This is a genomic window from Dokdonia ponticola (assembly GCF_042653865.1).
Taxonomy (GTDB): Bacteria; Bacteroidota; Bacteroidia; order Flavobacteriales; family Flavobacteriaceae; genus Dokdonia; species Dokdonia ponticola.
The window spans coordinates 115344-230686 of record NZ_JBHSFV010000005.1 but is presented as its reverse complement, the minus strand read 5'-3'; the positions used below and the strand labels follow the sequence as shown (position 1 = coordinate 230686).

106 protein-coding genes (2 of these 106 cut by a window edge) are annotated in these 115343 nt (G+C 36.7%); 72 read left to right on the top strand and 34 right to left on the bottom strand.

Features of this window, described 5'->3' with window-relative positions; translation table 11 throughout:
- The 9 genes from ACFO3O_RS10340 to ACFO3O_RS10300 form a co-directional block, all read left to right on the top strand.
- Positions 1–486, top strand: the 3' portion of a protein-coding gene (locus tag ACFO3O_RS10340; RefSeq protein ID WP_379978531.1) for a DUF4249 family protein. The gene continues 411 nt to the left of window position 1, outside the view; only the last 486 of its 897 coding nucleotides appear in the window; its start codon lies off the left edge, out of view; its stop codon occupies positions 484–486.
- Positions 487–670: 184 nt separating this feature from the next.
- Positions 671–1279, top strand: coding sequence for a uridine kinase (gene udk, locus ACFO3O_RS10335; protein ID WP_379978530.1), 609 nt, complete (start codon positions 671–673; stop codon positions 1277–1279).
- A gap of 22 nt (positions 1280–1301) precedes the next feature.
- A complete protein-coding gene (locus ACFO3O_RS10330; RefSeq protein WP_379978529.1) occupies positions 1302–1625 on the top strand; it encodes an FtsB family cell division protein in 324 nt (107 codons plus the stop codon).
- Positions 1622–3010 carry a methylmalonyl-CoA mutase subunit beta gene (locus tag ACFO3O_RS10325; RefSeq protein WP_379978528.1) on the top strand — a complete coding sequence of 463 codons (1389 nt, stop codon included), beginning with the start codon at positions 1622–1624 and terminating at the stop codon, positions 3008–3010. The genes ACFO3O_RS10330 and ACFO3O_RS10325 overlap by 4 nt, the downstream gene beginning before the upstream one ends.
- A 22-nt stretch (positions 3011–3032) precedes the next feature.
- Complete coding sequence (locus ACFO3O_RS10320; RefSeq protein ID WP_379978527.1) at positions 3033–3605, top strand: hypothetical protein; 573 nt, start codon at positions 3033–3035, stop codon at positions 3603–3605.
- Positions 3606–3610: 5 nt separating this feature from the next.
- Positions 3611–5746: a methylmalonyl-CoA mutase gene (scpA, locus tag ACFO3O_RS10315; protein ID WP_379978526.1), complete on the top strand. Its 2136-nt coding sequence runs from the start codon at positions 3611–3613 to the stop codon at positions 5744–5746.
- Between the two features lie 279 nt (positions 5747–6025).
- Positions 6026–7501: a hypothetical protein gene (locus tag ACFO3O_RS10310; RefSeq protein ID WP_379978525.1), complete on the top strand. Its 1476-nt coding sequence runs from the start codon at positions 6026–6028 to the stop codon at positions 7499–7501.
- Positions 7502–7628: 127 nt separating this feature from the next.
- Positions 7629–9068, top strand: coding sequence for an MBOAT family O-acyltransferase (locus ACFO3O_RS10305; protein WP_379978524.1), 1440 nt, complete (start codon positions 7629–7631; stop codon positions 9066–9068).
- Positions 9068–10000 carry a hypothetical protein gene (locus ACFO3O_RS10300; RefSeq protein ID WP_379978523.1) on the top strand — a complete coding sequence of 311 codons (933 nt, stop codon included), beginning with the start codon at positions 9068–9070 and terminating at the stop codon, positions 9998–10000. Before ACFO3O_RS10305 ends, ACFO3O_RS10300 begins: the two co-directional genes overlap by 1 nt.
- Before the next feature lie 5 nt (positions 10001–10005).
- On the opposite strand, the gene ACFO3O_RS10295 is transcribed toward ACFO3O_RS10300, so the two are convergent.
- The gene (locus ACFO3O_RS10295; protein ID WP_379978522.1) at positions 10006–10845 is read right to left on the bottom strand and encodes a 1,4-dihydroxy-2-naphthoyl-CoA synthase; all 840 of its coding nucleotides are present in this window, start codon (positions 10843–10845) and stop codon (positions 10006–10008) included.
- Positions 10846–10892: 47 nt separating this feature from the next.
- On the opposite strand from ACFO3O_RS10295, the gene ACFO3O_RS10290 reads away from it, so the two are divergent.
- From ACFO3O_RS10290 to ACFO3O_RS10280, 3 genes are all read left to right on the top strand, one after another.
- A complete protein-coding gene (locus tag ACFO3O_RS10290; RefSeq protein ID WP_379978521.1) occupies positions 10893–12026 on the top strand; it encodes a C1 family peptidase in 1134 nt (377 codons plus the stop codon).
- A 143-nt stretch (positions 12027–12169) separates the two neighbouring features.
- Positions 12170–12586 (top strand): hypothetical protein, encoded by a 417-nt coding sequence (locus ACFO3O_RS10285; protein ID WP_379978520.1) that lies wholly within the window; start codon positions 12170–12172, stop codon positions 12584–12586.
- 53 nt (positions 12587–12639) lie between these two features.
- Positions 12640–13065: a hypothetical protein gene (locus tag ACFO3O_RS10280; protein ID WP_379978519.1), complete on the top strand. Its 426-nt coding sequence runs from the start codon at positions 12640–12642 to the stop codon at positions 13063–13065.
- Positions 13066–13077: 12 nt separating this feature from the next.
- On the opposite strand, the gene ACFO3O_RS10275 is transcribed toward ACFO3O_RS10280, so the two are convergent.
- The 5 genes from ACFO3O_RS10275 to ACFO3O_RS10255 all read right to left on the bottom strand — a co-directional run bounded on the left by ACFO3O_RS10275 (position 13078) and on the right by ACFO3O_RS10255 (position 17696).
- Positions 13078–13911 carry a CvfB family protein gene (locus tag ACFO3O_RS10275; protein ID WP_379978518.1) on the bottom strand — a complete coding sequence of 278 codons (834 nt, stop codon included), beginning with the start codon at positions 13909–13911 and terminating at the stop codon, positions 13078–13080.
- A 107-nt stretch (positions 13912–14018) separates the two neighbouring features.
- On the bottom strand, positions 14019–14360 hold the full coding sequence (locus ACFO3O_RS10270) for a DUF2853 family protein (RefSeq protein ID WP_379978517.1): 342 nt from the start codon (positions 14358–14360) through the stop codon (positions 14019–14021).
- Between the two features lie 79 nt (positions 14361–14439).
- Positions 14440–16158, bottom strand: a complete 1719-nt coding sequence (gene menD, locus ACFO3O_RS10265; RefSeq protein ID WP_379978516.1) for a 2-succinyl-5-enolpyruvyl-6-hydroxy-3-cyclohexene-1-carboxylic-acid synthase — start codon at positions 16156–16158, stop codon at positions 14440–14442.
- 48 nt (positions 16159–16206) lie between these two features.
- Positions 16207–17334, bottom strand: coding sequence for a chorismate-binding protein (locus ACFO3O_RS10260; protein ID WP_379978515.1), 1128 nt, complete (start codon positions 17332–17334; stop codon positions 16207–16209).
- Positions 17334–17696, bottom strand: coding sequence for a hotdog fold thioesterase (locus ACFO3O_RS10255; protein WP_379978607.1), 363 nt, complete (start codon positions 17694–17696; stop codon positions 17334–17336). Before ACFO3O_RS10255 ends, ACFO3O_RS10260 begins: the two co-directional genes overlap by 1 nt.
- Before the next feature lie 141 nt (positions 17697–17837).
- Between ACFO3O_RS10255 and ACFO3O_RS10250 the strand changes: the two genes are divergently transcribed.
- The 3 genes from ACFO3O_RS10250 (at position 17838) to ACFO3O_RS10240 (ending at position 19724) form a co-directional block, all read left to right on the top strand.
- On the top strand, positions 17838–18371 hold the full coding sequence (locus tag ACFO3O_RS10250; RefSeq protein ID WP_379978514.1) for a hypothetical protein: 534 nt from the start codon (positions 17838–17840) through the stop codon (positions 18369–18371).
- 61 nt (positions 18372–18432) lie between these two features.
- The gene (locus ACFO3O_RS10245; protein ID WP_379978513.1) at positions 18433–19011 is read left to right on the top strand and encodes a GNAT family N-acetyltransferase; all 579 of its coding nucleotides are present in this window, start codon (positions 18433–18435) and stop codon (positions 19009–19011) included.
- 68 nt (positions 19012–19079) lie between these two features.
- Positions 19080–19724 (top strand): alpha/beta hydrolase, encoded by a 645-nt coding sequence (locus ACFO3O_RS10240; RefSeq protein ID WP_379978512.1) that lies wholly within the window; start codon positions 19080–19082, stop codon positions 19722–19724.
- A 27-nt stretch (positions 19725–19751) separates the two neighbouring features.
- On the opposite strand, the gene ACFO3O_RS10235 is transcribed toward ACFO3O_RS10240, so the two are convergent.
- The 4 genes from ACFO3O_RS10235 to ACFO3O_RS10220 form a co-directional block, all read right to left on the bottom strand.
- Positions 19752–21506, bottom strand: coding sequence for a T9SS type A sorting domain-containing protein (locus ACFO3O_RS10235; RefSeq protein WP_379978511.1), 1755 nt, complete (start codon positions 21504–21506; stop codon positions 19752–19754).
- A 280-nt stretch (positions 21507–21786) separates the two neighbouring features.
- Positions 21787–23187 carry a proprotein convertase P-domain-containing protein gene (locus tag ACFO3O_RS10230; protein ID WP_379978510.1) on the bottom strand — a complete coding sequence of 467 codons (1401 nt, stop codon included), beginning with the start codon at positions 23185–23187 and terminating at the stop codon, positions 21787–21789.
- 363 nt (positions 23188–23550) lie between these two features.
- Positions 23551–24675, bottom strand: a complete 1125-nt coding sequence (locus tag ACFO3O_RS10225) for a glycosyltransferase family 4 protein (protein WP_379978509.1) — start codon at positions 24673–24675, stop codon at positions 23551–23553.
- A 14-nt stretch (positions 24676–24689) separates the two neighbouring features.
- On the bottom strand, positions 24690–25373 hold the full coding sequence (locus tag ACFO3O_RS10220) for a sulfotransferase domain-containing protein (protein WP_379978508.1): 684 nt from the start codon (positions 25371–25373) through the stop codon (positions 24690–24692).
- 154 nt (positions 25374–25527) lie between these two features.
- On the opposite strand from ACFO3O_RS10220, the gene ACFO3O_RS10215 reads away from it, so the two are divergent.
- From ACFO3O_RS10215 to ACFO3O_RS10185, 7 genes are read left to right on the top strand one after another with little or no spacing between them, the layout of a single operon-like run.
- Positions 25528–28095: an SGNH/GDSL hydrolase family protein gene (locus ACFO3O_RS10215; protein ID WP_379978507.1), complete on the top strand. Its 2568-nt coding sequence runs from the start codon at positions 25528–25530 to the stop codon at positions 28093–28095.
- Positions 28085–28333 (top strand): acyl carrier protein, encoded by a 249-nt coding sequence (locus ACFO3O_RS10210; RefSeq protein WP_379978506.1) that lies wholly within the window; start codon positions 28085–28087, stop codon positions 28331–28333. The genes ACFO3O_RS10215 and ACFO3O_RS10210 overlap by 11 nt, the downstream gene beginning before the upstream one ends.
- A gap of 9 nt (positions 28334–28342) precedes the next feature.
- Entirely contained in the window at positions 28343–30397 is a 2055-nt protein-coding gene (locus ACFO3O_RS10205; RefSeq protein ID WP_379978505.1) for a radical SAM protein, read from the top strand.
- Entirely contained in the window at positions 30398–31906 is a 1509-nt protein-coding gene (locus ACFO3O_RS10200; protein ID WP_379978504.1) for an amino acid adenylation domain-containing protein, read from the top strand.
- The gene (locus ACFO3O_RS10195; protein ID WP_379978503.1) at positions 31903–33039 is read left to right on the top strand and encodes an acyl-CoA dehydrogenase family protein; all 1137 of its coding nucleotides are present in this window, start codon (positions 31903–31905) and stop codon (positions 33037–33039) included. Before ACFO3O_RS10200 ends, ACFO3O_RS10195 begins: the two co-directional genes overlap by 4 nt.
- 15 nt (positions 33040–33054) lie before the next feature.
- The gene (locus tag ACFO3O_RS10190) at positions 33055–34362 is read left to right on the top strand and encodes an NAD(P)/FAD-dependent oxidoreductase (RefSeq protein ID WP_379978502.1); all 1308 of its coding nucleotides are present in this window, start codon (positions 33055–33057) and stop codon (positions 34360–34362) included.
- A gap of 48 nt (positions 34363–34410) precedes the next feature.
- Entirely contained in the window at positions 34411–35133 is a 723-nt protein-coding gene (locus ACFO3O_RS10185) for a class I SAM-dependent methyltransferase (protein WP_379978501.1), read from the top strand.
- Positions 35134–35266: 133 nt separating this feature from the next.
- On the opposite strand, the gene ACFO3O_RS10180 is transcribed toward ACFO3O_RS10185, so the two are convergent.
- Complete coding sequence (locus tag ACFO3O_RS10180; RefSeq protein WP_379978500.1) at positions 35267–35950, bottom strand: sulfotransferase domain-containing protein; 684 nt, start codon at positions 35948–35950, stop codon at positions 35267–35269.
- Between the two features lie 500 nt (positions 35951–36450).
- Between ACFO3O_RS10180 and ACFO3O_RS10175 the strand changes: the two genes are divergently transcribed.
- The 9 genes from ACFO3O_RS10175 (at position 36451) to ACFO3O_RS10135 (ending at position 45178) form a co-directional block, all read left to right on the top strand.
- On the top strand, positions 36451–36915 hold the full coding sequence (locus tag ACFO3O_RS10175; RefSeq protein ID WP_379978499.1) for a hypothetical protein: 465 nt from the start codon (positions 36451–36453) through the stop codon (positions 36913–36915).
- Positions 36916–36917: 2 nt separating this feature from the next.
- A complete protein-coding gene (locus ACFO3O_RS10170; protein ID WP_379978498.1) occupies positions 36918–39920 on the top strand; it encodes a hypothetical protein in 3003 nt (1000 codons plus the stop codon).
- A 5-nt stretch (positions 39921–39925) separates the two neighbouring features.
- Positions 39926–40612, top strand: a complete 687-nt coding sequence (locus ACFO3O_RS10165) for a glycosyltransferase family 2 protein (RefSeq protein ID WP_379978497.1) — start codon at positions 39926–39928, stop codon at positions 40610–40612.
- Entirely contained in the window at positions 40602–40955 is a 354-nt protein-coding gene (locus ACFO3O_RS10160; RefSeq protein ID WP_379978496.1) for a DUF2304 domain-containing protein, read from the top strand. The genes ACFO3O_RS10165 and ACFO3O_RS10160 overlap by 11 nt, the downstream gene beginning before the upstream one ends.
- Positions 40952–42076 carry a glycosyltransferase family 4 protein gene (locus ACFO3O_RS10155; RefSeq protein ID WP_379978495.1) on the top strand — a complete coding sequence of 375 codons (1125 nt, stop codon included), beginning with the start codon at positions 40952–40954 and terminating at the stop codon, positions 42074–42076. The genes ACFO3O_RS10160 and ACFO3O_RS10155 overlap by 4 nt, the downstream gene beginning before the upstream one ends.
- A complete protein-coding gene (locus ACFO3O_RS10150) occupies positions 42069–42866 on the top strand; it encodes an ABC transporter permease (RefSeq protein ID WP_379978494.1) in 798 nt (265 codons plus the stop codon). The genes ACFO3O_RS10155 and ACFO3O_RS10150 overlap by 8 nt, the downstream gene beginning before the upstream one ends.
- Positions 42867–42982: 116 nt before the next feature.
- Positions 42983–43684, top strand: a complete 702-nt coding sequence (locus ACFO3O_RS10145; protein ID WP_379978493.1) for an ABC transporter ATP-binding protein — start codon at positions 42983–42985, stop codon at positions 43682–43684.
- A 130-nt stretch (positions 43685–43814) separates the two neighbouring features.
- The gene (locus ACFO3O_RS10140) at positions 43815–44447 is read left to right on the top strand and encodes a sulfotransferase family 2 domain-containing protein (RefSeq protein ID WP_379978492.1); all 633 of its coding nucleotides are present in this window, start codon (positions 43815–43817) and stop codon (positions 44445–44447) included.
- A 5-nt stretch (positions 44448–44452) separates the two neighbouring features.
- Complete coding sequence (locus ACFO3O_RS10135; RefSeq protein ID WP_379978491.1) at positions 44453–45178, top strand: sulfotransferase family 2 domain-containing protein; 726 nt, start codon at positions 44453–44455, stop codon at positions 45176–45178.
- A 354-nt stretch (positions 45179–45532) separates the two neighbouring features.
- Here the strand turns inward: ACFO3O_RS10135 and dnaK are convergent, their stop codons facing one another.
- The 3 genes from dnaK to ACFO3O_RS10120 form a co-directional block, all read right to left on the bottom strand.
- Positions 45533–47452 carry a molecular chaperone DnaK gene (gene dnaK / locus ACFO3O_RS10130; protein WP_379978490.1) on the bottom strand — a complete coding sequence of 640 codons (1920 nt, stop codon included), beginning with the start codon at positions 47450–47452 and terminating at the stop codon, positions 45533–45535.
- Between the two features lie 584 nt (positions 47453–48036).
- Complete coding sequence (locus tag ACFO3O_RS10125; protein ID WP_379978489.1) at positions 48037–49311, bottom strand: Y-family DNA polymerase; 1275 nt, start codon at positions 49309–49311, stop codon at positions 48037–48039.
- Positions 49308–49676: a S24 family peptidase gene (locus ACFO3O_RS10120; protein ID WP_379978488.1), complete on the bottom strand. Its 369-nt coding sequence runs from the start codon at positions 49674–49676 to the stop codon at positions 49308–49310. Before ACFO3O_RS10120 ends, ACFO3O_RS10125 begins: the two co-directional genes overlap by 4 nt.
- 144 nt (positions 49677–49820) lie before the next feature.
- Here ACFO3O_RS10120 and ACFO3O_RS10115 point away from each other — a divergent pair, with 144 nt between their 5' ends.
- The 3 genes from ACFO3O_RS10115 to ACFO3O_RS10105 all read left to right on the top strand — a co-directional run bounded on the left by ACFO3O_RS10115 (position 49821) and on the right by ACFO3O_RS10105 (position 52463).
- On the top strand, positions 49821–50438 hold the full coding sequence (locus ACFO3O_RS10115; RefSeq protein ID WP_379978487.1) for a CPBP family glutamic-type intramembrane protease: 618 nt from the start codon (positions 49821–49823) through the stop codon (positions 50436–50438).
- Positions 50439–50514: 76 nt separating this feature from the next.
- Complete coding sequence (locus ACFO3O_RS10110) at positions 50515–51036, top strand: GNAT family N-acetyltransferase (protein ID WP_379978486.1); 522 nt, start codon at positions 50515–50517, stop codon at positions 51034–51036.
- Positions 51027–52463: an L-serine ammonia-lyase gene (locus ACFO3O_RS10105; RefSeq protein WP_379978485.1), complete on the top strand. Its 1437-nt coding sequence runs from the start codon at positions 51027–51029 to the stop codon at positions 52461–52463. Before ACFO3O_RS10110 ends, ACFO3O_RS10105 begins: the two co-directional genes overlap by 10 nt.
- A 286-nt stretch (positions 52464–52749) precedes the next feature.
- Here ACFO3O_RS10105 and ACFO3O_RS10100 read toward each other — a convergent pair whose 3' ends face one another.
- Complete coding sequence (locus ACFO3O_RS10100) at positions 52750–53256, bottom strand: nuclear transport factor 2 family protein (RefSeq protein WP_379978484.1); 507 nt, start codon at positions 53254–53256, stop codon at positions 52750–52752.
- 60 nt (positions 53257–53316) lie between these two features.
- Between ACFO3O_RS10100 and panB the strand changes: the two genes are divergently transcribed.
- A complete protein-coding gene (gene panB / locus ACFO3O_RS10095) occupies positions 53317–54135 on the top strand; it encodes a 3-methyl-2-oxobutanoate hydroxymethyltransferase (RefSeq protein WP_379978483.1) in 819 nt (272 codons plus the stop codon).
- A gap of 176 nt (positions 54136–54311) precedes the next feature.
- A complete protein-coding gene (locus tag ACFO3O_RS10090) occupies positions 54312–55013 on the top strand; it encodes an RluA family pseudouridine synthase (protein ID WP_379978482.1) in 702 nt (233 codons plus the stop codon).
- On the opposite strand, the gene ACFO3O_RS10085 is transcribed toward ACFO3O_RS10090, so the two are convergent.
- The 6 genes from ACFO3O_RS10085 to ACFO3O_RS10060 all read right to left on the bottom strand — a co-directional run bounded on the left by ACFO3O_RS10085 (position 55014) and on the right by ACFO3O_RS10060 (position 62874).
- A complete protein-coding gene (locus tag ACFO3O_RS10085) occupies positions 55014–55640 on the bottom strand; it encodes a peptidase associated/transthyretin-like domain-containing protein (RefSeq protein ID WP_379978481.1) in 627 nt (208 codons plus the stop codon).
- Positions 55641–55664: 24 nt separating this feature from the next.
- Positions 55665–56732, bottom strand: coding sequence for a family 16 glycosylhydrolase (locus ACFO3O_RS10080; protein WP_379978480.1), 1068 nt, complete (start codon positions 56730–56732; stop codon positions 55665–55667).
- A 588-nt stretch (positions 56733–57320) separates the two neighbouring features.
- Positions 57321–59246: a lipoxygenase family protein gene (locus ACFO3O_RS10075; RefSeq protein WP_379978479.1), complete on the bottom strand. Its 1926-nt coding sequence runs from the start codon at positions 59244–59246 to the stop codon at positions 57321–57323.
- 82 nt (positions 59247–59328) lie between these two features.
- Entirely contained in the window at positions 59329–60138 is an 810-nt protein-coding gene (locus ACFO3O_RS10070; protein WP_379978606.1) for a DMT family transporter, read from the bottom strand.
- A gap of 44 nt (positions 60139–60182) precedes the next feature.
- Positions 60183–61019, bottom strand: coding sequence for a hypothetical protein (locus ACFO3O_RS10065; protein WP_379978478.1), 837 nt, complete (start codon positions 61017–61019; stop codon positions 60183–60185).
- A gap of 292 nt (positions 61020–61311) precedes the next feature.
- Positions 61312–62874, bottom strand: a complete 1563-nt coding sequence (locus ACFO3O_RS10060; protein ID WP_379978477.1) for a hypothetical protein — start codon at positions 62872–62874, stop codon at positions 61312–61314.
- A 118-nt stretch (positions 62875–62992) separates the two neighbouring features.
- On the opposite strand from ACFO3O_RS10060, the gene ACFO3O_RS10055 reads away from it, so the two are divergent.
- The 10 genes from ACFO3O_RS10055 to ACFO3O_RS10010 all read left to right on the top strand — a co-directional run bounded on the left by ACFO3O_RS10055 (position 62993) and on the right by ACFO3O_RS10010 (position 74859).
- Complete coding sequence (locus ACFO3O_RS10055) at positions 62993–64165, top strand: 2-isopropylmalate synthase (protein ID WP_379978476.1); 1173 nt, start codon at positions 62993–62995, stop codon at positions 64163–64165.
- Positions 64166–64841: 676 nt separating this feature from the next.
- The gene (gene leuC, locus ACFO3O_RS10050) at positions 64842–66227 is read left to right on the top strand and encodes a 3-isopropylmalate dehydratase large subunit (RefSeq protein WP_379978475.1); all 1386 of its coding nucleotides are present in this window, start codon (positions 64842–64844) and stop codon (positions 66225–66227) included.
- On the top strand, positions 66227–66841 hold the full coding sequence (leuD, locus tag ACFO3O_RS10045; RefSeq protein WP_379978474.1) for a 3-isopropylmalate dehydratase small subunit: 615 nt from the start codon (positions 66227–66229) through the stop codon (positions 66839–66841). Before leuC ends, leuD begins: the two co-directional genes overlap by 1 nt.
- 381 nt (positions 66842–67222) lie before the next feature.
- A complete protein-coding gene (gene leuB / locus ACFO3O_RS10040) occupies positions 67223–68338 on the top strand; it encodes a 3-isopropylmalate dehydrogenase (RefSeq protein WP_379978473.1) in 1116 nt (371 codons plus the stop codon).
- A 330-nt stretch (positions 68339–68668) separates the two neighbouring features.
- The gene (locus ACFO3O_RS10035; RefSeq protein WP_379978472.1) at positions 68669–69826 is read left to right on the top strand and encodes an exonuclease domain-containing protein; all 1158 of its coding nucleotides are present in this window, start codon (positions 68669–68671) and stop codon (positions 69824–69826) included.
- Between the two features lie 217 nt (positions 69827–70043).
- Positions 70044–71102 (top strand): hypothetical protein, encoded by a 1059-nt coding sequence (locus ACFO3O_RS10030; protein WP_379978471.1) that lies wholly within the window; start codon positions 70044–70046, stop codon positions 71100–71102.
- A gap of 317 nt (positions 71103–71419) precedes the next feature.
- A complete protein-coding gene (locus ACFO3O_RS10025) occupies positions 71420–71857 on the top strand; it encodes a hypothetical protein (protein ID WP_379978470.1) in 438 nt (145 codons plus the stop codon).
- Between the two features lie 376 nt (positions 71858–72233).
- Positions 72234–72653 carry a hypothetical protein gene (locus tag ACFO3O_RS10020; protein WP_379978469.1) on the top strand — a complete coding sequence of 140 codons (420 nt, stop codon included), beginning with the start codon at positions 72234–72236 and terminating at the stop codon, positions 72651–72653.
- A gap of 414 nt (positions 72654–73067) precedes the next feature.
- Positions 73068–73712, top strand: a complete 645-nt coding sequence (locus tag ACFO3O_RS10015; RefSeq protein WP_379978468.1) for a porin family protein — start codon at positions 73068–73070, stop codon at positions 73710–73712.
- Between the two features lie 163 nt (positions 73713–73875).
- Positions 73876–74859, top strand: coding sequence for a hypothetical protein (locus tag ACFO3O_RS10010; protein WP_379978467.1), 984 nt, complete (start codon positions 73876–73878; stop codon positions 74857–74859).
- Positions 74860–75349: 490 nt separating this feature from the next.
- Here ACFO3O_RS10010 and ACFO3O_RS10005 read toward each other — a convergent pair whose 3' ends face one another.
- The 3 genes from ACFO3O_RS10005 to katG all read right to left on the bottom strand — a co-directional run bounded on the left by ACFO3O_RS10005 (position 75350) and on the right by katG (position 82405).
- Positions 75350–78979: a M1 family aminopeptidase gene (locus tag ACFO3O_RS10005; RefSeq protein WP_379978466.1), complete on the bottom strand. Its 3630-nt coding sequence runs from the start codon at positions 78977–78979 to the stop codon at positions 75350–75352.
- 56 nt (positions 78980–79035) lie between these two features.
- A complete protein-coding gene (locus ACFO3O_RS10000) occupies positions 79036–79926 on the bottom strand; it encodes an ABC transporter ATP-binding protein (protein ID WP_379978465.1) in 891 nt (296 codons plus the stop codon).
- 262 nt (positions 79927–80188) lie between these two features.
- Complete coding sequence (gene katG, locus ACFO3O_RS09995; protein WP_379978464.1) at positions 80189–82405, bottom strand: catalase/peroxidase HPI; 2217 nt, start codon at positions 82403–82405, stop codon at positions 80189–80191.
- Between the two features lie 482 nt (positions 82406–82887).
- Here katG and ACFO3O_RS09990 point away from each other — a divergent pair, with 482 nt between their 5' ends.
- A complete protein-coding gene (locus tag ACFO3O_RS09990) occupies positions 82888–84024 on the top strand; it encodes a serine hydrolase domain-containing protein (protein WP_379978463.1) in 1137 nt (378 codons plus the stop codon).
- 10 nt (positions 84025–84034) lie between these two features.
- Here the strand turns inward: ACFO3O_RS09990 and bshB1 are convergent, their stop codons facing one another.
- The gene (bshB1, locus tag ACFO3O_RS09985; protein WP_379978462.1) at positions 84035–84751 is read right to left on the bottom strand and encodes a bacillithiol biosynthesis deacetylase BshB1; all 717 of its coding nucleotides are present in this window, start codon (positions 84749–84751) and stop codon (positions 84035–84037) included.
- A gap of 46 nt (positions 84752–84797) precedes the next feature.
- Positions 84798–85973 (bottom strand): trans-sulfuration enzyme family protein, encoded by a 1176-nt coding sequence (locus tag ACFO3O_RS09980; RefSeq protein WP_379978461.1) that lies wholly within the window; start codon positions 85971–85973, stop codon positions 84798–84800.
- Positions 85974–86059: 86 nt separating this feature from the next.
- Between ACFO3O_RS09980 and hutI the strand changes: the two genes are divergently transcribed.
- The 6 genes from hutI to ACFO3O_RS09950 all read left to right on the top strand — a co-directional run bounded on the left by hutI (position 86060) and on the right by ACFO3O_RS09950 (position 91003).
- Entirely contained in the window at positions 86060–87289 is a 1230-nt protein-coding gene (gene hutI / locus ACFO3O_RS09975) for an imidazolonepropionase (RefSeq protein WP_379978460.1), read from the top strand.
- A complete protein-coding gene (locus ACFO3O_RS09970) occupies positions 87286–87855 on the top strand; it encodes a hypothetical protein (protein ID WP_379978459.1) in 570 nt (189 codons plus the stop codon). The genes hutI and ACFO3O_RS09970 overlap by 4 nt, the downstream gene beginning before the upstream one ends.
- 3 nt (positions 87856–87858) lie before the next feature.
- Positions 87859–88866 (top strand): formimidoylglutamase, encoded by a 1008-nt coding sequence (locus ACFO3O_RS09965; RefSeq protein ID WP_379978458.1) that lies wholly within the window; start codon positions 87859–87861, stop codon positions 88864–88866.
- A complete protein-coding gene (locus tag ACFO3O_RS09960; protein ID WP_379978457.1) occupies positions 88853–89320 on the top strand; it encodes a GNAT family N-acetyltransferase in 468 nt (155 codons plus the stop codon). The genes ACFO3O_RS09965 and ACFO3O_RS09960 overlap by 14 nt, the downstream gene beginning before the upstream one ends.
- On the top strand, positions 89320–90111 hold the full coding sequence (locus ACFO3O_RS09955; RefSeq protein ID WP_379978456.1) for an MBL fold metallo-hydrolase: 792 nt from the start codon (positions 89320–89322) through the stop codon (positions 90109–90111). The genes ACFO3O_RS09960 and ACFO3O_RS09955 overlap by 1 nt, the downstream gene beginning before the upstream one ends.
- Before the next feature lie 166 nt (positions 90112–90277).
- Entirely contained in the window at positions 90278–91003 is a 726-nt protein-coding gene (locus ACFO3O_RS09950) for an acetolactate decarboxylase (protein WP_379978455.1), read from the top strand.
- Between the two features lie 540 nt (positions 91004–91543).
- Here the strand turns inward: ACFO3O_RS09950 and ACFO3O_RS09945 are convergent.
- Positions 91544–93424, bottom strand: a complete 1881-nt coding sequence (locus ACFO3O_RS09945; RefSeq protein WP_379978454.1) for a T9SS type B sorting domain-containing protein — start codon at positions 93422–93424, stop codon at positions 91544–91546.
- A 261-nt stretch (positions 93425–93685) separates the two neighbouring features.
- Between ACFO3O_RS09945 and ACFO3O_RS09940 the strand changes: the two genes are divergently transcribed.
- Complete coding sequence (locus ACFO3O_RS09940) at positions 93686–95152, top strand: vanadium-dependent haloperoxidase (protein WP_379978453.1); 1467 nt, start codon at positions 93686–93688, stop codon at positions 95150–95152.
- 262 nt (positions 95153–95414) lie between these two features.
- Here the strand turns inward: ACFO3O_RS09940 and ACFO3O_RS09935 are convergent, their stop codons facing one another.
- On the bottom strand, positions 95415–96314 hold the full coding sequence (locus ACFO3O_RS09935) for a hypothetical protein (RefSeq protein ID WP_379978452.1): 900 nt from the start codon (positions 96312–96314) through the stop codon (positions 95415–95417).
- Between the two features lie 591 nt (positions 96315–96905).
- On the opposite strand from ACFO3O_RS09935, the gene ACFO3O_RS09930 reads away from it, so the two are divergent.
- The gene (locus tag ACFO3O_RS09930; RefSeq protein ID WP_379978451.1) at positions 96906–97460 is read left to right on the top strand and encodes a hypothetical protein; all 555 of its coding nucleotides are present in this window, start codon (positions 96906–96908) and stop codon (positions 97458–97460) included.
- 76 nt (positions 97461–97536) lie between these two features.
- On the opposite strand, the gene ACFO3O_RS09925 is transcribed toward ACFO3O_RS09930, so the two are convergent.
- Entirely contained in the window at positions 97537–97977 is a 441-nt protein-coding gene (locus ACFO3O_RS09925) for an Lrp/AsnC family transcriptional regulator (RefSeq protein WP_379978450.1), read from the bottom strand.
- Positions 97978–98090: 113 nt separating this feature from the next.
- Between ACFO3O_RS09925 and ACFO3O_RS09920 the strand changes: the two genes are divergently transcribed.
- The 9 genes from ACFO3O_RS09920 to ACFO3O_RS09880 all read left to right on the top strand — a co-directional run bounded on the left by ACFO3O_RS09920 (position 98091) and on the right by ACFO3O_RS09880 (position 104052).
- Positions 98091–98516 carry a hypothetical protein gene (locus tag ACFO3O_RS09920; protein ID WP_379978449.1) on the top strand — a complete coding sequence of 142 codons (426 nt, stop codon included), beginning with the start codon at positions 98091–98093 and terminating at the stop codon, positions 98514–98516.
- Between the two features lie 191 nt (positions 98517–98707).
- Positions 98708–99550 carry an AraC family transcriptional regulator gene (locus ACFO3O_RS09915; protein WP_379978448.1) on the top strand — a complete coding sequence of 281 codons (843 nt, stop codon included), beginning with the start codon at positions 98708–98710 and terminating at the stop codon, positions 99548–99550.
- Positions 99551–99615: 65 nt separating this feature from the next.
- Positions 99616–100509, top strand: coding sequence for a pirin family protein (locus ACFO3O_RS09910; RefSeq protein ID WP_379978447.1), 894 nt, complete (start codon positions 99616–99618; stop codon positions 100507–100509).
- Positions 100510–100554: 45 nt separating this feature from the next.
- Positions 100555–101400 carry a phosphatase PAP2 family protein gene (locus ACFO3O_RS09905; RefSeq protein ID WP_379978446.1) on the top strand — a complete coding sequence of 282 codons (846 nt, stop codon included), beginning with the start codon at positions 100555–100557 and terminating at the stop codon, positions 101398–101400.
- A gap of 15 nt (positions 101401–101415) precedes the next feature.
- Entirely contained in the window at positions 101416–101763 is a 348-nt protein-coding gene (locus tag ACFO3O_RS09900) for a hypothetical protein (RefSeq protein ID WP_379978445.1), read from the top strand.
- Between the two features lie 293 nt (positions 101764–102056).
- Positions 102057–102200: a hypothetical protein gene (locus ACFO3O_RS09895; protein ID WP_379978444.1), complete on the top strand. Its 144-nt coding sequence runs from the start codon at positions 102057–102059 to the stop codon at positions 102198–102200.
- A gap of 69 nt (positions 102201–102269) precedes the next feature.
- Positions 102270–102818 (top strand): carboxymuconolactone decarboxylase family protein, encoded by a 549-nt coding sequence (locus ACFO3O_RS09890; RefSeq protein WP_379978443.1) that lies wholly within the window; start codon positions 102270–102272, stop codon positions 102816–102818.
- A 32-nt stretch (positions 102819–102850) separates the two neighbouring features.
- Entirely contained in the window at positions 102851–103243 is a 393-nt protein-coding gene (locus tag ACFO3O_RS09885; protein ID WP_379978442.1) for a hypothetical protein, read from the top strand.
- A 113-nt stretch (positions 103244–103356) separates the two neighbouring features.
- A complete protein-coding gene (locus ACFO3O_RS09880; RefSeq protein ID WP_379978441.1) occupies positions 103357–104052 on the top strand; it encodes a hypothetical protein in 696 nt (231 codons plus the stop codon).
- 1 nt (position 104053) lies between these two features.
- Here ACFO3O_RS09880 and ACFO3O_RS09875 read toward each other — a convergent pair whose 3' ends face one another.
- The gene (locus ACFO3O_RS09875) at positions 104054–104548 is read right to left on the bottom strand and encodes a RidA family protein (protein WP_379978440.1); all 495 of its coding nucleotides are present in this window, start codon (positions 104546–104548) and stop codon (positions 104054–104056) included.
- A 136-nt stretch (positions 104549–104684) separates the two neighbouring features.
- Here ACFO3O_RS09875 and ACFO3O_RS09870 point away from each other — a divergent pair, with 136 nt between their 5' ends.
- The 7 genes from ACFO3O_RS09870 to ACFO3O_RS09840 all read left to right on the top strand — a co-directional run bounded on the left by ACFO3O_RS09870 (position 104685) and on the right by ACFO3O_RS09840 (position 110657).
- A complete protein-coding gene (locus ACFO3O_RS09870) occupies positions 104685–106229 on the top strand; it encodes a helicase HerA-like domain-containing protein (protein WP_379978439.1) in 1545 nt (514 codons plus the stop codon).
- 19 nt (positions 106230–106248) lie between these two features.
- On the top strand, positions 106249–106782 hold the full coding sequence (locus ACFO3O_RS09865; protein WP_379978438.1) for a hypothetical protein: 534 nt from the start codon (positions 106249–106251) through the stop codon (positions 106780–106782).
- Positions 106783–106992: 210 nt separating this feature from the next.
- The gene (locus ACFO3O_RS09860; protein WP_379978437.1) at positions 106993–107358 is read left to right on the top strand and encodes a cupin domain-containing protein; all 366 of its coding nucleotides are present in this window, start codon (positions 106993–106995) and stop codon (positions 107356–107358) included.
- A gap of 5 nt (positions 107359–107363) precedes the next feature.
- Entirely contained in the window at positions 107364–108212 is an 849-nt protein-coding gene (locus tag ACFO3O_RS09855; protein ID WP_379978436.1) for an alpha/beta fold hydrolase, read from the top strand.
- Positions 108209–108628 carry a VOC family protein gene (locus ACFO3O_RS09850; protein WP_379978435.1) on the top strand — a complete coding sequence of 140 codons (420 nt, stop codon included), beginning with the start codon at positions 108209–108211 and terminating at the stop codon, positions 108626–108628. Before ACFO3O_RS09855 ends, ACFO3O_RS09850 begins: the two co-directional genes overlap by 4 nt.
- A gap of 113 nt (positions 108629–108741) precedes the next feature.
- The gene (gene ppgK / locus ACFO3O_RS09845; RefSeq protein WP_379978434.1) at positions 108742–109485 is read left to right on the top strand and encodes a polyphosphate--glucose phosphotransferase; all 744 of its coding nucleotides are present in this window, start codon (positions 108742–108744) and stop codon (positions 109483–109485) included.
- A 32-nt stretch (positions 109486–109517) separates the two neighbouring features.
- Complete coding sequence (locus ACFO3O_RS09840) at positions 109518–110657, top strand: T9SS type A sorting domain-containing protein (RefSeq protein ID WP_379978433.1); 1140 nt, start codon at positions 109518–109520, stop codon at positions 110655–110657.
- A gap of 150 nt (positions 110658–110807) precedes the next feature.
- On the opposite strand, the gene ACFO3O_RS09835 is transcribed toward ACFO3O_RS09840, so the two are convergent.
- The 4 genes from ACFO3O_RS09835 to ACFO3O_RS09820 form a co-directional block, all read right to left on the bottom strand.
- Positions 110808–111695, bottom strand: a complete 888-nt coding sequence (locus ACFO3O_RS09835; protein ID WP_379978432.1) for a bifunctional 5,10-methylenetetrahydrofolate dehydrogenase/5,10-methenyltetrahydrofolate cyclohydrolase — start codon at positions 111693–111695, stop codon at positions 110808–110810.
- A 65-nt stretch (positions 111696–111760) separates the two neighbouring features.
- The gene (gene ffh, locus ACFO3O_RS09830; protein ID WP_379978431.1) at positions 111761–113092 is read right to left on the bottom strand and encodes a signal recognition particle protein; all 1332 of its coding nucleotides are present in this window, start codon (positions 113090–113092) and stop codon (positions 111761–111763) included.
- Between the two features lie 195 nt (positions 113093–113287).
- A complete protein-coding gene (locus tag ACFO3O_RS09825; protein WP_379978430.1) occupies positions 113288–114379 on the bottom strand; it encodes a hypothetical protein in 1092 nt (363 codons plus the stop codon).
- 234 nt (positions 114380–114613) lie between these two features.
- The gene (locus ACFO3O_RS09820) at positions 114614–114787 is read right to left on the bottom strand and encodes a hypothetical protein (protein WP_379978429.1); all 174 of its coding nucleotides are present in this window, start codon (positions 114785–114787) and stop codon (positions 114614–114616) included.
- 143 nt (positions 114788–114930) lie between these two features.
- Here ACFO3O_RS09820 and fumC point away from each other — a divergent pair, with 143 nt between their 5' ends.
- Positions 114931–115343, top strand: partial view of a class II fumarate hydratase gene (fumC, locus tag ACFO3O_RS09815; RefSeq protein ID WP_379978428.1) — the start only. The gene runs 982 nt beyond the window's last position; 413 of the gene's 1395 nt are visible here — the first part of the coding sequence; its start codon is at positions 114931–114933; its stop codon lies beyond the right edge, outside the window.

Genomic DNA, 115343 nt, shown 5'->3' with positions numbered 1-115343 from the left:
TCTTTTGCTCCCACAACACCTATAAATAGTATTGTTCAAGGAGACGACACCTTGTTTGATGAAAACGACAAAGAATTTATCATCTCTTTTACAGATACTCCAGACAGAGAAGACTTTTACATATTTGATTTTGATTTTGGCGAATTCCTAACCGTAGAAGATACTTTTTTCCCAGGTCAAGATTTTGAATTCTCCTATTTTTATGACGGAGAAGATTTTCCATTAGAAACAGGTGACGAAGTAACCATTAGTATCCTAGGAGCCGATGAAACCTTCTATAATTATATGGAACAACTCATCACCCAAAGTGATCTAACTGACGGAGGTCCTTTTCAAGTACCTGTATCTACCGTACGCGGAAACATTTTAAATGCAGAAGGCATCGATAATATAGATATCTTTGATAACGTAGGTAGGCCCAATAATTTTGCACTGGGTTATTTTGCAATTTCACAAGAGTTCAAAAATACCGTGATTGTTGAGTAGACACAAAACAGCTATCTATTTATACGAGGCATTAAATACCCAATGATAAAATCACTAGTGGGTACTTAAAATCAATGCTATTTATAAATGTTATTTTTGGTGATGAAAAAAAGAAAATAATGAAGTTATCATTATTGATGTCTCTATTTGTTTTTTCTACCTTTGAACCAAAATAACCAAACGTATGCTCATCATAGGAATAGGAGGTGGAACCGGAAGTGGAAAAACCACCGTTGTCAATAAAATTATATCCGAAAGCCCTCCTGGTGAAGTAACCATCATATCACAAGACTCCTACTACAAGGACCTTTCCCACCTTGACTACGAGTCAAGAACCAAAGTCAACTTTGATCATCCCAACTCCATTGACTTCACATTACTCTGCGGTCATCTGGCAGAATTACGCAAAGGTGCATCTATAGAACAACCCGTCTATTCCTTTGTAGAACACAACAGAACCGATGAGACCGTCACCACACACCCTAAAAAAGTAATTGTGGTTGAAGGTATTTTGATCCTTACAGATCCTTCCATTCGTGATTTATTTGATATCAAAATATTTGTACATGCCGATAGTGATGAACGCCTGATTCGTCGTTTAAAACGTGATATTGCAGAGCGAGGGCGAGATCTTGAAGAAGTCCTAAGTCGTTACCAAAACACCCTCAAACCTATGCATCAGCAATTTATTGAGCCTACAAAAGAATTTGCAGACATCATTATTCCAAATAACAGGTACAACACGGTCGCTGTAGATATTGTACGTACCATAATTAATGAGCGCTTATCGTAAGCATTTTAGTATCTTCGTACTTATGGGATTCAAATCATTGAAACATAAAAAATGGTTTAAAATTATAAGCAATAAATACGTGCTTATACTTCTCATCTTTGTGGTATGGATGTTCTGGTTTGATGGCAACTCTTGGCTTATTCATCACGAACTTAACCAAGACATAGACAAACTAAAAGGAAACCAAGAACATTTTGAAAGCAAAATCAAAGAAGATCAAACGCAAATCAAAAACCTTGAAGATAGCGCAGGGATAGAACGCTTTGCCCGTGAAGAATACCTCATGAAAAAAGACGACGAAGATATTTACATCATAGAATACGAAGATAGCCTCCAGAAAAAATGACAAAGAATACTCTATTTTCCAATTTTGACCCCGTGTCTTCAAAAGCCTTCAAACAAAAAATACAGTTTGATTTAAAAGGTGCTTCTTATAATGACACCCTCATCTCACATACCAATGAAGGGATCGACATTAAACCCTTTTATCACAGAGATGAAGCGCAAGAATTTTTAGAAGTTCCCGGCACACCCTCACATTGGTCGATTGCTGAAGATATCTTTATTACAAATGCCAACAAAGCAGCTCGTATAGCAAATGACTGCATTGCTTCCGGAACAGAAGCCCTGTATTTTATAGCAGATGCTCCATTTGATATCTCGCAATTATTCAAGTCACTTACTCAGAAAGCATCACCTCTCTACTTTACATTACACTTTCTAGATGAGGCTTTTTATACACAACTCATTCAAGAAGCAGGAGATCGGGAGATCTATCTAAACATAGACCCCATCCACCACCTTGCCGAAGAAGGGAATTGGTATCACAATCTAAAAGAAGACCATCGTATTCTGGACAGTATTTTAAAACACCAAAAAAACACCCTTTCTGTAGACATTGATTTGTATCAAAACGCAGGCGCAAACATGGTACAACAACTTGCCTATGGTCTTGCTCATGTTAATGAATACCTGATGCATGCAGAAACGTTGAGCGTTGCCGTTCCCTCGATTACGTTTCAAGTCGCCGTAGGATCTCATTACTTTTTTGAGATAGCAAAACTTCGTGCCCTTAGGCAATTAATAGCTGTTTTGGTGCATGAGTACGCTTTCGCGAAAAGCTTGCCTGCCGGAGAAACGGCGATCACAACCCACATCATTGCCAGACCCACACGTCGTAATAAAACCATTTACGACTATAACACCAATATGCTTCGCACCACCACCGAAGCCATGAGCGCGATTTTAGGCGGCGCAGATACCATTGTAAATATGCCGTATGATGAGATCTATCACAAGAGAAATGATTTTGGACAACGCATCTCCCGCAACCAACTGATTATTCTAAAAGAAGAAAGCTATTTTGATGCGGTCAGTAATCCATCAGACGGAACCTATTACATTGAAGCTATCACCAAACAATTAGCTGAAAAAGCATTAGCCCTCTTTAAAGACATCGAAAAACAAGGCGGGTTCTTAAAGCAACTTAAGGAAGGCACTATACAACGTAAAATCAAAGAAAGTGCTCAAAAAGAACAAGCACAATTTGACTCCCAAGAAAAGATTCTTCTAGGCACCAATAAACATCCGAACCCAAACGACAGGATGAAAGATAGCTTAGAACGCTATCCGTTCGTAAAAACAAAACCTAGAAAAACCCTCATAGCACCCATCATTAAACGTCGTTTATCGGAAGCTATGGAGCAAGAACGTCTTAAAACCGAAGTATAATTTAAATTCTTAAAAAGTACCCATGAAGAAAATTGTATTTTTAATTGTAGCAACAATCACTATCATAAGCTGTAATCAGAAACCTACATTCGATTTTAAATTCGCAGATCAACCCCAAGTAATTGCTTGCAATCAAACACAAGATGCTTTACTAAACGAAGCTTTGTACAGTTTTGAAAACGACTTAATCATGAAGTATGACTCCATCAACAAGAGTAAAATAAAAGGTTATGGCGCTTTTGTATACCGAGGAATGGATGGATCTGCAAAATATGAAGAAATTATCTCAGAAAATACCCGCCCCGTCATAGACGCACTGATCGCTGAAAATATTCTGATTGAAAATAAAACACCAAGTCATCTTAATTACGAGCACCCAACCGTAAAATGCATCATCAATAACATCAAAGATGAAGATCTAAAAAGAACGATAAATGCGCTTATAGATACAAAAACGATGGATCCAAAACTCTTTAATTCACGCTTTAGGAACTTTGGACGTGACGCAGACAAAGATCGGTATCTAGCGTTATACATAGCTTTAGACGGCTATTACCAGCATATTCTCAATAGTACCCCTCAAGAATCGAAGTAAAATAAATGACACGAAAAAAGGTAGACCATATTACATTAGACGCTTTAGCAACCACACCTACGCTAGATGGAGGGAAAGAAGTAACACCCACAGCCGAAACAATTGATCTTAAGAAAACGTACACAAAAGAAGACATAAAAGATCTAGAGCACTTGGATTTTGTGGCAGGCATTGCCCCTCATTTAAGAGGACCGTATAGTACGATGTATGTTCGCAGACCTTGGACCATTCGCCAATACGCAGGCTTTTCTACCGCCGAAGAGAGTAATGCTTTTTACCGACGCAATCTTGACGCTGGGCAAAAAGGACTTTCGGTAGCCTTTGACCTTGCTACACACCGAGGATATGACAGCGATCATGAGCGTGTAGAAGGCGATGTAGGAAAAGCAGGAGTCGCCATCGACTCTGTAGAAGACATGAAACTCCTCTTCGATCAAATTCCACTCGATCAAATGTCTGTATCAATGACCATGAATGGAGCGGTACTCCCTATCATGGCTTTTTATATTGTCGCAGCCGAAGAACAAGGTGTTTCTCCAGAAAAACTCTCAGGAACCATACAGAATGATATTTTGAAGGAATTTATGGTGCGTAATACCTATATCTACCCACCTACCCCTTCCATGCGAATTATCTCTGATATTTTTGAGTATACTTCAAAGGAGATGCCTAAATTCAATTCTATTTCCATCTCTGGGTACCACATGCAAGAAGCAGGAGCTACCTGTGATATTGAGTTGGCATATACGCTGGCAGATGGTTTAGAATATATCCGTACAGGATTGAAAGCTGGTATGGATATCGACACTTTTGCACCACGGTTGTCCTTTTTTTGGGCGATTGGGATGAATCATTTTATGGAAGTGGCAAAAATGCGTGCCGCACGAATGCTATGGGCAAAACTCGTCGCACAATTCAACCCTAAAAATCCAAAATCACTTGCGCTTAGAACCCATTGCCAAACCAGTGGATGGAGTCTTACAGAACAAGACCCTTTTAATAATGTAGCCCGTACCTGTATTGAAGCCACCGCGGCTGCCCTAGGTGGTACGCAAAGTTTACATACCAATGCACTGGATGAAGCCATTGCATTACCCACCGATTTTTCGGCACGTATTGCCCGTAATACACAGATATACCTGCAAACGGAAACCAAAATTACACGTACTGTAGATCCATGGGCAGGAAGCTATTATGTAGAATCCCTGACCGATTCAATTGCTCATAAAGCATGGGAGTTAATTCAGGAAGTTGAAGATCTAGGCGGCATGACCAAAGCCATCGAAGCAGGCATCCCCAAATTACGTATAGAAGAAGCGGCTGCCCGTAAACAAGCACGTATTGATAGCGGACAAGATAGTATCGTAGGTGTCAATACATACCGATTGGATGAAGAGGAGTTTCTCAGCATCCGCGAAGTAGATAATACAAAGGTACGTGACGGACAACTTGCGCGCCTTGCTACCATAAAAGAACAACGAGATACAGCGAAAGTCACCCAAGCGCTTACCAACTTGACAGAAGCTGCTAGATCTGGTAATGACAATCTCTTGGCACTCGCTGTGATTGCTGCCCGTGAGCGTGCTACCTTGGGAGAGATTTCAGAGGCACTAGAAAAAATCTATGGCAGACATAAAGCAACCATAAAATCATTTAGTGGCGTGTATAGTAAAGAGATTAAAAAGGATCCCGCTTTCGCGAAAGCAAAACAACTTGCCAACCAATTTGCCGAACTCGATGGCAGGCGTCCTCGTATTATGATTGCCAAAATGGGTCAGGACGGACATGACAGAGGTGCTAAAGTAGTCGCTACAGGGTATGCTGATATTGGATTTGATGTCGATATAGGACCCTTATTTCAAACCCCGAAAGAAGCCGCAAAACAAGCCATGGAAAATGATGTCCATATCTTGGGCGTGTCTTCACTTGCGGCAGGACATAAAACCTTAGTTCCTAAAGTAATCGAAGAACTCACCAAACTAGGACGTCCCGATATTATGGTCATTGTAGGTGGAGTCATCCCACAACAAGATTATCAATTTCTATTTGATGCCGGCGCGGTTGCTGTTTTTGGACCAGGCACCAAAATAAGTGAAGCTGCCATTGGACTCTTAGAGATTATGATAGACCACATATCCTAAACATATAACTTAGAAAAACGGGTATTTGTACCCGTTTTTTTGTGATGTGATCTTCCTATTTTTGCCATAATAATACATTGGTGTAGACACTAAGGGAAGAATATGCATAGTCATCACACCTACTTTTAATACTGTATAAGCTCATATAGTGCTTTACATATCCTATGTTTCTCCCCTAATATATTGAGAAACCTGATATGTTAAGGCGCTGATAGTATGATTTATAAATTAAAAAAAGTATTTTAGCACTTGAAACTATTAACCTATTTTAAATTAATCATGAAAAAATTACTCACACTCGCCTTTATCACCATGCTATGTATTGCATGTAGTGTTGAAGAAGAAACAACACCTAATGAAGGTACTAACCTTGATATAGTTCTTGAAAACTATAAAGGAGTATTTACTACTGCAGATGGTCAAATCAGAGGTACACTTGATGTGACACTTGCTGAAGATAACCTATCTGCTTCAGGAACACTTACCCTATCTACTGGAGAAATCGTCATGATCGATACTGATCAAATTACAGATCTGGGGAATAGAAAAGAATTAACGTTTAACTCTAATGATCTTTCTTTTGTAATGACTACGGGAGAAGAAGGAGAAATCATGGAAGTAAACACAGTTACTTTTAGAGGAAACGAAAGTGCTATTTTAGTAGGGCAAAGTACAGAAAGAGACCCATTAAATCCCGTTTTAGGAACGTACGTATGTACTATGTGCCCACCTCCTCTAGACAATATGTTAACACAAACATTTAATCTTGTAATTGCAGCGCCAGACATGTCTGGTAATTCTACAATAACATCACAAACTACCCTTGGAGGGACTATATACAATGGAATAGCTACACAATCAGGATGTGTCGTTAATGGAGGTCAAACTACCTGTAATCTCAACAGTGGTGTAATTCCAGGGTCAACTGGTACTGCTTTTAATCCAGGGGGTGGTCCTGTAACTTGGTCTGGAACGCATACATTTGATAATGGCCCTTCAGGACCTAATAACTGTTCAACAGTATCTGGTACTTGGACTTGGCAAGCATCTACCATAGGAACTGTAGGAGGTACTTTTGCTAGTAATAGTGGTGGAGATTGCCCACCACCACTGACAACATTAATTTTTGAAGATTTTGAAGATAGTACCGTAGGATATATATTAAGAGATCCTGCTACTGGAACTGTACTTCCTGAAGATACTGATGAGATTGAATTTGAAGATTATTTTGGTCGAGTTGCGTTAGCTGACTTTGAGACAGCGGACATGGTAGGATTTTCAAACATCCAAGGAACACGCTTTTTTGGATCTGGAGACTCAGATGCAATTGATGCTCCAAGCCCTCTTACAGGTTTAGACGTAACTTCGATAAACTGGGAAGGTATTAACACTTCTGGATTATCAAATATTACTGTAAGTGCCTTTTTTGCAGAAGCTAATGCTAGTGATGGAAATGAAGATTGGGATTTAGACTCATCTGTACGTATAGAATATTCATTTGATGCTGGTGCATCTTGGACTTCTGTCTTTGCTATTGAATCATCAGGAATACCTTCTAGCACTGCTGGTACACCTCGTGTAGATACTAATTTAGATAGTACGGGAAATGGTGCTGAAATATCTGCTGCTTTTTCTCAACATGAAGCTACATTTGCTGTAGCGGGCTCTACTATGAACGTTCGCATTATTATGGCACAACTTGATGCTGCTGATGAAGATGTTGCATTTGACAATGTAACTATCTCAGGAAACTAAAATAAATTATTAAAATATGATTTAAGGGCTATCAATATTTGATAGCCTTTATTTTTTGTTCTTTTTTGAGAACGTATAGCCATTCGCATTCTATTTTTTATCTTCGCGAGCAAACCCTACCAACCCCGTGTTATTTAATTCTTTTGATTTTGGACTGTTCCTACCTATTGTCTTTATCTTATACTGGAGTATAGGAAATAAACGCATACAAAACCAAAATCTCCTATTATTAGCTGCGAGTTACTTTTTCTACGGCGTGTGGGACTGGCGTTTCTTACTGCTCATATTGGCAAGCTCTCTCGTAGATTTTTATGCTGGAAAATACATTCATAAGGCAAAAACACAACAAAAAAAACGACTCTGGCTATATAGTAGCCTTACCTGGAATCTAGGGGTTTTATTTGTATTTAAGTATTATAATTTCTTCTTAGACACTCTTAAAAGCCTTTTTGAGATTCCAGAGAATACCTTTACGACCTTAGACATCATTATTCCGGTAGGATTGAGTTTTTACACCTTCCAAACTATAGGATACACGGTGGATGTGTATCGCAAAAAAATAGCCCCCTCTCAAGATGTATTGAAATTTTTATGTTTTGTGAGTTTCTTCCCGCAGTTGGTGGCGGGACCTATAGAGCGGGCTAGTAAATTATTACCTCAGTTTAGTAAGAAACGTACGTTTGAGATTAATAAAGCCAAAGACGGCCTGCGACAAGTGTTGTGGGGACTCTTTAAGAAGATTGTTGTCGCAGATACTATTGGTGTCGCAGTATTTGCTATTTACGATCATCCCGAAAACTATGGCTCGCTTACCATTATATATGGTGCTTTTTTATTCTTATTTCAGCTATATGCAGATTTTTCTGGGTACTCAGATATTGCGATAGGTACGGCCAAATTGTTTGGCTTTGACTTAAGCATCAATTTTAAATTACCCTATTTAGCCAATAGCGTGACTGGCTTTTGGCGTACTTGGCATATTACCTTATCCAAATGGTTTCAGGATTATGTATATGTTCCTTTTGTGCGATGGAAAGGACTTGGTTTTCTTTCTAAATCATCAAAAAAAATAATAGGCCTCCTACTTACCATGGGGCTTATAGGCTTGTGGCATGGAGCCAATTGGACTTATCTATGCTTTGGGCTATTACACGGAATCCTAATCATTATTGAAGGAATTACCATTCCTTACAAAGGAAAAAGAATAAAATTACACCAATGGCTAGAAACTGGGGTATTTTGGTCTAAGTTTTATACGGTCACCTTCTTGGTGGTCTCCCTTATTTTCTTTCGCGCAAGCTCCCTAGAAAAAGCGGTGGGTATGCTTAAAGAAATTATTACTCAAAATATTCTCTTCTATGATTTTGATGCCATTATCGGTCGAAAAATCATCTTCCTTGTAATCATGATTATCGCAGAAGTGTGGAGAAAAAAATATGCACATCCATTGACTCATCTAGAAGGTATATTTCCCAAAATACTGCGATGGGGAATTTATTACTGTATTATATTTGCTATTATCAGATATGGGCGACCACAGGAAGAATTTATTTATTTTCAGTTTTAATGATTAAAAAATTTATCATACAGACCTGTCTTTTTTTTATCCCTGTGATTATAGGCTACGCTATTATTGAGAATACAACACGTAACCTACCGCTTACTCCAAAAATAAAATCTGATTTTTATAAAAAATATCAGGATGATATTGAAATTTTAGTCCTTGGTGCCTCTCAAAATAGAGATGCTATTAACCCTGAGTTCTTATCGCAAAAAGCGTTAAACATTGCCTTTCCAGATCAAGATTATTACGTAAGCTCCAAACTACTAGAACATCTTGGCCCCACACTTCCTTCCTTAAAAACAGTCATTATCCCTATTTCTTATGGGCATTTTGAAACAGCCCCTAACCAAAAAGAAACCTGGAAAAATAGTATGTATCGGTATTATTTTGGCGCGACTGTTTCTGATAAGTTTACCTATTTTAAAGACAACCTACTATACATAAGTTATCCAGAATATTATGCTGCTAAAACAAATGAATATAAAAGAGGCATAAGTTACATAGACTGTAACGAGTATGGATATAATAGAGATGTGAGTACATCATTATTTTACAAATTTGCATACGACAGCCTCTCTATTTCTGAGCAACCCGTTCATATTGCCCCAAAGGAACCTCATCCAGAATTTATTCCTGAAAATATAGAAAAATTAAGAGCAATGTTAGACTTTTGTGTCCAACAAAACTACACCATCATTCTTGTAGAAACTCCAACTACAAAACGGTTTAAAGAACTAAGAATTCCTGAAGTCTTACAAAGAAGAGATAGTATACTATCAGTAATTACTTCTGATTATAAGGTACGGTATATAAGCTCAGACTCAAGAGATAGCTATTATATAAAAGATCATAGAGACAACAATCACTTGAGTCCACAAGGTGCAGAAAAGTTCACAAAACGTCTTAATACATTTCTAGAAGAGTCTTCTGAATAACAGATTTAAGGAATCCATTTTTTCTCAAAATTAGGAGCGCGTTTTTCTAAAAATGCATTTCTTCCTTCTATAGCTTCGTCTGTCATATACGCAAGGCGTGTGGCCTCTCCCGCAAACACTTGTTGTCCTACCATACCATCGTCTGTAAGGTTCATCGCAAACTTGAGCATTTTTATAGAAATAGGCGATTTAGCAAGAATTTCTTGTGCCCATTCATAGGCGGTATTTTCTAAATCTTCATGAGGAATCACAGCATTGACCATCCCCATCTCATAAGCTTCTTGTGCTGAATAATTACGCCCTAAAAAGAAAATCTCTCTCGCTTTTTTCTGTCCTACCATTTTGGCTAAATATGCAGATCCGTACCCCCCATCAAAGCTCGTTACATCAGCATCCGTTTGTTTAAAAATAGCATGCTCTTTACTCGCTAGGGTAAGGTCGCAAACCACATGTAAACTATGTCCACCTCCTACCGCCCATCCTGGCACGACAGCAATGACCGCTTTAGGCATAAAACGAATCAATCGTTGTACTTCTAGAATATTAAGTCTATGATAACCGTCATCCCCCACATACCCTTCTTTTCCTCTAGCTTTTTGATCGCCTCCACTACAAAAACTATAAACTCCGTCTTTGGTAGAAGGTCCTTCGGCAGATAACAAAACCACACCAATAGATGTATCTTCATTAGCATCGTAAAAGGCATCGTATAATTCGCTAGTTGTTTTGGGGCGAAATGCGTTACGAACATTAGGTCTATTAAACGCTATTCTAGCAACGCCGTCGCACTTTTTATAGGTAATATCTGTATATTCTTTGGCTGTTTTCCAGTTAGGAGTCTTCATAAATGCTATTTTAGCGTAAAAATAACCCTTTATTCGTATTCACAGAAATGAAAAAGTTCACCATTTGCATTATTCTTGTTTTTGCTTTTGCGAAAGCGGTCTTAGCCCAAGACACAGCAGCACCTTATGTATTTACAGACTTGATCCATCTCGAAGCCACACCTGTCATAAGTCAAGGAAATACAGGCACCTGTTGGAGTTTTTCTACCTCATCATTTCTAGAAAGTGAGATCAAACGAATCACAGGAAAGAACGTAGACCTTTCTGAAATGTATACTGTACGGACTACATACCCTCTCAAAGCAGAAAATTATGTCATGAGGCAAGGGAAAGCACAGTTTAGTGAAGGAGGACTGGCACATGACGTAATTTATAGCGTGGCAAAATATGGACTTGTCCCCGTAAATGCCTACACAGGGCTTGCTCCTACTGAAAATAAACACAATCACGCTGAGATGGTTGCGGTATTGGAAGCTATGCTTACTACGTATGTGGATAATCCAGGGAGAAAACTAAGTAAAAAATGGAAGCCTGCGGTTAATGCAGTTCTTGATACATACTTAGGAGCTCCTTTAACTACTTTTTCTTATGAAGATAAAACCTACACACCTCATGATTTTGCAAATGCTATGGGCATAAAGCCTAGCAATTATATCTCCTTAACATCGTTTACCCACGCTCCTTTTTACGAATCCTTTATCTTAAATATTCCTGATAACTTCTCTAACGGATCATTTTATAATGTGCCGTTAGATGAATTTATGCAAAACATTGACCATGCATTAGAAAATGGCTTTACCATTACATTAGATTGTGATGTAAGCGAATTAACATTTTCTTCAAAACAAGGGGTGGCTGTGATTCCTGCACAGAGTGAAAATCCAAAATTGGCTGTATTAGGACCTGAGAAAGAAAAAGTAATTAACCAACAATACCGTCAGGACGAGTTTGAAAATTACAATACAACTGATGACCATCTAATGCATATCACAGGAAAAGCAACAGATCAATATGGAACGATTTACTATAAAGTAAAAAATTCTTGGGGAACAGACGCTGATAGAACTGCTTACGATGGATATGTATATATGAGCGCTTCCTACATCCGACTCAAAGCAATTTCTGTATTAATGCACAAAGATGGGCTACCCAAGTCAATTTCAAAAAAAATCAAATCATAAACAAATCGACTCTATAATCATTGATGTTTATGTATTTAATCGGTTAATTCTTACATTATATCGATTTGATTACATTTTATTTACTATGCACGCATAGTAAATAAAATGTATGGTATCTTTGCTCTCTAATAAATATTTAGGGTATGTATTTAGAAAATTCGACGGTTTGTAAAGAGGTAAAAAAAATTCACAAACTCGATTATGGGACTATTTATGTCTTTGAAGACTTCTTAGTTTCAGAATTCAAAGCTGATGCTATCATAGATTTTGATTGTTTTGTTCAACTCTATCACTATCTTAACTCTTATAGTGAGCACAAGGAATCATTTGGTTATATTTCAAACAGAATTCATAAATATACGGTAAAAGTAGCCGATTTTATGAAAGCACGACCATTTGCTCAAAAAATATATCCTACTGCTGTGGTGACGTATGATGAGGAGACCACAAAAACATTTAACTTTGAAAAGAAAATATATACGAACTGCGAAGCGGTCTTGTGTGATTCATTAGACAAAGCGATAGCATCTGTATCTAGAAGTTTAACAAATGCATGTTAAAGATGGTGTGATTTTTGGCGTTTATGATTAAATTGTCTCTAGAAAATCACACTATGAAAAAAATACTTTTCCTATTACTTTTTCTTCCCATTTTGAGTTTTAGTCAAAATTTAGATGTTGAGAAAACTGGTTTTAATATAAAAGCATTAACACTCACCAGTAGCCCTCGAAGTATCCTTTCTTATAGTGCAAATAATGAGCAGATTCCCTCTCGGATAAAGCCTTTTGATTCTAGATCAAGACAGGAAATATACAACGCTAATCGATCCTTAATATATACCGTACAAAGTAGTTTTGCTGCCAAAAACATCAAAAACCCAGTGATTGCAATTGCTCTTTTAGATAATGGCAATTCACAAACGTTTTGGGGAAATAGCAGTATTGATGTAAAAAATATAGCATACAAACCTTCCAATGGAGGTACTGTATTTTCAGCGTATTGCGCTGCCTCTTATGCAGCTAATAATCCTCAATATTAAAGAGTTATTCCTCTACTCCACACTGTAAATCCCATCTTCTTTGATAAGAATTTTTTGATCTTTATATAAGGTGCCTATTGCTTTCTTGAAGCTCTTTTTACTCAGTCCTAATTGAGATTGTATGTCTTCTGGATCAGATTTATCATGCAACGGGAGAAAACCATCATTTGCCGCTAACTCCTCATAAATATATTGTGCATTAGGTTCTATGCTTTTATAACCTTCTTCCTGAAGCACAATATCTATTTTACCATCTGGTCGGATTTTTTTTACCCATCCCTCTAACTGATCTCCTGTGCGTATATCTTCAAAAATATCTTCCTTATAAATTAAGCCTTTATGTTTTGAATTGACAATAGCATTTGCTCCTCTATCCGTGATGTGAGAGATTAGTAAACTTACTTTATCAAACTTTTTAAGATCTAGTGTATCATTAGAGAGGTACTTTATCGTTTTACTAGTAGCGGCGAGTCTATTTGTTTTTTCATCTAGGTACATATAAACAATATACCAACTCCCTACCTTCATAGGTCTTGCTTGTTGTGCAAAAGGAACAAAGAGTTCTTTTTCTAATCCCCAATCTAAGAAGGCCCCTATATCTGAAACCGTAGTACAACGCAAATATCCAAAACTATTAAGTTCTATATAAGGTTTTAATGTTGTGGCTACAGGTCGCTCTTCATGATCAAGGTATACATACACCTCTAGCTCATCCCATATTTTATATTCGTCGGGAACATATTTATTAGGTAATAATACATCATCACCTGCTTCGTTAGACAAAAAGAGACCTGGCTCTGTCTCCCTGTCAATTCTCATTGTATGGTATTTTCCTATTTCTAACATAAACTGCAAATAAGCTACAAAAATACGATTAGTTCCATCAAAAAACGCTTTGACAATGTATTATCGTCAAAGCGTTTTAAAAATAGGTTGGTTAGTTAAGTAGCCTATTAATTATATACAGATTCTTTTTTGAAATGCTTTGTAAGCATATAATATACAACTGCACGATATTTACTACGGTTAGATTTTCCGTATGTATCAATGACACTTGCAATTGCACTATCTAATTCTGGTCCGTCACTAAGTCCTAATTTTTTTACTAAAAAATTATTTTTAACTGTAGCGAGTTCACCCTCATCACTTCCAGATACGGTCGCTGCATCAGCATTATAAATAGATGGTCCGCAACCTATTGTTACTTTTGTAAGAAGATCCATGTCAGGAGTCATTCCACACTTGTTTTTTAAATCATCTGCATATTTTGCGATGAGATCGTCTCTTTTACTCATAATGATAAAGTTACTTGTTTGATTTAATATTAATTGTTCTTAAAGATAAAATATTTTCTAATACTTAACCAATATTTTTTCATTTGATATGTTTAAAGTAGTTTAAGAGCACTTCATCGTTGATTTTGCGCGGTGTGAAGATTTCTAACAACGTAGGTTGACTGTTTGATGCATATAATGCTTCTTTTGCCAACACGCATTCTTCTTCATTGTTTGCTGTGAGATATTTAACCCCATACATGGCACACAACTGTTTTGCTGTTAATTGGTGTGTGGTTTCAAAAAAAGTATCAAAATTATCAGTGTTTTTATCTCTATTTGGTAAAATTCTAAAAATACCTCCTCCACTGTTATTAATGACTATGATCTTAAAATCTTGAGGAATATAGGCATTCCAAAGCGCGTTACTATCGTAAAAAAAGCTCAGATCACCCGTGATAAAAGTCGTTGGTAATTCTGTAGCTACTGCTGCTCCTATGGCTGTACTTGTACTTCCATCAATCCCACTAGTACCTCTATTACAATACACCTGCAAGGTTTTATTAATATCAAATAGTTGTGCATATCGCACAGCACTACTATTCCCTATTTGCAACATTGAATGATCAGGTATAGAAGACAATATATGATCAAAAGCTTTAAAATCACACCACGGCATCTGTTCTATATAAGAGGTATGCAATTGATCTCGTTTGGCTCGTATGCCTAACCAATATAATTTATAGTCACTCTTTCCTTGAGATACCCTGAGCATCATCTTACTAAAAAAGGCATTAGGCTCGATTTCAAAATGCTTATTTAAGCAAAAATAGGTGTCGTATGCTTTTTTAGCATCAATATGCCAATGGTGTTTGGGTTGGTACGTTCTCAAAAAAGCTTTAATCTTTTTTGAAATAACCATTCCTCCAAAGGTGAGTAAAATATCTGGCTGTAGTTGTTTAAATCCTTCATCATCTAGCGAACCTATCATATTATCGATACGTGTAAAAAAATGAGGATGCTCCATATTTGAAGTGGTTTCTGTAAAGACAATCACTGATGGATCAGTACCAAGCCACGCTATGATTTCTTGCTCTAAAACTCCTGGCGGATTTACACCTACCAAAACCATTTTACGGGGCGTTGCATTCCATATATCAATAAAAGGCTGTAATTCCTCTTCTGTAATTTCCTGTTCAATAGGACGTGGTGCTATATCTATAGGTGTCACTGTTTTTTCTTCAATCATTTCATACAGTGGCTCATAAAAAGGGACATTAATATGCACAGGTCCATTATGCTCAATTGCCATATTGAGTGCTTTATTAATCTCTTGCTCATTATGACGCCTACTCTCTACAATCTTCTGAAGTAAATGCTTATCTGTAATCGTTTCTACAGGGACAATCTCTGAATATAAATTTGCAGAATACATGATATGATTTTCAAATACATTCTTCTGTCTGATGGTTTGTCCGTCGCCTATATCTATACGTTCTACAGGCCTGTCTGCACTTATGACTACAAGGGGTATATCACTATAAAACGCTTCTGCTATCGCTGGGTAGTAATTCAATAAGGCACTCCCTGATGTACATACTAATGCGACTGGTTTTCGAGTTTGTTGTGCAATCCCTAATCCAAAAAAAGCAGCACACCGCTCATCTACAATACTATACGATTTTATCGTTGGATTTTTTGTAAATTCAATAGTTAGTGGAGCATTACGAGAGCCGGGAGAAATGACTACTTGCGTTATTCCTTTACTCAAGCAAAGACTAACGATAGATTGTGCTACGGGTATTTTGGAGTGTTTCATTTAATTCTATAAAAATACGACTCTCTAAGCATATTTCAGCAAAATATATTAAAACAAAACACGCCCCATGGTTTCTAATTTATGCCTTGTCTCTTCCCATTCTGATTCAGGAATACTTGCCCCTGTGATGCCTCCTCCTACATATATTTGAGTCCCCATAGCCGTGTGCTCCATACAACGTAAATTCACAAAAAGATGTGTCTGTTTTTGTATACTTCGATACGCAAGATTTTCTACATTACGTCGTGTCTTAGATCGGGTCATCTCCCTTTTTAGATTGAGTTCTCCTAAAAAACCTGTGTAGTAAGAACGGTCGTAATTTTCGTTTTCTCTAATAAATCTTTTAGCGCTCTCAACTGGAAGTCCACAAACTGCGGGTGTGGGATGTAATACTTTAATTACTTCATCCAAAGACACTTCACTTGTCTCTAAACGTGCTGAAATTGTTGTTTTTAAATGCCATAAATTCCCAGCACGATGACTCTCTGTTTCACCAACAGTAAGATCTTTGGTTAGCGGTTTTAATCGAGAAACGATGGTATCTGTCACCAATTGTTGCTCTTCTTTCTCCTTAGCACCCCAAAAAACAGGAGTGTCAGATATATATTTTTGAGTCCCTGCAAGAGACATCGTATGTACAATTCTATTTTTTACTTGCAGTAAGGTTTCTGGAGTAGCCCCTAGCCATAACCCAACGTTAGGATGATACCAGATATAAACAAAGGCGCTTGTATAGGTATCTAATAATTTTTTAAACACAGCGATAGGGTCTTGCAATGCATCTGGAAAAGTACGCTTTCGCGAAAGCACAACCTTCTTCAACAACCCTGCTTGGATTGTGTCTATTGCTTTCTGCACTAATGCAATATGAGCATTTTTATGAGATAGATCTTCTTTAGGAAGTCGTACCTTCGAATTAGTTTGAGAAAGAGCTGAAGCTGAAGCCTTCCATTCACAAAGGATCTGATGTGTATCTGGAATTATACACGTTTTTTGGACATTATCAAAGGGGGCAAAAGCAAATCCGCTCTCTGTAAAATCTTTGACATAATGTAATACATCATCTTCTTGATAGAAACTTTGGAGATGGTTACCCTCTGGTTTTCTATACACTACAAAGGGAAGTGCATCTTCAAACTGTCGTGTAATATATTTAAAAAAAGAAGCTTCTGTCATTATTTTTTAGGTAATGCGATTGTCGTCAATTTTACTTTTGAAATCAGCATATCCTCTTCATCAACCACATCAATATTCCATAATTGCGTGGTACGACCTTTATGAATAAACGTTGCTTTTGCATATACCATTCCTTCACGTTTACTCTTCACGTGGTTTGCTGAAATTTCAATACCGCGCACGTACATATTTTCTCCATCCAGAAACATAAAACTAGCAGCACTTCCTACGCTTTCTGCAAGGGCTACCATAGCGCCACCATGCAATACACCATCGGGTTGATGTACTCTAGGAGTTACAGGCATTTGTGCTACAAGAAAATCTTCGCCAAAATCAATATACTTGATTTCTAGCGTTTCCATGAGCGTATTTTTACAACTTTGAGCAAGTCTGTCTAGGATTTGTTGCTTATTCAAATTCACAAAATTATGTTAAAAATTAATTTTAAAAAAAACCGTAATTAGTCAAATTTCGTTAATATAAATAAATAAACCCTTATCATTATGTATAAAAAATTATTAGCCATTATTTTTATCTCTGGATTTCTGAATTCTTGTGATGTTGTCGATGAACTAACCAAATTTGATTTAACCTACGACACCAATATTATCATTGAATCATCTACAGTTTTAGATTTACCCATAAATATCATCTCACCAGAGGTTGAAACAAATTCAGAGCAAGAATTTGACAATAATAATACAAGAGTAGATCTAGTAGAGAGTATCAAACTTCGTAGATTAAAAATGGAAATTATAACACCTGATGAAGGTGATTTTAATTTTTTAAATGAAATTAGAATATTTATTAGAGCTGATGGCTTTGAAGAAATATTAATAGCCTCTGCTATAACTATCCCTGAAAATAATTCTAAAACACTTGAGTTAGATATTGAAAATATAGAATTACTTGACTATGTCCGTCAAGAAAACTATACCCTTCGTACAGAAACAATTACCGATGAAGTTATTTCTGAAAACCATCAAATCAATATAGAAACTGTTTTTAGAGTAGATGCTAAGATACTAGGAATTTAAAACAACTATAATATCTATTATTATAAATAGATATCATATTTTTATAGTATGATATCTATTTATGAAAGCAAAGACCTTAAAAAATAAACGCGCAAAATTACTGCCGCTTGAGCCCTTTCACTACAGAGATTTACTACCGCTTTCTAAGCAAGTAGACTTATATAAATATGGAGCTTCAGATATTTCTACACCCAAAAAGTTAAAAAAATATATGAATGAGGCTTTTGAAAAAAAAGAGCAAGGACTTTCATTGCCATTTATTATTTATGACAAAAAACTGGAACGTTTTGCAGGAAGCACACGCTTCGGAAATATAGACAAGAAAAATAAGGTCGTACAGATTGGATGGACGTGGTTGGGAGACGATTTTCGCGGAAGCGGACTCAATCACCACATCAAATTCTTAATGCTGAGTTATGCCTTTGAAAAGCTGTACTTTGAGAGAGTGGAGTTTCGGATAGATGAGCGTAATATGCGATCACGCCGTGCAGTTGAAAAAATTGGAGGCGTCTTGGAGGGAGTTTTACGTAAAGATACGTTGACTAGAGACGGTTTTAGACGAAGTTCTGCCTGTTATGGGATTTTACGGGAAGAATGGGACGAGATTAAAGCAACTATTTTTAAAGACCTTAGCACTTAATTATACTGAATAAACACTCTTAGTGCGCTCCTGCCTGCCAGCAGGAGGTTCGCAAAAAGCTATAAAAAATGCCAGAAAACCAAATTACATACACACATACCAATACCTACAGCACCCTGAATGCATTCACGCCAAAAACCAAAAATGTATGGCTTGCTTTTCATGGAATGGGACATCTTAGTCGGTATTTCATCAAGCATTTTGAAGGATTGAATCTTGATGAAAATTATATAATTGCACCACAAGCCGCTAGCAAATACTATCAAGACAAACGTTTTAAGTATGTAGGTGCGAGTTGGCTCACCAAGGAAAATACAGCTTTAGAAAAAGAAAATGTACTTACCTACATCGATGCCGTCTGGGCAACCGAATCTAAAAAATGGGAAGAACAACACATTAACCTCATCTTGATGGGATACTCACAGGGCGTTTCTATTGTAACGCGCTGGGCAAGTAGCCGAAAGATAGATTGCAAACAACTCCTACTCCACTCTGGTGCCATTCCACATGAATTAACACCTCTGCATTTTGAATATTTAGCTCCCACCACAAAAGTAATCTATCTTTATGGTGATAAAGATGAATATATCAATGAAGCACGTAAAACTGAACAACAATTAAAAGGTACTGCACTCTTTGGAGATCGATTACAGATTGAAGTTTTTGACGGCATTCATGAAGTGAATGAAGCGTTTATTAAAAAAAGTATATAAGCTATCTCAGCTGTCTCCTAGAAGTTGTTATATTTTCATTATTATTTTGGTAGTAACATGTTCATTCCCCATATAGAAGGATACAAAGTAAGTCCCTTTATAAAAGTTAGAAGTAGATAATACCATTTCGTTCTCTTGTATAACATGAGTAGCTACAAGTTGTCCTAACACATTGTGTATTTTAATTTTGCTATTCCCTACTATAAATTCTGCTATTTTTATAGTAATGATATCTTCCGTTGGATTGGGATATAATTGTATATCAAAATCAGTTTGAACATCTTCTATGGTAAGCGGTGATTGGCCTTCTACAATGGTTAAGGTTTGATTAGCACTAACATCTTCTATTAGATCTATATGACCACTTAACCAAGTAACCTTTACATAATCAATGACAGTGGCTTCCCCGACTCCAAAAGTTTCAACATCAGAATTTTGGCTTAAGTAACTCTCTACGCTAGTCGTTACTCTATATTGTTTTTCTCCATTGATACTGATTTCTATTCTTGAACCATAACCATCACGGTTACTTTCTACACCTTCAAGGCTTACTTTTAACCAGTTATTGAATAACAGTTGATAATACTTATTATTCCATAAGTCAAATGTATAAGGCTCTCTATTTGCCACAACAATATCTAAATACCCATCATTATCAAAATCTCCTGATGCATTACCATATGAATGTGCTAAATCTGTTTCAAAACCATTACTCAGAATTCTGGTAAATGATGTGTCTTCATTCTGGTAATAAAATGCTGCCGACACTTCTCCATTAACATTTGTATCATCAAAACCACTTACATATAAATCGAGACGTCCATCATTATTCATATCTACAAAATTTGCTCCCCAAGATGTCCTATCAAAACTAACGCCAGCTGGAATTGCTATTTCTGAAAAAGTCCCATCCCCATTGTTTTTCATAAGTGCATTGGCTGGAACAGGAAAATCTTCGTCATAAGCAGTATTGGTTATATAAGCATCTATAAAGCCATCTGCATTATAATCATCTAGCCCCACTGACATTGCATCCATGACATATCCAACCTCTGCTTCTTCTGTGACATCAGTAAATGTCCCATCTCCATTATTATGGTATAAAATATTAGCCGTTACTTTCCTGTCATTAATAAGATAAATATCTAACCATCCGTCATTATTATAATCAAAAAAAGTGCCCTGAAAAGTAATCTTACTCACATCGCCAATCTCAGATAATTGATTGACATTTTCAAAGGTTCCATCTCCATTATTTCTAAATAACATATTAGGTATAACCTGATTTAAATCTCTATTACTTAAAAAAAGATCTAAATCTCCATCATTATCAAAATCTCCCCAAGAACCACTATTAGTCTTAAGTGGCATATCAGGAATCCCTGCTGCTACTGTAATATCAGTAAATATAAAGTCGTCATTTCTGTAAAGCCTATTTTTATATTCTTCACTAGCAACAAAAAGATCTTTATCCCCATCATTATCAAAATCAATCCAAACAGCTTGTTTTAAAGACATAGGGAGTTGTTCAAGCTCAAAGGTCACTTCTTCAAAAACACCATTCACATTTCTAAAAAATCCTATAGGCTCTTCATCATCTCCAGATACTGTAATATCATCCCAACCATCATTATCAAAGTCACAAAAAGAGACGCCAGTACCAAACTGGATAGTGTTTGAAAAACTAAAGTTTACACTTTCCGAAATTTCCACAAAAACTTGACCGTATCCGTAAAGGCTCAAAAAAAAACAAAGTAAAAATGTAGTATAATGATGCTTCATACATCTGTTTTATTTAGTCATATTTACTGCTATCGTTTCTAATCACTTACTTACATAAGTCACTAATTCGTATTAGTTTGTATTAAATTTAATAAAAATCCCCGTAGGGTAGATAAAAAAATCGCTTTCGCGAAAGCAAAAAATTAGATCTAACAGCTACATTCATTCTGTTCACATACTGAAAAGTGAAGCATTTTTATCTTAATCGATTCATACAAAACAAAAAAAGCTACTCTTTACAAGAGCAGCTTTTTTAAATTTAAATATAAAGCTTAGTCAGCTAGTTTATTGGTTTTCCTTGTTGAAGTCTTTTATATTCTTTTTTGGTTAGGCCTTCCATTTCTTTTTTGAATTTCATCTCAGCAGTCCTATCGACAGGAGACTCAGGGCTATTTACAATATTCTCATCACAAAAACCAATAGACCAGCTATTTAATGTTCCTGTATCCCCCGTTGAATCATCAAATATACTTAACAACCAATCACCAGAAACAGATTCTCCGTTAAACGTAGTAGCAAAAGTACCCCCCTCTGATTGAAACGATCCTGTAAACGGAGCTCCACTGGTTGTAATATTAGGAGCTCCATCTCTAAACTCAGTCATTGAGTAGTTGTTACCTCCTGCACCGTTGTCTGAGCTTAGATCAAGTGTAGTTCCCTCAGGAGAGACCAATGAAATATCTAGATCACCAACAAAACTATGTGTGATATTAATCGTTACATTATCAATATCTGCATCTACACCTATAGTACCCATGGCTGTACTTGTAGCCGTTGAGTTTAAGAAATTATTATCAAAAATTTCACCCCCAGCAGCACCAGTAAACGTATTGAGCATTCCTTCACAAGAAGCAAGAAGGCATTGTGAATCCGAAATAAATGTTCCTGAAAAACCATTTAAAGTACTCCATGTTCCTGAAGTTGAAGAACAATTTACAGCTGTAGTGTATAAGTGTGTTCCATTCCATGTAATTTCAATTCCTTGTGAAGTATACATTCCTTGTATGTCACATATTGTCACATCTCCATCAACGACACAACCGCTTTGGCTACTACCAGTCAATGAACCTAAATCTACAGTATTAAAGATTGTCTGCGTTGTAATATCTGTGTCATTACCTTGTCCTGTACCAGTATTAAATATAATACTCCAAGTACCACTTGCATCTGCTACACTTGCTTGGTCAGTAACAAAAGTTCCTGTAAGTGGCACAACAGCATCTCGTGTATTTTCTTTTACTACTGTAATAAGAGCTGCTCTTGAATTTGAAATTACCTCCGTAGTACTTGGATTAGATCCATCGTCATCTACGTTAAAAACAAATGAAGAAGATCTAGAATTAATAGAATTAAATACTATATTCATTTCATCCTTCGCTGTAAATTCAGTTTGTTGTACTGCTCCTTTATAAAACTCAACTATTCCGTTAAGGTACGTTATGGTTGCTTCCGCCGTCTGGCCATTGATTACTTTAATTACTACAGTACCACGATCTTGACTATCTGTTGTGGTAAATACCCCCTTATACATCCCAAGTGATGAATCTTGATATGTGCTTAAATCTGACACAAGATCGAAACTACCAAAAGAAATCGCATCTTCATTAATAGGTTCATCGTTAGAACAAGAAAATAATGCTCCTACTAAAAACAAGGAAGAAAACAGTTTAGTTAGTTTCATAATTTATAGAATTTAATAAATTCAACAATGGTTAGGTGTATGGTAGTGAACTAGTAATATATCCTAATAACCTATTTATAAAATAATTAACCTTAAATAATCAATAGGAACAATAAATAGTAGTAACAAACATAAAAAAATAAAAGTGAATTCTTATGTTTTTCTTAACAAAACTGCAAAAAACAAAAGAAATTGTAAGTCTTATCGGAGATGTACATTTGGCGTAAAAACATTGATCTTATTATTTGTCATCAATTCATTTTTTAGTCCTTTTTCATATGCTTTCGCGAAAGCGTAATACAGAAAAATCATCATAGCACTTAATACAGAGGGGGTTAATTTTGTAATATGAACTTCATTACACTACAGTCGATCGGTCATCAATACCTCGATAGTGTTCATAAAAGCATCGGCATGTTTTTTCCACGAAAACAGCTGTGCATGTGCTATGTTTTTTTGACAGTTTGTTTTTTGTTGAGATACTGAAAAGTGAGACACTTTACTCATTTGATTTTTTATTTCAGCAACAGATTCTGGATTGAAGTAGTGAGCGACCTCTCCTCCTACTTCTGGCAGACTAGAGGTATTTGAGCAAATGACATCAGTCCCACAAGCCAATGCCTCTAATACGGGAAGACCAAAACCCTCATATAGAGAAGGGTATATTAAGGCACGTGCATGGGTATAGATTGTTGGCAAATCTTCTTTCTTTACATAGCCCAATAGTTGGATTTGATCTCTGTAAGGGTGTTTTGCTAGTTGTTTTTCAAAAGTCTCAGTTTTCCACCCTAAACTCCCTACAAATATAAGATTGTGTGGTGTATGGGTTTCATTCATGAAAAGGCTATACGCCTTGAGTAAACGCACTAAGTTTTTACGGGGCTCTATGGTTCCTACACATAAAAAATAAGGTAATTTGATACCAAAACTATGAATAACATCATTATTTTTAGAGGGTTTAAAAGCAGGATCTTTTCCTAATAAAAGCGTCTTGTTTTTACCTTTGGCAGATGGATAATAATGCTCTAAATCCTTGCTCGTGTTTTTAGAATTTGTAAAAATCAAATGCGTGTTCTTAAGTATCCGTTTCAAAAATATACGTTGTAATATTTGACCATGCCAACGATGATATTCTGGAAATAATATAGGGGTAAGATCATGTATAAATGTAACCCGTTTTATTCTTTTTGGTAAATTAAAAGGGCCAAAATGAGCAGGTTCAAAAACCACATCTACTTTTTGCTTTGTAAGCAAGTAGGGAATCAAAAAAAATAATCTGAGTGATGCAAATCCTATGGGCAGGCTACTAGTGGGAATTACGATTTGCTGTATACCCAATAGCTCAGTATCTTTTTTATTTTTATGGCGAACGAGTATGTATTCATGTCCGTCATTTCTTTTTAATAACTCTTTAATCAACGCCTCAGTGTAAACGTGAATACCTGCATTTTGATTATCTAGAGCGTCGGCGAGAATAGCAATTTTCATAAACAAATTGTTAATCAACTATACTTATTTGCTTTCATTTGTTTTTTGTTTTTTAACCAAAATAGCATCTGAAATATCTTTGGCATTTCATCTTTGTAAGATCCGGCTATTCCTCTCCTAAAAAATTTATTGGTACGTTCTGCTTTTTGTGCTGTATTTTCTATTTTTTTTCCTCCACTCCCAAAATACTGTGGTGTTCCTTTTTTAAGAGATTCAAACGTGGGTAGTTTTTTTAGGTTAGGTACAGGAAGTTCCATTATTTCTCTGAGTCGTTCTACTTGTCCTACAGGGTCTTTAATTAAATCCTCATAGCGAATCACAAGATCTGCTTTGTTTACCCATTTTTCGACATTTACAGACCAACCTCCAAAAAAACTACCGCCTCTGGCTAGAATAGCTTCAGCCAAATTTTTATAATAATTAGAACCTGGAGCAATAATGTCTTTTCTATGGTGGGCAATAGAAACTAAAGCATCTCGACCATCTCTAATTAAGTATACAGACTTCATAGATTGGAGGTCCTTGGGGAGTTGATGAGGCAATAAGTGTGTTTTAACTACTGGATAAGAAGAAAAATTCTTAAGCACTTTTTTATCCGATTCCATATGAAACTCGCTAGATTCAATGCCATACACCTCAAAAAGAATATTTCTAAAAAAAGTGTTCCCAGATCTAGGAAAAGATGCTAACCAAATCATGAAAGTTCTCTATATTTATCGAAATTACAAATATACATTATAAAAGGAAGAAGTGTTGTGTAGATACTTAGTCTTATCTGAAAGAACTGATTGCTTTTATGTACTTACCCAAAAATAATACTAAGTAAAACAGCATCGACCATCCTTATTTTTCATGAATCAAATGGTAAAGTTATTTACGTCCAAATTAAATAAGCAAGTCATAGAAATGAATGGAAATTCTTTTGATAGGGAGAAAATATTTTCCTTGACAAAGAATTTTAGTTTGATCTTTTTGGCTACTTGGATGGTTGACGGATTTGATATTGAAGGTGATTTACAGTTACCAACAATGATGGTAATTGTATGTATAGCATTTATTGTGAATGCCTTATTACCAGTGTCATATAGACTTTTCTTTTTTTTTATAGCCTCTTTAGTCCCTATTTTTTATTTTTTTTCTACGGCTCAAGCGTTTACTCTTATAGGTATAGCACTAGCATTGATAGGTGTTTGCCACTTACCTTTTTCCATAACAATTAGACAATTGCTGGTTATCTTTTTGGGAATGGGTTTAGCCTTTTGTCAATATATCATCAAAAAGACTAGTTTTGTTGGGGAGATTGCTTTAGGCTCAAAATTTGTAAGCTTGCTTGGGGTCATGTTTATGTTTAGAATCATTCTATACTTACATGAACTAAAATACCAAAAGAAAAAACCTTCCGTTTGGCAATCGCTTTCGTATTTTTTTACCCTACCCAATTATAGCTTTCCTATTTTCCCTATTATTGACTTTAAAGCATTTAATAGTACCTATTACGACGATCAAGACACAAAAATATACGAACGAGGCGTTAACCTGATCCTCCTTGGTTTATTTCAGTTGTTATTCTATCGTGTGATCTATTATCTCTTGCCATTATTAAGTGAGGTAGATGGAGCTCTTATGTTTTTTTACTACATCATGATCTCATATTTGTTTCTAATAAGATTAAATGGAATACTAAATATTATTGTAGGGATTCTACGGCTATTTGGCTTTAATTTACCTGATATTTTTAATTATATGTTTTTATCACATGGTTTTGATGACTATTGGAGACGGGTAAATATCTATTGGAAAGACTTTATGGTAAAAATATTTTACTATCCTATTTACTTTAAATTTCGAAAAAAAAGTATTGTTCTAGCGCTCACTATTGGCACCATACTAACTTTCTTTTTTAATTGGTTTTTACACTCGTACCAGTGGTTTTGGATCTTGGGAGAGTTCTCTGTAAGAGGGCCTGAAATAATATTTTGGACAATATTATGCATCCTTGTCTTAATTGCGGTAATATATCAAACTAAAAATAGAGGTAAAACAAAAATATCCAAGATAAACATCAAAACTTGGAAATTTGCATTTACTAGAGCACTTCAAATTATTTTTACAAATGTAGTTATTGCTCTTATTTATAATCTTTACAACAGCCCATCTTTTTCTGATTGGATTAATCTTTTGACAAAAATAAAAAATTCACCAATCATTGAAATAGGCATTGTACTGCTTATACTTTTACTAATAGTATTCCCACTTGCCTTAGGTATCTGGATGTACGAAAACAAAAAAATGAATTCCCTTTTTGATTTTATTTCAAGGGGTCAAGATATCCTCAAATTTGGTTTTTTAATAGGAGGGTTGTTCATTACAACCTCATTTGCAGGGAATCTATTATCTACAAAGAATCAAGTTACATTATATAATTATGTCACGCATCAATTAAACAAAAGTGACACCGAACGTCAATCTAGAGGATATTACGAAGAGATATTAAGTGGTGACCAATTTAACTCTCAGGCATGGCAAAATGAATCCGGAAAATCAGCAAACTGGGTTCAACTGAATAAAACAGGAATTATGGTCCGAGAAGACCTATTTATTAATTTAAAACCAAATGCTGAGATCGTATTCAAAGATGCGCATTTGTCAACTAATAGCTGGGGAATGAGAGACAAAGAATACTCCAAAAAAAGACCTAAAAACACAGTAAGAATTGCTATTCTCGGAGGATCTTTAGAAATGGGCACTGGTGTAGAAAATAATGAAGTATTTGAAAATTTGATTGAAAATTCACTTAATGCTAATAAAAAAGCTAGTGACCCCAATTATGAAGTTTTAAATTTTTCCATATCGGGATCTTCAATAATCAGAAATATTGAAAAATTTAACAAACAAGTAAAGGATTTTGAACCTACTCATGTTTTATTAGGCATGCACGAAGGAGAGGTCTTGCATTTCCAAAAAACCTTGAGATGGATCAAAGAGCAAACTGAAAGTAAAGAAAATCTAGAAAATATATTTAAAAATAGCCCTTGGCTACGTGAATTAGTTATCTTCATTGAAAAGGAAAATTTAAGTTTTGACCTTAACATTAAAGAAAAGGAAAAAATTAAGCGAGGAAATAAAATAATCAATTGGTGTTTAAATCATCTCAAACAAAAGTGCTCAGAAAAAGGCATAGATTTTTCATTAATTTTATTTCCTAGCCTAGAAAATAAAACCAACAACCTGAATAACATAGAGCAATTAATCAAGAAAAATAAGATTCATTATTATGATATCAGAGATGCCTATTTAAACTATGATCATGATCTCCTAAAAATAGCCGAGTGGGACAATCATCCTAATACCAAAGGGCATGAATTAATAGCTAATGCACTATATTTAGAGATTAATAAAAAAAAGCTGAATGAAAACTGAAATTGAAAATAAATTAAAAGAATACATTACAAAGAATTTTTTTGATGGTGATCCCGATTCATTAACCTCAGATACCCAATTATTAGTAAGCGGCATCATTGATTCCATTTCCGCATTAGAAATAGTGGACTTCATCGAAGAAAACTTTGATGTGCAATTTGAAGCACATGAAGTTGATAAAGAAAATCTAAGTACTATTTCTACGCTATCCAATTTTATTATCACAAAAAAAGGCTAGCAACCTACTATGACAAAAAAAAAAATCATCTTATTGGACTTCAAGTCCTATTATCCTTCTCCTCCCTATCAATTGGGATTGCTAGTAGCATATGCTAGTAAAATAGAAGAAGTGAAAAAAAATGTAGAATTTCACATTCTTGAATATACAAGAAAAATTCCCGTTTCTAAAATTGTAAATGACATACTCGAGTTAGATGCTGACTTGATAGCAATTTCAGACTATTCATGGAATCACAAGAAAATATGTGATACCCTCAACCTATTATCAAGGCAAGAAAAATTACCTAAAATACTCATAGGCGGACCAAATTGTTCAGGTAAACAAGGAGAAGAAATACTTAAAAAATTTGCTATCGTATCTTGCCTTGTAGAAGGAGAAGGTGAACCTGCATTTGCTGATATATGTCTTGCTCTAGTTCAAGATAAAGACTTATTTCTCAATTCAAAAAATTGCGTCTTTAGAGATCCAGATGGGGAAATAGTACGCCCAAATATTGGCCATAGAATTAATAGATTAGATGACGTGCCATCACCCTATTTAACTGGGGTTATTCAACCTAAACCCTCACCTGTCTTTTATGAGACAAATAGAGGTTGCCCTTACAGGTGTGCATTTTGTTATTGGGGAAATGGAAACTCAAAAGTGTATCGGATGTCACTTGAAAGAGTACGAGAGGAAATGGAATTTTTTGCCGAAAATAGAGTCAGGGCTTTTTGGTTAGCTGATGCCAATTTTGGGATTTTTCCAAGTGACGCAAAAATTGCCGAGATTATTGTAGATATAAATAAACAAAAAGGCTCACCATTTAAATCTATAGGTGTGAATTGGGCAAAAAATAGTAGTGATAGGGTCTTAGAAATAGCTTCTATCTTCCAAAAAGGAGGTATCTCAAGTGCAACCACTATTGCCCTTCAAACTGTAACTTCAGAAGCTGAGGAGTTTTCTAAACGATACTCCATGTCTCCACATAAATTCATGAATCTCATACGAAGTGCTGATAAAAGAAATATCGACACATATACGGATATCATTATTGGTTTACCTGGTGAGTCATTAGAAGATTTCCTAAATGGAATTCACATTGTCACAAACACTCTAGTCCCGTCATTGAAGATACATCAATTAGTATTGATACCAGGCACTGAATTTTATGATAAAAAAGAGCAATTAGGTCTTTTGACCACAGCTGATGTTATTACAGACCATATACCCGATGACGAAAAATCTGACTATTATGATTGTACGGTAATGAGTAATCCTTCATTAAGCGTAGAGGACATGAAAAGCGCTAGATACTTTATGGGTATTGTTCATTTCCTTCATAATCATAATTTGGGGCAGCTTACCAATCACTTTTTATCCAAGTATGATATTTCTAATAAGGAAATATTCCTTTTCATGAATGATGTTATTAACAATGATGACTTGCTTTCATCTAATGAAAATTATCAGAATTTTCTCTCTGAATTAAGAAAGACATTTAAATACTTCATTGATAAGTTTGGTGTAGATGACAATCAATACATGATGGCAATTAGCCATTCTATTTGGTTCAAAACCAATCAAAAAACAGGGTTTAAAGAAAACAATATTACTATTCTAAAAAACTTCATTCATGATTTTTATACTGCATTGTGTGAAAAACATAATTGTTGTCAATCTAATGACGAAAAACTTCTCTTACGCGAAATTATTGAATACAACTTATTAATTTCTCCAAAACCTAGTTGGATACCAGAAGATTCTTATGAGTTTCAATACAATGTACATGAGATTTGTAACGATATAAAAAACACTGTTTTAAACACTACAGATCTTCTTGAAAGTAAAAAAAATACAACATCGGGAAAGATCACTCCTTGGATTGATTTGCCAAAAATCATAGCTGCGGAAACTAAAAAATTAATAACAGATCACTACTTAGAATCAAAGCGTTACTCTGTTTCATATACGATCAAAAATCCATGGGGAATCCCACCATCCAAGGATAATATTGATTGGCTTGTCAATAGTAAAAGTAAACATTGTGTTGTAAACCCCTTAGCTTCTAAAATCCTATAGATGAGTAGCATACAGGACATATTGTATACTGGTTTTACTATGTATCCTACTAATACCGCACTATCTGACACCTCTGATAATTCTATTACTTACAATGAATTATATAAAAAAACTTCTCTTTTACAAGATGTTCTCAATGCTATTGAAATAAGAGAAGGTGTTAGGGTTGGTCTGCTATCTAAAAAAACAATTCATGCGACCATCTCTATTTTTGGGATTTTAAAATCTGGAGCTGTATATGTACCTATAGATGCTGAATCACCTTCAGAACGAATATCCTTTATTATTGATAACGCACAACCAAAAGCAATCATTATTGAAGAAGCGTTGCTTGATACTTTAAAACCCTATCTAAAAACATATACTATCCAAATAGATGTCCCTTTAGACGGGTTGGTCTTAATCACAAAGACTTCAAATAAAAATCTACTTGAACAGCCTAGTGATCTCGCCACCATTCTATACACTTCGGGGTCTACAGGAACCCCAAAAGGAGTAATGATCACTCATGAGAATATAATAAGCTTTATAAATTGGTCCAATAAATTACTAGATATAAATCATGAAGATGTATTTTCATCTATAGCTCCTTATCACTTTGACCTATCGGTATTTGATCTCTATGTAAGCATGATGAATGGAGCTCATCTAGTCCTCATAGATGCAGCTACCTCTCGAAACCCAAGAATGATATCTTTATTGATAGAGCAACGAAAAATTTCCGTATTATATGCTACCCCAAGTTTTCTAAAATTAATGTTGAAATTTGGTAAGATAGAACGATTTAATCATACTTCAATAAAGCATGTACTATTCGCAGGAGAAGTATTCAACATAGAATCACTCATTGAGATAAAGGAAAAATGGACAACTGGAGATTTTTATAATTTCTACGGACCTACAGAAACCAATGTCGTAACATACTACAAAATTCCAAGCGTGATCGATAGAAAACAATGTGTAATCCCCATAGGCCAACCTTGTCCTTATGTGAAATCAAAAATATACAATAAGAAAACTACTCCTTCTTTGACCAAAGAAGGAGAGCTACTTATAAGAGGCTCATCTGTATCTCCAGGTTATTGGAACAATAGTACTCAAAATGAAGATACTTTTATAAAAGATGATGAAAATAAAATATGGTACAAAACAGGTGATTGGGTACTGTTAGATGAATCGGGTAATTATGTATTTATTGGCCGAAAAGATAGAATGGTGAAAAAAAATGGGTACAGAATAGAGTTAGCAGAAATAGAATCTGCACTTCATAAACATCCCAACATATCTGAAGTAGCTGTCACAACTCATAACAATGAAGGAATAATTAAAATAAGTGCTTTTTATCAACTTCAAGAAAAGCATAAAAAAGAATTGCAGATATTAGAACTGAATAAACATTGTCTCAAACTTATCCCAAAATACATGCTTCCTGATAGGTTTGTTTGTTTATCTTCAATTCCAAGAACAAGCTCACACAAAGTAGATTATCGAAGCTTATCAAAACTATGACCTATATACTAACTAAACAGCAAATTACTTTAAAAAAGGAGATCATAGCTTTTTCTCAATCAGAACTCAATGCGGGCGTAGAAGATAGAGATCGAAATGAGACATTTGACAGGTTGCTATGGAAAAAATGTGGTGATCTAAAATTACAAGGCCTTTGTATTCCAGAAATGTATGGAGGAAGAGGATTGGATTTTCAACATATGGTTATAGCATTAGAGGCATTAGGGTACGGATGCACTGATAATGGCTTGAGCTTTTCCATAGGTGCTCACCTGTTAGCATGTACTATTCCCATTTTGAAATATGGATCTGAAACACAGAAAAGAGAATATTTGCCCATGCTATGTGGTGGCTCTTGGATAGCCACTAATGCAATCACGGAACAAAAAAGTGGCTCTGACGTTTTTAAGATGAGTAGCATTGCACATAAAGTAAAAAATGGATACATCCTTAACGGAGAAAAAAATTATTGTACAAATGCACCTGTTGCAGACTTAGCCGTCGTATATGCAATGACAAATGAGCAAAAAGGAGCACTAGGAGGCATAAGTAGTTTTATACTTGAAAAAAAATACTTTGAGACAAGCGATAAAATTGAAAAGATGGGTCTTAGAACGGCATTGATGGGTGATATCACTTTTAAGGACTCAGAGCTACCAAACTCCACACTAATCGGTAAAGAAGGTGCAGGGACAGTACAATTTACAAAGTCAATGATGTGGGAACGTGTTGGCCTGAGTGCAATTCATATTGGCACCTTGCAACGACTACTAGATGAAGTTGTCGTATTTGTAAAAGAGAGAAAAATTTCAAATCAAAGCATTATACATCACCAATCCATAGGTCATAAACTTGCCGATATAAGAACAACCGTCGAAGCTGGAAAACTCTTAATTGCCAAAGCCGCTTTTCTCATAGATAATAATTTAAAAGCAAATACTGCCGCATCAATGGCTAAATTATATGTGAGTGAATTATATAAAAATGCAACCTCAAATATATTACAGATATATGGTGCAAGTGGTTATATAAAAAATTCAGATATTGCAAGATCATTAAGAGATGCTCAATCTTCTACGATATATTCAGGTACTTCTGAAATTCAAAAAAACTTAATTTTAAGAAGCCTTTGACTTTAAAAAAACAATATGAATACAAACACCCCCAGTAAATGTGATGTAGTTGTAATAGGAGGAGGTCCCGCCGGTTCTATTGCTTCAGGAATACTCGCAAAAAAGGGATATAATGTAGTCGTTTTAGAAAAAGAAAAATTTCCAAGAAATACAGTTGGTGAAAGCCTTATCCCAACATTTTGGAAATTTACAGACCTCATAGATGCTTCTGAGGATATAGAAAATGAAGGCTTTTTACAAAAAACAGGAGGTGTGGTATCTTGGGGAGGAAAAGTTAAAACCGTTTCTTTTAAATCTTTTGGTATTGATAGAAAAGCACTTCATGTAGAAAGAGATCGTTTTGATGAAATACTCCTCAACAAAGTGAGAAAATTGGGAGCTAATGTTTTAGAAGAAATGAAAGTGACTTCAATAGACACTTCTAATCCTCAGGAAGCAATTGTCAAATACACCCACACTAAAAATCAAGAGCCTTCGCAAATTAAAGCAACATATGTAATTGACGCCTCAGGACAACAGGCCATTTTTTCTAAACAGCGTCGAACTCGAGTCTTCGATAAGGATTTTGGGTTTCAAGCTGTCTGGGGGTATTTTGATAAAAGCTATTTCTACGACAAAAATTTAAAGGTAAGAAGCTTTGAAGAGCGATATGAAAATGGTGGAATGACTGCGGTATCCGAAATTGGAAATTGGGGATGGAGTTGGAAAATAATGTTAAGAGAGAAAGTGAGTGTTGGAATCATTTTATCTAACAAACACCAACCACGTTTTAAGACAGGAGGTACAACACTAGAAGAAAGATTTGATTTGTTTAGTAAAGGAATTCCCTTGGTAGGAAATATGCTATCAGAGAGTACTCTTATACCAGGTTCTGTAAAATCAATTAGAGATTATGCGTACCAATCTACAAAGTTGGTATTAGACAACTGTTTTCTTGCTGGTGACGCAGCCGCTTTTGTAGACCCTATCAGCTCTGAAGGGGTACCCGTATCCATGTATGGGGGATATTTAGCTGCATGGGCAATTAGCAACAGTTTAAAAAAACCACATAGAAAGGAATTCTATAAAAACACATTTGCTCAAGAATACAATAAACGCTTAAAAATATTCAAAATATTAGCATATCCTTCAAAACAAATCCCTGACCATTTATTCAAATTGGGCCAAAAAATTATTCACTCCTTTAGTGAGCAGGAATTATTACTCATTCTAGCCCAATCCAATATGACAGGTAGATTTGAAACACTCAATAAACTATTAGGAAGTCATAGCGTAAGTAGAGACGTCAAAGAAGTAGGCTTGGTAGAACCAATATTCTTATAATTTTATCTTGAATTTTATAACCCTCAGGAAGTTCTAAATATCTAAAGTATGTCAAAACAAATGAAGAGTGGATTATATTGGGACCAGCTTTATAGGCAATTAAATGCAAGTAAAATACCCGCACTTTGGGATGTAGAGCCCTCACGTGCTGTCAAAAAAGACTTCTCTCTATTTAAACCATACTTTAACACTTCTCTGCATCTTATTGATATAGGATGCGGTACAGGTACACAGACTTTGTATCTGAGCCAACACTACAATAATATAACAGGTATTGATGTTTCTAAAAAAGCGATTCTTTCTACAAGTAAACCAACCAACCAACTGGGGCTTAGATTTGAAGTAATGGATATGCTCGACACTGAAGCATGCCTAAAACTTCATAAGAAAGTAGGAGATTCAAATATTTATATGCGGGGAGTACTCCATCAAATTCCATATATACATCGAACATCCTTTGTTCATAATTTAAAAATTTTATTGGGGCAACTTGGTACAATATTTATGATTGAGACGGCCCCAAATATCAGGGATTTCATATCTGATCTTGTACAGAATCATCCTGAAATACCTCAAACATTAGAGAATACATTGTCTAGTAATTTCCCTCCATTAGGAGTATCAAAAAAAGAACTACTTACTTGGTTTCCAGAGGAAAAATATGAGTTTCTTTCTATGCAAGAAACATCCCTAAAAACAAATATACTAGTGAACTCTGGTCATTTTATTGAGATCCCAGCAATTTATCTTCTTACAAGACCTAAACTCTGAGAATGTCTAAAAAAAATTAGCCCTTCTTTTCTATTATTTCTGTTTCCCCCTATACATCTAATGCATAAAAAATACATTCTGACATTGAGTGATGCTATAAAATCTCCGTAGGAAAAGATGTCAACCAAAGCATCTACTTATTTTTGTAATATTCATAGGCTTTCATTTGTTTGCTATGTTTCAACCAGAACAATGCCTGCAAAAGTATAGGCATCTCATCTTTATAAGAACCTACTATTCCCCTACGATAAAATTTGTTTGCCTCATCTTTTTTAATAGACGCATTGGTCGTGTCTCCATTACCGTATTGGGAAAGCCCTTTTTTTTGCGATTGAAATGTTGGTAATTTTTCTGTTTGAGGTTCTGGGAGGTGCATAATACTTCTTAAACGCTCCACTTGCGCAATTGGATCCTTTATTAAATCTTCATATTTAATTATAATGGTTGCGCTATTTCCCCATTCCTTTACATGCCTAGACCACCCTCCTGAGAAACTCCCTCCTATTCCTAAAATAACTTCACAAAGGGTGAGAAAGTAATTTTTCTTTATTTTTTTTAATTCTTTTCGGTGATGCGCTAAAGAAACGCAAGCATCACGCCCGTCACGTATTAAATAAATTGATGCTACCGATTGATATTCTTTGGGAAGTTGATGGGGCAACAGATGTGTTTTAACCACTGCAAATGAAGCAAAATCTGAATCTAACTTTTTCTTTTTCCCTAAATGATAATAGCCCGATGGGATCCCATAGACTTCGAAAAGAATATTTCTAAAAAAAGTATTTCCAGATCGCGGAAAAGAGGATAGCCATATCATATGTGGAAATATTACCCTTATACACAAGGTGTTTTCAACTTACAATAGTAACAATAATTAATGAGTTATCATCTTTTAAAACAGTGCATGTCATGTACAAAATAGGATCAATATAAACCATCATAAAGACATGATGGATGTTTTTTTTGCTTTCGCGAAAGCGAAATAAACCCTTGTAAAACTGTGATTTAACATGTACTTCTAAAAGGTTCATTGTATATCCTACGGAAGTATTTATTTGAGTTTTTGAAAATAAAAGTGCCTGATGAATACATAAAAAATTGTGCTGCCCTATTAGAAATAAAATAAACCATAACAATGACACATGCTTTAGATTGCGCTAAAAGCATAATTCCAACACTTTAAATTCTTGAATTCTTGTATCACTATGACGTAAAAAGATTTTTGATTAGTTTACTCGGGTATCAATGACAATAATTCAGTATTTTGCATCAATACTATTTCTAATGGTATTGGATTGAGCCACAAAAATCAGCTTTATGAAAAAAATATTTTACAGTAAGTTATTACTACTATCAGCACTGTTAATTATGAGCTGTGATAAAAAAAAAGAGGATACCGCAACAAATAGCACCACAACAAGCAGTGCAAGCAGTACGAATACCATAGACAATGCAGCTTCTAAAGAAATTAGAAAAACAGAAACAAAGCCGCAAGAAAAAACAATTAATGTTATCATTAATACTACTGTCAAGCCACCAAAATATCCAGACATGGATGCCTTGATGGATCATTTATTGACAAGATCTAATCATCCTAAAGCCCCGCTTACTGAAGAACAAATTGATCAAATTAATGCACTAGCGGACGATATAGAAATAACTGTTTTTAAAGATCAAACCTCTTGGACCAAAATTAAAAAACAAATGGTGCAACACATAAAATCAGAAATACTTACGCCAGAGCAATTACTATTAGTCTCAAGAAGACCTAAAACAAATTAGTAATGTTAGGGGGTAAAAAGAAAGCACTTTTTTTTAAGTTTGGATTAATTTTATGGACGCTTTGGGTGCTTATCAATTACCTTATACACCACCCCTCTTATTTCTATGCGGCTACGCATCCTCCCTATATTTACACAATTGTTATTCTAATTCTTATTTCGATAGGTATTTTCTTTTTATTATCTAAGAGGCATTTTAAATGGAGAGGATGGAAAATATATACTCTTCTTCTACTAGCATTACTGATTATTTATACAAGTTTTGCTAAAGAAGCATCCATAACCAATGATTTTTTATTTAAACAGCAAGGATTGTTTTTGGTGAATAACATTGCTCTTCACCTTGGTACATTTTTAATTTTCTTATGCTGCTTCGCAACTGGAAACAAACTGCTTTATCCATTTAAAAAGATATTAAATGGTCATCATATACTAGTACTTGGAATTGCTCTAGGAATGGCAATACTCACGCTTTTATTAATGGGATTGGCTGCTATAAGTTTCTTACAAACTTGGGTAATCATCCCCATATTATCCCTGTTATTGATATGGCAACGAAAGGCTTGTTGGTCGTTTGTGATATATGTTTTTTGGAATCCTATCAACACTAAAAATGTATCCTTTTGGACCTTTGCTGTTATTAGTATAATTTTAATTTTTACAGCTTTTAATTTGGTGGGAACGTTAAAAGTTTTTCCCCTTGGTTATGATGGAGCTGGGTTATATCAAAATCTAACAAAAAACTTAATTGACGCTCAACATTTATTAAAAGGAGGGCAAGCCTATAATTGGTCATTATTTACAAGCTTAGGTCCTTTACTGTATGGGAATATGGCATTTTCTATTTTTCTATCTCATAGTATGGGGATACTTGTTATGTGGGCTATGTTCCATCTAGGACGTGTTTTTTTAAGTAAAAATGCTACTTGGATAGGAATAGCTATTTTTTACACACTCCCTGCTATTAGTTTTCATAATTTCGTTGATGAAAAGGTAGATCTTAGTTTTCTTTTTATCTGTATATCTGTTATTATTTTCTTCCTAAAATATGGCAAATCCATACTCTATGATTTTTCAATAAAAAATAAAAATGCTACCTGTTTTTATAGTCTTTTGGGGCTACTCATGGGCTTTGCGCTAGGAATTAAATATCTTGGTTTATTGCTAATTATTGGTATTGTTTTACTGCTTATTTATCAATGGGGCGGCATCAAGGCGTATATAGGAACTATGCTCACAACTTTATCTTTACTATTTCTATTGAAAATAGATTCTTTTGGGTATTTGAAGATTTCTGCTATTGATCGATATACTATTGCTGGAGTTTTTGCGTTTTTAGGACTTGGAATATTTATTTTTTACTTCAAAAAATTGGATTGGGCAAAAGGATACCTTGTACTTCAAAATATGTTCATTATTTCCCTTTTTATGATGCTGAGTTTTATGCCTTGGACAATTAAAAATAGTATTGAGACAGGGCATATCTCTAGTAAAGCATTACTCTACGGAAAAGATACCAATGATTCTTTTAAATATGATTATTCATTTTTAGCTAAAAATGATATTCCTACTAAAATATCCAGTGAGGATAAAGCTAGACTAATTGAATATCTTGGCGGAGAAGAACATGTTACAATTGTTGATGATAAGAGTTTCCTATATCAATTAGAAAGAATAAAAAAACAACGCAAAAATACCAGAAAAGATATTAATAATAGTACGGGTAAACGCGAAGAGATACTAAGATACTTAGGGTATGAGACAGGGTTAAATAGATATTTATCACTACCGTATGATGTAAGTATGGGTGTCAACATTCCAAATAAAAGAGGAGTGGACATTGGTTTTTTATTTTTACTTTTCCTTCCATTATTTATGTTATACTTAAAAAAGGAGAACATATTTAGCTTAAAAAACAGTGTTGCTCTTTTTGTTTTAGGGGGTATTCTTTTACTGAGTTGGAAGGCTGCAATGGCCTCTAAAGGTGCTACACTTGATATTTCGGATTACCTAACCCATTTTTATCCAAATTCAAGTAATGATTTTCTTGATACAAGCAAAGCCATTTATGAGCCGTTTCTAAAAATACAAACTAGCATTAGTGAGCTCACTCAACCATTATATGGAATATTTTCAGAAATAACACTTCCCTTAACTTTATGTATCCTCATACTTTTTTGTTTACTTTTTGCTTGGAGTGCAAAAGACAATTGGCAAAAGTGTAACCGACCTATTAAATTAGTTTTGATATTTACAACGACCTATGGTTTTTTTTGGTGGATTTTAGGGAATGGAATTCCACACTACGCGTTAATTATTTGGTTATTATTCTCTTTGCTAATTGCTTATTATTACGAAAACATATCCCTTTTTGTCTCTGAAGAAATACAATCTTTTTTAAAAAAATGGGCTCAAGCTATATTCTCTATCTTTTTAGTGCTAAATTTAGTAGCACATTTTTCTAATAGCAATAATAATATAAGTCAACTAAGTAATGTTTTTTTCGAACCGTTTATAAGTCATTATTCCAATCATTTTATAACAAATACAAATTTCAATAATTCAAGATCAATAATATACCCTGCGGCCAAGGTTCTGAATAGTGATGTTTCTAAAAATATTTATCGAGTTGGGACATATATGGACTATCACATAAAAAACAGTAATTTGAGAGTTTATGAAGATTCTCAACTCAATATATTTGATCGCGTTAGCAATAGATTAAAAAATCCAGATGATTTTTTAACTGTTTTAAAATTAAATAATGTTAAGTACATTGTTTTTAGTCTAAAAGTAGCAACTATTGATCAGACGCCAGAAAAATCCTTAACTGATAAAGCAACTAGAATTGTAAAAGTCTTAAACAATAAGGATAAAATCCGATTGGTGATGACCAATAATGTAGTAAGTAGGACAGATCCAAAAACAAATGAAACGCAAATGGTTTATGGTCTGGTTGGCAAGACAGTAGAGCAAGGGGATATTGCTATTTTTGAAATCTTATAATGCCTATGTTAGTAAAAGACAACATATGGGTTTTTTTACCCGCTTATAACGAGGCAACTGTCATTAGAGATATTATTAAAAATTTAAAATCCTGTGGCTACACTAATATAGTTGTTGTGGATGATGGAAGTACGGATAATACCAATAAATTTGCTCAGGAAGAAAAGGTTCATATAATACGTTTATGCTTAAATAGAGGTGTGGGAGCGGCTACAAGAGCTGCGATCCTTTATGCAAAAAGAAAAAGTATTGAATTCTTAGTTCTTATGGATGCAGATGGGCAACACTACCCGAGTGAGATAGAAAAACTGGTTAATGAATTACAAAAACAAAAAGCCGATATTGTCATAGGTAGTCGATTTTTGGAGAAAAAGTCTAAAATACCAACCTCAAGGATTATCTATAATAAAATAGCTTATATGTTTACCTATTTTGGAAAATCAACCATAACAGACAGTCAGTCTGGGTTTAGATTGTTAAATAAAGTAGCTATCAATAATTTAAACCTTGAATTAGATGAATATGGTATTTGCACAGAAATGGTTTGGAAGGCCAATGCCATGAAACTAACTATAGTAGAAACTCCCATTATGGTGCAATACACCAAGTACTCACAAAGCAAAGGACAAAGTTTATGGAAAGGAATACAAACTGCGTATCACTTAATAAAAAACCGTTTATATGAACATTAGAACGTTTCAGATCGTAGTTCCCCTGTTAGTCACTATTTTTATTTCATGGCAACTATGGAGAATATACCGTTTTAAGACCAAATGGAAAGCTATATGGCCTAGTGCTTTAATCGCTTTTTTTATTTCTAGTATTGCAATATTTCCCGATAGTACTACAACTTGGCTGGCTAAAGTCTTAGATTTTAAAAGTAATATCAATGCTATCATTTTTGTTTTAATTGGCGTGCTGTTTGTGGCTGTTATTATTCTTTATGATTTATACAAAAAGCAGCAAAAAACTATCACAAAATTGACTATTGAGTTATCCCTACTAAGGGCTGATAAAGAAGAAGACATTATATGAAAATATTATTCGTTTTAGAATATTTTCATCCTTATATCGGTGGGGTAGAACACTTGTTTTGGGAACTATCAAAAGCCTTGGCTACTCAAGGTCACCAAGTTAAGGTAATCACAACACGATTTGACAAAAAGCTACCTCAAAAAGAATGTAAAGATGGCATAGACATTTACCGTGTTAACTGTGATAATCGTTTTTCTTTTTTTATTAAAAGTGTCCCAAGCATATTTAAAAACAGTAAAGATTTCGATGTAGTCCATACAACAACTTACACTGCGGCACCCCCTGCATGGCTAGTATCACGTTTGAGAAATAAAAAAAGTGTTCTAACGTTTCATGAGTATTGGGGTGATCTATGGAAACAAGTACCCTATCTCAATCGTAGACAAAGAATTTTATATAGTGCTTTTGAGCGAATGGTGTCTTATTTACCATTTTCCAAAATTGTAGCCGTTTCAAAGTTTACACAACAAAGTCTTATCAAAGCAGGAGTTAATCAATCAAAAATTAGAGTCATTTACAATGGGCTAGATTACAATTTTATCGAACAAATAAATGCTAAAATTGCTATTTCAGATGTAAAAACCACAAAGAAAAGAGCGACCCTTAATTATCTTTTTGTAGGTAGACTTGGGGTTTCAAAAGGATTAGACCTATTACTAGAAGCCTCCGCTATTTTTCTTCAAAAAAATCCTGAAGCTACACTAAAACTAGTGATCCCTAAGCTTCCAAAGAAAATGTATGCACTGATCTTAAACAAAATAAATAGCCTTCCATGCATGCATCAAATTACAGTGATGCATCATCTAACCAAAGAAGAATTATATAAACAAATAAAACAAGCATCCTTTATTGTAATACCTTCGTATTCGGAAGGTTTTTGTTTTGTGGCTGCAGAAGCATGCGCCCTAAATGTCCCTATTATCAGTTCAGACCGTGGAGCCTTAAAAGAAGTTGTGAGTGGACAATATATCCCTATGAATTCACTTACAACAAAAGGATTACTGGAAGCGTTACAGAACGCTAAACAACAAAAATGGCACTATAAAGATAGCGTACGGTTTTCTTTAGACAAAAGTGTTGAACAATATGTACATTTATACAAAGAAATGATCGATGGATAATTATACCCATACATTCCCTAGACATTCAAACAAGTTTTTACTAAAAGAATTGGTAAAACTTAGATTGCTAACAGATTTTAAAAGATCATTCCTTGGTTGGTTATGGTTATTAATACTTCCTGTATTTGCAATTTTAACGTGGATTTTTATGAAAGGAGCAGGCATATTTGAGCCTGGTAAAATGGAAATTCCTTATACAGCTTTTGTAGTATTGAGCACCACCATTTGGGCACTGTTCTTTGATTCCTATAAAAATTGCAGCCAAATTTTTACAACCTATGGGAAGACACTCTTAGTAAACAAACTTCCCATCAACATCATTATCTTTAATGAACTTATAGTAGGAATTATTAAATTTTTAATCCCTTTTATTTTTATCATAGGTTACTTCCTGTTCATTGGAATTTCAGTACACCCATTGGTTTTTATTTTTCCAATAGTAGTATTGCCTCTTCAACTTTTCGGGGCTTCCATTGGTTTGTTAACTGGACTTTTTAGCGCTCTAGCAAAAGACTTTACATTTTTGATGGATAATTTCATCAAACTATTTTTACTACTCAGTCCTGTTGTATACACGCCAGAAATCTCAACGGGGTTACTTGCAAAAATTATTACATACAATCCATTAACGTATTTAATTAGTAGCCCTAGAAATCTATTATTAAAAGGAGAAGTATATCAGCCAATGATTAGCATCATTTGTGTATTATGTGTTGTTACACTATTTATACTACTAACTCGATTTTTTGTAATTAATACTAAAAGAATATTAGAAAGAGAAGGAGATTAATGAATACGAGTAACAAACACATATCAGTAAGCATTAACGAGGCAACGCTAAAACCTATTCCATTACTTAAAGTAACAGGCCTGTATAAGAAATTTTGTAAAGATCTCACATACAATATGTTATATGGAATAAAAGATCTTATCACTTATTTCTTTGGTTTAAAACCAGAGTACTCTTCCTTGCGTAAAAAAGAATTTTGGGCATTACAAAATATTAATTTTCATATTTATGAAAATGATATCGTCATTTTAGCAGGTCTCAACGGCTCCGGAAAAACAACACTAACTAAAATGCTGGCAGGAATCTATGAAACAGAAAGGGGCACTATTGAATATCACACAAAGATTAAAAAAATCATTAGCGTGTTTGCTATTAAATCAGGGTTTAACCCAATATTGACAGGCAGAGAGAATGTATACCTGAAAGCCGCTTATTATGGCATGTCACGCAAGGAAATAGATGAAAACATGGATTTTATTATTTCGTTTTCAGAAATAGGCAGCTTTTTAGACACTCCTATAGGTAAATATTCTTCAGGAATGAAAACTCGCCTTGCCATGTCTCTTGTCCTTTCTATAAAAAGTGATATTCTGTTTATTGATGAAGCATTTAGTTTTTCAGACTCAAAATTTAAAACAAAATGTTTTAAATTTCTAAAAGAAGAATACTCTAATAAGGGAAGAGCGTTGATCATTGCTACACACCGTTTTACAGAAATAAGTGACCTAGCCAACAGATTGATTGTCTTAGAAAAAGGAAAAATAATAAATATGACTGTTGATGTTGTTCAGGGAATAAAAGATTATACAGCAAATTAATCTTACCTATTTAAATTTTATAATTAACTAATCGTATAAAGAATACAAATAGTTAGATGAAATTAATCAGGTAATAAATATGACTCTTAATACCTTATAATAAGCAGTGATCAAATGAATTAATAGATTTATGGATTTCTTTTTAAAGTTTAATCGTACAATACCCTATCCTTTTTACATAAAAAGAAGAGATGATATCATTCACATACATATTACAAAAACGGCAGGAACGAGTTTGATTGCAAGTATGGGATTTAACAGAAGTAGCCAATCCAGTAAAACTAAAAAGCACTATTTTGTAAAAGAAATCATTGATATTGTAGGTCAAGAACATTGGGATAATACTTTTAAATTTACATTTGTGCGCAATCCTTGGGATCGTCTTTATTCTTTATATCGATTTAAACAAAGAAAAAACAAGATAGCAACCGAAGCGCAAGGAAATACATTTGGACTATGGTTAAAATCTACTTTAAAGAATCACTATGCTGATCCGTATGAAAAAATAAGACCACAAGTAGAATGGCTCAAAAATTTTGATAATAAAATAGATATAGACTTTATCGGAAGATTTGAAAATTTAGAGGCTGATGTTACTAAACTTGGGCAATTGTTAAACATGAAAATAGATTTACCGCATATTAATCAAAGTCTACCTATAGTCCATTATAGCAAAGCATATACCGATGAATTGGAAGAACTAGTACGAATACATTATAAAGAGGATATCGAAATGTTTGATTATTCTTTCAGTAGAAAATAGAGTTTATGCATATATACTATTCATTACTTAACATACATCGTCGTCTTGTTGGAACCCACCAGCGCAATGCCGATTGGTCAAAAGTAGAACTGGTATCAATTCACATTCCTAAAACAGCAGGAACTTCTTTTATGCATAGTTTAAAGAAACAATATGGTCACCAAAAAGTAACACGTATTGATATTAGTGATAACAGAACAAGAATCAATACAACACCAATAGATAATGCCTATGTATATAAAAACACAACCGTAATTCATGGTCACTTTACCATTCATTCATTGAATAATCATTTTAGTCTTCCTCCCAATATACCTATTATTACCTGGTTACGAGACCCTGTTGAACGTGTTATCTCTAATTATTACTATCTATATAAACGATTGGATGAAGAATTAAATGAAGAAAAAAAAGGACTTAACATTCTCTCAAAAATGCGACGTTCTTTACTTGAATATGCACAAGACGAAAGAAACTGTAATAGAATGTCAAAGTTTTTAAAAGGTATTGACCTTGAAGATTTCTTTTTTATTGGCATCGTAGAAAACTATGATGAGGACATTCAAGAATTAAATAGAAAATTAAATTGGAGTACTCTTGAGATTGTAACGCATAATAAAACAGGTACGATTAACAAACCTGTTGTAGATGAACAAACAAAAGCATTAATTAGATCTTATAACAAAAAAGACCAAGCACTTTACGAACAAGCTCTTGCTTTAAGAAAATAACATATTTACCTAAAATTAGATTACAGATACGAGTAAAATGTGTGATCTCTCCTACCGTCGAGAAGAAAACTACTGGCATTTCGTATTCTATGACTAAAACAAGAAGAAATCTCCGTATTGAACTTTCACTAACTAGTTTATTATCATGCATGAGACATAACTAAAAAGAGACCGTCTAAAAACAATTTAGACAGTCTCTTTTCTAGTAATATATTATTTCGCTTTCGCGAAAACAAAAAAATCCCCGTAACTTTTGTTACGAGGATTTCACTATAAAATTGTTCAGAAGATCCCGAGACGGGCTCGGGATAAGCGATTCACACACATTCGCTTATAGCGAATATGGTTCTCTGCTTACTTTACTTCTTCAAAATCTACGTCTTCTACATCGCTAGAGGCATCACCAGTGGCGTCTCCTCCTGCTTGTGCATCTGGTCCTGGTTGTGCGCCTTCAGCACCTCCTTGCGCCTCAGCTTGTGCTTTGTACATCTCTTCAGATGCTACTTTCCAAGCTTCGTTGATTGCGTCTAACTTAGGCTGAATGGCTTCTACATCCTTCGTTTCAAAAGCAGTTTTTAATTCTGCAAGCGCATCTTCGATTGGTTTTTTCTTGTCATCAGACAATTTATCACCAAACTCTTTCAATTGCTTTTCAGTTTGGAAAATCATTCCATCAGCTTCATTGATCTTATCTGCTGTCTCTTTTGCTTTTTTATCGGCATCTGCATTTGCTTCTGCTTCTGCTTTCATTTTTGCAATTTCTTCTTCAGATAATCCAGAAGAAGCCTCGATACGAATATCCTGAGATTTTCCTGTCGCTTTATCTACTGCCGATACTTTAATGATTCCGTTAGCATCAATATCAAAGGTTACTTCAATTTGTGGTACCCCTCGCTGTGCCGGAGGAATATCTGTTAATTGAAAACGACCAATGGTTTTGTTGTCTGCCGCCATAGCACGTTCTCCTTGAAGTACGTGAATATCTACAGATGGCTGATTGTCTGCTGCCGTTGAAAATACTTGTGATTTCTTAGTAGGAATGGTTGTATTTGACTCAATAAGTTTTGTAAATACATTCCCCATTGTTTCAATACCTAAAGAAAGTGGTGTTACATCTAGAAGTAATACATCTTTTACATCTCCTGTAAGAACCCCTCCTTGTATCGCAGCTCCAATCGCTACAACCTCATCTGGGTTTACACCTTTTGAAGGTGCTTTTCCAAAGAACTTTTCTACAGCTTCTTGTACTGCAGGAATACGCGTTGACCCTCCTACTAGAATAATTTCATCAATATCTCCTGTGCTTAATCCAGCTGCTTTAAGTGCTGTTTGACAAGGCTCAATCGTTCTTTTTACTAAATCATCAATAAGAGCTTCAAACTTGGCACGGCTTAAGGTACGCACTAAGTGTTTTGGTCCGCTTGCCGTAGCAGTTACATACGGTAAGTTGATTTCTGTTTGCGTAGAAGAAGAAAGCTCAATTTTTGCTTTTTCTGCTGCTTCTTTAAGACGTTGTAAAGCCATTGGGTCTTTACGAAGATCCATATCCTCTTCAGCTTTGAACTCATCAGCAAGCCAGTTAATGATTTTTTGATCTACGTCATCTCCTCCTAAATGTGTATCTCCATCTGTTGAAAGTACTTCAAATACACCGTCTCCTAATTCTAGGATAGATACATCATGGGTTCCTCCTCCAAAGTCAAATACCACAATCTTCTGATCTGTATCTTTCTTATCAAGACCATATGCAAGTGCTGCTGCTGTAGGCTCATTAATAATACGCTCTACTTTAAGACCTGCAATTTCTCCTGCTTCTTTTGTTGCTTGACGCTGACTGTCATTAAAGTATGCAGGAACTGTAATTACAGCTCTTGTAACTTCTTGTCCTAAGTAATCCTCTGCCGTCTTCTTCATTTTTTGAAGGGTCATGGCAGATAGCTCTTGTGGCGTATATAAACGACCATCAATGTCTACTCTAGGCGTATCATTGTCTCCTTTTACTACTTTATAAGCAGAACGTTCTGCTTCTTTTGAGCTCTCGCTGTATTTATTCCCCATAAAACGCTTGATAGAAGCGATTGTTTTTGTTGGGTTTGTTACAGCTTGTCTTTTTGCTGGATCTCCTACTTTAATTTCTCCTCCTTCTACAAATGCAATTACAGATGGTGTCGTACGTTTACCCTCAGCATTAGGGATCACTGTAGGTTCGTTACCTTCCATAACAGCAACGCACGAATTGGTAGTTCCTAAGTCAATTCCTATTATTTTACTCATTATATATAGTGTTTAAGTGTTATTTAAAATTTTCTACACAACACAATAGTCAATCTTTATGCCACTACAAATAAGCTGACAAGCTGTCATTATTTTTATTACTATACTTCAAAAATAACTTTTGTATACGCTTTCGCGAAAGCGAGTTAGGGATACTGGAAACTGGCAGTTTATCTTTTAATAATCTAATTTACAATGTATAACAAAATAACAGCTACTCACGTCAATTAGGTGAATGTATAGAGGTATGCTATAGAGATGGAAGGCAGAAATTATAATATGAAAAGAAACCGAAGTCGAACCCATTAGATATTATAAAACCATTTTGAAAATAGCGTATTGTTCTATTTTATGCTACTGAAATAGGGCTTCAATACTATTTCATCGCTGCCTTTGACTCAGTCATTTCTTACTTCAAAAAGTTGAGTACTTATCAATTAAGACAAAAACTTATTAACTCCTTAACAAACGGCTCACTAACTCATTAAATCATTACTCTAGCATCCAGTAAGCAGTATTCAATAGCCAGTATTCCATTAAAATATTAACTCATTAACCCATTATACCATTAACCCATTATACCATTAACCCATTACACCAATGGCCAACAACTCTCGCCACTGTGTCGTATATCTAGGACTTCGCTCTTTTTTAACGAGTTCCCACTCCTTCACACGCGTGCCTATCATGGCAGAGGACACGGTTGTCTTGCCAAACTTTCTATTCAAAACATCAAGGGTTTGCATCAGTTTTGTGTCGGTGGTCTTCGTGGGTTTTTCAAAGAGATTCCCTTGTACATGAGATTGAGGAATCAACCCTGTCAGGTTTACAGCTACTTTTTTATATCGATATCCCGATTTATAGATTTGGTGCAACGCTTTACGTGCGTGGGTGATCAACGTAAATGTATCATGCGTAGGAATAGGCAATGTGATTGTGGTACGATTTGAATATTGCTTATCAATCGTACTGTGATAGTTGGTATAGAGCGCCACATGAATATAGGTCGCACACGATTTTTGAGCACGCAATACCTCAGCCACTTCTGTAATGTAATACGCACAGGCTTCTTCTATTCGACCTAGATCGGGTAGTTTCTGTCCAAATGACTTTGCAGTCCCAATCGCTTTTTTAGGATTCGGGATCTCCATAAATTCGATACAAGGAGTTCCTTGCAGTTCTTTCCATATACGCTCTCCTACGATGGTCATTTCTTTACGCACCCAAGCAAGGGGTAACTTCACAAAATCGATCGCTTTAAAAACACCAATAGCTTGAAGCCTCTTTCTATGTTTACTTCCTATGCCCCATATATCACCTATATCTGCCCATTCCAAGGCCGCTAGTCTTTTAGCGTCTGTATCCAAAACACATACATGATTATATTCCGGTAGTTTCTTTGACATCCGATTGGCCAACTTAGCTAATACTTTAGTCGGCGCAATCCCAACGCCTACGGGTAAGCCTGTGTATCTGTAAATACGCTCTTTTATGTCTGTCCCATATGCCCGCAAGTCAACATACGTAAACCCATGTACATCCAGAAAAGCTTCATCTATACTATAGACTTCTACGCTAGGAGAAAATGTTTCAAGTATATGCATCACTCGCTGTGACATCTCCCCATACAAAGTATAATTTGATGAAAAAAAAGTAACTTTATTTTCGATAAGAATATGCTTAATCTTAAAGACAGCCTCAAACATCGGAATATGCGTTAGCTGTTTTGCTTCCTTATTTGCTGCAATGATACATCCATCATTATTACTCAATACAACGACAGGTTTCCCCCATAAATCAGGCCGAAATACCTGCTCACAAGAAGCATAAAAGCTATTACAATCGACCATTGCTATCATCGTACGTCATGTATTATATACGTAATGACACCCCAAAGCACACAAGGTTCTTGCTTTTTATCAAAAGGAATACGCAATACATTAAAACGCCCTTCTTCTACCACCAAAGCCAATCCTTTAAAACCTAGTGTAAGAGAACGATCTATAATAAGGACATCCTTATCTAAAATGGCAAAATCTTTCCATGCATTCCCTTTTACTCTAATGTAAAAAGTAGCATCTTTATGAATAGAAAGCTCCTCATTGAGATCAATGGGTGCTTCCAAATAATGCGTAGCAGCACTCGGAAAACCTGTTTGCTTAGACACTTCTGCCTGATGACGGTCTGTCGTTGTCTTTATTTGTCCTGATGCGCTTATTTCCATACCTCAAAAATATGGAAATATTCCAATAAAACAACATAATTCCTACGTAACATTATCCTATTTTTGCCTACTAATTGTGAATAACTATCTAATTATATGACTTCGAGCCAAAAGACATTGCTGCTTTTTAAAACATTTTTTAAAATGTGGGGATTATACATCCTCTTTTTTATCACCCTAGGCATCCTTAGCTTGTGGATTCCTGAGCTCAAAGCAGGGGGGTATGAAGACACCACGCTCAAAGAACTCGTACAAAAAAGCCCCTTAAAGCTTTTTATTCTTGCCTGTATCTTTGCGCCTATTGTAGAAGAAATGATGTTTAGAACCCTTATTAAGCCCAATCACAACCATCTGATCTTGTTTATGTGTTCGTGGCCCGTTTTTATAGGACTTCGCTTTTTTCCTAAAGATATTCACTGGATCGCTATACTCGCCTTTACAGCAGTGCTTTTATTTGTTCTATTTTATATTGTAAAGCATCTCATTACAGAAACCACTACACAGCGATTACGTGCGTTTCTTCATAGACATGCAACGCTCGTATTAATCATTGTTTCTATTATATTTGGACTCGTACACATTAATAATTACGTAGATGACTTTGTGATCAATCTTGCGCTACTTACCCTTATTGTGCCTCGTATTATTTCTGGCTTTTTAATGGGGTGGATTAAGATTAAAAACGAAGGCCTTATCTGGTCTATGGGACTTCATTTTATGAACAATGCATTTGTAGTAGGCATCATCCTATTAACCAAATAACTCTCTACCCCATTAATTCATTAAAACATTAACCCATTATCACATTATCACATTAACCCATTATCTCATTACTCCATTGATCCATTTCACTCCCATTCAGCAAGAAGACATTCCCGTTTTACAAGCGCTGGCTACGCGTACCTATACGCATTCGTTTGCGCATAAAAATAAGCCAGGGGTATTGGAGGCGTATGTGGAGTCCGCTTTCGCGAAAGCGCACTTAGAAAAACAACTTGTAGAACCTCACTCCTTCTGGTATTTCATAAAAAATAACGATACCATTGTCGGATATCTCAAACTCAATACCGAAGAAGCACAAACAGAATTTAAACAGCCCGACGGACTCGAAATTGAGCGTATTTACATAGACGTACCTTACCTAGGCAAAGGATTTGGAAAAAAAGCAATAGATTTTGCTATTTCTGAAGCATTGAAACGGGAAAAAAGCTACATTTGGTTAGGTGTTTGGGAAGAAAACCCCGATGCCATTCGATTTTATAAAAAATGTGGTTTTACGATTACGGGAACACATCCATACGATATGATTGCCGAAATTCAGACAGATTACATCATGCAATATACGCTTACATGGAAGTAAAAGAAATAGAATGCATCTCAATATTTGATATGCTTAAAATAGGAGTAGGTCCTTCGAGTTCCCACACCTTAGGCCCTTGGCGTGCCGCTCGACGTTTTATAAAAAAACTGAAAGAAGAAAATCTATTTAACGCTGTAAACTCCTTGCGCGTTGATTTATATGGATCTTTGTCCCTCACAGGAAAAGGCCACGCGACTGATGTCGCCGTGATGATGGGACTTCTTGGAGAGGACCCTCAAACCTGTTCTATTGAGGCTATTCCTACAACGATTGCGAAGATTAAAGAAGAGAAGGTAATTACTTTTGACGGCGAACGTACCCTCCCATTTGACCCTGCAACATGTATAAAATTTAATCGCGAGTTTTTACCTTTTCATCCTAATGGAATTACCTTTAAAGCCCATATGGGAGACCAAGTCATAGAAGAAACTTTTTACTCCATCGGTGGCGGATTTGTGGTACAAGAAGAACGCAAACGCTCTGAATTAAAAGTACACCAATTTCACTGTTTTCCTAGACCTGTGGCGCTTGCAACAGACCTACTTACCTATTGCAAAAATGAAAACAAACCCATCTCACAAATCGTATTAGAAAACGAGCTATACCTCAACTCAGAAGAAGAGATTAACGAACGTCTCAAACAGATTTGGGATGTGATGCTCGATTCTATGTACACAGGTTGTCACACCGAAGGTACCCTTCCTGGCGGACTCAATGTGCGCCGTCGAGCCTATGATAGTCATCTCAAATTACAAAAAGGAGCTCCGTATACCAATAAATATGAATGGATAGAAGCGATCCGTGGGACAGAAGTCCGCTTTCGCGAAATATTAAAATGGGTCTCTTGCTTTGCCTTAGCAGTCAACGAAGTCAATGCCTCTCTGGGACGGGTCGTGACAGCACCTACCAATGGAAGTGCAGGTGTGATTCCTGCCGTGATGATGTATTATATGGTGATTGAAAATCATGATGCCAACTTTGAAGACATCCGAAAATTTATGCTCGTAGCGGGAGAAATAGGAAGCCTCTTTAAAAAAGGAGCCACCATTTCGGCCGCTATGGGAGGTTGCCAAGCAGAAATAGGAGTGTCAAGTGCGATGGCTGCTGGAGCGCTTACCGAGCTTATGGGAGGTACACCAGAACAAGTCCTTATGGCCGCAGAAATCGCCATGGAACATCACCTAGGACTCACCTGCGATCCTATCGGCGGACTCGTACAAATTCCGTGTATAGAGCGTAATGCCATGGGAGCCATCAAAGCCATCAATGCTTGCGAAATGGCCCTAGACACCGATGCCGCCAATGCCAAAGTCCCTCTTGATAAAGTCATCGAAACCATGTGGCAAACAGCGCAAGATATGAACACAAAATACAAGGAAACCAGTGAAGGTGGTCTTGCCATTAGTGTAGGAATGTCGGATTGTTAATTGCTGGGAGTAGGAAGTTGGAAGCGTGAAGTTGAAAGCGAAATTTATGATATAAACTCTTGAGATTCATGGGGTGCTGGATGCTAGAGTAATGGTTTAATGATTTAATCAGTTAATGGAATAATGGATACGGGATGCGGGATGTTAAAAGCTTGAAGTCAGAAGTATGAAGTGGGAAGTTGTTTTTATAATTTAAGATTTGAAACAAGAATCAAGGCGATTGAGTGATTTGATTTCGCCGAAAGGCAGAAAACAAATAGTATCGAAATCCCATTTTAAGAATAACTCACCCCCGTTTGACACCGCAATTCTCTCGATCTCGTGTATCTACGATATAAAATATTTTCCATGTACCATCACGCTTAAAAAGCTGAAAACTATTGGTGCCACAATGACTTAACTCCCCATTGACATAAAAAGAATAGGGGGTCCAAACATTTGCCATCGCCTTATTATCATCTATTTGGACTTTATAACTTTCAATACGTTCTTCAAACTTTGTATCGCCCGGAATCGAACAAATAGAAGTCAGAAAACCACTAAAGTCTTGTTTACTCAATACAACCTCGCCTGTTTGATTCTTACCAATTGACTGCATCAGGATTTTCTCATGAACAACACTTTTGATAATCGTAGAATCTTGTTTATGAAACCCTTCAAAGAAGCGTTCTACTAATTGTTTTACTTCGGTTTCTTCAGTTGATAGGGGATAACTTTGTGCGCTAGTCGCTTTCGCGAAAGCAAAAAAAACAAGTCCAAAAACAATTCCCCAAATAATATATTTCCCCTTCATACAAATCATGATTAATATAGATATCTAATTTACTACTTTTGTAGCTTAAAACATAACTTCATGTCTGTCGCAAAAAAAGAATATAAACGTATCACTGTCAAATCTCTTACGGAGATGAAAAAACGGGGTGAAAAAATCTCCATGCTTACTGCCTATGATTATACCATGGCAAGAATTGTAGATGGTGCGGGGATTGATGTCATTCTTGTGGGCGACAGTGCTTCTAATGTGATGGCAGGTCATGAAACCACCCTTCCGATTACCTTAGACCAAATGATATATCACGCTTCATCGGTAATACGTGCTATAGATCGTGCTTTAGTGGTGGTCGATCTTCCTTTTGGAAGTTACCAAAGTGATCCTAAAGAAGCCTTACGTTCTGCCATACGGATTATGAAAGAAAGTGGCGGACATGCCATCAAAGTAGAAGGCGGTAAAGAGATTAAAGAAAGTGTCAAACGTATTTTACATGCTGGAATTCCAGTAATGGGGCACTTAGGGCTTACTCCACAATCTATTTACAAATTCGGAACCTATACTGTGAGAGCCAAAGAAGAAGCAGAAGCAGCCAAGCTAAAAGAAGATGCGCTCATGCTCGAAAAAGCAGGTTGTTTTGCGATTGTTCTAGAAAAAGTACCCGCAAAATTAGCGCAAGAAGTTGCTGAAAGTTTAACCATTCCTATCATAGGGATTGGTGCTGGTGGTGGCGTTGATGGACAGGTATTAGTGACACATGACATGCTCGGGATGACCCATGAGTTTAATCCTCGTTTTTTACGAAGATACCTCGATATGCATACGGCCATGACCGAAGCTTTTGAGCAATATGCCGCCGATGTGAAGTCGCAAGATTTTCCTAATGAGTCGGAGCAGTATTAAAGAGCTGGTAGTCGGTAGCTGTTGGCCGTTCGTTTTTTTCGCTTTCGCGAAAATTTAAAAAAGTACCAAGACCATAAGTCATTAAAATCGTTTTGCGATTTTATAGTGTCTTGATTCCTGATTCCTGTAACGAGCAAAGCGAGTGATCCTGAATCTAGCTCCAACGTAATCTAAAAATGAACAAAATAATATCTACACCCACTAACTTGCGCGTTCTCTACGAGGACAATCATCTGATTGTGGTCAACAAACGTGCGGGAGATATTGTACAGGGCGATAAAACAGGAGATGCACCGCTCAGCGAAGTAGTGAAGCAATATATTGCCAAAAAGTATAATAAACCAGGTGCGGTGTATCTAGGGGTTGTTCACCGATTGGATCGTCCTACGAGTGGGATTGTGGTATTTGCGCGCACCAGCAAAGCCCTCACGCGTCTTAACAAATTATTTTCCGAACGCAAGACGCAAAAGACCTATTGGGCATTGGTCAAGCAGCATCCTACACCAGAAGCCGCAACCCTGACCCATTATCTAAAACGCAATACGAAGCAGAATAAAAGTTACGCTTTCGCGAAAGCGGTCCCAGATGCCAAAGAAGCGAGTCTCACCTACCGCGTCATTAAAAAATTAAAAACCTTTTCCCTTCTTGAAATCGATTTGCATACGGGAAGACACCATCAGATTCGGTGCCAATTGACCGCTATCGGGTGTCCGATACGCGGGGATTTAAAATACGGTTTTGACCGATCCAATAAAGACGGAAGCATCAGTCTACATGCTCGAAAACTCACCTTTGTACATCCTGTTCAAAAAGAAGAAATGACCTTTGTCGCTCCTGTTCCAGAAGGAGATCAAGTGTGGGAAGCCTGTGTGGATTGATTACTGTTTTTTCAAAATTAAAAAACTACCTGACTCATTTGGCCATAAAAGTTTATGACCTCTTACAATCAATTTTTCATCTTTTAGGAAAAGATAATCCATACTCGTTTCACAAAGCGCTACAATAAACCTATTAGATTTTGAATCTCTAATAGTATACATAGCAGTATGGTAGCCAATAAAACTTACTTCTATAGAATCTATCCTATCTGCACTATAAAACTCTGCAAGACCTGCTAGACTTGTGGAAATACCTCTCTTTTTCCCTTTTGAATATAAAATTATGTTTGCGCCAGGTAAAATCTCTTGTTCTTTTTTTTCAAAAACTTCAATAATAATTTCATTCCCTAGTTCTTGGTTTTCAATGACTTCAAAATCATTTTCATCTTGCTTTTCTGAAGTTAAACAAATCTCATTTGATGTATCCTTCACCCAGTTTCCAGTACTTTCATAAGATGACATATGTCCATCATATTTTAAGGAATATGTACCTCTCTCAAATAAAATAAGCTCAAAAAGCCCTAAATGTCCTTTAGGAGTATTTTTATAGTATCCGGAAGGTGTTTTATGAGTACCACAACTAAAGAGAAATAAAAATAGGAGTACTAAAGAAAAAATATACTTCATCCTATATAACATCATTCGCTAACTTTATTGTTTCACCACTTTTCGTGTCACGCTTTCCCCTTCTTTCTCTATCGTAAGAATGTAAAGCCCTTTTGCAAAACCTGAGACATCGATAGTTGTATTTTCATTTTGAATGTCTGCGTTGTACAATTCTTGTCCTGTCAACGAATACATGCGTGCTTTGGCACCTACAAATGCTGCGGGTACTCTTACGGATAAAGTATTGATTGCAGGATTAGGAAAAAGTTGTATCCCATTGGCAACGGTTACCTCTTCTACCGACAAGGTGGGGTCTTGAAAAACGCGTATGTAATCGATCTCTAGGGCACTTTCATCAAAAGCATCTGAGATATTGGGTAAAATAGCCACATTCAATAAGAAATATTGTGGTGCATCAAAAGGCCATGTAGCTGCATTCTGATTTGATGGATTGTAAGTATAATGTTCTACTCCATCTACTTTAAAAACCATCTGCTCAGGCGTCCACTCTAAAGAATAGATATGAAACGCTGAAGATACGGTTGGAATCACTTGCCCGCCTTTGTTTTGGGTATCGCCAAAACTCGAAGGCGTGTGCATGGCACTTTGTACAAAATTTTGATTATCTCCCCAATGTTCCATGATATCAATCTCTCCACATGCTGGCCAAGAAACGGTTCCCATCGTATCAGACCAATAACCACCTGTTTCTATAATATTTTGTCCCAAAGTCCACATAGCAGGCCAGGTACCTATACCTATCGGTAGCTTTGCTCGTATTTCTACATAGCCGTAGGTAAAGGCATATTTTGAATTTAAACGTGCCGAGGTATGTGTTTTGGTAACTCCCTGATCGGTGAAGTTTTCTGATTTGGCTACGATTTTTAACGTACCCTCACTGACAAAAGAATTTTCTGTGCGATTCGTGTAATGTTGTATTTCACCATTATACCAACTATCCCCATTGGGCAGTTGTGTTTGGTGATACCATTTAGTCGCATCAATAGCGCCATTTCCATTGAACTCATCAGCCCACACTAGTTCATAATTTTCCTGTTGTGCACTCATGGTTAGTCCCATGCCAAGAAAAAGCAATACCCTAAAAATTCTCATAGCTTCTTTTTTTTTGGAAAGATACAGGAATGCATTTTTTAATCATAAAAATACACCTATACATGAGTACAACATTTGAGATCGTAAGTCGTATTTGTTGGTTAACGTTAGTTTGATATACGTTCTTCTTCTTTTTCTCCAGTATACGACAGAACGTGAGTTCTGGGCGAGATGAAGCGATGGCTGTTTCCGTTAAAATTTTTTGAAGCCTTGGAAACAACAAAGCGCGAGCTTTGGGCGAGAAGAAGCGACGGAGGAAACTCCTTGCGGTTTTTCGCTTCAAGCGAAAAAATACCTAAGAAATCGAAGATTCATAAGTTCCAAAATTTAAAATAGAAATGACACGCATAAAAAGCGTCTTTTCCCTTCCTACCGGCAGACAGGTTTTGGTTCCGTTTTCATTGGACGAGCAAAGAAAATGAACAAATACGTCTATTTATGAGTTAGTTATATTAAATTTTAGTAAAACAACACTAAAAGATCAACTAATTATTTACGACGAACTCAGGTCAATTAAATTTACTGATGCATGCTTGCAAGGGCACACTGAAGCAGAGATATATACTGAGTTTATAGAACTACCATCTCCTACGTCTCAATACTCGCTGGCCATTGATGCAGTAGGGCAGCATTTTTATCACTATAACTCACAATAAACGCACCTACTTCTTCTCTGAATGCTTCTAGTGCTTTATTTCGAGGATCGTCTTTATCATCAAAATATAAGTTGGTGTCATTGCCAAAAAGTGGTAATAATGGTTCATAAGGTGCTGAGAAAATAAAGATATAATAGAACGTCATCATAGATCCTATCGTCCCTGTGTTAGGTAGATGCTTCAAAACATCACTGATTTTAAATGTTGAATCATCAGGCTTTACAATCGTTGCATCTTGAAGACAAGGCGGATAGTTTGCTACAAAAGATAGTGCAGGGCCCAAAGATCGCATTTGTCGCGAATTTCCGTGAGTCACCACTCTGTAAACCAAACTATAAAGCAGCGCTTTTAATTCTTTTTTACTACTCATCACAGGCAATCCTCTTACATTTCCTTTTTCTGGGTCGGAGGCGGCTTCTATCCAATTTTGTAATTCCGTATCATTGAATACGGCTTCATCATCTGCATACGTAGTATCTACAAAAACGTTGACCATTCTTTCGGATACTTCCCATAAATCCAATAATTGTTTTGCAATTGGAAAGCGATCCCAATCTTCTTTTTCTGAAAAATCTTCTTTATGTATTCCAAAAGCTGCCAACGTTACTTTCGGGTCATCATCAAAAAACTCTCGTCCAGTTGCAAACGCATTGGTCAGTTCTAAAAAGGAATCTGGTGTCGCAAAAGAAGTCGGCGGTCCGATGGTTTTCCAAAGCAACAATAAGGTGTCATTAAAGCCAATCAGTGATTTTGATTGCGGATCTAATAACTTTCTGAGATCGTGTGTTTCGGATATGTTATTAAACATGGTCATTTGCATAGAAGCCGATACGATATGCCAATGGTATACGTGCCCTAACCAAATTCCATAAACCGTCACAGCTGTTCTCGCTGCCGACAGCGCAAAAATCCACGTGGCATCTGTGGTATTCTCTCGTGTATAAATTTGCGTAGCACTGCTATCTTTCTTAGAAATTTGTACGCATATAGGGTGCAACTCTTTGGTCTTTTTATTCTGTTCTAACATTATAAAAGCACCAGGTGTCCACCGATCAAAACCTGCTACCTGACTCGCTTCAAACTGATTAAAAATAGTCAGATCAATCGCGTATAAAGCGCCATTTTCCTGAAGTGGTTTTAAAAGTCCTTCCCATTCTTTAGGAAAGGTTGCTTTTACCTTTTCTAAAATGTGCGCTCCTGCAACTTTTTGAAGAATTAATAAGTTATACGCCAATCCGTTTTCAGCGATCGTTGGCCAAAATTGTCGGGTCGCTTCGTCTGGGTTTGTTAGAATAGATGCATATGCTTTCTTGTGTTTTTTAACACTGTTTTTATAAATATCATAATAATTGGTCCAAGACATGGTAAAGTCTTCGGGGGTATTTAAAAAGAACTGTGTAAAGGTTTCTGATTTTTCTAGATGCTTGGGGAATTCGGCTCTTTTTAAATGCGAATTTAAAAGTGTTTTACTCAAAAACTCCTTTTCGCTAGACCGCTGCAATCGATCCAAGAGCGCTTCACGTTCTTCCTTGCCCGTATCGATAGGCGCATTGTCATACATAAACGTAAATGCGTTTTGTGTATGTACAACTCCTTTGTCATCTTTTAATGTGTAGGATCTATTAAGACCTGCTTTTGCCATCTTACACTCTTCGGTGCGCAATCCTAATTTTACGATGGTAGCGATGGTTTCTGAAAGAATAAAAGGAACGGCAGGCATGGCAGTCAATCCTTTTTCTCGGATTGGGAGATGGTGTACTTTTTCTATTTCTTTAACGAGTTTTTTTATGAGGTAGTAAACACCTGCAATGACTGCAATGAGTCCGATAACCATAAGTACGTAGTGCCAGATTTCCATGATATGATGTTTTAGTGGCACTAAACTAATACTCTTAACTATTGAATAACAGGGTATTTGTACTGGTTTTGAGATGTCTTTTTTATTTCACCGCTCTTCGACTCTCTATCAAAACACTCATTAAGATAAGAGTGCCTCCGATAATAGTGCGCACCTCAGGAATTTCATGGAGAAATAACATGCCTAATAAAATACCATAGATAGGTTGTGCACTGCTCATCAAACTCGCTGTCGTGACAGAAAAATAGCGAAAACTCGCTAAGAATAACGTATGCCCCAATGCGGTAGTGACCAACGCTAAAATGCCTATATACGGTAACTCGTTTACAAATCCATTGGTATCAAAAAGAAAGTAGGCAGGGATGAGCATAATTGCTATGACAAGCACTTGATACCACATCACCACAGAGCCATTGTAGGTAGTGATTTTTGTTTTCACTAGAAGATTTCGGATGGCATAGCATAGTGCAGAAAATAAACCCACCAAGATGGCTAAAAAATCATCATTGTCGGTATTAAATTCGGGAGCTAGGAAATATACTCCCAACAAAACTAAAAGTCCGAGAAGCACGTGCATCTTTGAGAATTTCGTTTTCAAGAATATGGGTTCTAAAAAACTGGTCATCACTGGATAGGTAAAGAGGGATAGCATCCCAATGGCGACATTGGATAATTGTAATGCATAAAAATAGGTCACCCAATGCATTCCCATTAGCACTCCCGAAAGGATAATGGCGGTCATATCTTTTCGCGCAAGCGTAAAAGAAAGCTGTTTCCACTGTATAAAAGTCCCTAAAAATGCCACGGCTCCAATCGCACGCAATCCAATAGTGACGGCGGGAGCGAGATCTATGTAACGCCCTAGCACGCCTGACGTACTAATGAATAGCATCGCCAGGTTAATTTCTAAAATAGACCCTAGGCTTGGTTTTTTATTCAATCTTTATCCAATTTGTTGATTTTGTCCCACACCTTCCTTGTCATAATAATTAACTGTTTTTCCTTCAAGTCAAATATACTTACATAAGAATCTGAGATGACAGTATGCTGTTTCCATTCAACATAAGGTTCATATAGCATTAATGTACAAATATCTGTAGCAGAAAGAATAGGATAGTCATCAATGATATGACTATGGACTACTTGTTTTAGTTTTTTATCTTCTCCTACGTACGGATACACCAAAAGGGTATTATGAATTTTTGATTTTGAAACGAACCTATCCTTTTTATCAAACTCAAATTTATAATCATTCCCAATCAGCACTTTCCCGGACTCTTGCGGACCTGAAATACTATACACCGTTACTTTATTATTCAGCAGTAACGGAACAAAATTCCATCCTACATTTTTATAATAACTAAAAAAGGAATCTTCGTTTTTCTGAACTACATCTCTTGCTTTTTCCCTAGTGGCTAGCAATCGATTTTCTAATTCCGTTGGCTTTCTTGGGATGGTATCTAGTTCATATACATCTTTTAATTTCAAAATTTGAGGATATCGCACCTCATACAACACATCCTTATCTTCAGACTGATCATAATAGATCGCGATGGTTTCATCATTTTCTGAATACGACAAATAGCCCCCTATGGTAGACATTGAACCTAATTTATCTACTAGAATATCTGTAGAATGCCAAGAAGCGAGCTCTGATTTGTATAACTCCATGGCAAGTGACATCGTCTCTTTTCTTAGGCGTTTTATTTTGCTTTGTTGGCTAAAACCAGCAGTGGTAGTTAGCAATGCGATAACGATTAGTAAAATTCTCATAGTGCAATTTTAAATATGGATTAGTTCACTCAAAAATAAAACAGTCATTATTTTCAAAAAATAACCCATGAGTGTTTGTGATTTCTCAATGAGGCAACAGTACTTGTTCCTAGTATTTCTGTAAAAATATACTTTTGCTAACTTGTCTGTATGCAGACAGAAGGGTAAAAACCACTACAATCATCATACTTCATTTTTAGTCTATATTCTATGCTCTATATTCTTTTTTCACCTCAACAATATTCAATCAACAATCAAAATCAACAATCAACAATCTGCGATCAAAAACCTCCTACCTTATCAACCCTTTTGCTTTTTCTTTAATCACCTCGGCAACAGGTCTGTTTTCAATTTTACTTTCTAGCCATGAGAGGAGATCAAGGTATAAAAACGCTCTTCGCTCATACGGATCGTTTTCATATTGCTTTAAGGTCGCATGTAATTTTTTAAATTCGTTTTTGAGTTCGTGAGGATAAATATCCCCTAGCCTACGGACAAATTTGATCATTTCCTTTTGTACCTCATGCAAATCATCCATTTTGATTAAAAACTTATAGGTACTTCTCAATAACGATTCTAAATGGTAATCTTGCCCCGCTTCATAGTGAGCGACCAGATTTAATATTCTGGCAAAACACATCAAATCTTCACGGGTTTTTAAGGAATTGGTATTGATGATTTTTTGGCAATATTCGATGCATTTCATATTGTCTCCTGCTCCAAAATACAGACTCGCGATTTTATAGTAAAAAATCATCACATGATGTTCATCAATACGATACTTGGGAGATTTCAACTCTTTTAACACTTCCGTTACTAAAGCATCTCCATCTTCAAATTGCCCAATCATAAATCGATAGTTAAAGATATTGCTGTACGTGTACAAAAAGAGAAGCGTATCAAGATTATCACCCACAGGAAAATTAGGATTCTTCTTCAGACCTTGCAGTTTATCAAGCGCTTCTTTAAACTTAGATTCATGCTTTAAATAAAAAAGGGATTCCAGTAAATAATGGATTCCTTTGAGATAAAAAACGGGGTTTTGCTTGATCATCACAGGGTGATCTTCAAACAAACGCACGTACCGATCTGCGTATTTATAGCAGGATAAAAAATCTTGAATTAAAAAACTATACCAGAGATGTGCTTTGTAGAGCCACAACTTCTCCCTAAAACCAAGATTATCATACTCATACACGGGTAAATGTGCTTCAAAATAATCTGTGATGCGTTGTTTTTCTTCGTCACTCTTCACATACCCTGTTTTCAGCATAATGCTATACAGTTGTAGGGATAAGTTGGACAATTTACTTGCCATCACATTTTGCTCACTCAGTTCTTTTGCTTGGACGGCTAGCTCATCGGCGCGGCTAGAGATACTTCGGGTGATGTACTGTGTTTCTATCACTTTTTCAAGTTCTACAATCTCATAAGCGACGTTCTTTTCTTCATTTTCTATCGCCATTATTTTTGCCTTATCGAGTACTTTAAGACTTTGCTTATACAATCCTTTTTGATATAATATGGTCGCAAAATCCAATTGTTCCCGTATTTGCACCCTGATGTTTCTATGTAAAGGTGTCAACCGAAGACTCACGAGAATTTGTCGGTATAAATGCGCTTTGAGGTTAGAGATTTGTTGTTTGGTAACGACTCCTTTTTTTATGATGACCTGCTCATCATATTCCTTCATTTTATCCAACACATCAAAAAGCGCCATAAATTTTGCATCTGTATTTCGTTCTAATCGTCCTACATACAGCTTAAATTGTCGTTTCTCACTTTTAGACAACGACTTTACTAACACAAAAAGAGCATCACTTTCTTCAATTGGCGTTGTAATGATTTTCCTCATAAAAAACTATAAAACAAATACTTATAAATTTCAAGAAGCCATTTAACATCGTAAAGAATCACATTTTGGATATCGCTTAGCTGTCTCCAATATATATATTCGTATTTAAAAAGGAATCATGTCAAGAGATAAAATTCAAATATTTGATACAACGCTTCGAGACGGAGAGCAAGTCCCTGGCTGTAAACTAGCGACCAAAGAAAAATTAGTCATCGCTGAACGTCTAGATCTTCTGGGCGTAAATGTCATTGAAGCAGGGTTTCCTATTTCCAGTCCTGGTGATTTTAACTCGGTCGAAGAAATTTCAAAATTGGTTAAAAATGCCACTGTTTGCGGATTGACAAGAGCTGTCGAGAAAGATATTGAAGTAGCTGCACAAGCGCTTAAATTTGCAAAATATCCGCGTATCCATACCGGAATTGGAACTAGCGAATCCCACATAAAATATAAATTCAATAGTACCCCAGAAAAAATCATTGAGCGTGCTATTCAAGCCACCGCTTACGCGAAAAGCTTTGTCGAAGATGTCGAATTTTATGCAGAGGACGCAGGCCGTACGGACAATGAATACCTAGCCAGAGTCTTAGAAGCTGTCATCAAAGCAGGCGCCACCGTACTTAATATTCCTGATACTACTGGATATTGTTTACCAGATGAATACGGAGCAAAAATGAAATACCTGCGCGAAAACGTAAAGGGCATTGAAAATGTCATCCTCTCGTGCCACTGTCATAACGATTTAGGTCTGGCAACGGCCAACTCCATTGCAGGGGTACAAAACGGAGCAAGACAAATAGAATGTACCATCAATGGAATTGGAGAGCGTGCTGGAAACACCTCACTCGAAGAAGTGGTCATGGTCTTAAAACAGCATCCATATCTTAATTTAGATACAAGTATTAACACCCAACTTTTATTTGACACCAGCCGTATGGTGAGTGAAAAAATGGGAATGCCGGTACAACCCAACAAAGCGATTGTAGGCGCTAATGCCTTTGCCCACAGTTCAGGAATTCATCAAGATGGGATGATCAAAAACAGAGAAACCTATGAAATTATGGATCCTGCCGATGTAGGCGTGACCGAAAGTGCCATTATCCTAACCGCTCGTAGCGGGCGTGCTGCCCTCGCCTACCGCTCTAAAAAAATTGGATACGAACTCACCAAAGATCAGCTTGATGTGGCGTACACTGAGTTCCTCTCTATTGCCGACCGTCAGAAAGAAGTGAAGGATGAAGACATTCACAACATTATGGAAACGTCAAATATTCAAGTGGGAGTGTTGGCGTAACGTAGCTGTTGGCTAGTAGCTAATAGTTATTAGTCGTTAGCTGGTAGTCGTTGGGATTTTGAGAATGTAAAAAGGAAGTAATAAACAGATTCTCGCATTCACGGGAATGAAAACAAAAACAAAGGCGGCTGAGTGTTTTTCGCGAAAGCGAAAAATGTACCGAAGCCCCGACTAGAAAAGAACAAAATATAAAAATAGAGTAGTACTCTAAAATAGAGTGTTACTCTATTTTTAAGAATATAACGTCATTTCGACAGAACGAGGAACGAGTGACGAGAAATCACATAACAGTAGGTATAACGTTCCGCTATCTATGTGATCTCTCCTTTTATTGATATGACTTAATAATTATGGTTGCATAAGTAAAAATGAGATTCCCGTCCCTTCCTACGGCAGGCAGGTTCACGGGAATGAAAATAAAAAACAAAGGACATTGAGTGATTTTAGTGTGAAGCGACAGCGGAATACTAAAATAGTATCGAAATGACCGACTCGTATTTTACTAATTAAAATACAGTAGTTTCAACACAACACACTCATAATCTAACAAATAGCATTAAAATTTACTGCTTTTATAGTAGTTAGTGATAACCAAAAGATTCCCCCCCCCCTGCCTACCGCAGGCAGGTTCTCGGGAATGAAATGAAAATAAAAACCCGCCTACGCGGGCACAAGCATGGGAAAAACCTTATTTGATAAAGTCTGGGACGCACATGTGGTCGATACGATCCCCGATGGTCCACAGATTTTGTATATAGACAAGCATTTAATTCACGAAGTTACCAGTCCGCAGGCGTTTAATGAGCTGGAAGCAAGAGGTATCCCCATTGCACGTCCTGATCAAACCGTTGCCACAGCAGATCATAATACACCGACTTTGAATCAACATTTACCGGTGAAAGACCCGCTTTCGCGAAATCAATTAGAGCAACTTTCTAAAAATTGCCAAAAGCACGGAATTACCTTATACGGTTTAGGCCACCAGTACAATGGCATTGTCCACGTCATGGCGCCCGAATTAGGCATTACACAACCTGGTATGACCATGGTATGCGGCGATAGCCATACCAGTACCCATGGTGCCTTTGGAAGTATTGCTTTTGGGATAGGAACGAGCCAAGTGGCACAAGTATTTGCCAGCCAAAGCCTCTTACTCACCAAGCCTAAAAGCCTTCGTGTGAATGTCAACGGTACGCTAGCCCCTGGTGTATTACCAAAGGATGTAATTTTGTATATCATTTCGCAAATCGGTACCAACTCAGGGACCGGGTATTTCTGTGAGTATGCCGGCAATGTCTTTGAAGAAATGTCCATGGAAGGCCGTATGACCGTCTGTAATATGAGTATTGAGATGGGCGCACGCGGTGGTATGATCGCGCCAGACCAAACCACGTTTGACTATATCAAAGGGAAGAAATTTGCGCCGCAAGGGGACGCTTTCGGGAAAGCGGTCTCCTACTGGAAAACATTGCCTACCGATGCCGATGCTACCTTTGACAAAGAATACCACTTTGACGCAGCAGACATCGCTCCGATGCTCACCTACGGAACCAATCCGGGCATGGGTATCAAAATCAATGAGCATATCCCAGAAACAGGTGATATGACCTTTGAAAAAGCTTTAGAATACATGAATTTTAAAGGCGGATCTCAATTGCTAGACACGCCCATTAACTATGTATTCATTGGAAGTTGCACCAACTCCCGAATCGAAGATTTTAGAGTGGCTGCCAGCTATGTAAAAGGAAAACAAAAAGCACCCAATGTAAATGCCTGGCTCGTGCCTGGCTCACAACAAGTGGTCAAACAACTGGAAGAAGAAGGGCTTGTGGCGATCTTTGAAAACGCAGGATTTACCTTAAGAGAACCCGGATGCTCCGCCTGTTTGGCGATGAATGATGACAAAATCCCCTCGGGCGAATATTGCGTCTCGACGTCCAACAGGAATTTTGAAGGACGCCAAGGACAAGGCGCGCGTACTATACTCGCCAGTCCGCTAGTCGCCGCAGCAACCGCCATTGAAGGAAAAATAGTAGACATCACAAAAACCGTATTTGCGTAATGGAAAAGTTTACAAAATTGACCACGACAGCCATTCCGTTACCTATAGAAAATGTAGATACCGATCAGATTATTCCGGCGCGCTTTTTAAAAGCTACCGATAAAAAAGGATTTGGCGATAACGTCTTTAGAGATTGGCGCTATGACAAGGAAGGAAATTTAATTTCAGATTTTCCGCTTAATGCACCGCAGTATGCAACTGCACAAATTTTAGTTGCAGGTGATAATTTTGGATGTGGTTCCAGTCGTGAGCACGCCGCATGGGCGATTGCTGGCTATGGGATCAAAGTGGTGATTTCAAGCTTCTTTGCAGATATCTTTAAAGGCAATGCACTCAATAACGGATTACTGCCAATTCAGGTAACGCCTGAGTTTTTGAAGCAGTTATTAGAAGCTGTTCAAGCCAACCCAGAAACAAAAATCACGATTGATTTAGAAAATCAGGTGGTTGAATATGTCGGAGTTGATGCTGAGCAAGGTCGAAGTACGAAAGCGGAATTTGACATAGACCCGTACAAAAAAGTATGCATGATCAATGGGTATGATGATATTGACTTTTTAGTCAGTAAAAAAGAAGCTATTGAAGCGTTTGAAAAGGAAAGAGTGGTTTTTTAAAGTACGAAGTTGGAAGTACGAGGGACGAGGAACGAAATACGAAAATTAGTTTGTGAAATATAAACGTTTAAACTTTTAAACATATAATCCAAGAGATTCCCGTCTGCACGGGAATGAAAAGAAAACAAAACAAAGGCGGCTGAGTGTTTTTCGCGAAAGCGAAAAATGTACCGAAGCCCCGACTAGAGAAGAACAAAACATAAAAATAGAGCAGTACTCTAAAATAGAGTAACACTCTATTTTGAGAATGATTGAGTTACTAAGAATGAGATTCCCGCCTTCGCGGGAATGAAAACTAGTTTATGAGAGATACAAACATGTAAACTCATAACCTTTTAAACATATAAACCAAGAGACCCCTGCTTCAGCAGGGAGTGAAATATGAAATACAACATTGCCATCATACCTGGAGACGGGATAGGACCCGAAGTGACAGCCCAAGCCAAGAAAGCGCTTGATGCTATTGCAGATACCTTTGATCATCATTTTACATATACCTATGCACAAATGGGTGCCTGCGCGATAGACGCGACTGGTAATCCGTTGCCGGAAGAAACGATTGCTGTTTGTGAAGCCTCAGATGCGATTCTTTTTGGCGCTATTGGAGATCCTAAATATGATAATGACCCGAATGCCAAAGTACGTCCAGAACAAGGGTTGTTGCGCTTGCGTAAATCGCTTGGGTTGTTTTGCAACGTGCGTCCTGTCAAGGCGTATGAGCAACTGATTGATCGATCCCCCTTAAAAAGGGAGCGGATTGAAGGGACGGATATTTCGATTTATCGCGAACTCACAGGTGGGATTTATTTTGGTGAAAAGCATTTAAGTGAGGATGGCCAAGTGGCCTCGGATGGATGTAGCTATTCGGTAGCAGAGATTAGCCGAATTGCGCATTTGGCATTTAAGGAAGCGCTTTCGCGAAATAAAAAACTCACCTTGGTCGATAAGGCAAATGTGCTAGAAACCTCACGTTTGTGGCGTAAAACGGTGACTGAAATTGCCAAAGACTATCCAGAGGTGGCGCTTGATTTTCTGTTTGTGGACAATGCCGCCATGCAAATGATCTTGAATCCGAAGCAGTTTGATGTGATTTTAACCGAAAATTTATTTGGAGATATCATCTCTGACGAAGCCAGTGTCATCGGCGGATCAATTGGTTTGCTAGCCTCTGCATCTGTAGGCACTGACAATGCGTTGTTTGAACCCATTCACGGGAGTTTCCCGCAAGCGACCGGCAAAGACATTGCTAACCCGCTGGCGAGTATTTTAAGTGCTGCCATGTTATTGCGTCATTTGAATTTACACAAAGAAGCCGAGCTGGTCGAAAAAGCCGTTGAGAAATCACTAGAGTTGAATTTTACTACTGAAGATATCAATCCTGAAAGTGCGTTTGGCACCTCTAAAGTAGGCGATTTTATCGCTGATTATATTTTAAATCCAACAGATCCCAACCGTAATTTTCAAAACATTTTCGTGGGGCAGAGTACGATTATATGACAAACTAAACGACATCCCCTAATGATTCTTAGCCAACCGCTAGGATATTAAAAAGTCAAACATGTAGTAGGTGTTTGGCTTTTTTTTGTGGGATGATTAGAAACTTCTCCTCTGTTACGGAAAACCGTAAGAAAAATTATATTAGATAAAGTAATTTACATTTAATAAATAGGTTAAAACTGGAATTACGTATTTAATTGTTTATCAAATATTTGAATTAAAAAATAAGTTAGATTTGTGATTGAACCTGTATGGAGTATAATAGCAATTGTTATTATATTGTTGCTATATGGCATATTAGGCTACTCATCAAAATTAAGATAAAACCCAATGTTCAATTTATTCAAGAAAAAAGAAAAAATAGAAAATCCGATTGAAATTACAATCAGCGGAATAAATCCTCAAACGGAAAATGAATTCCTTTTCTACAATTTTGTCCAATTTGAATTTGCACCTCATTTAGAAAAGTGGTATCAACAAGCCAAATTAAGTGGAATAGAATTTAAACCTCAATACGAGAAAGCAATTCTTAAAAAAATAAAAACTGGTGAGTTTAAAAACCCACATACTTTTCCGGAATATTTTGAAAATAAATTTGACTTTATAGCAATTGATTTTGAGACTGCTAATAAAAATAGAGTTAGTGCTTGTTCTTTAGGATTGGTATTTGTTAAAAATGATCGAATTGCATATCAAACAAGTTTTCACATAAAACCACCAAATGGCGAAAATTTCGAGTCAAGAAATATAGAAATTCACGGAATAACAATAGATGACGTTGATTATGCAATGACCTTTGATGAACTTTGGGAATTTGAGTTATCAAATTACTTTAATGATAGTTTAGTGATTTTCCACAACGCAAGTATGGATTTAAGCGTACTAAAAAACTTATTTGAGCATTACTCAATAACTGATTATGATATTGAATATTTAGACACAATGCGAATTGCAGAAAAATTGGGGATTCCAAAAAGACTTGAGGAATTAACGAAAAACTTCGACGTTGAATTTGAGAATAATCACGACCCAGAAAAAGATGCTAAAGCTTGTGCAATGATTTTTGGAGAATTAACAGAGCAATATCCAAACTACAAAGAATTAATAGGCAATTTAAATCATAAAGAACAGAAACAAAAAATACAGCGTAAACAAGAAACCGTAGAAATAAAGAATGAAAACCTTGATATAATTCAAACCTATTCCTTAACAAAGGAAGAAGTTGGGAAAATTGAAATTCAGGGAAAAGGTTTCGTATTTACAGGCGACATAACGACAGACAGAAACGTAGCTAAAGATTTTATTGTAGAAAATGGCGGAATAATAAAATCCGGAGTAACAAGTAAAGTAGATTTTGTGATCATTGGCTCGGATTTTGGCTGGTCGAAAATTCAAAAAGTTCATACCTTTAATCGAGATAAAGGGTACAAAATTAGGATTTTATCCAACGCAAATTTTGAGCAACTACGCGAAAAATACCCACACTAGTGCACGATTGTATTACGTTCCAAAAGCTGGTTTCCTGCTAACAAAAGATAACGAGGGTTCTATTAAAAGGTAGTTTGACATCAACCACACGATACCATCGTGCGGTAGCTAGGGCGCTATATGTGATCCATTAGATTTGTGGTTGAATATAGATGGATACAATAGCAATTGTTGTTATATTGTTGTTTTAGCGCAATTTAAACCCCAAGAATGAAATATGGAATATGAATTAAATCGACTGAATAGTGAATGGGTTTCGGTAAATGCTTTAAGAGAATTATTAAAAATTGCAACTCACGGTGATATAGGGAAATCAACCTATGATGAGGCTTTGGACTTGGGAGGAGAAATATACCCTGAACTTTTAGGCGAAGAAGTCAGCCTTATACGAAGAGAAAGACAAAGTGGAATCACTAAAGAATATAAACAAAAAGCTAAACTTTTAACTATAAGAGAGGGAAGTGAGTCTACTGCTATTGAATTGGTAAAACAAGACATTACAGATTTTGAATCTCTTATTGAACTTGAGGGAAAGAAAGGAAATGAACAACTAGTTAAAAGATTAAATTCTCTCTACATAGCTAAGGAAGAGCTGGAACCTTCTAAACATTCTGAAAACCAACTAATATTTCGAGATGCGTATAATGTAGATAGAAAACTGCTCGAATTAAGCATGGGGAAAGGTTCGAAAACTTTTCAACTACCAGGTGATAAAAATATAAAAATCAGAGTATTACACCCTGACAAACCTGAACATATAACTGGAGCAGATTTAATTTATGAATATCATGATAGAGAAAATGATCGGGTAAGCTTAGTTTTTATCCAATATAAAATTTGGGAAAAAAGAAAATTATATTTGTCCGATGAAAGACTTAAAAAACAGCTTGATAGATTAAAATCTTTTACTTGTTCTAGAGGGTTATGCGAATGTAATGATTCAAAAGAATTTTATAGGTTTCCATTCTGCACTAGTTTTTTAAGACCTACGGATGCTCTTCAAAATGCAGATCAAAAGTTAATTTCTACAGGAGAGCATTTGCCAATTTGTCAAATTGATAAAGTAAAAACTACTGGCCCAAAAGGAGGTGAATTCTTAGAATACAAAAATATTAGAAATGTCTCTTTATCGTCTATTCATTTCGAAGAACTCTTTAATACTGGAAAAATAGGTTCTAAAAGTATGACTTTTGACGAATTATCCGAGTTTTATAAAAGTTCGAAAATTATTGACTCAAATGAAACTGTTATAATATATGCTAGAGAGTCGTATTAACCCCGCTACTTCACGATTCTATAGTGTTCCAAAAGCTAACATACCTTTACATAGTCATTACTAAATAAAAGGCACTATGACATCAACCACACGATACCATCGTGCGGTAGCTAGTGTGGATAAATGAAATATATGTTCGATTTCAATAAAAACCTATGTTTATTTAAGAAATCATCAAATATAAAATTTGACGATTGTAGGAAAAAAGATAAAAGCAAAATATTATATTTGGCTTAATACCAAACCGAAACGTATTGCTTATCAACTGCCTTACGTTTCTTATACGAAACGTTACGTACAACCAAAAAAACAAAATAATGAGAAAAATAATTTTAGTATTTAGTCTGACATTATTGACGACAATTACCTACGGACAAAATACAACTGACGGTATAACTGCTGAATTCTTTAAAAAATATGAACAAGATACTGATGCAGCATTTGATTATATCTTTGGAACCAATAAATGGATGGTAGAGAACAAGGACGGAATAGAAAATGTAAAGTTCAAAATCCGAGAGTATAAAAATTTAATGGGCAAGTATATTGGATTTGAAAGATTAACAGACAAGCCACTCGGCGAAAGTCTAAAAGTTTCAGTTTATCTGATTAAATACGAAAGACAACCTCTAAGATTTATTTTTAAATATTACAAATCCAAAGATAAATGGATGCTCTATAATTTTAAATTTGACGAAAGCATTGATGATGATTTGGAGGAGATAATGAAATACGAATACCTAAATGAAAATTAAATCCAGTAGGTAACATTATATATGAAATTAGAGCAAAGTTGAGTACTAATCTGATGTTAACTTATTTTTACCTTAGTCCCAACTGCTGCGAAATTATATCGCGCTCCATCAACTAGCGTACCTTTACATTGTTTCCTACTCACAAAAGATAATAAATATTACTATTTAAAAGGTAGTGTGACATCAACCAGAGCAGACCATCGTGCGGAGCTAGGTGCTGGGTACACACCGTGTATAGCTTATTACGGCTAAATTCCTAATCGGAGTTCATTGCAATTTGCTATCTTTCGGTTACGGCGGAAAATCATAGCTGATTTCCCGCAACGAACCATACATAAAACTGTTGTGGTGCACTAAAAAATTCACGAGGGTCAAAATGGCTATTAAGAAAAAAGGACAATTAACTACCTCTTCTGAATGGGCTAAACATTTACGAAAGTATATGAAAAAGCAATTTTGGAAAGGAGAGCGAAATGCGGAAAAAAGATTGATTCACGAAGAGCTTTATAAAACTGATAATTTACTGTGGCAATTTAATGAATTAATCAAAAATCTGATTTCAATGTCAATGTCTCTAGAGAAACAAAATGATTTTTATGGGCTTGGGGCAACAGCCGACGAAATGTTAGAAGATTTCTACAGTTATTATACTTTAAATAAATCAAGATTTTTTGAGAAAGAACTCATCAATGAAGAAATAAAAAATTCTTTAGATAATATTGACAATCTGACTAACAAATGGACTTCTGAAAAAGATGAAGACTTTTGGTTTGAAATGGCTAAATATGAAAATTAGTGGAACATTTTGCGTGAAATGGCTAAATCGACTTTAAAACAAATGGGATTAGACAATTTGACTGTTGAAATAAAACATGAAAATGAGAGTAAAAACGGACAAATAATTATACAAAATACGAGAATTAAATTAATAGAAAAATAATGCCCCTAGCTGGTTCGCAATTACATCGCGCACTCAAAAGCCTGCACACCTTTACAAAGTTTCCTACTAACAAAAAAAACGAGCATTCTATTTAAAAGGTACTGTGACATCAACCACACGATACCATCGTGCGGTAGCTAGAGCTTACAAAAAGAAAATTGTAGTAAATAATGTGAAAAAAATCCAAAAGTAAGGTAACATTTTGCTCTGTAATGACACATGTAGTAAACATTGTACAACATTAGAACTCACTCAAAACAAAAAACACGTATGAATAAGACTAAATTATTAGTAGTAGTAATTGGGTTATTTTTCTCAATAAATTTAGATGCTCAAAACGATTTCAAAATTGGAATTAATGTTGGACTTAATTATCCCGATATAAGAGGAAATGAATTCGCAAAATTCAATAATTTTAAAGTTGGATATTTATTTGGTGTATCTTTAGATTACTATTTAAAAGAAAATCTATCTATAAAGGCAAATGTCAATTTTGAAACAAAAATCAGAGAGTTTGAATTAACTTTTTTTGACAACCAGGCTCAAGAAATTGGAACTCAAAATTATAATGAGGTTTTTGAATACATTAATATTCCCATCCTCTTAAAATATGAATTTGGAAATTCAAAATTTTTCGTAAATGGAGGTCCCTTTTTAAATTATCTCCTAAGTAACAAAATCGACGAAGATTATCCGAATGATGATAGCAGATTAGTCACACAGCAGAAAAAAATTGATTTTGGATTATCTGCCGGAATTGGAACTAATTTATCCCTTAACGAAAAGAATGATTTAGTAATTGAATTAAGAAACGATTTAGGAATTATCGATACTGGTGGAGTTCCAAATCAAGTAAACGGAACAATAAAAACAAATGCCATAAAATTAATGTTAGGCTGGAATTTAGGTATATAACGTTTGCCAATAACCCCCACTTGGTATACGATTGTATCGCGTTCCAAGAGGTAGACTTTATAAATGTTTGGTTTTTTATTGTTGTCAGTAATGGTACACAAAACCAAAACACGAAATATTCAGTACCTTAGGTTTTTGAATAAACCAACCAAACCTCCATACCATGCGCTTAAAACGATTCCTATTCCTACCCTTGCTATGTATCCTTCTTTTTCAAATCAGTTCGTGTAAAACATCGCGATCCATAGTAGCCACTCCCAACCAAGAAATTCAACCGCTCAAATTAAGTGGCGGTTTAAGCGGCATGGAACAAATTGATGACCAGTCTTATCTAGTGGTGTATGATATAAAAAAACACAAGGAAGGAACGCGACTCGCTATGGTACAGATTACAGATGAAACCATCCAAGTGTCTCCTATCCGTATTTCTGGATGGAATGAAGGTGGAAGATCAAATGATCTGGAAAGTATTTGTAAAATCCCAGGAACCACCAATGAATATTTGATGGCAGAATCTGGGAATTGGGAAGGAAAACTAGGGAGAATCTTTCATATCCGAGTGAACACAACCACACTATCTGCTCAAGTTTTAGGAACGACTCAACTACCGTATAAGGATATCAATACGCTTGAATTAGTGGGGGATCAATACGAATCTATGATGTGTCTACTGTATAGCGAGTCTGAAAGAATATTGATGTTAGCAGAACGCGGAGGCTCGGAGATCAATCCTAGAGGCAATATCAAATGGGGAATCTACAATCTATCGACACACAAATTAACCTTTAGTGATGCAGGAATAAAAGGCATCACCGTCAATGCACCTGGCAACTGGACTGATGAAAAGAATAAGCGAGATATTACAGACCTTCATATGGATGCTGAAGGGGGTATATGGGCTGCGGCCTCTGAAGATACTACAGATGTAGGGCCGTTCTATTCTGTCATTTATAAATTAGGGCAACTTACTACTTCAAATAAAAAGCAACCATTAACTGTTTATCCTGATTTCACACACTGGACACCTGTGGCTGGATTTAAAATCGAAGCTCTTTCTGGGCCTCCCAAAAACATAAACGCGACGCTTTCATTTGGTACCGAAGATGAGATTTTTGGAGGGGTGTGGAGACCCATATCTGTTGATTGAAATATGTATATAAATCTGTTGTGCATTTTGGCTAATCAGCAATTATAGCCTTAGAAAAAATGTTTTACAGTGCTCTTAGCAGAATATCTCAGATGGGAGAAGAAGAAAAATATAAAGATATAATTAACGATATATCGGATCTGGCCAGCGAATATAGAATTGAACTATATTCCTGAAAAAACAGAAAATGAATGCTGCGATACTGAACGAAGTATGGTCGTGTGCATGTATAATACCATTTACCAATTGAATTTACTGTAATAAAACACCCTTTTTCCCTTTCTATTTCACAAGAAAAAAGAAACCGTAGCTTAGGCTATGCTTTAGTTTTCTTTCTCATATAAAGAAAAAAATCATCCTTTTCTTTTCCAGTAAATTCAATTAATAACTGTTATAACTCCTGAGAAAGCTTTCGCGAAAGCGCACAAAAAAACACCCTAACCAAAAATAGGTAGGGTGTTTCTATTTCTAAAATAATCTTTTATATCACTTACTCAGAAGGACCAGCATTCTCTGTCACCTTTTTTCTGTTGTCACTACTACGGCGATCAATAAGTTTATTAAAGGGATCGACTCCTGCTTCTACCGGTTTTTCATCTACAATGATGTCAAAACTGTTATTGATGTCGGTTACTTTGAGTTTTTTGAGATACAAGACATTTTCGTTACCTGTCGTCTCATCCTTTTCTCCAAAGACACCTACCTCTATATAATCGGCAAGTGGCATAGAGACAATCGCATCTTCTTTGCCTTCTGGAGTGAACGTTAAACTATCGCCTTGTGGAGATTTGTAGTCTTTTTTTCCTTTTTCATAGGATCTATACTTACTCACTAGTGCTTTTATATTTACAGCATACGTTCCATCTGGTAATTCCGTATACATCGCATCTTTCACGCTATTATCGTATAAAGTGATGTTCTCAAACATATCCGTAATCAGGTATTGTAAAGAGTCTGGCGTCGCTTTCTTGATATCAGCTACAAATTCTGTTGCCACAGGATACGGACTTCCTTTAAATTGATATTTCTCTGCAAAATCTTTCGCGACAGCGTTAAAATTTTCTTCTCCTATATAATCACTAATCGCATATAACACAAGAGAGCCTTTTTGATAATGGATGTACAGCTGATTTTCATTATACATCAACGGTTGTTCTTTGATGCTTTCTGCTGTTCTCCCAGTTAAATATCCATTCATAGCTTCTTTCAAGAATCTACGCATTTGATTTTTTCCATATACTTTTTCAAGGACTTTTAAAGAGCTGTACTCAGACATACTTTCAGAAAGAAGGGTGGCGCCTTTGGCTTGTGCACCTATCACTTGATGTGCCCACCATTGGTGTGCCAATTCGTGGGCTGTAATGGCCAGCGGATAATCAACAGCATCTTGGTCTTCGTCATCTACATCGGCTATAAACCCGACACCTTCGCTAAAAGGGATGGTATTTGCAAATGCCTGTGCAAAACCTCCTTTTTGCTTTGGAAATTCAATTATACGCACTTGTCTATGTTGATAAGGGGTATAATTGGCGTTGTAATAATCCAGCCCTTCTTTCATGCCTTTCATCATACGATCCAAGTTATAGGTATGGTCAGGGTGATGGTAAATCTCCAGATTAATTCCTTTATAATTTTCTCGTACAACCGCATATTCCCCACTTAAGAAGGAGTAAAAATTCAACATCTTAGAATCCATCTTGTAATGGAAATACCTTCGGCCGTCTTCTTCCCATTCTTTAATGAGGTAGCCAGGTGCAATCGCAATCTGATCAGGAGATGTACTTAAGGTCGCTTCAAAATCAATCCAATCACTGTATCCACCCACATAATTACGATCTCTAGCGCCAGGTGCATCTGGATCTGGCAATCGGTCTTTAGGGGGCAAATTATACTTTTCGCGTACTTGTACGTTTTTAATTTCAAAAATGTCATTATACCCAACAGAAGGGAACATCTCAAAGGAGTTTACAAACGTACCATTGGTTGAAATCGGAGATTTATTATCTAGAAATCTGTTCGGTTTATTTTCTGTGGTAAACTTGAAAACCAGCGTATCACCGGGAAGCATTGGTTTTTCAAATTGATACATTCTATAATCGTAGTCCTCATTGTCGTACACTATTTTTGCCTCTCGATCTAACGTGATTTCTATGGGGTATTCCGTAAGATTGACATGCAATGTATCGATAGCGACACTATCTCTATTCACCATCACAAAAGTTGCACCCGCCTTAAAATTTCGTTCTTTTGTGTACATATCCATAAAGGTATTGACAGCGACAAGTCGTGGTTGTGGTATTCCTGCAAATTTCCCTAACTCGCGTTCGGTATTTACCTGTAGTTCTTCGCGTTCTTTTCCAGAGAGCATTTCATTTTCTACGTTATTGATGTACCAAGAGTAGCTTCCTATTCCTAAAAACACGATAAGACTAACCGCTGCAATGGCGATGATGGGGGTGTTGAGTCTCGCTTTCGCGAAAGCAAAACGCTGCTTCACACTCATACCTGCTCCCCGTCTATAAAATAGAATTGCGAGCATCAAGAGAATGAGACCAAAAGAAATCCAATAGGCTCTGAAGGTATAAAACCTTGGCAAACTTGTCCCATATCCATCAAAATCGGAAGGGCTTGGTGTCCCGCCTGAATTGAAATCATAAATTGCCTGCTCTACCCCTATGGCACTCTGCACCAAAGGAACCGCAATCGCTATAATTAATAAAACAACAAGCCCAATCCATTTATTTTTGATGAGTGTATGCACCAACAATGCAAGCAGAATCCATGGAATATAGCGCAACACATTGATGAAAAACGCTTGAAACAGGTAAATATCTATTTGATAATCGTAAAAGCCTTTCACAGTTTGAAAAGCGAGTCCACAAAGAATCAACACCAACTGTAAAAAAGCCGTCATGATAAAAAGTGCCCCTCCTTTTGAAACTAAAAATATCCAGCTTTTGGTAGGTGTCACATCTACGATTTGATTGAGATGCGCCATACGCGCCCGATCCATTAAAAAACCTGCATATAGGTGGATTAATAAAAAGGAAAACAAGACCATGTAGGTAGAAGGCTGTGCAAGCATGGCCCATGTTTTAGGCAAAATAGCTGTATTAAATATGAGCTGTGAAAAACTCATCATCACAAACGTCAAAACAATAGCCAAGAAAGTTATTATGATAAAAGGCCATCCAGTGATGATATAACGGGTGTCGTTTTTAATAAGATGCCATAGGGTTTTTAACTTTCCAGAAAAGGAAAAATCGGTTGCCACTTCTGGAATGACCACATGCTCTATCTTACTAAAATTATTTTTAACAGCTTTTACAGTTTTCTTTTTGAATGGGTTAAGCGAGGTCGCATTTTGCGAAAAATTAAAACGCCCTATGATTCCAAATAAGATGAGAAATGAAATCCCTCCCCAAAGAAGGCGGTTGTATAACAACGTGCCCGACATGGGAATAGTTCTTTCATTTTGTTCTACTGGTGTCCAGAACTCTGTTGCATCTGCTAGGGCTACATTTGCCATAGGGTCAAATACAGCATAATAGAATTTATCATCTGCATTATCGGAAGCACTTGTCGCAATCAACTGTATAATAATCATCGTAAGCACTGCCATAAAACCTATGTTTAGGTTACGGCTAAAAACGACAATAGCAAATACAATGGCACTGTAAAAAAGAACATTAGGAAATATAATAAAAGCAAACGGCTGAATATAATTCCACAGTTTAAATGGTCCCAACAATGATTCATTCACCCCTGGTAAAATAGAGCCAACAAGAAGTCCTAATATAATGGCGATAATAATCCCAAGGTTGATGGTAACTCCTGCGGCAAATTTTGCGAGTAAGTACTTGAACTTGGTCAAAGGATAGGAATACAATACGTTGTGCATATTGTTTTTAAAATCTCGGTATATCGTCCCTCCAGTAATGGAAGGAATCAGCAAATACGTGAGTATGGCTAGCTGTGATAAGATCCCTGTAATCGCCAGTGGGCTATTAAGGTATACATTACTGGTCACCGTAACATTATCGCTACTAAAAACGCCTAGCCCTAGAGCCATGATGAGGAGTCCAAGTAGAAACATAATAACGGTAAATATGTAAAACATAGGTTTCTTAAACCATGTTTTTATTTCGTGTAAATAGATGGTGCTAAACATAGGGATTAAAGAATCTCAGCGTGATTATTTTGATTAAGCGTGGTGAAGTACACATCTTCTAGTGTCGCCTCTACACTTTGAAATCCTGCTCCAGGAGACACATCGCTATACACACGTACATCAAGATCGTTTGCGTCATTAAAACTTGAAGAAATCACATTGTGCTCCAATTGTAAGCGCTCCATCGCTTCACGGTTTGTACTGATCTTCCAGATTTTCCCTTTTAATGTATGCACAAGTTCTTTAGGAGTACTCTGAGCAAGTAGCGTTCCGCCATTAAGAATGGCCATGTCTGTACATAGTTCTTTTACATCATCTACAATATGGGTAGAGAAAATAACAATATGATTGGTTCCAATCTCTCTCAATACATTTAAAAATCGATGGCGCTCTGCTGGATCAAGACCCGCTGTTGGCTCATCTACAATAATCAATTTAGGATTATTAAGAAGTAATTGTGCGATCCCAAAACGCTGCTTCATCCCACCAGAATATCCAGCTACATGTTTGGCACGAACATCACTGAGGTTGGTTACTTCTAGGGCTTTATCAACAATTAAATTTCGTTCACTTTTGTTTGTAATTCCTTTTAAACTCGCAAAATAATGTAGCAAGTCACTAGCACTCATTTTTGGATAGACTCCAAATTCTTGTGGCAGATATCCCAATTGCTTTCTGAACTCGATTTTATTATTGAGAATGTCTAAATCGTTAAAATGTATTTCTCCAGTATCTGGTGCTTGTAATGTGGCAATGGTACGCATTAAGGAAGACTTTCCTGCGCCATTAGGCCCCAGAAGCCCAAACATTCCTGCTTTGATATCAATAGTGACATCATCTAGTGCTTTTACTCCGTTACTGTATGTTTTTGAAACGTTTTTTAAACTAAGAATCATAAAGGGAATTTTTAAGTTGTACCATTAGTGTACGATCAATTTAGGTTGTTACAGATTTTAGCGTAAATAATGGTAATTACTATTTATTTTATTTTAAAAGTGCGTCTATATTAGTATAAAATAGCCGTCTTGGCAAAATACTACTAATTAGTATGTAAAATACCCTGCTTTGACAGATTCTATGTACGCTTTCGCGAAAGCGCATAAAAAAACACCCTAACCAAAAAAGCTAGGGTGTTTGTTACATACATTGACATAAAACTTATGCTACATCAAAACGATCTGCATTCATCACTTTTACAAAAGCTCTTACGAAGTCACGAACAAATAAGGGCTCGCCATCATTAGCTCCATATACTTCGGCAACTGCTCTTAACTCTGTGTTAGAACCAAAAATAAGGTCGACACGAGATCCTGTAAATTTCATTTCACCTGTACGACGATCTGTTCCTGAGAAAAGCGAATCATCAGATGATAGCGCTTTCCATGTGTAGGTAAAGTCTAATAAGTTCTCAAAGAAATCATTAGTAAGCGCACCTACTCTATCTGTAAACACACCAACTTTAGATCCGTTGTAATTAGCTCCTAATACACGAAGCCCTCCAACCAATGCAGTCATTTCTGGAATAGAAAGTCCTAGTAATTGTGCTTTGTCAATTAATAATTCTTCTGGAGCGGTTTTCATTCCTTTTTTGATGTAGTTTCTAAACCCATCAGCTCTTGGCTCTAGGTATCCAAAAGAATCAATATCAGTTTGCTCTGGCGTTGCATCGGTACGTCCTGGTGTAAAAGGCACCGTAATATCGTGACCGGCATTTTTGGCAGCACGTTCTACTCCCACAGAACCAGCCAATACAATTAAATCTGCCATAGAAACGGCAAAATCTGCATTATTTTGTACCTCTTTTAAGGCATTTAATACTTTTCTAAGCTGTGTTGGATTATTTACTTCCCAATTATTTTGAGGAGCTAAACGGATACGTCCACCATTGGCGCCTCCACGCTTATCAGAGTTTCTAAAGGTTGATGCAGAAGCCCAAGCGACTGATACCATTTCTGTAGCAGAAAGGTCTGTTGCATCTATAGCTTCTTTTAGTGTGTTTACTTGACTATCAGAAAGTGTGTATCCATTTGCTGCTGGAATCGGATCCTGCCACAATAGCTCTTCTGTAGGTACTTCTGGTCCTAAATAACGAGAAATAGGTCCCATATCACGGTGCGTTAACTTGTACCAAGCTCTGGCAAAAGCATCTTCAAATGCTTTATGGTCTTTGTGGAACTTTTCAGAAATCTTGCGATATGCTGGATCCATTTTAAGCGCCATATCTGCAGTAGACATCATTAACGCTTGTGTCCCTTTTCCTCCTGCTGCAGGCGCTTGTGGTGCATCTGGATTAGATGGTGTCCATTGGTAGGCTCCTGCTGGACTTTTAGTCAACTCCCAATCAAGGTTTAAAAGTACATCAAAGTATTCGGTATCCCAACGTGTTGGATGTGGTGTCCACGCCCCTTCCAATCCTGAAGTGATGGTATCATCCAATACTCCAGTACCAAAACTGTTTTTCCACCCCGTACTCATTTCTTCTATGCTAGCACCATGAGGCTCTGCTCCTACATACTTGTCTGGATCTGCAGCTCCGTGTGCCTTTCCAAAGGTATGACCTCCTGCAACCAATGCTACAGTCTCTTCATCATTCATTGCCATACGTCCAAAAGTCTCTCTGATATCATAGGCACTTCCAAGCGGATCTGGTTTTCCACTAGGTCCTTCTGGATTTACATAAATAAGTCCCATGTGTGTCGCTCCTAAAAAGCCTTTCAGCTCTCTATCGCCTTCGTGACGATCTTGCTCTCCTAACCATTCATTCTCATATCCCCAGTTAATGTCTTGCTCTGGCTCCCAAATATCCTCACGTCCTCCCGCAAATCCAAAGGTTTTGAATCCCATAGACTCTAACGCTGCATTTCCTGCAAGGATAAATAAATCTGCCCACGATAAGCTCTTACCATATTTCTTTTTGATAGGCCACAATAATAAACGTGCCTTATCTAAGTTTCCGTTATCTGGCCAACTATTTAAAGGCGCAAAACGCTGAGATCCTGAACTAGATCCACCACGACCATCTCCTATTCTGTAAGTACCTGCACTATGCCATGCCATACGAATCATAAACGGTCCGTAGTGTCCATAATCTGCCGGCCACCAGTCTTGAGAGTCGGTCATCAAGTCAATAACCTCTTGCTTTAACGTTGGATAGTCAATACTTTTGAAAGCTTCTGCATAGTTAAAATCCTTTCCAATTGGGTCATTATCTACCCCATTTTGGCGCATGATATTCAACTTCAACTCATTAGGCCACCAATCTCTGTTGGTCGTTCCAAGACCTGCAACGATCTGATCAGGGTTTCCTAAAAAAGGACATTTGGCGACAGCTTCTGGGTCATTGATATCCCAGACATTGGTATGTTTAGTATCCATAATATATATATTTTGATTTTTTTCAAATAGATTCTCCCAAAATTACAGCTATTATACGTGAATTACTCATAAGATTTATCTATTTGATTTATCAACGCATTGTCAAAGCTTATAGTCGAGTCGTAATTTTACTATTCCTGAGTCTGCTCCTGCCTGGCGGCAGGCAGGTTCGCGAAACTTGCGCTGAGCGTAGTCGAAGTAGTACGTATAAAAAAATCTAAACGCAAAAAAGTAAAGAAAACCAACTAGTTGATTCGTATCATCATCAAACATACATAATCCTCAAGGCAAGCCCACGAGGTATTTAACGGAACATATTTTTTAATTTCCTAAACTAGCTTTGAGGTATTAAATCTTAGATCCCGCTGAAAAATCAGGATTAACCTGCCTGACGGCATAGGTAGGTTCAACTAGTTATTTTAAATTTGTTGTTTGACAACTCTTTAAAACAACGTTTCACTAATAAATATCTTGCACCCATTATGAAAAATACATTTATAAAGATTGCGGGGATTGTCATTATTGTCGGAGCGCTTATTTGGGGCGGACTGAATCTTCTTATCAATGCAAAATCAAGCATCCCTGAACTAGTCACTACGGCTCCTATTACTGAAGCAGAAGGTAAAAAGGAAGTCGATGCTTGGTTAACTACCTTAAAATCTGAAGGGAAATTTAATGGAGGTGTTTTGATGGTGAAAGACGGAGTTCCTATTTTTATGGACACCTACGGCTATACCGATCATACACGTACACAACAACTCACGACACAATCGTCTTTTAGACTAGCCTCGGTATCTAAGCAGTTTACCGCTTTTGGAATCATGCTTCTTGAAAACAAAGGATTACTAGACTATGATACGCCTGTGACGACGTATATTCCTGAATTCCCCTATCCTCGTGTAACGGTTCGGCACTTACTCAATATGACCTCTGGTATTCCTGATGGTTATTTACAACTTGCCGAAAAATATAAAAGCACCCTAGGAGACGAATTAAGTATTCAAGAAGCTGTGCAGTTACTGTGTGACTATCCCTCCAAAGCAGCCCCACCGAATAGTTGGTTCAAATATTCGAATTCCAATTATATTTTGCTCGCTGGTATTGTAGAGAATGTTTCTGGGCAGTCTTTTGAGACCTATATGCAAGAAGCGATTTTTAATCCGCTTAACATGCAAAATGCACGGGTTTGGAATCTGCTTTCTAAAGACAAAACATTCCCAAATAAGACACTAGGTTTTGAAAAACAAGACGAGAACTATATTCCGATGTATCCTACGTTTATAGACGGTGTTTCTGGCGATGGGGGTGTTTTTGCAAGTTTGGAAGATTTTGTGATTTGGGATACAGCATTGTATGGTACTTCGCTCCTTCCCCAAGAAAAACTACAAGAAGCCTTTAAAACACCAACGCTTACCAATGGTACCGTTTCTACCTATGGTTTTGGCTGGTCTGTCGATGATGAGGTCATGCAACATTCTGGAGGTTGGTTAGCGGCACGAACGTATATCTACAGAAATACAAAAACAAAAACCTGTTTGGTGATTTTAGATAATTCGGCTAACAACTGGCATTTTGTGAGTATTCAGGAACGACTAATTAGTCTTATAGAAAAATTATAGTGGTTATAAATTATATCAAATCAAAAAGACTATCTACCGCAGGATATCGCTCTACCGTAAAACCTTCGGCATAATCGGTGCCTATGAGTCTGCCTAAATCTCTTGCTCTGTAATTGATACTTTCCTTAAAGGTAAGACTTGAAATCGGCGTATTGTCATCTGGAGAATTAGGATCAAAAAACTGGGTTTTATAGGCAAAGACTGCCTCACATTTTTTTTCAATAAATCCACTAACATCCACCACAATATCAGGTGTGATATTTTCCCATTGTATGTAATGATAGACGGTTTTAGGGCGCCATTTTTCTTGGACCACTCCATCCCGTTTTGTCTCAATTTTCACAAGTCCACTTAAAAAGCACGCATCACTTGCCAGCTTACTTCCTTTTCCGTGATCAATATGTCGATCTTGAATCGCGTTGCAAAGTACCATTTCGGGTTGGTAGGCGCGTATGACCTCGATGATCTTCAACTGACTCTCTGTATCATTTTGAAAAAAACCATCGGCGAGTCCGATGTTTTCACGAACGCTTACGCCTAGTATACCTGCCGCACTGGCGGCTTCTTCTTTTCGAGTTTGTGCCGTCCCTCGGGTGCCTAATTCGCCCCTTGTTAAATCAAGGATACCTACTTTTTTCCCTCTGGCAATTTCTTTGGCGATGGTCGCTCCACAGCCTAATTCTACATCATCGGGGTGTGCGCCTATGGCGAGTATATCTAATTTCATGAATGGTTTTTTGTTCTTTCTCTACGGTGTCGTGTATTTCCTGATATTATAACACAGGCTCCTCCAATTGCGCCATGACCGTTAATAACGCTTGCTGGATATCTTCAATAAGATCTTCTTTGTCTTCAATGCCTACCGAAAAACGAATCAATCCTTCGGCAATGCCTTGATTGGCTCTCTCTTCTTCCCCTAATAAAAAATGAGACGTTTGCGCTGGGCATAGCATCGTACTTTCCACTCCTGCTAAGCTCATGGAAGGTTTAATGAGTTGCAACGACTTCTGAAACACCTCCGGATCCAATCCTTCAGCAAGTTCAAAAGAAAGCATTCCACCGTAGCCACGCATCTGCGCTTTGGCCAATAAATGATCTGGATGTGACTTTAACCCTGGATAATACACCTTATTGATCGCTCCATTTTTATCGAGCCATTTGGCTAACTTTTTGGCATTTCTATTTTGTGCTTTGACACGTATCGCCATGGTTTTCATACTGCGTTCCAGCAACCAAACGGTCATATCGCTCAAGCTTCCGCCTAGATTTTTTCCTAAATTCCAAATGCGGTCAATATGCTCTTCACTCGCCGCGACAGCACCTGCACAAATATCACTGTGCCCGCCCATATATTTGGTGGCACTATGAATGATGATATCAATGCCAAATTTCAACGGATTCTGATTAATGGGCGACGCAAAAGTATTATCAATCATGGTGACAATGCCTTTTTCTTTTGCCAGATCTGACACCATCTGCATATCCGTAATGGTCATTAACGGATTGGAAGGGGTCTCAATGTATAACACTTTTGTTTGGGGTGTAATCGCTTTCGCGAAAGCGGTCTTATCCAAACCATCCGTAAACGTGTAGTCAATTCCGTATTTGGCAAACTCCTCAACCACGAGATTATACGTTCCGCCATACAAGGTTTTTTGTAAGACAACATGATCTCCTTTTTGTAAAAAGGCAAGTAAGGTCGTACTCACGGCTGCCATCCCACTTCCAAAAATCATGGCCGCTTCAGTTCCTTCTAAAGCGGCAATTTTTTTACATAAAGCCTCTTGATTAGGGGTGTTGAAATATCGAGGATAACGTTTTATATCTACATCCATAAAGGCATAAGACGATGACATGAAGATAGGCGAAACGGCTCCTTTAAACTGTTCATCTGTCACTTCCCCTACATGGGTACAAATGGTATTAACTCCTTTTTTATGATGATTCATGAGCTTACTTTTTTATCCCATAAAAATACAAAAAACAATTCCTTAATTTTGTTATATAAGCGATAAAGTACCTACCTTTATTTTTTATGAAACTTATTACCAACATACATCAATTACTCGTTACTGGAGAATTCACTGGGCCTGTCTGTGGGAAAGCCATGTCCCAAATGCCTTACATCACTAATGCATACCTCATTATAGAAGAAGATCGGATTTACGACTTTGGTCCTATGGAGGATCTTCCCCCTGTTGCTGCAGTGGAGATTATAGATGCTACTGGAAAAATCATCTTACCAATGTGGTGCGATTCTCATACACATCTTGTATATGCGACAGGCAGGGAAGATGAATTTGTAGATCGAATCAATGGCTTGTCTTATGAAGAAATAGCCAATCGTGGCGGTGGTATTTTAAACTCTGTAGCACGTTTACGATCCATGTCGGAAGATGCCTTGTACGAAGACGCATTAAAACGGTTACAACAGCTTATTGCACTCGGTACTGGTGCCATCGAAATTAAAAGTGGGTATGGCCTTTCGGTAGCAGCAGAAAAGAAAATGCTTCGTGTGATTGCCCGATTGAAAGCAGCCGTTGACATTCCGATCAAAGCTACCTTACTCGCTGCGCATGCTATTCCTACTGAATATAAGGAGAATCGAGCTGGCTATGTCCAACTGATTATAGAAGAGATGATTCCCGCTTTCGCGAAAGCAAAATTATGCGATTTTATAGATGTATTTTGTGAATCTGGCTACTTTACAGTTGCCGAAATGGAAGCGATTCTCACCGCTGGAAAACAACACGGTTTACGTCCCAAAGTGCATGTCAACCAGTTTAATGCTATTGGAGGCATTGCTGCCGCGGTTAATCATGATGCCCTTTCGGTAGATCATCTAGAAGAATTGGCACAGGAAGACATCGAAGCCTTACAAGGAAGCAATACCATTCCCGTGGCATTGCCTGGATGCTCCTTCTTTCTAAGTATTCCTTATACCCCTGCAAGACGTCTGATAGACGCAGGTCTTCCTCTTGCCATCGCTACCGACTACAATCCAGGCTCGGCACCAAGTGGAAATATGAATTTCACCGTCGCACAAGCAAGTATTCAACTGCGCATGACACCCGAAGAAGCGATTATTGCCGCCACGATTAATGGAGCATTTGCCATGGATGTCGCTTCTAAGGTCGGGAGTATTACCAAAGGAAAGAAAGCCAATCTTATCATAACCACCCCTCAAAAATCATATAATACCCTTCCCTACAGGTTTGGATACCATCAAATTGATCAACTCATCTTAAACGGAGAATTGTTATGAGTCTACCTAACTTTAATCTCACTGAAGGATCACCTGTCTCAGATGCCTTTTTAAAAAAAGACATCAAGACATTTCACGGTGCCGTACGTTATATACACAATCTCCCTTATGGTCGTAATAAAGATCCTAAAAACATGGCTAGTATTATTCAAGAAGGCGTAGGCACCTGTTCTACAAAACACGCTTGTTTAAAAACGCTTGCCGAAGAAAACGAAATTCATAGCATACAATTAAATCTGTGTATATTTTCTATGAACAAGAAAAACACACCTGGCATAGAAAAAGTACTGGATACATATCGCTTATCCTACATACTTGAAGCCCATATTTGCTTGAGTTATGACCATGAGCGGTATGATTTTACGTTTCCTGGAGTTTCTAAAAAATCATGGGAACCCGATATTCTTATAGAGACTACGATCGATGCAGACCAAATATTTGACTATAAAGTTTCCTATCACAAATCTATTCTTGAAGATTGGATTCAACGTGATAACTTTCCCTATAGCCTAGAAAAAGTATGGGAAATTCGAGAGGAATGTATCCAAGCGTTAACAAATGACTAACCCATGATTCAGCTTCATATCCAATCAAAAGAAACACTTGATGAGCTTATCTCCAAAAGAGAAGGGGAAACTAAGCTTGGAGAAACAGTTCAATTTTGCCATAGCCTTGAAGGCATTGAAGAAAGTAATGCCCGCTATGTTATTTTTGGAATCGCCGAAGATTTTGGGGTACGTGCTAATTACGGGAGACGTGGCACTGCCAAAGCATGGAATGCATTTCTACAATCCTTTGTAAACATCCAAGAAAACCAATATAACTCAGGAGAAAACATCTTACTATTAGGCTATATTTCTGTCACTCCCGACGATATCAAATACACCTCACCCAAAGAAGTTTTAGGTGATATTGTCACTAGAATTGATAAAAAAGTGGCGTTTATCGTAAAAACCATTGTCGCTGCCGGTAAGATTCCTGTCATTATTGGTGGAGGACACAACAATGCCTATGGCAATATAAAAGGTACCTCGCAAGCTCTGCAAGAAACCATTAATGTAATAAATATAGATGCGCATACAGACCTACGCACCACTGATTACAGGCATAGTGGTAACGGTTTTTCGTATGCACTTTCCTTAAATGATCCTCAGGAGGCTTCGCTAGACAGATATACTGTGTTTGGGTTGCATAAAAATTACACCCCGCAATACATCTACGATTTGTTTGAAAAACGCAGAGATCGTTTGCGGTATTATCATTTGGAAGAGCTGTGGCCTCGTAATATTCCAGTATCTAAACAGTTTAAAACCGCGCTAGATTTTGTCGCTCAAAAATCATTTGGACTCGAATTAGATTGCGATGCAATTACTAATTTTCCAAGTAGTGCACAAACCCCTAGTGGTTTTGACATTAGCGACGTGCGCCAATTTATAATGCATGCCGCTTCCAAAAAGCAATGCTGCTATTTTCATATATGCGAGGCTTCGCCGGGAAGAAAAAAAGCAGGGCAAGTAGGAAAAGCGATTAGTTATTTTGTGACCGATTTTATCCGAACACACCATGCAAATTATTAATTACAATCCTTTATATGCGCCAGATTTTAGAGCACTCAATATAGATTGGTTAGAAACTTATTTCTATGTAGAGCCCTATGACAACGAAGTCTTGAGCAATCCAGAAACCTACATTATATCGAAAGGTGGTCATATCTTTTTTGCGATTCTGGAAGAAAAAGTAGTAGGCACGGTTGCCTTGATGCCTACAAAAATAGCCCACGTGTACGAACTCACTAAAATGGCAGTAGATCCGTCCGTACGCAGTCAGGGAATTGGACAGAAATTGATAGCGCATTGTATCGCTTTCGCGAAAGCGGAAAAAGCCCCAAAACTTATATTATACTCAAATACACTTCTTGAAAATGCCATCTACATCTACCGAAAATGGGGATTTGTCGAGATTCCTTTAGAAAAAGATGTATATTATGACAGAGCCAATATTAAAATGGAATTACTATTAAATAAAAAATAATGAAAAAGATCTTACTCCTGATACTCGCCTGTATCACCGTACTTAGTTGTAAAGAAAAACAAGCCGAAACCGCTACAGCAACTTCTGAAGAAGTTACAAAGACTGTTGAGACAAAGAACGAACTTCCTTTTAAAGTCAATCCTATTAGTCATGCGACCATGGTATTGCAATGGGGTGATACTACGATATATGTTGATCCTGTAGGCGGTGCTGATGCTTTTGCAGCTCATCCAACTCCAGACCTCATTTTAATTACAGACATACATGGTGATCATTTGAATGTGGAAACCTTAGAAGGCCTTGATACCTCAAACGCAAAAATTATCGCTCCACAAGCGGTAGCCGATAAAATGCCCGAAGCGTTTGTACCACTGCTTGATGTTTTAAATAATGGGGACAGTAAAGAGCGTTTTGGTTTTGTTGTCGAAGCTATCCCAATGTATAATTTACGAGAAGAAGCCTTAAAGTTTCACACCAAAGGACGTGGTAACGGCTATGTGATTGAAAAAGATGACACCCGTGTCTATATTTCTGGTGACACCGAAGACATTCCAGAAATGCGTGCACTTACCGACATAGATGCTGCATTTGTATGCATGAACCTGCCATACACCATGACGGAGGTCAGCGCTGCCGATGCTGTGCTGGACTTTGCGCCTGCTAATATCTACCCCTATCATTACCGTGGTTCGGAAGGTCTTAGTGACGTAGCGAATTTTAAAACCATTGTCAATAAAGGAAATCCTGACATCAACGTGGTGCAATTAGATTGGTATGGGGGAAAGGAGTAGTTGAGAGTTATCTAAAACCATCATCAAAAAGTCGTACGCTACTAAGACATACGACCGATTCGCTGTTGGACATAAGACGTAAGACCTGGTTTTTGATGACTTGAAAGCTAATCATACTATGCTTATGTAAATTTTAATCGGTTATCAGTGATTGAAAAATAAAAATATGATTTATAAAAATATCCTATTAAGCATTCTTACCGTGGTTATTCTAGGCTGTACCTCAAAAAAAAAGCAGACCTCATCACCTGAGACGTATGACGACATTAGGGTTGTTGGTGCTATGAAAAATGTAATGTGGAAAGGAGAGTTAGCTGGTACGATTCATCTAGATACCATTGCTACTAAACAAGGGCTCTACGGTCTCGGGCCCGAGCGTTTTCTTACAGGAGAACTTCTTATTAACAATGGGAAGAGTTATGTCTCTAGGGTGACTTCCGATTCGACAATGGTGGTAGAGAAAACCTTTGATGTTTCAGCCCCTTTTTTTGTGTATGCCAACGTTCAAGAATGGGACACCGTCCCTTTACCTACTACCATCAAAACAATTAAAGAGCTAGAAACCTTTATAAATTCAAAAACCACGGACTACAAACGCCCTTTTGCGTTCAAACTAAACGGGAATGTAAAACAAGCCAACTTACACGTTCAAAATCTTCCTGAAGGCACGAGCGTTTCTTCGCCCGATGAAGCCCACCAAGGACAAGTGAATTATACTCTAGAAAATGAAGCCGTGGACATTGTTGGATTTTTCTCTACGGCACATAAAGGTATTTTTACGCATCATGATTCCTTTGTACACATGCACATCATCACAAAAGATGAACGTATGATGGGACACTTGGATGCTGTAGCCATAGAGAAAATGGTATTGTATTTGCCGAAGCGGTAGTTCAAAAATGTTATCCAAAAGAAAAACAATGGAATAAATGACTACCAACCAATCCATAAAAATATTTACAGGTATCTGGATATTTGTGATTTTCACGATATCTATTATACTTGGTAAAATCTTTGTGGATATATTCAATATCAATCAAACGATTGGATGGGCTTTAGATTTCATGGGAGATCAATCTTGGATTACAGATCTATTCTATTATCCATCTTGTGTTTATGCTGTATTGTACTGGTTTATTTTCACTTTAAACAAGAAAGAGACTAACGTATTTATATCAAAAGTCCATATACTAATTACTGCTATTTGTGGTTTTTTATTGAGTTTTGTTGAGCTTGACCTAAGGATTCTTTTATTTTTTATAGCGTTTTCATCGGTGATGTTTTTTACAAATCTTTATGTTTCATTATCCGTTAAAATGAAGTAATCATAAAGTAACTAGTACATTCAATTGATGTAAAAACATTCTGTTATGATTTTTTAGCTTATATGCTTTCACAAACCTGCCCTCCACTATACAAAAGCCTCCCCACCCTACAACAACAAAGATACATGCCCAATCACCACACGGTCATTGGTGGTGATTTCATACCAATAATCATCGGGAGGTAATAACCTGCCTCTATAGGTTCCATCCCATGCAAATGTGAGTCCGTTGCCACTAGCGAGTAACTTTCCAAAACGATCAAATACGCGCACAAAACTAGAAGAGAAGAAAGTCGCATCTGGAAGTGCAAAAAAGTCATTGATCCCGTCATTGTTCGGCGTGAAATAGGTTGGGATATTAAAATGATAAAAGGAAGTAATCACGGGAAGACATCCGTTGGCTGTTCTCACAAATACCGTTTGTAAGCCTCCAGGGATATTTCTTAAAACAGGGGAACTCGTATAAGAAATCCCATTTAAAGAATATTCAAAATCACCTTCACTGGCTACTTCTATGACAATGTTTTCACCCTGAGACGTAATACTCGCAATTTCTGGAATAGCAATCCCTTCTACTTGAAAGGTTTTGGTAGCACTACATCCATTGGTATTGGTCACCGTCACCGAATATACGCCGCCTGTCATAATTACAATAGAAGGTGTGGTTTCTCCTGTGGACCATGCATACGTCACATTGGCAATTCCCGCCGAAAGGATTCTCGATTCTTGGTCATTACATATTTGTGACGTCTCCAGAGGGTTGACAAATGAAGGAGATACCACTTGACTGATTGACACTGCTGTTCTTATCGTGCTTCCACACTCGGTGCCTATAGCAAAAGCCTGCGCATAATACGTTCCTGCGGTTTCTGGAGTGAAGTTGGTTCCCGTTGCCAATACCTCGGTACTTGTTTCTGAAGCATACCAACGAACCTCAGCTCCTTGCGACACACTTACTGAAATTCCAGATAACATAACGTTATCACAGGCAACCACATCTCCGTTGCTGATAGGTGGATCAGGCCCCTCTACAAAATCAATTAAAAACGAATCTGAAAAAAAGGAGCAAAATACATCCCCTAAATTATCAGGGTCTGTTGCAGTATTCACTCTATAAAACGTAGTGGTTGTAATCCCTTCCGTGGTGTATTCCTCTGAATTGGCACCCGCAATATTCATCCAGTTTTGACCGTCATCACTTTGTTGCCATTGTATAAAAACATCGGGCGTTGTGGTAACGGTAAGGATGGTATCTAAAGACGATTGATTGTTGCACAGGATCAAATCCTCTTCTCCTGAAATCTCTGAGGTGATGGTGGTAATATCACCGCAGGCTCTAAACACAATATCATCAATCGCAAGATCATTCCCACACCCTCCATTTCCGTTATTAATCATTTTTAGGATCACCTCTGTCTGCCCTACACCAGTTTCAAAAACAAGCCCGTAACGATTCCAAACCGGTGTAGGCGTCCCATTAATATCGCCCGTATCTCCAGAAGTAAGCAAAACCGTATCGGTACTATCCCATATTTGAAAACGTACATTTACAGGAATTCCTGTATTCGCACAAACATTACTTGCACTATTGTATAGGTTGAGAAGAAACGCAGAAAACTCATAAGAGGTGTTTTCACAAAGCCCTTGTATGGTTCGGTTATAGAATTGATCGGCTGTAAAGCTTGCATTCACAATAAAAGCACGTCCATTGACATCTCCTGGGGTATTATCTAAGCCTGAGTGGAAAGCACCTAACTGTTGCAGGTTGGAGGAGATGGTATAGAACCCATCTTCGGGAGCATTATTTACGTAGGTATAGGTCGTGACCGAAGGATCTAACGCAGGCCCATTGGTAGTTCCTGTTCCAAAATCTTCTGTAAAAATGGGATCCCCGAGATCACCTTCACAAAACCCCAACTGACCATAGGCCGCACTAAATGAAATGATACAGCACAAAAAAGTAAGTCCTCTTTGTATGGTTTTAAGCATTTCTTTCAAAGATAGGGGAACACATTGGTCGCTTCCAAACGAAATCTACTGATTTCATAAAGTGTTAGCTGTTTGCGAACTAATCATTGCAAATCCAAAAAAAGCAACTCACAAGCGATCAAAATAGGAGTCTGACTCATTTGTATAATCGTTTTTTTTCGCTTTAAGCGAAAAATGTACCATTCAAAATCGACGTATAATGAATCTCTAGGTATGCTCAATTTGTTATATTTGCCCATATTTTTTGAGAAAATCAATACTATGAAAACAGCCTTTTTAGTTTTAGTCACGGCATTCACCTTTTTTAGTTGTAAAGAGCATCAAAATACCTCACAAAGTCTTGTTGAAGAAAATGAGCCTACAGGAGTTAACAATGTTGCCTATAAGTGGGGAAAAATGGCATTAACGGCCACAGCAAATGACACCGAGCGATTTTTACCTAGACCTACCATTACCTCAAGATACCTAGGGTTGATCTCTATATCTATTTTTGATGCATGGTCAAGGTATGACGAAAAATCAATTCCCGTATATTTAGAAAATGTAGAAAGACGACCTGCAGATGAACATACCTTAAAAAATAAGGAAATTGCCATAAGCTATGCGGCTTTTACAACAATGAGCGAATATTATTATGAGGACACTCCCCTATTTGCAGACTTCATGAAAGAATTAGGCTTAGACCCAACCAACGAATCCTTAGATCCTAATACTCCAGAAGGCATTGGGAATTTAGCGGCAAAAGCAGTTATTGAAGCCCGAAGAGGAGACGGTTCAAATCAGTATGGAGAAGAGAAAGGTTCTAATGGCACTTCATATTTTAATTATACAGGGTATCAACCTTTAAACTCGGCAGACACCAATGTAGATCCTAACCGCTGGCAACCTAAATATTTTTCAGATGGAAAGGGAGGAAAATTTGCCCCTGAATGTTTAACTCCTTTTTGGGATAAAGTCACGCCTGTGGCATTAACATCGGGAGATCAATTTCGTCCAGGTCCACCGCCTATGATCGGCTCGGAACAATTGGAAAAAGAAGTACAGGAGGTTATTGAGATGCAAGCCAACTTGACCGATTATCAAAAAGCGCTTGTAGAGTTTATGAGAGATGGTCCGCAGTCGGTTCAACAAGCAGGGCACTGGCTTAAGTTTGCACAAGATGTTTCTCGGAGAGATCAACACACACTGGATCAGGATGTGAAAATGTACTTTTACAATCAAGTCGTGGCTATGGATGCTTTTATTGCTTCTTGGGATGCTAAAATGTTTTATGACTATGCACGACCCTATGCCTTAGTACATGAATATTACCGAGATCAAAAAATCAAAGCGTGGGGAGGTGAAGGCAAAGGAATGATAGAAGTTGACGGAAGCCAATGGAGACCCTACTCACCTGAAACTTTTTTATGTCCGCCTTTTCCTAGTTATGTTTCTGGTCATAGCACTATAAGTGGAGGTTGCGCCGAAGCTTTAAAAATATGGACAGGTAGTGATACCTTTGGCTCAGAAGCACAACTCGTTGCTGGTGCGATGACAGAGCCTGGTTATAAAGGGGATACAATTACTTTAAAATTCCCAACATTTACAGAGACAGCAGAAATGGCTGGAATTTCTAGAGTACTTGGAGGCTATCACATTCAAGCAGATAATGTAGCAGGACTAGCATTAGGAAGAAATGTAGCCAAAGAAGCTTGGAAATTTTATAAGAAGCATATTGGAGAAGAATAAAGGGTATTAAAGCCCAGGGCAAGTCCTGGAGCCTAAAAAACCGACCCAAGGGTCGAGGTATTAAACCATAGATCCCGCTAAAAAGCGGGATTAGTTCAACTAACTATTTTGAATGCGTCTTTCAGACTTTACAAAACAGCGTTTCACTAATAACTACGGTAGTGTATACTAACAACTATAACTAAAAAATTCCGCGAGGACTGTAAAGTCACATCGCGGAATCTTCCTTCAAAAGTGTACTATCTTCACTAAGATGCGGGTCTTACTTTAATGTAAACGTAGTTTGAGCAATTAATACTCCTTGGTCAAAAACATTTACTTTGTAAACACCTTCTGCAAAACCTTCCCCTTTAGCTGGTATATTTTCGCAAATATCTAGTGCTGTATTTTCATAATAGAATTTAGAAATTTTACTGTACGTAATCGTCTCTTCGGTTTCTTCGGTCTCGTCTACAAAGGTAATCGTTTCATTAGCGCCTAAAATTGCATTGGTAGGATCGATTACTTGTACGTAAAGAACTCTGTCTCCTGCCTCAGCAAGTCTGTTTTGAGGTACAGTAAAACAAGCACGTACTTTATCAACTCGGCGCGCACGATCATTTTCAACTAATTTTCCAGAAGAACGCTCTATCACACCCACTGCTTTTAATTTGTTAGCAGCAAGGGCTGCTCCTAACTCTACGCGTTCTGCCAATTTATTATTTTCGAGGAATAAAGAATCTCCTACCCCACGTTGTACTTCTAGTTCATAGCTTGTACTATCTACCCGCATTGCCAAAAGTTTATTGGTGCCACGTAGAGAATCATTTTGAGCAAACAAGAAATCACGTTCTTTACGAAGTTTAAAAACCTCAGCTCTATACTTTCCTAAGCTAGAAATAGTCACTTCTTTCTCATTTATATCATCAATAAGGGCTTGTATTCTATCACGTGCGTCGTTAAGTTCTGTATCTTTTAGATTGTTTTCTTCAATCACGACATCATATTTATCATTCATCTCTCTTAAGTTGGCAAGTACCACCGACTTTTCTTTTGTGAGCTCTGCTTTTGTTTCTTTTTCTTGGTTATAGAATTTGAAAGCAATTGCACCAGCAACAACTAAAAGCACAGCGAGAATTCCTGTAATGATTTTTATTCCTATACTATTCTTTTGGTTTTCCATGGTTTTTAAAATTTATGTTTAATGGTTATACGTACAACGACTGTATTTGGATTTTGGTGTTTTTGTTTTCACGAAAGTAAACACATTTAAAATACAATTAACATAGTTTACTAAACTTTCACAAAGTTTCCCTAAAATTAATTAGTTGCTAAATTTTTTGAACCAAGCCAACGTATGGCTTATAAAAGATTCAAACGCTTTGGGTTGTTGTGCAAAGACAGTGCTACACACAAAAAACACAAGACAAAGTATATTGTATTTCATGAGTTGGATGTACTAATTTCTATTTGTTAGAAAACTCTAAAATAATAAATCTAGCACAGCTACTATAATTCCTTACGAGAATAGATACCGATTGTAAATAGTCAATTTTACTAAAAACAAAAACGTTTCTAGTCTTTTTTTTATAAATAGCACAGTCTAAACATACAAAATAGCATCTAAGAAAGTCAAACATCGAGACTTTCTAATCAATCATCGAATATATTAAAATCATATACGCAAAGTCTGGGTATACTATTTTAAAAAGTATACATTTATAATTGACTATACGCCCATATAGTAGTAAAAATTAGTAAAACCCAACTTAATATGTACGATGATGATGATGATGACAACCACAACTATGATATAGAATCTTGGAGAAAGCTCCCTGTCTTTATTCAGGCTGAAGTGATCTTAAAGCTCGTAGAACATATCGTGGATTGTATTCCTAAAGAAGACAGTAATGCGTCTTCTGATTATGAGTATGCTCTTTTTGATCATCATACAAGTAGCATGATGGAAAACGCACTCATTATTCCTGCTAAAATTGCAGGGATTCACGGAGTAGAGCTGTATGACATAAAAATGGAAAATGCAGTAATGATCCGCAAAGCAGCGCATGAAATTATTATAAGTTTACGAGGACTACAAATCGCTGGTTTTAAAGAAATAGAATACTTAGAATTATTACGTAAAGAAATTGAAATTTTACGCCCTCTATTTGCCGAGTGGGTAAAAACGTTCGATCCATACGATTACATCATAGACCGTTGGGGATTATTCAATCCACCAGGTGTAGAATATAACGATAGCATACCTGGAGACGATTTACCCTATGATAACAATCCCTCCCATGACGATTTTGATACTGAAGAAGATTGATTTTTGTCTTTAAAAGGGTGTAGGCTGATATACGCTCCTGCCTTCCAGCAGGCAGGTTCGCGAAAGCGTAAACAACTTACTTTAACTTAAGAATAGGATTATATCGCACTACTTGAGAAAGCACTATCTGTGTTTTAGACTCCCCGTAACTTATAATCTGATCTATGAATCTTTCTAGATGTTGCTGATTGTGCAAGACTACTTCCATGACTATATTTTCATTTCCTGTAATACGGTAGCAATTCACCACTTCATCCCAGGTCTTTACGATTTCTAAGAAAGGCTTTAATTTTCCCATAAAAGCGCGTAATGTGATAATAGCTTTAAACTGATACCCTAATTCAAAAGGAGATACAATAGCTTTAAATCCTGTAATGACCCCCATATCCTCCATCTTCTTAATACGTTCAGAAACTGCGGGAGAGCTAATACCTACTTGTCTCCCAATGGACGCATTAGACTGTCTTGCATTGTGCTGTAAGCATTTTAGGATTTTAAGATTTAAGTCGTCTACCATATATTTTAAAATTTTAAGCTAAAAATACATCATTTTTAAAGACAAAATACATTTTTACTTTAAAATCAAAAGTTAGATTATCTCTTATGATTGTAACTTTGTTTATATATAAAATGGCAAAAGCACCACATTTCATATCGCAAAACGAGATCTCACTTAGAGACACACTACTGTATAACAAGGCGTTAGATATTTACACACTATCTAGATCTATTACTTCACATTTGACAGATGATAAAACAGCAAAAGCTTTGTATCACTCTGAAGATGATTCTGAGAATACGCTAGAAGAAATTGTGATCAGTGCGGTTACATTACCATCTAAAATTGCCATAGCACAAACCACAAAAAATTTGCGCCTCCGACTTGATTCTGCAAATAGTATCACACATCACATAGATAAGATACGCGAGAATTGTAAAAAGTTGAGAAAAGCGTCTAAGCGCAACAGAGAACATATGCGTGTTTTATCTTCCGAAATTTTAAAATTTAAGAAGATGTACAGACAGTGGAATATTGCGATCACACAACAAAACTAAATCAGCAACTCTTTGTTAAAAAAGCGAAGTTTCCTATACTTTAAATCAGGTAAGTCTATATCGTTTTTAAAAGTGAATATATAGATCTATTTTAATTATAACTTTTAAAAATAGATTGATCATCCAACTATTATTCTCTAAAAATTATTTTTTACTGTAAGTTCTTGAAAGAAAAATAGACCATTGTTTTCATGAAGAAACAATTTTCAGAATTTACCACCAGTGCCATTTTTTATTATGGGGATCAAGAACTACTCATTCCTTATTCTGAAACAAAGCCTTTAGCACTCTATACATTTATTTGGGCTCAGAATAGCACTGTTTCCTTTAAGTTAGATCAGGTGCATTTTACACTTCAACCTGGTCAAATTATTGCACTTACGCCTTTACATCATTTAGAGTATATTCAAGGAAGTGCCATTGTATATCAATTTAATAGAGAGTTTTACTGTATTAAAGATCATGACAAGGAAGTAGGCTGCGTAGGAATTCTGTTCTATGGAAACTCAGAAGTACCTGTGGTCACTCTAGAAGAAGACCAAAAACGAAAACTCCATGCATTACATGAAGTATTTTTAGAAGAATTAGAAACTAAGGATAGTATTCAAGCAGAAATGTTACGTTTATTAATGGCCCGTTTTATTATTAAAATCACACGTCTTATAAAATTACAAGGGAGTTATGGACAAGTACACGATGAAAAACTAGAGATCATACGCATGTTTACATTTCTAGTGGAATGGCATTTTAGAAAAGAACATTCGGTGTCTTTTTATGCTGCTGAATTAAATAAATCTCCAAAAACAATATCAAATTATTTTTCAAAATTTGATAAGACTCCTTTACAAATTATTCACGATAGAATTGTTCTTGAAGCAAAAAGACTCCTTATCTATACAGATAAATCTGCAAAGGAAATCGCCTTTGAAGTTGGCTTTAACGATGCTTCTCATTTAAGCAGACTCTTTAAAAAGCAAACAGGAGAATCTCCCTCTTCATTCAAAAATAAATCAAAACAACCCATCACTTATTAATTTGGTCTCCTAAGACATTCTTACTATTCCAATTTCTTTGTATTTTTCTAGAAAGAAATAGAAACATGTCAAATACGGGGTTAATTATAGAAGAACGAAGTCGAGATATAGGAGATTTCCTTGTAGGGCGCTTAATTCCTTTTCGAAAAAAGAGAATGGTCGGTCCTTTTATTTTTATAGATCATATGGGTCCCACAACGTTAGGGCCTGGTCATTATATGGATGTAGATCAACATCCCCATATAGGAATAGCGACACTTACCTATTTATTAGAAGGTAAATTAACCCATGAAGACAGCATAGGATCCCATCAGGTGATTCAACCTGGTTCTGTGAACTGGATGGTGGCTGGGAAGGGATGTACTCATACAGAACGCACACCACAAGAAGCTAGAAATCATCAAGAGGTTTTTACGATGCATGGGTATCAAATTTGGGTAGCACTCCCTAAGGATCTGGAAGACATGGAACCTGAATTTCATCACATAGAAGCCAGTGCATTACCTCGTTGGACAGTGCAAGGAGCAAGCTACACGCTGGTTGCTGGCCAAGCATTTAATAAAACCGCACCTGTACCTGTACATTCTGATTTATTTATGATGGCGATCACAACCACAGAAGCACATACTTTTGAAGCTAAAGGAGCCATAAAAGGAGAAATAGGCGTTTGTATTGTAAGCGGAAGTATTAGGGCCTGCGATCAAACTATAAACGAAGGGAATATGCTGGTAAGTAAAGCTGAAGATGTATGTAGCATTGAAATTAATGCTAACAGTCATATCCTGCTTTTTGGCGGAGAACCCTTCCCAGAAGAGCGCCATATTTTTTGGAATTTTGTAAGCCACTCGAAAGAAAAAATTGAACGCGCCAAAGAAAATTGGAGAACTAAACGTTTCCCAAATATGACTAATGACACCTCTTATGTCCCATTACCAGAACCTCCTACTTTTAAAAAATAACATATATTGCAACTTAAAATATCATAAACTAAATTAGGAATACCCTTGAAAAATATCCTCCTCCTTACGTGCTGCTTTTTTACACTTGCGTGTTTCAGTCAAAAAAATGCGCTAACATCAAAACAACAAGATACTTTAAGTATTTGGCAGCTTGCCAAATACGATGGAGCCTCTGCTTTTGGAGGATTAAAACACGCCTATACTCGCCCTTTACACTGGGATGGAGAAGATTGGGCCACCTTTGGTTTTGTTGTGGGAGGCACTGCCCTATTATATTTTGTAGATGATGAGACCAGTAACTTTTTTTTGAGACAAGACGGAAGTTCTCCCAATATTGCAAAAGAATTTGGAGAGCGATTTGGAAGTCCGCAAGTAGCTTACGGAATCACAGGATCTGTCTATTTATTTGGGCTTCTCACAAAAAATGAACGTGTTAGAGAAACAGGTGTTTTGTTAATCTCTTCAGCTACGGCCGTTGGATTAATTCAAACAGTATTAAAAACAACCGTTGGCAGGTCTAGACCCCAAAACGGAGAGGGAAAATTTGCTTTTAAACCTTTTAGTGGGGAATCAGGCTTTAGATCATTCCCTTCTGGACATACCATCCTATCCTTTACAACAGCCTATGCTATCTCAAAACAGTTCAAAAATCCTTGGGTAAAAGCAGGTATCTACACGGTAGGAATGATCTCTCCTATATCAAGGATTGTCAATGGAGCTCATTGGCTTACCGATGTGGTTTTAAGTCTTGCCATAAGTGTCGCTACAGTAGATGCTATAGATAATTACTTGAATGGCAAAAACCGATACCCAAACGATAAAAACAAAAAAGGGATCACTTGGAATGTCAACTTCGGAGTTGGTAGTATGGGCATTGTAGGTCGGTTCTAAAAAGAGTCGTCAAATATGCCTTACGCCTTTTTTATAGAATGGTTATATCCACTCCCACTGGAACATAAAAAAATGTTTGGCACAGATACCTTTTATCTTGAAGATAAAATCGTTTTTGCATTGTGCAAAAACTCCAACTACCCGCTTGATCATGGTATTTGGATTGCCACCAAAAAACAACATCACCAAAAGCTAAGGCACCAACTTAAAAGCGTTAGACCGCTCATTTCTATTGGTATTAAAACATGGCTGATCCTACCAGAAGATCATGACGCCTTCGAAGAAGATGCAAACACACTCGTGTCACTCATAAAATCTGGAAGTCCCCTCGTAGGAAATATCCCCAAAAAAAGAAAACCCTAGAAATAACTTCCTAGGGTTTTCAGCATCAAATTGGGGGAAAGACATATCAAGAGCAATATGACTTAGCAGACCTGTCATTAATACGTAACCATTCCGTATAGGTCTGCTTGCTATGATATACGTATAAACAGTCGTTTTTAGATGTTATCCCTTTCATTTTTTAAAGCTTTCGCAAAAAAAAATATTTTCCATCTCATTTAGGTACTATTGACAATCATTCAGGAAGTAATGACTAGTCAATCGCTGTAAGACGCTAGCAACTCCTTAGACCAAGTCATCAAATAAAAATAACGATGACAACAAAACACATCTCCGTATTAAATCTTATTACTGTTTTCACAAAAGGGAAAGCTAAGATCACAGAAGCATTAAACGCTAAATTATATTGTTCAGAAAAACACCTACACGATTATTATTGTGACCGTGAAGCTTCCTAAAAAATAAAACACGTACAACACGTACACCAAATATAAAATCAATACACCAAATAATTAAAAACAGAAATTATGAGCACATTTAATGTTCCAACAAAAGACCAAGTAAACGATACTAACAAAGCGATATTTGAAAAATTAGAAGGAGCTTTAGGATTTGTCCCCAATCTTTATGCAACCTATGCACACTCTACTAATGCACTCGCAAATTACTTAACCTTTGCCAATGCTCCTACTTCGCTTAAAGCGAAAGAAAAAGAAGTAGTCAATCTTGCTGTAAGTGAAGTAAACGCCTGTAACTACTGCCTTTCTGCACACACTGCCATAGGTAAAATGAATGGATTTACAGACGAACAAATCTTAGAAGTAAGAGCTGGAAATGCATCTTTTGATTCAAAACTTGACGCCCTCGCAAAATTGGCTAAGAATATTACAGAAAATAGAGGTCGTGCCGAAGCCACTGTTGTAGAGAACTTCCTAAACGAAGGCTGGTCAAATGAGAACTTAATCGACGCGATTGTATTGGTAGGAGAAAAAACAATTTCAAACTACATACACAACACCACACAAGTGCCTATTGATTTTCCTGTAGCACAACCTTTAAACGCTGTAACAGCTTAATTTAAACCAAATAACATACTAAATTAAAAACAATGAAAAAAGTAATCGCATTATTCGTACTCGTATTGACCGTATCATTTGCTGCACAAGCACAAGATAAAATGATGAAAGATACCCCTGCAAAAACAATCACATTAGAGCAGACTAAAGGAGAATTTACACAAAAGCAATTAACGGTAACTGCAGGAACCTATATTTTTGAAATCGATAATAATAATGTAGGACACAAAGTAGGCTTTGTATTAGTTCCAAAAGGAAAGGATCTTTCTAATCCAGAAAACCATATCAAAACAGCATATGTAACCGCTGCCGTTGAGAATAACACCACAGGAAATTCTAAGCCAACTACCTTAACAAAAGGAGAATATGTATATTTCTGCCCGTTGAATCCGACATCTACAGATAATATTCTTACCGTGAAGTAAGAACACATCATACAGCATAACACTTTAAAAAGACCGTCTCTAGAGATGGTCTTTTTATATATACATATCATATATTCCTATTCTTTCTGTACTTTTGAAACAAAATCAAAACTATGAAAACCATCTATCTCGTTGCTTTTTTATGTACATTCATAATGAGTTGTAAAAATGACACGACACCCACAAAAGAAACGGCAACCGAAGAAGCAACTGAAGTACAAAAAGAACGTACTGAAGCAGAACAGATTGCCTACAAAAACGGACTTAAACATTGGAAAGATGTCTCTCAAATAGATTTTACATTTAATGTAGACCGTGGGGGTAAAAATGTAGCCAAACGATCTTGGTCTTGGAAACCAAAAACCAACGAAGTTACGATGACGAGCGGAGATAACGTAGTATCTTATAATAGAGCTTCTTTAGATAGTATTTCAAGACAAGCAGATCAAGGGTTTGTCAATGACAAATTTTGGTTATTGGCTCCGTTTCAATTGGTTTGGGATGAAGGCACCAACATTACCGTTCAGGATACAGCGACGGCACCACTTTCGCAAAAGCGAACCAAAAAATTAACCATTGTATATGGTACTGAAGGCGGTTACACTCCAGGAGATGCGTATGATTTTTATTATGACGAAGATTATATTGTAGATGAGTGGGTATACAGACGTGCAAATACACCAGAACCCTCTATGATCACTACCTTTTCTGACTATCAAGATTTCGGCGGCCTCAACATCGCCACTTCACACTCAGATAAAGAGGGGAGTTTTAAGTTATACTTTACGGATATAAAAGTGGTCAAGTAACTTACCGCTTCACCGCAATCACTTCAATTTCAATCTTTGCCCCTGCGGCTAATGCTTCGGCGGCAAAGGTTGTTCGTGCTGGTTTTTGAGGTAAATACGTTTTATAAATAGCATTAAACGCTGCAAAATCCTCAATATCATCTAGAATCACGAGAGATTTTACTACATGGCTCATATCCATATCGTGATGGGCTAACACCGCTTTGATATTTTCTAGCGTCTGCTTGGTTTCAGCCTCAATTCCACCTTCCACCAACGTTCGGGTGCTTTGATCCATTCCGATTTGTCCAGATAAAAAATACATATCCCCTACTTGTACGGCATCAGAAAAAGGGGCTGTTGCCTTTTTAGGTTCGTGAGAGGCGTGATAGGTTACTGTTGATTTGGCTTTAGTAATTGTTTTTTCATCGTCGGTTGCTACAGAAGTGGTAACTTTTGTTTCGCATGAAAGAAAGAAAACTGCAAGTAAAAGTGTAGATAAAAGGTTCGTTTTCATAGATACATTGTTTTTGATGAGATAAATGTAACAGATAATTATCGCTTTTTTATGGGATTGTTTATTTTTATGCTTTCGCGAAAGCGTATACTCGCAAACACACAATACAACACATACGCTTTACAATCAATACATTATGGATACTAAACAAGAATTTTTTGATTTTATAAATGCTGGAAATACGTTTAAAGGTGACTTTATTACGATGGGAGCAGCGATGCTAGAAGGAGAAACAATCACAAATGCACACGTAAAAGTACCTTTAAAAACCCTAAATCGCCACGGATTGATAGCCGGAGCGACGGGAACTGGAAAAACAAAAACACTTCAAGTCCTTGCTGAAAATTTATCGGATCAAGGAATTCCTGTCCTGATGATGGATATGAAAGGAGATCTTTCGGGTATTGCCAAAGCAAGTCCTGGACATCCAAAAATTGATGAACGTCATGAGAAAATTGGCGTTCCTTTTGAAGCTAAAGATTTCCCTGTTGAAATTCTCACGCTATCCGAACAAAATGGCGTACGTCTTCGAGCGACGGTCAGCGAATTTGGCCCCGTGCTATTTTCTCGTATTATAGATGCGACAGATGCACAATCGGGGATTATCTCTATCTTATTTAAGTATAGTGATGACAACAAATTACCCTTGTTAGATCTGAAGGATTTTAAAAAAATATTACAATATGCTACCCAAGAAGGAAAAGATGAGATTGCAGAGAATTACGGACGTATCTCCCCTTCTTCTTCTGGATCTATCCTTCGTAAAATTGTAGAGTTAGAGCAACAAGGCGCCGATATTTTCTTTGGAGAAAAATCATTTGAAACAGACGACTTAACGCGTATTACACGTGATGGGCGAGGGATCATTAACATTGTACGACTTACAGACATACAAGATCGTCCGGGCTTATTTTCCACATTTATGTTAAGCCTTCTGGCAGAAATTTATGCCACCTTTCCTGAGCAAGGAGATAGCGGGCGTCCAGAGCTTGTCATCTTTATAGATGAGGCACATTTAATTTTTAAAGAAGCCTCCAAAGCACTTCATAGCCAGATAGAAAGCATTGTAAAACTGATCCGTTCTAAAGGGGTTGGTTTGTATTTTGTCACACAAAACCCTACCGATATTCCAGAAGGCGTTTTAAGTCAGTTAGGATTAAAAATCCAACATGCACTGCGTGCGTTTACAGCAAAAGATCGTAAAGCCATTAAATTGACAGCCGAAAATTATCCAGATTCACCCTATTATGATACCAAAACGGTATTGACTTCGTTAGGAATAGGAGAGGCTCTTATCTCTGCGCTTGATGAAAAAGGGCGTCCTACCCCACTCGCAGCCACCATGCTCCGAGCCCCTATGTCCCGTATGGATATCCTCTCACAGGAAGAACTAGACGAGATCAATACCAACTCAAAATTGGTAAAAAAATACAGCGAAGTCATAGACAGAGATAGTGCCTACGAACTCTTAAACAAAAAAATTGAAAAGGCCAATGAAGAAGAAGCTAAAGCCAAGGCACAAGAAGAACGTGCCAAAGCCTCAACATCGTCTTCAAGTACGCGAAGACGTTCTTCCAGACAGCCTGCACAAAGTGCTACCTCAAAAGCCATCATTAAAGTACTGACCAGTGCGACGGTAATCCGTAGTGTTTTCGGAATTTTAGGAAAAATGCTTAAATAATATTATTAAAAATAAACCCATGAATCGTATTTATATTCTATTACTCATCCTCACCTTATCTATAGTGTCTTGTTCAAAAAAAGACACTACATTCTCTGTTACTAATGAAGCTGTTGGTCCCGTTACAAAAGCGACCAAAATGAGTGATCTTGAAACTATTTTTTCAGGACCTAATGACAGTCTTGTAAAAACAGAAGCTGGCAACTATATCCTTTATGAAAAAGGAGGCAACGATTTAATGAAGCTGTCTGCAAAAAAGAATGATAAAGAAGTGATTGATCACATTCAGTTTTATGATGACCGGTACACTACTGACAAAGGTATTTCTTTAAAAAGTACCTATCAAGATATTCAGAATGCATATACGGTAAAGAAAATCAATAATATGATTGACTTTGTGATTGTTCTTGTGGAAGAGAGTGAAATGTATTTTATTATTGACAAAAAGCATCTAGCCTCTGAGGTTCGTTTTAGTACGAGTAGTCGATTAGAGCCTATGCAAGTACCCGGAGAAGCCCCTATCAAACACTTTATGTTTGCGTGGCCTTTATAAGGATATGTCGCTTTTTCTTTAAAAAGTAAAAGATATTAAACTCTAAGCAAAGCCTTAGAACTTGATAATCAACCAAAAGAGCGAGGTATTAAACAAAAGATCCCGCTGAAAAAGCGGGATTAGTCTGCCTGCCGGCATAGGCAGGTTCAACTAGCCATTTTGAATTCGTCCTTTTGACTTTTCAAAATAGCGTTTCACTAATAAACAACTATGAAGAAATCATATCAGATTCAAAATGCACCCTTTGTTGTCCCGACGACTGATGGTAAAGTGATTGAAGAACACTGGGGGCGTGCTACCGATGGTAATACAGCTATAAGCATCGCACATATGATTGCCCCTCCAGGCTGGAGCGAACCGTTTCAAACCCCCGAATTTGATGAATACACCTATATCATAAAAGGAAAAAAACAATTTATTATTGAAGGAGAAAAGGTCATTCTCGAAGCAGGTCAATCGATAAAAATTGATAAAAATACAAGAATCCGATACAGCAACCCGTTTGAGGAAGCTTGTGAGTATATCGCTATTTGTACACCTGCATTTTCACCAGATACGGTACATAGAGAAGAATAAATATTTTGAAAAAACTACTCATCAAAATACTGCCTAAGATCATAGGAGCGCAAATTAATATCATGTCACTATGGTCTAAAAAAGCAGCTGCCCGTAAAGCTTTTCATATCTTTTGTACCCCAAGAGCGGGTCGAGTGAAGGAAGATCAAACAGCATTTTTGAATACTGCCAAAGATATGCAGCTTCGTGTAAACGATACTGTTAACGTTCAAACCTATAGATGGGAAGGAACAGGCCCCACCGTTTTATTAATACATGGCTGGGAAAGTAATGCCCACAGATGGTGGCGACTCATCGAGGTATTGCAGAAACTCAACTACAACATTATCAGTTTTGATGCGCCTGCCCATGGGAATTCTACAGGAAACATTCTGAATGTACCGTTGTATACAGAAAGTCTTGAGATGGTAACGCAACACTATCAACCGAGTATTCACATAGGACATTCTGTAGGTGGACTAACAACTATTTTTCACTACTATAAACACCAACCTAAGCACATAAAAAAAATAGTAAGCTTAGGAGCTCCCTCAGAGCTTTCTGAAATCATGAAAGATTACCAACGCATTCTAAGCATGAATACTACAGTCATGAAAGGCCTAGATCTACTTGTACAAAAACGCTTTGGGTTTTCTATTGATGATTTTTCTGGGTATCAGTTTGCAAAATCTATTGATGTCCCTGGATTGATTATACATGATGTTTATGACAGTATCACCCCTGTCGAAGCTTCTAGAGGAATTCATAAAAACTGGAAAAACAGCACCTATATAGAAACTTCAGGGCTTGGACATTCTTTATACCAAGACGAAGTTCGCAACCATATTATTAAATATATAAAGAAAGACTCATGAGCACTCTAAGACCATTTCACCTTGCCATCCCTGTAGATCACCTAGAAAAAGCGAGAGTTTTCTACCGTGATATTTTACAATTAGAAGAAGGAAGAAGTAGCGATCATTGGGTAGATTTTAATTTTTTTGGACACCAACTGGTGATTCATTATAAAGAAAAATCTGAAACTGATGTACATCATAATGAAGTTGATGGTAAAGCGGTGCCCGTACCTCACTTTGGAGTCATCCTTGGGTGGAAGGATTTTCACGCTTTCGCGAAAGCGATCACACCTCACATCACCTTTGTGATAGAACCATATATTCGATTTGAAGGATTGGCAGGAGAGCAAGCGACCCTATTTTTTTATGATCCATGCGGAAATGCGCTTGAATTCAAGTCCTTTAAAGACGATAATCAGATATTTGCAAAATAAGAGCACTCGATCTTAGCGTACAAGGCTCCTGTTTTCGTTGGAATTATTGCTTAAATACACTCCATATTTAGCTAAAATAGTTATCTTGGGGCGATTCAAAAAAAGAAAACTCCATGCATATTTTAGGCATCGACATAGGGGGTACGGGTATAAAAGGTGCTCCCGTAGACTTAGAAAACGAAGATTATTTAGGGGAACGTTTCAGAATCCCTACGCCACAGCCCGCGACTCCAGAAGCAGTGGCAGAATGTGTACAACAGCTCGTAGATCATTTTAATTGGAAAGGACCCGTAGGAGTTGGTTTTCCTACAGTGATTGTAAACGGACAAGCAAAAGCGTATGGAAATATGCACAAAAGCTGGCTTAACGTACAAATAGATAAACTTTTTGAAGAAAAGACAGGACTTCCCTTTACGGTAATTAATGATGCCGATGCTGCAGCACTTGCAGAAATGCGTTTTGGCATTGGTAAAGATAAAAAGGGACTTGTTGCTGTAATCACCGTAGGCACAGGAATAGGAAGTGGTTTATTTTACAATGGTACACTCATTCCTAATTTTGAATTAGGACGCATGCAGTATAAGAAAAAACCTATTGAGCTATATGCTGCCAACTCTGCCAGAAAAAGAGAAGGACTTTCTTATGAAGAATGGGCAGAACGTTTTGATTTTTTCTTAAAACGATTAGAAATTATCTGTACTCCCGATCACTATATTTTAGGTGGTGGGATTAGTAAACATATAGGTACTTTCAAACACATCCTCACCACTAAGGTTCCCTTAGTAGCGGCAAAAACAAAGAACCACGCAGGACTCATAGGAGCCGCTTTTGCAGCGATGGAAGCTTCTGAAAAGTAAAAAATAACTAACTCACTGCCAAAGAATTAACTATGAAATTAAAACTACTCTCTCTACTATTACTAATAACAACAATATCAAAAGCACAAGAAATATTTTCTACTGCTTTTCAAGGTAATTCGCCATTACCTTTAGTGACCATTGGAGATGAGTTATTTGTGAGTGTTTTTGGGGATAATAATGAAAGAGTTGCTGGGGTGTATAAACTTCCTTTTGATAACCCTAGTGCTATAGAGACTGTAAGTGAAGCATCCATCCAACCTGGTCTTGGCTCATTATATTTGGCTCACGATCCAGAATTAAATTTTTTATTTGCAACACTGCCTAATCTCATCAAAATAGATCTTAATCAAGGATTACCTGCAACAGATGAAGTTTTTGTTGATGGCACATCTTTAAACATAGGTACTAACAATGGTCTTATTTATCACGAAGGCTTTATCTACTTTCCCGTTCTAACTTCAGACAATTGGATAATCTATAGAGCAGATACGCTAGGAGCTTCTGCTCCTGAGCTATTTTTCACAGTTCCTTTTGCTGACAATGGTTTAGTGATAACTCAAATTATTAATAATGAGTTATATTACTTTAAATACAATAGTAACGATGACGCTGATCTTTTAAAAATTGACCTCACTAATCCTACCTCAGAAACGCTCGTTTCTATTGTAGATGATTTTGGACAGTTGTTTGTACAGAGTAGTCACTATGTAAATAACACCCTCTTTGTAGGTCTTGAAACAAACTCTTCAAATCCATCTATTATAAAATTTGATTTATCAGAAAACCTTCCAATTACAGCAGAGCCCATTGAAGCATCTATAACAGCATCTTCAGTTCTTGGAATTACGAGTTATGAAAATGACCTTTACTATACAAATACTGGAGATCAAACTATTGTCAGATTAGAAAATGGCGCTCTCAATGTTTCAGATTTTGAAGACATAGAATTGTCTGTTTTTCCAAATCCTACTTCTGACAAACTTTTTATTAAAGGCGCTATCAAAAACCAACTTGACTATCAAATTATTGATGTTCTTGGAAAAAGAATAAATGAAGGCATTTATACTGCTGAAGGAATAGATCTCTCGAGACTTGACACTGGCATCTATTTTGTAAAACTTACAGACGCTAATGGAAGTATGACGACGCAAAAAATAGTCAAAAACTAAGGATCACACCAAACTCATAAGCGCTGATTTTGCGGCAATGGAGGCTTCTGAAAAATAAAAAATCCAGTCAACCATTTGTGCAGACTAGATTTTTTATTATGTGGTGTTTACAAAAAGAATATTTACTTAATCAACAAAGTAACACCTCTATTAAGAATTTATCATTCTATGACGATCTCTTGCTAAAAGCGTATTTTTAAGTAACATCGCAATCGTCATAGGACCTACTCCACCTGGAACAGGCGTAATATAAGATGCCTTTTTACTAACCGCTTCATAATCTACATCACCAGTAATGTAATACCCACGTTCTCTGGTTTCGTCTGGTACACGCGTAATACCTACATCAATAATAACGGCGTCGTCTTTGACCATTTCTGCTTTTAAGAATCCTGGAACTCCTAATGCGGTGATAATAATATCTGCTTGTGATGTGATTTGTGTTATATTTTTGGTGTGGCTATGTGTAAGGGTTACGGTTGAATTACCTGGAAATCCTTTACGTCCCATCAAAATACTCATAGGACGGCCTACAATATGGCTACGACCGATCACCACCGTATGTTTTCCTTTGGTCGAGACATCATAACGCTCTAATAATTCTAAAATCCCAAACGGAGTCGCAGGAATAAACGTACTCATATCTAATGCCATTTTTCCAAAATTAGTAGGATGAAAACCGTCTACATCTTTATCAGGGTCTACAGCTAAAAGCACTTTTTGTGTATCTATTTGTGGAGGTAATGGCAATTGTACAATAAAACCGTCAATATTTGAATCTTTGTTGAGCTCTTCTATCTTATCTAATAATTCAATCTCACTAGTGGTACTTGACATCTTCACAAGCGTAGACTCAAAACCAACACGTTCACATGCGCGCACTTTACTTCCTACATAGGTAAGACTCGCTCCGTCGTTTCCTACAATGATAGCAGCTAGATGAGGAACTTTCTCCCCATTTGCTTTCATCTTATCAACTTCGGCTTTGATTTCGTTTTTTATATCATTTGAAGTTTTCTTACCGTCGAGGATTGTCATAATGTTAGTTTGATATTTATTGAATAATTACTGCTTACTGTTAACCGCTAACTGCTTACTAAAACCTACTTCTGCATTCTGCTCATTGCCTGCATCATCTTACGGCCTCCGCCACCTTGCATCATTTTCATCATTTTACTCATTTGATTAAACTGTTTGAGTAACTGGTTTACTTGCTGTACAGAAGTTCCAGATCCTTTTCCTATTCGTTTTTTACGGCTTGAGTTAATGACTCCAGGATTGGTACGCTCTTCTACAGTCATCGAGTGAATAATGGCTTCTATGTGTTTAAAAGCATCATCATCAATATCAACTCCTTTAAGCATTTTCCCAGCCCCAGGAATCATTCCCATGAGGTCCTTCATGTTCCCCATTTTCTTTACTTGCTGGATTTGCTTTAAGAAATCATCAAAACCAAATTGGTTTTTAGCAATTTTCTTTTGCAGTTTACGCGCTTCCTCTTCATCAAACTGTTCTTGCGCACGCTCTACAAGAGATACAACATCTCCCATCCCAAGAATACGATCTGCCATACGAGAAGGATAGAATACATCTATCGCTTCCATTTTTTCTCCAGTTCCTATGAATTTAATAGGCTTATCTACAACAGACTTAATCGAGATCGCTGCTCCACCTCGTGTATCCCCGTCTAATTTTGTGAGGATAACTCCATCAAAATTTAGGATATCATTAAAGGCTTTAGCGGTATTGACAGCATCTTGTCCTGTCATTGCATCCACCACAAATAATGTTTCTTGTGGTTGGATGGCTTTGTGAATGTTTGCAATCTCATTCATCATCTCTGTATCTACAGCAAGACGACCTGCGGTATCGACAATCACAACGTTATGTCCGTTTGCTTTCGCGAAAGCGACCCCTGCCTGAGCAATGGCTACTGGATCTGTATTATCTCTATCTGAAAAGACATCTACTTTTATAGCATCTCCCACCACATGCAACTGATCTATCGCTGCAGGGCGGTATACATCACAAGCTACGAGTAATGGTTTCTTTGTTTTTTTTGTTTTTAAGAAGTTGGCTAACTTTCCAGAGAATGTGGTTTTACCAGATCCTTGAAGACCGGACATTAAAATTACACTTGGATTTCCTGAAAGATTCACTCCAGAAGCGTCACCTCCCATCAATTCTGTAAGCTCATCTTTTACCAACTTAACCATGAGTTGGCCAGGTTGCAAGGTGGTCAGCACGTTTTGTCCTAACGCTTTTTCCTTCACTCTGTTGGTGAAATCTTTGGCAATTTTAAAGTTAACATCGGCATCAATAAGCGCTCTTCGCACTTCTTTAAGTGTCTCTGCAACATTTACTTCTGTAATACTTCCGTGCCCTTTAAGAACGTGGAGGGCTTTATCTAACTTATCGCTTAAATTATCAAACATATCTTACTACTGAAAAATTGAACTTCGATTTCGATTATCGAGGTTGCAAATTTAATGATTTGAAGCGTATATACATAGTCGTAGCCTAAGGTATTCTCTCCATATACCTATAAAATAGCATAGATATGTTCAAAAAAATGACCATACTATAAAAATAATATGGTCATTGCGTTTATTTATATAAACATGAAGGAATTATTCCTCACACGCTTCTGACAACAGTGTGATTAGGGTTGTCGTAAATTCTAAGGTTTCAGGATTTTCAATACGAACAAATACTTCTTGGAAATCTGTCTCAATAGCTACATCGGTAGGAATTGAATTTACACTTGCATCGGCATCTTCTTGTGTATTATAAAAAGTTAGTATCCAATCAATAGGATCAGGTAATTCACCCATCTCATTTACTTCAGGTTGTGGCGCTGCCATTACAATGATACACTCTATATAGTTTTCTAGTATAAAAGAAGCTATGCCCGGTATCTCTTCGAGTTCGCATTCTTCAAAAAATAAGGTGGTACAGTAATTTTCTTCTTCACATTCTTTTTGAAGAATAAAGCGCGTATCCTCATCAATCTGAAAATCTATTATTTGATTTGTTATTAAATTCACTTTCCAATCAAAATTCCAATCCTCACCTACAACCTCTTCTGTATCTAAGTTGATGTTGATATGAAGCTCATCTTCAATAAAATATAAAATCCATGTCCCTCCGTAGGTTTCACCTCTATAATAGAAGACGACAATACCATCAGGATTTACACGAAAAACTGCATCGGTATACGTACTAAAAATCACATCGTCTGGAATTTGAACTTCCCATACACATTCAATTAATATATCCGTTCCATTTCCAACAGCTTGTATTTGCTCTTCTTCGATACAGGCATCTATAGCGGCTCTTAATTCGTCTTTATTGGCAATAACAAGGGAGGTTCCATCAGCAAGCGTACTTGATATAGGAAAACTTACATTTATAAATTGACCTTCACTTACCAAACCTAATACTTCACTAAACTCTGCATCATTATTGACAACTCTAGAGGATTGAAGATCTACATCTTCATTATAAATCACCACTGTAAAGGAATATATAAAGTCAATACAGGTAACATCTGTAGCACTAGGATCATCGGTGGTAATGCGATCTAAAAGAGAAAATAAATCAGATTCTTCTGCAATAAGATCGGCTTCTGTAATTTGAAAAAGGTCATCTATATCTTCATTTTCACAACTTGTCAAACAAAAAAGGACGCATATACCTAAAAGGAAGTTTCTAAATTTCATAAAAAAGGGTATTTATACTATTATACTGAGTTATAATTAAAAATTGTGTTTTCTGTATACGCTTTCGCGAAAGCGTATAAACAAAGTGAACTATTTATTTTTAATCTTATACTCTATAGTCTGTGCGTCGCTAAAAAGGTTGCGTACTACATTCGATAAATACAACATGTATAGACATAAAAAAAGACTAACATCGCTGTTAGTCTTTTTTTATATATTCTAATAATCAGTTGATTATTCGTCTCTTTTAGCTTTACGAGCCTCCATTTTTTCTTTTACCATTTCTACGATAGATCCTCCTACCCAGTAAGGGATCACGAACGTTAATAAAAATATCATCAACCAAAAACCAATTGTTAATATGGTTAAGAAGGCAAGAAATCCTAAATATTGATCAAAATCAAACATGAGTGCTGTGTTTTCTAAATTTTGGTCAAAGATACCGCATTAAAATGTATTTTCACAATAGAAATTTCAGATTTATTGACAGGTTATTGACAGTAAAGTTGAAGCGTAAATTTGTAAATTTGCTTTTCAAAAAACAATTTTAAATGAAATATAGAATTGAGAAAGACACCATGGGGGAAGTTCAAGTTCCCGCAGATAAATTATGGGGAGCTCAGACAGAGAGATCTCGCAATAATTTTAAAATAGGAGCGCCTGCTTCTATGCCTTTAGAAATTATTTATGGCTTTGCTATTCTTAAAAAAGCAGCTGCATTTACTAATTGTGAACTAGGAGGGCTTCCGATAGAAAAGAGAGATCTCATTGCGCAAGTATGTGATGAAATTTTAGAAGGAAAACACGACGATCAGTTTCCTTTAGTAATATGGCAAACAGGATCAGGTACGCAAAGTAATATGAATGTCAATGAGGTCATTGCTAACCGTGCCCATCAACTGGCTGGAAAAGTAATTGGTGAAGGTGAGAAAACATTACAACCCAATGATGATGTTAACAAATC

Bases quoted from the DNA above. Each gene is read 5' to 3' on its own strand.
- udk (WP_379978530.1), top strand. From the start codon at position 671: ATGCTCATCATAGGAATAGGAGGTGGAACCGGAAGTGGAAAAACCACC.
- ACFO3O_RS10330 (WP_379978529.1), top strand. From the start codon at position 1,302: ATGGGATTCAAATCATTGAAACATAAAAAATGGTTTAAAATTATAAGC.
- ACFO3O_RS10325 (WP_379978528.1), top strand. From the start codon at position 1,622: ATGACAAAGAATACTCTATTTTCCAATTTTGACCCCGTGTCTTCAAAA.
- ACFO3O_RS10320 (WP_379978527.1), top strand. From the start codon at position 3,033: ATGAAGAAAATTGTATTTTTAATTGTAGCAACAATCACTATCATAAGC.
- scpA (WP_379978526.1), top strand. From the start codon at position 3,611: ATGACACGAAAAAAGGTAGACCATATTACATTAGACGCTTTAGCAACC.
- ACFO3O_RS10310 (WP_379978525.1), top strand. From the start codon at position 6,026: ATGAAAAAATTACTCACACTCGCCTTTATCACCATGCTATGTATTGCA.
- ACFO3O_RS10300 (WP_379978523.1), top strand. From the start codon at position 9,068: ATGATTAAAAAATTTATCATACAGACCTGTCTTTTTTTTATCCCTGTG.
- ACFO3O_RS10295 (WP_379978522.1), bottom strand. From the start codon at position 10,845: ATGAAGACTCCTAACTGGAAAACAGCCAAAGAATATACAGATATTACC.
- ACFO3O_RS10290 (WP_379978521.1), top strand. From the start codon at position 10,893: ATGAAAAAGTTCACCATTTGCATTATTCTTGTTTTTGCTTTTGCGAAA.
- ACFO3O_RS10285 (WP_379978520.1), top strand. From the start codon at position 12,170: ATGTATTTAGAAAATTCGACGGTTTGTAAAGAGGTAAAAAAAATTCAC.
- ACFO3O_RS10280 (WP_379978519.1), top strand. From the start codon at position 12,640: ATGAAAAAAATACTTTTCCTATTACTTTTTCTTCCCATTTTGAGTTTT.
- ACFO3O_RS10275 (WP_379978518.1), bottom strand. From the start codon at position 13,911: ATGTTAGAAATAGGAAAATACCATACAATGAGAATTGACAGGGAGACA.
- ACFO3O_RS10270 (WP_379978517.1), bottom strand. From the start codon at position 14,360: ATGAGTAAAAGAGACGATCTCATCGCAAAATATGCAGATGATTTAAAA.
- menD (WP_379978516.1), bottom strand. From the start codon at position 16,158: ATGAAACACTCCAAAATACCCGTAGCACAATCTATCGTTAGTCTTTGC.
- ACFO3O_RS10260 (WP_379978515.1), bottom strand. From the start codon at position 17,334: ATGACAGAAGCTTCTTTTTTTAAATATATTACACGACAGTTTGAAGAT.
- ACFO3O_RS10255 (WP_379978607.1), bottom strand. From the start codon at position 17,696: ATGGAAACGCTAGAAATCAAGTATATTGATTTTGGCGAAGATTTTCTT.
- ACFO3O_RS10250 (WP_379978514.1), top strand. From the start codon at position 17,838: ATGTATAAAAAATTATTAGCCATTATTTTTATCTCTGGATTTCTGAAT.
- ACFO3O_RS10245 (WP_379978513.1), top strand. From the start codon at position 18,433: ATGAAAGCAAAGACCTTAAAAAATAAACGCGCAAAATTACTGCCGCTT.
- ACFO3O_RS10240 (WP_379978512.1), top strand. From the start codon at position 19,080: ATGCCAGAAAACCAAATTACATACACACATACCAATACCTACAGCACC.
- ACFO3O_RS10235 (WP_379978511.1), bottom strand. From the start codon at position 21,506: ATGAAGCATCATTATACTACATTTTTACTTTGTTTTTTTTTGAGCCTT.
- ACFO3O_RS10230 (WP_379978510.1), bottom strand. From the start codon at position 23,187: ATGAAACTAACTAAACTGTTTTCTTCCTTGTTTTTAGTAGGAGCATTA.
- ACFO3O_RS10225 (WP_379978509.1), bottom strand. From the start codon at position 24,675: ATGAAAATTGCTATTCTCGCCGACGCTCTAGATAATCAAAATGCAGGT.
- ACFO3O_RS10220 (WP_379978508.1), bottom strand. From the start codon at position 25,373: ATGATTTGGTTAGCATCTTTTCCTAGATCTGGGAACACTTTTTTTAGA.
- ACFO3O_RS10215 (WP_379978507.1), top strand. From the start codon at position 25,528: ATGAATCAAATGGTAAAGTTATTTACGTCCAAATTAAATAAGCAAGTC.
- ACFO3O_RS10210 (WP_379978506.1), top strand. From the start codon at position 28,085: ATGAAAACTGAAATTGAAAATAAATTAAAAGAATACATTACAAAGAAT.
- ACFO3O_RS10205 (WP_379978505.1), top strand. From the start codon at position 28,343: ATGACAAAAAAAAAAATCATCTTATTGGACTTCAAGTCCTATTATCCT.
- ACFO3O_RS10200 (WP_379978504.1), top strand. From the start codon at position 30,398: ATGAGTAGCATACAGGACATATTGTATACTGGTTTTACTATGTATCCT.
- ACFO3O_RS10195 (WP_379978503.1), top strand. From the start codon at position 31,903: ATGACCTATATACTAACTAAACAGCAAATTACTTTAAAAAAGGAGATC.
- ACFO3O_RS10190 (WP_379978502.1), top strand. From the start codon at position 33,055: ATGAATACAAACACCCCCAGTAAATGTGATGTAGTTGTAATAGGAGGA.
- ACFO3O_RS10185 (WP_379978501.1), top strand. From the start codon at position 34,411: ATGTCAAAACAAATGAAGAGTGGATTATATTGGGACCAGCTTTATAGG.
- ACFO3O_RS10180 (WP_379978500.1), bottom strand. From the start codon at position 35,950: ATGATATGGCTATCCTCTTTTCCGCGATCTGGAAATACTTTTTTTAGA.
- ACFO3O_RS10175 (WP_379978499.1), top strand. From the start codon at position 36,451: ATGAAAAAAATATTTTACAGTAAGTTATTACTACTATCAGCACTGTTA.
- ACFO3O_RS10170 (WP_379978498.1), top strand. From the start codon at position 36,918: ATGTTAGGGGGTAAAAAGAAAGCACTTTTTTTTAAGTTTGGATTAATT.
- ACFO3O_RS10165 (WP_379978497.1), top strand. From the start codon at position 39,926: ATGTTAGTAAAAGACAACATATGGGTTTTTTTACCCGCTTATAACGAG.
- ACFO3O_RS10160 (WP_379978496.1), top strand. From the start codon at position 40,602: ATGAACATTAGAACGTTTCAGATCGTAGTTCCCCTGTTAGTCACTATT.
- ACFO3O_RS10155 (WP_379978495.1), top strand. From the start codon at position 40,952: ATGAAAATATTATTCGTTTTAGAATATTTTCATCCTTATATCGGTGGG.
- ACFO3O_RS10150 (WP_379978494.1), top strand. From the start codon at position 42,069: ATGGATAATTATACCCATACATTCCCTAGACATTCAAACAAGTTTTTA.
- ACFO3O_RS10145 (WP_379978493.1), top strand. From the start codon at position 42,983: ATGTTATATGGAATAAAAGATCTTATCACTTATTTCTTTGGTTTAAAA.
- ACFO3O_RS10140 (WP_379978492.1), top strand. From the start codon at position 43,815: ATGGATTTCTTTTTAAAGTTTAATCGTACAATACCCTATCCTTTTTAC.
- ACFO3O_RS10135 (WP_379978491.1), top strand. From the start codon at position 44,453: ATGCATATATACTATTCATTACTTAACATACATCGTCGTCTTGTTGGA.
- dnaK (WP_379978490.1), bottom strand. From the start codon at position 47,452: ATGAGTAAAATAATAGGAATTGACTTAGGAACTACCAATTCGTGCGTT.
- ACFO3O_RS10125 (WP_379978489.1), bottom strand. From the start codon at position 49,311: ATGATAGCAATGGTCGATTGTAATAGCTTTTATGCTTCTTGTGAGCAG.
- ACFO3O_RS10120 (WP_379978488.1), bottom strand. From the start codon at position 49,676: ATGGAAATAAGCGCATCAGGACAAATAAAGACAACGACAGACCGTCAT.
- ACFO3O_RS10115 (WP_379978487.1), top strand. From the start codon at position 49,821: ATGTGGGGATTATACATCCTCTTTTTTATCACCCTAGGCATCCTTAGC.
- ACFO3O_RS10105 (WP_379978485.1), top strand. From the start codon at position 51,027: ATGGAAGTAAAAGAAATAGAATGCATCTCAATATTTGATATGCTTAAA.
- ACFO3O_RS10100 (WP_379978484.1), bottom strand. From the start codon at position 53,256: ATGAAGGGGAAATATATTATTTGGGGAATTGTTTTTGGACTTGTTTTT.
- panB (WP_379978483.1), top strand. From the start codon at position 53,317: ATGTCTGTCGCAAAAAAAGAATATAAACGTATCACTGTCAAATCTCTT.
- ACFO3O_RS10090 (WP_379978482.1), top strand. From the start codon at position 54,312: ATGAACAAAATAATATCTACACCCACTAACTTGCGCGTTCTCTACGAG.
- ACFO3O_RS10085 (WP_379978481.1), bottom strand. From the start codon at position 55,640: ATGAAGTATATTTTTTCTTTAGTACTCCTATTTTTATTTCTCTTTAGT.
- ACFO3O_RS10080 (WP_379978480.1), bottom strand. From the start codon at position 56,732: ATGAGAATTTTTAGGGTATTGCTTTTTCTTGGCATGGGACTAACCATG.
- ACFO3O_RS10075 (WP_379978479.1), bottom strand. From the start codon at position 59,246: ATGGAAATCTGGCACTACGTACTTATGGTTATCGGACTCATTGCAGTC.
- ACFO3O_RS10070 (WP_379978606.1), bottom strand. From the start codon at position 60,138: ATGCTATTCATTAGTACGTCAGGCGTGCTAGGGCGTTACATAGATCTC.
- ACFO3O_RS10065 (WP_379978478.1), bottom strand. From the start codon at position 61,019: ATGAGAATTTTACTAATCGTTATCGCATTGCTAACTACCACTGCTGGT.
- ACFO3O_RS10060 (WP_379978477.1), bottom strand. From the start codon at position 62,874: ATGAGGAAAATCATTACAACGCCAATTGAAGAAAGTGATGCTCTTTTT.
- ACFO3O_RS10055 (WP_379978476.1), top strand. From the start codon at position 62,993: ATGTCAAGAGATAAAATTCAAATATTTGATACAACGCTTCGAGACGGA.
- leuC (WP_379978475.1), top strand. From the start codon at position 64,842: ATGGGAAAAACCTTATTTGATAAAGTCTGGGACGCACATGTGGTCGAT.
- leuD (WP_379978474.1), top strand. From the start codon at position 66,227: ATGGAAAAGTTTACAAAATTGACCACGACAGCCATTCCGTTACCTATA.
- leuB (WP_379978473.1), top strand. From the start codon at position 67,223: ATGAAATACAACATTGCCATCATACCTGGAGACGGGATAGGACCCGAA.
- ACFO3O_RS10035 (WP_379978472.1), top strand. From the start codon at position 68,669: ATGTTCAATTTATTCAAGAAAAAAGAAAAAATAGAAAATCCGATTGAA.
- ACFO3O_RS10030 (WP_379978471.1), top strand. From the start codon at position 70,044: ATGGAATATGAATTAAATCGACTGAATAGTGAATGGGTTTCGGTAAAT.
- ACFO3O_RS10025 (WP_379978470.1), top strand. From the start codon at position 71,420: ATGAGAAAAATAATTTTAGTATTTAGTCTGACATTATTGACGACAATT.
- ACFO3O_RS10020 (WP_379978469.1), top strand. From the start codon at position 72,234: ATGGCTATTAAGAAAAAAGGACAATTAACTACCTCTTCTGAATGGGCT.
- ACFO3O_RS10015 (WP_379978468.1), top strand. From the start codon at position 73,068: ATGAATAAGACTAAATTATTAGTAGTAGTAATTGGGTTATTTTTCTCA.
- ACFO3O_RS10010 (WP_379978467.1), top strand. From the start codon at position 73,876: ATGCGCTTAAAACGATTCCTATTCCTACCCTTGCTATGTATCCTTCTT.
- ACFO3O_RS10005 (WP_379978466.1), bottom strand. From the start codon at position 78,979: ATGTTTTACATATTTACCGTTATTATGTTTCTACTTGGACTCCTCATC.
- ACFO3O_RS10000 (WP_379978465.1), bottom strand. From the start codon at position 79,926: ATGATTCTTAGTTTAAAAAACGTTTCAAAAACATACAGTAACGGAGTA.
- katG (WP_379978464.1), bottom strand. From the start codon at position 82,405: ATGGATACTAAACATACCAATGTCTGGGATATCAATGACCCAGAAGCT.
- ACFO3O_RS09990 (WP_379978463.1), top strand. From the start codon at position 82,888: ATGAAAAATACATTTATAAAGATTGCGGGGATTGTCATTATTGTCGGA.
- bshB1 (WP_379978462.1), bottom strand. From the start codon at position 84,751: ATGAAATTAGATATACTCGCCATAGGCGCACACCCCGATGATGTAGAA.
- ACFO3O_RS09980 (WP_379978461.1), bottom strand. From the start codon at position 85,973: ATGAATCATCATAAAAAAGGAGTTAATACCATTTGTACCCATGTAGGG.
- hutI (WP_379978460.1), top strand. From the start codon at position 86,060: ATGAAACTTATTACCAACATACATCAATTACTCGTTACTGGAGAATTC.
- ACFO3O_RS09970 (WP_379978459.1), top strand. From the start codon at position 87,286: ATGAGTCTACCTAACTTTAATCTCACTGAAGGATCACCTGTCTCAGAT.
- ACFO3O_RS09965 (WP_379978458.1), top strand. From the start codon at position 87,859: ATGATTCAGCTTCATATCCAATCAAAAGAAACACTTGATGAGCTTATC.
- ACFO3O_RS09960 (WP_379978457.1), top strand. From the start codon at position 88,853: ATGCAAATTATTAATTACAATCCTTTATATGCGCCAGATTTTAGAGCA.
- ACFO3O_RS09955 (WP_379978456.1), top strand. From the start codon at position 89,320: ATGAAAAAGATCTTACTCCTGATACTCGCCTGTATCACCGTACTTAGT.
- ACFO3O_RS09950 (WP_379978455.1), top strand. From the start codon at position 90,278: ATGATTTATAAAAATATCCTATTAAGCATTCTTACCGTGGTTATTCTA.
- ACFO3O_RS09945 (WP_379978454.1), bottom strand. From the start codon at position 93,424: ATGCTTAAAACCATACAAAGAGGACTTACTTTTTTGTGCTGTATCATT.
- ACFO3O_RS09940 (WP_379978453.1), top strand. From the start codon at position 93,686: ATGAAAACAGCCTTTTTAGTTTTAGTCACGGCATTCACCTTTTTTAGT.
- ACFO3O_RS09935 (WP_379978452.1), bottom strand. From the start codon at position 96,314: ATGGAAAACCAAAAGAATAGTATAGGAATAAAAATCATTACAGGAATT.
- ACFO3O_RS09930 (WP_379978451.1), top strand. From the start codon at position 96,906: ATGTACGATGATGATGATGATGACAACCACAACTATGATATAGAATCT.
- ACFO3O_RS09925 (WP_379978450.1), bottom strand. From the start codon at position 97,977: ATGGTAGACGACTTAAATCTTAAAATCCTAAAATGCTTACAGCACAAT.
- ACFO3O_RS09920 (WP_379978449.1), top strand. From the start codon at position 98,091: ATGGCAAAAGCACCACATTTCATATCGCAAAACGAGATCTCACTTAGA.
- ACFO3O_RS09915 (WP_379978448.1), top strand. From the start codon at position 98,708: ATGAAGAAACAATTTTCAGAATTTACCACCAGTGCCATTTTTTATTAT.
- ACFO3O_RS09910 (WP_379978447.1), top strand. From the start codon at position 99,616: ATGTCAAATACGGGGTTAATTATAGAAGAACGAAGTCGAGATATAGGA.
- ACFO3O_RS09900 (WP_379978445.1), top strand. From the start codon at position 101,416: ATGCCTTACGCCTTTTTTATAGAATGGTTATATCCACTCCCACTGGAA.
- ACFO3O_RS09895 (WP_379978444.1), top strand. From the start codon at position 102,057: ATGACAACAAAACACATCTCCGTATTAAATCTTATTACTGTTTTCACA.
- ACFO3O_RS09890 (WP_379978443.1), top strand. From the start codon at position 102,270: ATGAGCACATTTAATGTTCCAACAAAAGACCAAGTAAACGATACTAAC.
- ACFO3O_RS09885 (WP_379978442.1), top strand. From the start codon at position 102,851: ATGAAAAAAGTAATCGCATTATTCGTACTCGTATTGACCGTATCATTT.
- ACFO3O_RS09880 (WP_379978441.1), top strand. From the start codon at position 103,357: ATGAAAACCATCTATCTCGTTGCTTTTTTATGTACATTCATAATGAGT.
- ACFO3O_RS09875 (WP_379978440.1), bottom strand. From the start codon at position 104,548: ATGAAAACGAACCTTTTATCTACACTTTTACTTGCAGTTTTCTTTCTT.
- ACFO3O_RS09870 (WP_379978439.1), top strand. From the start codon at position 104,685: ATGGATACTAAACAAGAATTTTTTGATTTTATAAATGCTGGAAATACG.
- ACFO3O_RS09865 (WP_379978438.1), top strand. From the start codon at position 106,249: ATGAATCGTATTTATATTCTATTACTCATCCTCACCTTATCTATAGTG.
- ACFO3O_RS09860 (WP_379978437.1), top strand. From the start codon at position 106,993: ATGAAGAAATCATATCAGATTCAAAATGCACCCTTTGTTGTCCCGACG.
- ACFO3O_RS09850 (WP_379978435.1), top strand. From the start codon at position 108,209: ATGAGCACTCTAAGACCATTTCACCTTGCCATCCCTGTAGATCACCTA.
- ppgK (WP_379978434.1), top strand. From the start codon at position 108,742: ATGCATATTTTAGGCATCGACATAGGGGGTACGGGTATAAAAGGTGCT.
- ACFO3O_RS09840 (WP_379978433.1), top strand. From the start codon at position 109,518: ATGAAATTAAAACTACTCTCTCTACTATTACTAATAACAACAATATCA.
- ACFO3O_RS09835 (WP_379978432.1), bottom strand. From the start codon at position 111,695: ATGACAATCCTCGACGGTAAGAAAACTTCAAATGATATAAAAAACGAA.
- ffh (WP_379978431.1), bottom strand. From the start codon at position 113,092: ATGTTTGATAATTTAAGCGATAAGTTAGATAAAGCCCTCCACGTTCTT.
- ACFO3O_RS09825 (WP_379978430.1), bottom strand. From the start codon at position 114,379: ATGAAATTTAGAAACTTCCTTTTAGGTATATGCGTCCTTTTTTGTTTG.
- ACFO3O_RS09820 (WP_379978429.1), bottom strand. From the start codon at position 114,787: ATGTTTGATTTTGATCAATATTTAGGATTTCTTGCCTTCTTAACCATA.